The organism is Actinosynnema sp. NPDC004786 (genome assembly GCF_053601135.1).
This window is the reverse complement of record NZ_JBSGBG010000012.1, coordinates 57395-172737: the sequence shown is the minus strand read 5'-3', so window position 1 is coordinate 172737 and position 115343 is coordinate 57395. Positions and strand designations below refer to the sequence as shown.

105 protein-coding genes and 1 pseudogene (2 of these 106 running past the window's edge) are annotated in these 115343 nt (G+C 73.6%); 38 read left to right on the top strand and 68 right to left on the bottom strand.

Features of this window, described 5'->3' with window-relative positions; genetic code table 11:
• The 4 genes from ACWEFJ_RS13535 to ACWEFJ_RS13520 all read right to left on the bottom strand — a co-directional run.
• Window positions 1-291, bottom strand: the 5' portion of a protein-coding gene (locus ACWEFJ_RS13535) for a Nif3-like dinuclear metal center hexameric protein (protein ID WP_378084522.1). It extends 537 nt beyond the left edge of the window; 291 of the gene's 828 nt are visible here — the first part of the coding sequence; it begins with the start codon at window positions 289-291; its stop codon lies beyond the left edge, outside the window.
• Complete coding sequence (cobC, locus tag ACWEFJ_RS13530; RefSeq protein WP_449713909.1) at window positions 288-1331, bottom strand: Rv2231c family pyridoxal phosphate-dependent protein CobC; 1044 nt, start codon at window positions 1329-1331, stop codon at window positions 288-290. The genes ACWEFJ_RS13535 and cobC overlap by 4 nt, the downstream gene beginning before the upstream one ends.
• 40 nt (window positions 1332-1371) lie before the next feature.
• Window positions 1372-2370 (bottom strand): polyprenyl synthetase family protein, encoded by a 999-nt coding sequence (locus tag ACWEFJ_RS13525; RefSeq protein WP_449713908.1) that lies wholly within the window; start codon window positions 2368-2370, stop codon window positions 1372-1374.
• A 330-nt stretch (window positions 2371-2700) separates the two neighbouring features.
• Window positions 2701-3147 carry a hypothetical protein gene (locus ACWEFJ_RS13520; protein WP_449713907.1) on the bottom strand — a complete coding sequence of 149 codons (447 nt, stop codon included), beginning with the start codon at window positions 3145-3147 and terminating at the stop codon, window positions 2701-2703.
• Between the two features lie 105 nt (window positions 3148-3252).
• On the opposite strand from ACWEFJ_RS13520, the gene ACWEFJ_RS13515 reads away from it, so the two are divergent.
• From ACWEFJ_RS13515 to ACWEFJ_RS13505, 3 genes are all read left to right on the top strand, one after another.
• The gene (locus ACWEFJ_RS13515) at window positions 3253-3708 is read left to right on the top strand and encodes a low molecular weight protein-tyrosine-phosphatase (RefSeq protein WP_449713927.1); all 456 of its coding nucleotides are present in this window, start codon (window positions 3253-3255) and stop codon (window positions 3706-3708) included.
• A complete protein-coding gene (locus tag ACWEFJ_RS13510) occupies window positions 3705-4535 on the top strand; it encodes a fructosamine kinase family protein (protein ID WP_449713906.1) in 831 nt (276 codons plus the stop codon). Before ACWEFJ_RS13515 ends, ACWEFJ_RS13510 begins: the two co-directional genes overlap by 4 nt.
• An 81-nt stretch (window positions 4536-4616) precedes the next feature.
• On the top strand, window positions 4617-5441 hold the full coding sequence (locus ACWEFJ_RS13505; protein ID WP_378084512.1) for an SURF1 family cytochrome oxidase biogenesis protein: 825 nt from the start codon (window positions 4617-4619) through the stop codon (window positions 5439-5441).
• Here the strand turns inward: ACWEFJ_RS13505 and ACWEFJ_RS13500 are convergent.
• Window positions 5383-6351: a cobalamin biosynthesis protein gene (locus tag ACWEFJ_RS13500; RefSeq protein WP_378084510.1), complete on the bottom strand. Its 969-nt coding sequence runs from the start codon at window positions 6349-6351 to the stop codon at window positions 5383-5385. The genes ACWEFJ_RS13505 and ACWEFJ_RS13500 overlap by 59 nt on opposite strands.
• Window positions 6352-6402: 51 nt before the next feature.
• Between ACWEFJ_RS13500 and ACWEFJ_RS13495 the strand changes: the two genes are divergently transcribed.
• The 3 genes from ACWEFJ_RS13495 to ACWEFJ_RS13485 are packed head-to-tail and all read left to right on the top strand — an operon-like array spanning window position 6403 to window position 13324.
• Window positions 6403-7884 (top strand): DUF2397 domain-containing protein, encoded by a 1482-nt coding sequence (locus ACWEFJ_RS13495; protein WP_378084508.1) that lies wholly within the window; start codon window positions 6403-6405, stop codon window positions 7882-7884.
• On the top strand, window positions 7884-9050 hold the full coding sequence (locus tag ACWEFJ_RS13490; RefSeq protein WP_378084506.1) for a TIGR02678 family protein: 1167 nt from the start codon (window positions 7884-7886) through the stop codon (window positions 9048-9050). The genes ACWEFJ_RS13495 and ACWEFJ_RS13490 overlap by 1 nt, the downstream gene beginning before the upstream one ends.
• The gene (locus ACWEFJ_RS13485; protein WP_449713905.1) at window positions 9047-13324 is read left to right on the top strand and encodes an SbcC/MukB-like Walker B domain-containing protein; all 4278 of its coding nucleotides are present in this window, start codon (window positions 9047-9049) and stop codon (window positions 13322-13324) included. The genes ACWEFJ_RS13490 and ACWEFJ_RS13485 overlap by 4 nt, the downstream gene beginning before the upstream one ends.
• Window positions 13325-13454: 130 nt before the next feature.
• On the opposite strand, the gene ACWEFJ_RS13480 is transcribed toward ACWEFJ_RS13485, so the two are convergent.
• The 6 genes from ACWEFJ_RS13480 to ACWEFJ_RS13455 form a co-directional block, all read right to left on the bottom strand.
• A complete protein-coding gene (locus tag ACWEFJ_RS13480; RefSeq protein ID WP_449713904.1) occupies window positions 13455-14645 on the bottom strand; it encodes an ROK family protein in 1191 nt (396 codons plus the stop codon).
• 805 nt (window positions 14646-15450) lie between these two features.
• Window positions 15451-16401 carry an NAD(+) diphosphatase gene (nudC, locus tag ACWEFJ_RS13475; protein ID WP_449713903.1) on the bottom strand — a complete coding sequence of 317 codons (951 nt, stop codon included), beginning with the start codon at window positions 16399-16401 and terminating at the stop codon, window positions 15451-15453.
• Window positions 16398-17786: a M16 family metallopeptidase gene (locus tag ACWEFJ_RS13470; RefSeq protein WP_449713902.1), complete on the bottom strand. Its 1389-nt coding sequence runs from the start codon at window positions 17784-17786 to the stop codon at window positions 16398-16400. Before ACWEFJ_RS13470 ends, nudC begins: the two co-directional genes overlap by 4 nt.
• Entirely contained in the window at window positions 17783-19069 is a 1287-nt protein-coding gene (locus ACWEFJ_RS13465) for a M16 family metallopeptidase (RefSeq protein WP_378084496.1), read from the bottom strand. The genes ACWEFJ_RS13470 and ACWEFJ_RS13465 overlap by 4 nt, the downstream gene beginning before the upstream one ends.
• A gap of 336 nt (window positions 19070-19405) precedes the next feature.
• Window positions 19406-21046 (bottom strand): DUF2207 domain-containing protein, encoded by a 1641-nt coding sequence (locus ACWEFJ_RS13460; RefSeq protein ID WP_449713901.1) that lies wholly within the window; start codon window positions 21044-21046, stop codon window positions 19406-19408.
• 176 nt (window positions 21047-21222) lie between these two features.
• Window positions 21223-21429: a hypothetical protein gene (locus ACWEFJ_RS13455; RefSeq protein ID WP_449713900.1), complete on the bottom strand. Its 207-nt coding sequence runs from the start codon at window positions 21427-21429 to the stop codon at window positions 21223-21225.
• On the opposite strand from ACWEFJ_RS13455, the gene ACWEFJ_RS13450 reads away from it, so the two are divergent.
• Together ACWEFJ_RS13450 and ACWEFJ_RS13445 are read left to right on the top strand one after the other, a co-directional pair.
• Window positions 21410-22378 (top strand): neutral zinc metallopeptidase, encoded by a 969-nt coding sequence (locus ACWEFJ_RS13450; protein ID WP_449713899.1) that lies wholly within the window; start codon window positions 21410-21412, stop codon window positions 22376-22378. The two genes, ACWEFJ_RS13455 and ACWEFJ_RS13450, sit on opposite strands and share 20 nt — an antisense overlap.
• A gap of 15 nt (window positions 22379-22393) precedes the next feature.
• Window positions 22394-23293, top strand: a complete 900-nt coding sequence (locus tag ACWEFJ_RS13445) for a neutral zinc metallopeptidase (protein ID WP_378084492.1) — start codon at window positions 22394-22396, stop codon at window positions 23291-23293.
• Here the strand turns inward: ACWEFJ_RS13445 and ACWEFJ_RS13440 are convergent.
• Entirely contained in the window at window positions 23263-23700 is a 438-nt protein-coding gene (locus tag ACWEFJ_RS13440) for a hypothetical protein (protein ID WP_449713898.1), read from the bottom strand. The two genes, ACWEFJ_RS13445 and ACWEFJ_RS13440, sit on opposite strands and share 31 nt — an antisense overlap.
• A 128-nt stretch (window positions 23701-23828) precedes the next feature.
• On the bottom strand, window positions 23829-24467 hold the full coding sequence (locus ACWEFJ_RS13435; RefSeq protein WP_449713897.1) for a DUF5666 domain-containing protein: 639 nt from the start codon (window positions 24465-24467) through the stop codon (window positions 23829-23831).
• Between the two features lie 943 nt (window positions 24468-25410).
• Here ACWEFJ_RS13435 and ACWEFJ_RS13430 point away from each other — a divergent pair.
• Entirely contained in the window at window positions 25411-26088 is a 678-nt protein-coding gene (locus ACWEFJ_RS13430; protein WP_378084488.1) for a response regulator transcription factor, read from the top strand.
• Window positions 26085-28007 carry an ATP-binding protein gene (locus tag ACWEFJ_RS13425; RefSeq protein WP_449713896.1) on the top strand — a complete coding sequence of 641 codons (1923 nt, stop codon included), beginning with the start codon at window positions 26085-26087 and terminating at the stop codon, window positions 28005-28007. Before ACWEFJ_RS13430 ends, ACWEFJ_RS13425 begins: the two co-directional genes overlap by 4 nt.
• A gap of 42 nt (window positions 28008-28049) precedes the next feature.
• On the opposite strand, the gene ACWEFJ_RS13420 is transcribed toward ACWEFJ_RS13425, so the two are convergent.
• Entirely contained in the window at window positions 28050-29117 is a 1068-nt protein-coding gene (locus ACWEFJ_RS13420; RefSeq protein ID WP_378084486.1) for a potassium channel family protein, read from the bottom strand.
• Entirely contained in the window at window positions 29114-30526 is a 1413-nt protein-coding gene (locus ACWEFJ_RS13415; RefSeq protein WP_378084485.1) for a M20/M25/M40 family metallo-hydrolase, read from the bottom strand. The genes ACWEFJ_RS13420 and ACWEFJ_RS13415 overlap by 4 nt, the downstream gene beginning before the upstream one ends.
• A 58-nt stretch (window positions 30527-30584) precedes the next feature.
• Here ACWEFJ_RS13415 and ACWEFJ_RS13410 point away from each other — a divergent pair, with 58 nt between their 5' ends.
• Window positions 30585-30965: a hypothetical protein gene (locus tag ACWEFJ_RS13410; RefSeq protein ID WP_449713895.1), complete on the top strand. Its 381-nt coding sequence runs from the start codon at window positions 30585-30587 to the stop codon at window positions 30963-30965.
• Window positions 30966-31044: 79 nt separating this feature from the next.
• Window positions 31045-31581 (top strand): hypothetical protein, encoded by a 537-nt coding sequence (locus ACWEFJ_RS13405; RefSeq protein WP_378084483.1) that lies wholly within the window; start codon window positions 31045-31047, stop codon window positions 31579-31581.
• A gap of 47 nt (window positions 31582-31628) precedes the next feature.
• On the opposite strand, the gene ACWEFJ_RS13400 is transcribed toward ACWEFJ_RS13405, so the two are convergent.
• Together ACWEFJ_RS13400 and ACWEFJ_RS13395 are read right to left on the bottom strand one after the other, a co-directional pair.
• A complete protein-coding gene (locus ACWEFJ_RS13400) occupies window positions 31629-35189 on the bottom strand; it encodes a UvrD-helicase domain-containing protein (protein WP_449713894.1) in 3561 nt (1186 codons plus the stop codon).
• Window positions 35190-35259: 70 nt separating this feature from the next.
• Window positions 35260-38433: an ATP-dependent helicase gene (locus ACWEFJ_RS13395; RefSeq protein WP_449713893.1), complete on the bottom strand. Its 3174-nt coding sequence runs from the start codon at window positions 38431-38433 to the stop codon at window positions 35260-35262.
• A 62-nt stretch (window positions 38434-38495) separates the two neighbouring features.
• Here ACWEFJ_RS13395 and ACWEFJ_RS13390 point away from each other — a divergent pair, with 62 nt between their 5' ends.
• Window positions 38496-38822 (top strand): MGMT family protein, encoded by a 327-nt coding sequence (locus ACWEFJ_RS13390; protein ID WP_378084480.1) that lies wholly within the window; start codon window positions 38496-38498, stop codon window positions 38820-38822.
• Here ACWEFJ_RS13390 and ACWEFJ_RS13385 read toward each other — a convergent pair.
• The 13 genes from ACWEFJ_RS13385 to ACWEFJ_RS13325 form a co-directional block, all read right to left on the bottom strand.
• On the bottom strand, window positions 38785-39174 hold the full coding sequence (locus ACWEFJ_RS13385; RefSeq protein WP_449713892.1) for a tetratricopeptide repeat protein: 390 nt from the start codon (window positions 39172-39174) through the stop codon (window positions 38785-38787). The two genes, ACWEFJ_RS13390 and ACWEFJ_RS13385, sit on opposite strands and share 38 nt — an antisense overlap.
• The gene (locus tag ACWEFJ_RS13380; protein ID WP_378084478.1) at window positions 39171-40130 is read right to left on the bottom strand and encodes a pirin family protein; all 960 of its coding nucleotides are present in this window, start codon (window positions 40128-40130) and stop codon (window positions 39171-39173) included. The genes ACWEFJ_RS13385 and ACWEFJ_RS13380 overlap by 4 nt, the downstream gene beginning before the upstream one ends.
• Before the next feature lie 402 nt (window positions 40131-40532).
• Window positions 40533-41198 carry a sirohydrochlorin chelatase gene (locus tag ACWEFJ_RS13375; protein WP_378084477.1) on the bottom strand — a complete coding sequence of 222 codons (666 nt, stop codon included), beginning with the start codon at window positions 41196-41198 and terminating at the stop codon, window positions 40533-40535.
• Window positions 41195-42310 (bottom strand): uroporphyrinogen-III synthase, encoded by a 1116-nt coding sequence (locus ACWEFJ_RS13370; protein ID WP_378084476.1) that lies wholly within the window; start codon window positions 42308-42310, stop codon window positions 41195-41197. The genes ACWEFJ_RS13375 and ACWEFJ_RS13370 overlap by 4 nt, the downstream gene beginning before the upstream one ends.
• A complete protein-coding gene (gene nirD, locus ACWEFJ_RS13365; protein WP_378084475.1) occupies window positions 42307-42627 on the bottom strand; it encodes a nitrite reductase small subunit NirD in 321 nt (106 codons plus the stop codon). The genes ACWEFJ_RS13370 and nirD overlap by 4 nt, the downstream gene beginning before the upstream one ends.
• Window positions 42624-45125: a nitrite reductase large subunit NirB gene (gene nirB / locus ACWEFJ_RS13360; RefSeq protein ID WP_378084474.1), complete on the bottom strand. Its 2502-nt coding sequence runs from the start codon at window positions 45123-45125 to the stop codon at window positions 42624-42626. Before nirB ends, nirD begins: the two co-directional genes overlap by 4 nt.
• A 119-nt stretch (window positions 45126-45244) precedes the next feature.
• Entirely contained in the window at window positions 45245-46597 is a 1353-nt protein-coding gene (locus tag ACWEFJ_RS13355; protein WP_449713891.1) for an MFS transporter, read from the bottom strand.
• Window positions 46598-46697: 100 nt separating this feature from the next.
• Complete coding sequence (locus tag ACWEFJ_RS13350; protein ID WP_449713890.1) at window positions 46698-48140, bottom strand: FAD-dependent oxidoreductase; 1443 nt, start codon at window positions 48138-48140, stop codon at window positions 46698-46700.
• On the bottom strand, window positions 48137-50110 hold the full coding sequence (locus ACWEFJ_RS13345) for a molybdopterin oxidoreductase family protein (protein WP_449713926.1): 1974 nt from the start codon (window positions 50108-50110) through the stop codon (window positions 48137-48139). Before ACWEFJ_RS13345 ends, ACWEFJ_RS13350 begins: the two co-directional genes overlap by 4 nt.
• A 209-nt stretch (window positions 50111-50319) precedes the next feature.
• The gene (locus ACWEFJ_RS13340) at window positions 50320-51114 is read right to left on the bottom strand and encodes a TIGR02569 family protein (protein ID WP_378084470.1); all 795 of its coding nucleotides are present in this window, start codon (window positions 51112-51114) and stop codon (window positions 50320-50322) included.
• Window positions 51115-51626: 512 nt separating this feature from the next.
• Complete coding sequence (moeZ, locus tag ACWEFJ_RS13335) at window positions 51627-52799, bottom strand: adenylyltransferase/sulfurtransferase MoeZ (protein ID WP_378098173.1); 1173 nt, start codon at window positions 52797-52799, stop codon at window positions 51627-51629.
• Window positions 52800-52899: 100 nt separating this feature from the next.
• Window positions 52900-53940 carry a DUF3152 domain-containing protein gene (locus ACWEFJ_RS13330; RefSeq protein ID WP_378098176.1) on the bottom strand — a complete coding sequence of 347 codons (1041 nt, stop codon included), beginning with the start codon at window positions 53938-53940 and terminating at the stop codon, window positions 52900-52902.
• Window positions 53941-54031: 91 nt separating this feature from the next.
• Window positions 54032-55015 carry an alpha/beta fold hydrolase gene (locus ACWEFJ_RS13325; protein WP_378098179.1) on the bottom strand — a complete coding sequence of 328 codons (984 nt, stop codon included), beginning with the start codon at window positions 55013-55015 and terminating at the stop codon, window positions 54032-54034.
• A 139-nt stretch (window positions 55016-55154) separates the two neighbouring features.
• Between ACWEFJ_RS13325 and ACWEFJ_RS13320 the strand changes: the two genes are divergently transcribed.
• Window positions 55155-55802, top strand: a complete 648-nt coding sequence (locus ACWEFJ_RS13320) for a TetR/AcrR family transcriptional regulator (RefSeq protein ID WP_053716225.1) — start codon at window positions 55155-55157, stop codon at window positions 55800-55802.
• Window positions 55803-56132: 330 nt separating this feature from the next.
• Here the strand turns inward: ACWEFJ_RS13320 and ACWEFJ_RS13315 are convergent, their stop codons facing one another.
• Together ACWEFJ_RS13315 and ACWEFJ_RS13310 are read right to left on the bottom strand one after the other, a co-directional pair.
• Window positions 56133-57086 (bottom strand): alpha/beta fold hydrolase, encoded by a 954-nt coding sequence (locus ACWEFJ_RS13315; RefSeq protein WP_378098354.1) that lies wholly within the window; start codon window positions 57084-57086, stop codon window positions 56133-56135.
• Window positions 57083-57982: an AurF N-oxygenase family protein gene (locus tag ACWEFJ_RS13310; RefSeq protein WP_449713889.1), complete on the bottom strand. Its 900-nt coding sequence runs from the start codon at window positions 57980-57982 to the stop codon at window positions 57083-57085. The genes ACWEFJ_RS13315 and ACWEFJ_RS13310 overlap by 4 nt, the downstream gene beginning before the upstream one ends.
• A gap of 62 nt (window positions 57983-58044) precedes the next feature.
• On the opposite strand from ACWEFJ_RS13310, the gene ACWEFJ_RS13305 reads away from it, so the two are divergent.
• Together ACWEFJ_RS13305 and ACWEFJ_RS13300 are read left to right on the top strand one after the other, a co-directional pair.
• Entirely contained in the window at window positions 58045-58803 is a 759-nt protein-coding gene (locus ACWEFJ_RS13305; protein ID WP_378098348.1) for a TetR/AcrR family transcriptional regulator, read from the top strand.
• The gene (locus tag ACWEFJ_RS13300) at window positions 58803-59099 is read left to right on the top strand and encodes a DUF4873 domain-containing protein (protein WP_449713888.1); all 297 of its coding nucleotides are present in this window, start codon (window positions 58803-58805) and stop codon (window positions 59097-59099) included. The genes ACWEFJ_RS13305 and ACWEFJ_RS13300 overlap by 1 nt, the downstream gene beginning before the upstream one ends.
• Window positions 59100-59256: 157 nt before the next feature.
• Here ACWEFJ_RS13300 and ACWEFJ_RS13295 read toward each other — a convergent pair whose 3' ends face one another.
• A complete protein-coding gene (locus tag ACWEFJ_RS13295; protein WP_378098366.1) occupies window positions 59257-59487 on the bottom strand; it encodes a DUF3107 domain-containing protein in 231 nt (76 codons plus the stop codon).
• A 41-nt stretch (window positions 59488-59528) separates the two neighbouring features.
• Window positions 59529-60248, bottom strand: coding sequence for a ferritin-like fold-containing protein (locus ACWEFJ_RS13290; protein ID WP_378098363.1), 720 nt, complete (start codon window positions 60246-60248; stop codon window positions 59529-59531).
• 354 nt (window positions 60249-60602) lie between these two features.
• On the opposite strand from ACWEFJ_RS13290, the gene ACWEFJ_RS13285 reads away from it, so the two are divergent.
• The 3 genes from ACWEFJ_RS13285 (at window position 60603) to ACWEFJ_RS13275 (ending at window position 65378) form a co-directional block, all read left to right on the top strand.
• Entirely contained in the window at window positions 60603-62237 is a 1635-nt protein-coding gene (locus tag ACWEFJ_RS13285; RefSeq protein WP_449713887.1) for a DEAD/DEAH box helicase, read from the top strand.
• A gap of 564 nt (window positions 62238-62801) precedes the next feature.
• Window positions 62802-64130: an Rv3212 family protein gene (locus ACWEFJ_RS13280; RefSeq protein WP_449713886.1), complete on the top strand. Its 1329-nt coding sequence runs from the start codon at window positions 62802-62804 to the stop codon at window positions 64128-64130.
• A 375-nt stretch (window positions 64131-64505) separates the two neighbouring features.
• The gene (locus ACWEFJ_RS13275; protein WP_449713885.1) at window positions 64506-65378 is read left to right on the top strand and encodes an alpha/beta fold hydrolase; all 873 of its coding nucleotides are present in this window, start codon (window positions 64506-64508) and stop codon (window positions 65376-65378) included.
• Between the two features lie 12 nt (window positions 65379-65390).
• Here ACWEFJ_RS13275 and ACWEFJ_RS13270 read toward each other — a convergent pair whose 3' ends face one another.
• From ACWEFJ_RS13270 to ACWEFJ_RS13250, 5 genes are all read right to left on the bottom strand, one after another.
• Window positions 65391-65693, bottom strand: a complete 303-nt coding sequence (locus ACWEFJ_RS13270; RefSeq protein WP_378098167.1) for a hypothetical protein — start codon at window positions 65691-65693, stop codon at window positions 65391-65393.
• A gap of 10 nt (window positions 65694-65703) precedes the next feature.
• A complete protein-coding gene (locus ACWEFJ_RS13265) occupies window positions 65704-66510 on the bottom strand; it encodes a RecB family exonuclease (protein ID WP_378098170.1) in 807 nt (268 codons plus the stop codon).
• Between the two features lie 256 nt (window positions 66511-66766).
• Entirely contained in the window at window positions 66767-67624 is an 858-nt protein-coding gene (locus ACWEFJ_RS13260; RefSeq protein WP_449713884.1) for a PHP domain-containing protein, read from the bottom strand.
• Between the two features lie 14 nt (window positions 67625-67638).
• Window positions 67639-68199 (bottom strand): PH domain-containing protein, encoded by a 561-nt coding sequence (locus tag ACWEFJ_RS13255; protein ID WP_378093425.1) that lies wholly within the window; start codon window positions 68197-68199, stop codon window positions 67639-67641.
• Between the two features lie 37 nt (window positions 68200-68236).
• Window positions 68237-68395: a hypothetical protein gene (locus ACWEFJ_RS13250; protein ID WP_378093423.1), complete on the bottom strand. Its 159-nt coding sequence runs from the start codon at window positions 68393-68395 to the stop codon at window positions 68237-68239.
• Between the two features lie 137 nt (window positions 68396-68532).
• Here ACWEFJ_RS13250 and ACWEFJ_RS13245 point away from each other — a divergent pair, with 137 nt between their 5' ends.
• The gene (locus ACWEFJ_RS13245; RefSeq protein ID WP_378093421.1) at window positions 68533-68952 is read left to right on the top strand and encodes an NUDIX domain-containing protein; all 420 of its coding nucleotides are present in this window, start codon (window positions 68533-68535) and stop codon (window positions 68950-68952) included.
• A 34-nt stretch (window positions 68953-68986) separates the two neighbouring features.
• Here the strand turns inward: ACWEFJ_RS13245 and ACWEFJ_RS13240 are convergent, their stop codons facing one another.
• On the bottom strand, window positions 68987-70072 hold the full coding sequence (locus ACWEFJ_RS13240; RefSeq protein WP_449713883.1) for a DUF2332 domain-containing protein: 1086 nt from the start codon (window positions 70070-70072) through the stop codon (window positions 68987-68989).
• 1 nt (window position 70073) lies between these two features.
• The gene (locus ACWEFJ_RS13235) at window positions 70074-70796 is read right to left on the bottom strand and encodes a MaoC family dehydratase (protein WP_449713882.1); all 723 of its coding nucleotides are present in this window, start codon (window positions 70794-70796) and stop codon (window positions 70074-70076) included.
• 99 nt (window positions 70797-70895) lie between these two features.
• On the opposite strand from ACWEFJ_RS13235, the gene corA reads away from it, so the two are divergent.
• Window positions 70896-71972 (top strand): magnesium/cobalt transporter CorA, encoded by a 1077-nt coding sequence (gene corA / locus ACWEFJ_RS13230; protein WP_378093415.1) that lies wholly within the window; start codon window positions 70896-70898, stop codon window positions 71970-71972.
• 144 nt (window positions 71973-72116) lie between these two features.
• Here corA and ACWEFJ_RS13225 read toward each other — a convergent pair whose 3' ends face one another.
• Window positions 72117-73202 (bottom strand): DUF2332 domain-containing protein, encoded by a 1086-nt coding sequence (locus ACWEFJ_RS13225; protein ID WP_449713881.1) that lies wholly within the window; start codon window positions 73200-73202, stop codon window positions 72117-72119.
• 106 nt (window positions 73203-73308) lie between these two features.
• On the opposite strand from ACWEFJ_RS13225, the gene ACWEFJ_RS13220 reads away from it, so the two are divergent.
• The gene (locus tag ACWEFJ_RS13220; RefSeq protein WP_378093411.1) at window positions 73309-73998 is read left to right on the top strand and encodes a metallophosphoesterase family protein; all 690 of its coding nucleotides are present in this window, start codon (window positions 73309-73311) and stop codon (window positions 73996-73998) included.
• Window positions 73988-74827 carry a chromosome partitioning protein ParB gene (locus ACWEFJ_RS13215; RefSeq protein WP_449713880.1) on the top strand — a complete coding sequence of 280 codons (840 nt, stop codon included), beginning with the start codon at window positions 73988-73990 and terminating at the stop codon, window positions 74825-74827. The genes ACWEFJ_RS13220 and ACWEFJ_RS13215 overlap by 11 nt, the downstream gene beginning before the upstream one ends.
• 1 nt (window position 74828) lies before the next feature.
• On the opposite strand, the gene ACWEFJ_RS13210 is transcribed toward ACWEFJ_RS13215, so the two are convergent.
• The 8 genes from ACWEFJ_RS13210 to ACWEFJ_RS13175 form a co-directional block, all read right to left on the bottom strand.
• Window positions 74829-75800, bottom strand: a complete 972-nt coding sequence (locus tag ACWEFJ_RS13210) for a hypothetical protein (RefSeq protein WP_378093406.1) — start codon at window positions 75798-75800, stop codon at window positions 74829-74831.
• A gap of 115 nt (window positions 75801-75915) precedes the next feature.
• On the bottom strand, window positions 75916-76803 hold the full coding sequence (locus tag ACWEFJ_RS13205) for an SDR family NAD(P)-dependent oxidoreductase (protein ID WP_378093404.1): 888 nt from the start codon (window positions 76801-76803) through the stop codon (window positions 75916-75918).
• A gap of 292 nt (window positions 76804-77095) precedes the next feature.
• On the bottom strand, window positions 77096-78277 hold the full coding sequence (locus tag ACWEFJ_RS13200; RefSeq protein WP_378093402.1) for an ABC transporter ATP-binding protein: 1182 nt from the start codon (window positions 78275-78277) through the stop codon (window positions 77096-77098).
• 4 nt (window positions 78278-78281) lie between these two features.
• The gene (locus tag ACWEFJ_RS13195) at window positions 78282-79127 is read right to left on the bottom strand and encodes a carbohydrate ABC transporter permease (RefSeq protein WP_378093400.1); all 846 of its coding nucleotides are present in this window, start codon (window positions 79125-79127) and stop codon (window positions 78282-78284) included.
• Complete coding sequence (locus tag ACWEFJ_RS13190; protein ID WP_449713925.1) at window positions 79127-80035, bottom strand: carbohydrate ABC transporter permease; 909 nt, start codon at window positions 80033-80035, stop codon at window positions 79127-79129. The genes ACWEFJ_RS13195 and ACWEFJ_RS13190 overlap by 1 nt, the downstream gene beginning before the upstream one ends.
• A 53-nt stretch (window positions 80036-80088) precedes the next feature.
• The gene (locus ACWEFJ_RS13185) at window positions 80089-81345 is read right to left on the bottom strand and encodes an ABC transporter substrate-binding protein (RefSeq protein ID WP_449713879.1); all 1257 of its coding nucleotides are present in this window, start codon (window positions 81343-81345) and stop codon (window positions 80089-80091) included.
• A gap of 178 nt (window positions 81346-81523) precedes the next feature.
• Window positions 81524-82057: a general stress protein gene (locus ACWEFJ_RS13180; RefSeq protein WP_378093396.1), complete on the bottom strand. Its 534-nt coding sequence runs from the start codon at window positions 82055-82057 to the stop codon at window positions 81524-81526.
• Between the two features lie 600 nt (window positions 82058-82657).
• The gene (locus tag ACWEFJ_RS13175; RefSeq protein ID WP_449713878.1) at window positions 82658-83854 is read right to left on the bottom strand and encodes an acyl-CoA dehydrogenase family protein; all 1197 of its coding nucleotides are present in this window, start codon (window positions 83852-83854) and stop codon (window positions 82658-82660) included.
• Window positions 83855-83997: 143 nt separating this feature from the next.
• Here ACWEFJ_RS13175 and ACWEFJ_RS13170 point away from each other — a divergent pair, with 143 nt between their 5' ends.
• A complete protein-coding gene (locus tag ACWEFJ_RS13170) occupies window positions 83998-84288 on the top strand; it encodes a DUF4190 domain-containing protein (protein ID WP_378093392.1) in 291 nt (96 codons plus the stop codon).
• A gap of 9 nt (window positions 84289-84297) precedes the next feature.
• On the opposite strand, the gene ACWEFJ_RS13165 is transcribed toward ACWEFJ_RS13170, so the two are convergent.
• The 4 genes from ACWEFJ_RS13165 to ACWEFJ_RS13150 form a co-directional block, all read right to left on the bottom strand.
• Window positions 84298-84459 carry a hypothetical protein gene (locus ACWEFJ_RS13165; protein WP_378093390.1) on the bottom strand — a complete coding sequence of 54 codons (162 nt, stop codon included), beginning with the start codon at window positions 84457-84459 and terminating at the stop codon, window positions 84298-84300.
• A 98-nt stretch (window positions 84460-84557) separates the two neighbouring features.
• Window positions 84558-85220 (bottom strand): DUF4276 family protein, encoded by a 663-nt coding sequence (locus ACWEFJ_RS13160; protein ID WP_449713877.1) that lies wholly within the window; start codon window positions 85218-85220, stop codon window positions 84558-84560.
• Window positions 85217-86308 (bottom strand): AAA family ATPase, encoded by a 1092-nt coding sequence (locus ACWEFJ_RS13155; protein WP_449713876.1) that lies wholly within the window; start codon window positions 86306-86308, stop codon window positions 85217-85219. Before ACWEFJ_RS13155 ends, ACWEFJ_RS13160 begins: the two co-directional genes overlap by 4 nt.
• A gap of 44 nt (window positions 86309-86352) precedes the next feature.
• Entirely contained in the window at window positions 86353-87312 is a 960-nt protein-coding gene (locus tag ACWEFJ_RS13150; RefSeq protein WP_378093384.1) for an HpcH/HpaI aldolase/citrate lyase family protein, read from the bottom strand.
• 115 nt (window positions 87313-87427) lie between these two features.
• Between ACWEFJ_RS13150 and ACWEFJ_RS13145 the strand changes: the two genes are divergently transcribed.
• From ACWEFJ_RS13145 to ACWEFJ_RS13130, 4 genes are all read left to right on the top strand, one after another.
• Complete coding sequence (locus ACWEFJ_RS13145) at window positions 87428-87763, top strand: hypothetical protein (protein WP_378093382.1); 336 nt, start codon at window positions 87428-87430, stop codon at window positions 87761-87763.
• The gene (locus ACWEFJ_RS13140; protein ID WP_449713875.1) at window positions 87760-88617 is read left to right on the top strand and encodes an aminoglycoside phosphotransferase family protein; all 858 of its coding nucleotides are present in this window, start codon (window positions 87760-87762) and stop codon (window positions 88615-88617) included. The genes ACWEFJ_RS13145 and ACWEFJ_RS13140 overlap by 4 nt, the downstream gene beginning before the upstream one ends.
• Window positions 88618-88686: 69 nt before the next feature.
• Window positions 88687-89940, top strand: coding sequence for a magnesium transporter MgtE N-terminal domain-containing protein (locus ACWEFJ_RS13135; protein WP_378093378.1), 1254 nt, complete (start codon window positions 88687-88689; stop codon window positions 89938-89940).
• On the top strand, window positions 89933-90523 hold the full coding sequence (locus tag ACWEFJ_RS13130) for a DUF1003 domain-containing protein (protein ID WP_378093376.1): 591 nt from the start codon (window positions 89933-89935) through the stop codon (window positions 90521-90523). Before ACWEFJ_RS13135 ends, ACWEFJ_RS13130 begins: the two co-directional genes overlap by 8 nt.
• Window positions 90524-90532: 9 nt before the next feature.
• On the opposite strand, the gene ACWEFJ_RS13125 is transcribed toward ACWEFJ_RS13130, so the two are convergent.
• A complete protein-coding gene (locus ACWEFJ_RS13125) occupies window positions 90533-90994 on the bottom strand; it encodes a MarR family winged helix-turn-helix transcriptional regulator (RefSeq protein WP_378093374.1) in 462 nt (153 codons plus the stop codon).
• Between the two features lie 135 nt (window positions 90995-91129).
• Here ACWEFJ_RS13125 and ACWEFJ_RS13120 point away from each other — a divergent pair, with 135 nt between their 5' ends.
• Window positions 91130-92263, top strand: coding sequence for an Mrp/NBP35 family ATP-binding protein (locus ACWEFJ_RS13120; protein WP_378093372.1), 1134 nt, complete (start codon window positions 91130-91132; stop codon window positions 92261-92263).
• 234 nt (window positions 92264-92497) lie between these two features.
• Window positions 92498-96241, top strand: coding sequence for a CARDB domain-containing protein (locus tag ACWEFJ_RS13115; RefSeq protein ID WP_449713874.1), 3744 nt, complete (start codon window positions 92498-92500; stop codon window positions 96239-96241).
• Between the two features lie 379 nt (window positions 96242-96620).
• Here the strand turns inward: ACWEFJ_RS13115 and ACWEFJ_RS13110 are convergent, their stop codons facing one another.
• From ACWEFJ_RS13110 to sigE, 4 genes are all read right to left on the bottom strand, one after another.
• Window positions 96621-97001 (bottom strand): sec-independent translocase, encoded by a 381-nt coding sequence (locus ACWEFJ_RS13110; protein WP_378093129.1) that lies wholly within the window; start codon window positions 96999-97001, stop codon window positions 96621-96623.
• Window positions 97002-97050: 49 nt separating this feature from the next.
• On the bottom strand, window positions 97051-98580 hold the full coding sequence (locus ACWEFJ_RS13105; RefSeq protein ID WP_449713873.1) for a S1C family serine protease: 1530 nt from the start codon (window positions 98578-98580) through the stop codon (window positions 97051-97053).
• Between the two features lie 81 nt (window positions 98581-98661).
• Entirely contained in the window at window positions 98662-99282 is a 621-nt protein-coding gene (locus ACWEFJ_RS13100; protein WP_378093133.1) for an anti-sigma factor family protein, read from the bottom strand.
• Entirely contained in the window at window positions 99279-99854 is a 576-nt protein-coding gene (gene sigE / locus ACWEFJ_RS13095) for an RNA polymerase sigma factor SigE (RefSeq protein ID WP_378093136.1), read from the bottom strand. Before sigE ends, ACWEFJ_RS13100 begins: the two co-directional genes overlap by 4 nt.
• 218 nt (window positions 99855-100072) lie before the next feature.
• Here sigE and ACWEFJ_RS13090 point away from each other — a divergent pair, with 218 nt between their 5' ends.
• Window positions 100073-100699 (top strand): O-methyltransferase, encoded by a 627-nt coding sequence (locus ACWEFJ_RS13090; protein WP_449713872.1) that lies wholly within the window; start codon window positions 100073-100075, stop codon window positions 100697-100699.
• A gap of 113 nt (window positions 100700-100812) precedes the next feature.
• Here ACWEFJ_RS13090 and glgC read toward each other — a convergent pair whose 3' ends face one another.
• Window positions 100813-102027: a glucose-1-phosphate adenylyltransferase gene (glgC, locus tag ACWEFJ_RS13085; protein WP_378093141.1), complete on the bottom strand. Its 1215-nt coding sequence runs from the start codon at window positions 102025-102027 to the stop codon at window positions 100813-100815.
• A gap of 104 nt (window positions 102028-102131) precedes the next feature.
• Between glgC and glgA the strand changes: the two genes are divergently transcribed.
• Window positions 102132-103295, top strand: a complete 1164-nt coding sequence (gene glgA / locus ACWEFJ_RS13080; RefSeq protein ID WP_449713871.1) for a glycogen synthase — start codon at window positions 102132-102134, stop codon at window positions 103293-103295.
• Window positions 103296-103397: 102 nt separating this feature from the next.
• Window positions 103398-104750: a hypothetical protein gene (locus ACWEFJ_RS13075; RefSeq protein ID WP_449713870.1), complete on the top strand. Its 1353-nt coding sequence runs from the start codon at window positions 103398-103400 to the stop codon at window positions 104748-104750.
• Here the strand turns inward: ACWEFJ_RS13075 and ACWEFJ_RS13070 are convergent.
• Window positions 104690-105874: an MFS transporter gene (locus tag ACWEFJ_RS13070; protein WP_449713869.1), complete on the bottom strand. Its 1185-nt coding sequence runs from the start codon at window positions 105872-105874 to the stop codon at window positions 104690-104692. The genes ACWEFJ_RS13075 and ACWEFJ_RS13070 overlap by 61 nt on opposite strands.
• 56 nt (window positions 105875-105930) lie before the next feature.
• On the opposite strand from ACWEFJ_RS13070, the gene ACWEFJ_RS13065 reads away from it, so the two are divergent.
• Entirely contained in the window at window positions 105931-106797 is an 867-nt protein-coding gene (locus ACWEFJ_RS13065) for a LysR family transcriptional regulator (RefSeq protein ID WP_449713924.1), read from the top strand.
• A 594-nt stretch (window positions 106798-107391) separates the two neighbouring features.
• Here ACWEFJ_RS13065 and ACWEFJ_RS13060 read toward each other — a convergent pair.
• A complete protein-coding gene (locus tag ACWEFJ_RS13060) occupies window positions 107392-108846 on the bottom strand; it encodes a leucyl aminopeptidase family protein (RefSeq protein ID WP_449713868.1) in 1455 nt (484 codons plus the stop codon).
• A gap of 133 nt (window positions 108847-108979) precedes the next feature.
• Complete coding sequence (locus ACWEFJ_RS13055) at window positions 108980-109147, bottom strand: DUF3117 domain-containing protein (RefSeq protein ID WP_012783412.1); 168 nt, start codon at window positions 109145-109147, stop codon at window positions 108980-108982.
• Window positions 109148-109410: 263 nt separating this feature from the next.
• Here ACWEFJ_RS13055 and ACWEFJ_RS13050 point away from each other — a divergent pair, with 263 nt between their 5' ends.
• Both ACWEFJ_RS13050 and ACWEFJ_RS13045 read left to right on the top strand, forming a co-directional pair.
• A complete protein-coding gene (locus ACWEFJ_RS13050) occupies window positions 109411-110190 on the top strand; it encodes a PaaX family transcriptional regulator (RefSeq protein ID WP_378093153.1) in 780 nt (259 codons plus the stop codon).
• A 14-nt stretch (window positions 110191-110204) separates the two neighbouring features.
• Complete coding sequence (locus ACWEFJ_RS13045) at window positions 110205-110984, top strand: enoyl-CoA hydratase-related protein (protein WP_378093155.1); 780 nt, start codon at window positions 110205-110207, stop codon at window positions 110982-110984.
• On the opposite strand, the gene ACWEFJ_RS13040 is transcribed toward ACWEFJ_RS13045, so the two are convergent.
• The 5 genes and pseudogenes from ACWEFJ_RS13040 to ACWEFJ_RS13020 form a co-directional block, all read right to left on the bottom strand.
• Entirely contained in the window at window positions 110971-111534 is a 564-nt protein-coding gene (locus tag ACWEFJ_RS13040; RefSeq protein WP_449713867.1) for a DNA-3-methyladenine glycosylase I, read from the bottom strand. The two genes, ACWEFJ_RS13045 and ACWEFJ_RS13040, sit on opposite strands and share 14 nt — an antisense overlap.
• Entirely contained in the window at window positions 111531-111944 is a 414-nt protein-coding gene (locus ACWEFJ_RS13035) for an SRPBCC family protein (protein ID WP_378093159.1), read from the bottom strand. Before ACWEFJ_RS13035 ends, ACWEFJ_RS13040 begins: the two co-directional genes overlap by 4 nt.
• Before the next feature lie 235 nt (window positions 111945-112179).
• A pseudogene (locus ACWEFJ_RS13030) lies at window positions 112180-112464 on the bottom strand (DivIVA domain-containing protein); the annotation flags it as partial.
• Between the two features lie 28 nt (window positions 112465-112492).
• Window positions 112493-113170: a permease prefix domain 1-containing protein gene (locus tag ACWEFJ_RS13025; protein ID WP_378093161.1), complete on the bottom strand. Its 678-nt coding sequence runs from the start codon at window positions 113168-113170 to the stop codon at window positions 112493-112495.
• Entirely contained in the window at window positions 113152-113490 is a 339-nt protein-coding gene (locus tag ACWEFJ_RS13020) for a PadR family transcriptional regulator (RefSeq protein WP_201438570.1), read from the bottom strand. The genes ACWEFJ_RS13025 and ACWEFJ_RS13020 overlap by 19 nt, the downstream gene beginning before the upstream one ends.
• A gap of 89 nt (window positions 113491-113579) precedes the next feature.
• Here ACWEFJ_RS13020 and ACWEFJ_RS13015 point away from each other — a divergent pair, with 89 nt between their 5' ends.
• On the top strand, window positions 113580-114746 hold the full coding sequence (locus ACWEFJ_RS13015; RefSeq protein WP_449713866.1) for a cytochrome ubiquinol oxidase subunit I: 1167 nt from the start codon (window positions 113580-113582) through the stop codon (window positions 114744-114746).
• Between the two features lie 13 nt (window positions 114747-114759).
• Window positions 114760-115343 carry the 5' portion of a cytochrome d ubiquinol oxidase subunit II gene (locus ACWEFJ_RS13010; protein ID WP_449713865.1) on the top strand. The gene runs 262 nt beyond the window's last position, so 584 of the gene's 846 nt are visible here — the first part of the coding sequence; it begins with the start codon at window positions 114760-114762; the stop codon falls past the right edge of the window.

Genomic DNA, 115343 nt, shown 5'->3' with positions numbered 1-115343 from the left:
GTAGAGCGCGACGCCCGCGCGGATGAGCCGGTGGACCAGCCCGCCCTTGGGATCGTCCGCGGGCACGCCCGTGACGCCGCGCAGCATCAGCGGGTGGTGCGCCACGAGCAGCTGCGCGCCGACCTCCAACGCCTCGTCCACTGTGGACTCGACGGGGTCGACGCAGAACAGCGCCCTGGTCACCGGCTCGGCGCGGTCGCCGCAGACGAGGCCGACGGCGTCCCACGACTCGGCGGTCGCGGGCGGGTAGGCGGCCTCCAGCACGGCCAGCACGTCCCCGAGCGTGGTCACAGCTCCTCCAGCACGACTCGCAGCGCATCCGCCAGCAGGGCGAACTCCCCGGGATCGCGGACCGCGACCCGGAGGTGGTCGGGGGTCAGACCGGGGAACGTGTCGCCGCGCCGGACCGCGATCCCCTTGTCCCGCAACGCCTGCCGCACCCGCGCGCCCTGCGGCACGCGCAGCAGCACGAACGGCGCGGACGGCGGCACGACCACGAGGTCGCCCAGCAGCCCGACGGCGTGCGCCGTGTGCTCCCGCGCCTCCCGCGCCATCGCCTCCGCCTCGGCCACCGCGGCCGGCTCGCAGCACGCCGTGACCGCCTCCAGCACGAGGCTGCCCACCGGCCACCGGGGCCGGTGCAGGGCCAGCCGGGCCAGCAGGTCCGGCGCGCCGAGCAGGTAGCCCGCGCGCAGGCCCGCCAGGCCCCAGGTCTTGGTGAGGCTGCGCAGCACCAGCAGGCCGGGCAGGTCGGCGCGGCCCGCCAGCGACGCCGGTTCGCCGGGCACGGCGTCGGCGAACGCCTCGTCCACCACCAGCACCCGGCCGGGCCGGGCCAGCGACGCCACCACGTCGGCCGGGTGCAGCACGGACGTCGGGTTGGTCGGGTTGCCGAGCACCACCAGGTCGGCCTCGTCGGGCACCAGGTCGGGCCGCAGCGCGTAGCCGTCCCCGGGGCGCAGCGGGACCCGCCGCACGGGCACGCCGGCGTCCAGCAGCGCCACCTCGGGCTCGGTGAACGACGGGTGCACGACCGCGGCCAGGGTCGGGCGCAGGACCGGGAGCAGCGCGAACCCCTCCGCGGCGCCGTTGAGGACCAGCACCTCGTCGGGGGCGCGGCCGTGCCTCGCGGCGACGGCGGCGCGGGCGCGTTCGTCGGCGGCGGCGGCCGGGTAGGGGCCGAGGTCGTCCAGCGCGGCGACGAGCCGGTCGCGCAGCCACGCGGGCGGCGCGGGCAGCCGCACGTTCACCGCGAAGTCCGCGAGCCCGGTCGCGGCGTCGACGTCGCCGTGGTGGCGCAGCAGCGCCCGGCCGGGGTCCTGGCTGGTCATCGCCGCGAGTCTAGGCGATCGTGGTCGGCCGGCCCGCGCTCTACCCCGTCTGCGAGGCGGCCCAGTCGAGGTAGGCGTCCGGCAGGGCCCGCAGCGTGGCCAGCGCCTCGGAGTCGGGCAGGTCCGGCAGGGCGCGCACCGCCCGCGCGGCCAGCGCCGTGCAGTGCGCCAGCGTGTCGGCGACCAGGCCGGTCTGCCGCAGCTCGGCCAGCAGCCCGGCGACCTCCGCGTCGGTCAGCTCGCGGCCGCGCCGCGCGAGCAGGTCGCGCTGGTCGTCGGTCAGGGCGCGCAGCAGCGGGAACGTGTAGACGCCCTGGCGCAGGTCGTGGCCGACCGGCTTGCCCAGCCGCTGCGCGGTGGACACGAGGTCCAGCAGGTCGTCGAGGATCTGGAACATCAGCCCAAACAGCGCGCCGAACCGGGCCAGCCCGGCCGCGGTCGCCTCGTCGGCGTCGGCGCAGTGGGCGGCCAGCACGCCGCCCACCTCGAACAGCGCTCCGGTCTTCAGCCGGACGGACCGGAGCGCGGACTCCGGGCTGCGGTGCGGGTCGTAGAGGTCCATGACCTCCAGCACCTGACCCTCGACCAGGTCCGTCACCACCCGGGCGAGCCGCCCGGCGGCGAACGGCGAGATGCGCTCCAGCGCGGCCTGGCTCGCGCGGGCCAGCAGGAAGTCGCCGACCAGCACGGCCGGGCCGGGACCCCAGTCCGCGTTGACCGTGCGGACACCGCGCCGCTCCTCGGCGTCGTCCATCAGGTCGTCGTGCACGAGCGAGCCGGCGTGCAGCAGCTCGACGCACGCGGCGGCGGTGACGGCCCGGTCCGTGATCGTGCCCGACACGGCCAGCGACCCGGACAGGATCAGCACCGACCGCAGGCGCTTGCCGCCCGCCCCGGTGATCCGGCCGGAGGCGCTGTTCACGACCGGCAGGGACGACGACGTCGCCAGCGCCTTGATCTCGTCCTCGACCCTCGTCAGCGCGCGGGCCAGCGACGGCAGCGCGGACCCGGCCGGGTTCGACGACTTCACGGTGGACACGCGGTGATCTTCCCGCGCACGACCTGAGAGGCCGCTGAGATCACCGGCGCTCAGAGCATCGAGACGGCCACCGCGAAGAACAGCAGGGCCACGCTCAGCACCAGGTGCACCGGCGACGGCCCCTCGTACCGGGCCGCCCGGCACGGCGACGGCTCGGTCACCACCGGTCGCCGACCTTCCCCGGGAGCCGACCGCGGCGCCGGGATCGCCTCCACGAGTTCCGTTCCGAAATGGACGGCCGCGGCCGCCGCCCGACGCACGTGCGCGTCATTCTCATTCCTCCCCGACACATTCCCCACGCCAATGACGTCGGAATTGCGGGGCCCGCCGTTACCCGTTGTCACGCTTTCGCAATCCCTCTTCCGCAGCCGACAGCAGCCTGGCCCGCTCCTGGCGGGCCCGCCGCACCCGTTCCCGCTCGTCCACCCATGCTCGCACGTCGTCGGCCCGCAAGCCGGCGGCTTCCCGGTAGAACCCGTCCCCGAACCACCACCACACCCGAATGCCGTGCGCGGCAATGCGCACGGGCTGTTCCCGACGCAACACGTCGAGTGACGAAAAATCCGCGACCAGCACCGGGGGGCACCCCGTGCCGACGAAGAAATGCCTTTTCCGGAACAGCACGCCGCGATCGGTGAAGAATCCGGCGTTCGGGTCCGGCTCGGGTCCGCCGGGCGTCATCACGGGCCGTGGCCGGGCGAACGCGGGCGTGTCCGGCCACGACCGCCGCCGCACCACCACCGCGACGCCGACCGCCGCCCCGACGGCGAGCAGCACGACGACCCCGACCACGACCCCGGACATGCCCGAAACCCCCACCACGAGCCGGTCGATCCGATGGTCGCGCGTCACCCCGCCCTGGCAGACTCCCCTGCCGTGACGCTGACCGTCTCGTTCATCTGCACCGGCAACATCTGCCGTTCCCCCGTGGCCGCGATCATATTCCGGGAGCACCTGCGGCGTGCCGGGCTGGGTGATCTCGTGGAGGTGACCAGCGCGGGCACGGGCGGCTGGCACGTGGGCGACCCGGCCGACCCCCGGGCCGCGAAGTCGTTGGCGGACCGGGGCTACCCGACGGAGCACACCGCCGCCCAGGTCGACAAGGACCACCTGGACGCGGACCTGCTGGTGGCGTTGGACTCCGGGCACGCGCGGGCGCTGCGGCGGATGGCGCCCGACCCGGAGAGGGTGCGGCTGCTGCGCTCGTTCGACCCGGACGCGGACGGCGCGGACGTGCCCGACCCGTACTACGGGGACGAGCCCGGTTTCAGTCGCGTGGTGGAGATGGTGGAGGCGGCCGTCCCGGGCCTGCTGGCGTGGGTGCGCGAACGCCTGTGACGCCGGAGGACGCGGCACGGGAGCTGACCGGGACGCCGGCCGCGCGGGTGCGGCCGCTCGGCGGCGAGGTGTGGGCGGTCGACCTCGCCGACGGCTCCCCGGTCGTCGTCAAGCGGCACGACCGGCCGAACGCGGCGCTCGCCGAGGCGGCTTCGCTGGAGTGGCTGGCCGAACCCGACGGGCCGCCGGCGCCGCGGGTGCGCGGGCGGCACGAGCACTGGTTGGCGATGGACCGGGTGGAGCCCGGACGACCGTCGCCGTCCGCCGCCGAGGAGTTCGGCCGCCGCCTCGCCGCCCTGCACGCGACCGGCGCGCCCGCGTTCGGCGCGCCGCCCCCGGGCGGCCCGGTGGACGCGGCGATCGGCCTGGCGCCGATGCGCGACGTCGCCTCCGACCGCTGGCCCGAGTGGTTCGCCGAGCACCGCATCGCCTACTACGCCCGCCGCGCGGTGGACGCGGGCGCGCTGACGCCCGCCGAGGCCCGCGTCATCGAGGCCGTGCGGGTCGACGCGCCGGCCGAGCCGCCCGCCCGCCTGCACGGCGACCTGTGGAGCGGCAACGTGCACTGGGCCGCCGACGGCCGCGCGTGGCTGCTCGACCCGGCCGCGCACGGCGGCCACCGGGAGAGCGACCTGGCCATGCTCGCCCTCTTCGGCTGCCCCCACCTGGACCGCGTGCTCGCCGCCTACGACGAGGCCGCGCCGCTGGCCGACGGCTGGCGCGACCGGGTGCCGCTGCACCAGCTGTTCCCGCTGCTCGTCCACGCCGTGCTGTTCGGTCGCGGGTACGCGCGGCAGGCGTTGTCCGCCGCGCGTTCGGCGCCCTGACGACCCGTCCGCCCGGCGTGGCGCCGGCCGCCCGGTTCGACCGGGTGCAGGTCACACCGGCCCAGGGCTTACCGTGGTCACGTGCGGTTGAGGTTCCTGGTGCAGCCCGGCTGGCTGGCGTTGACGCTGGCGGTCTGGGTGTTCGCGGGCGCGTGCTTCACGCTGCTCGCCCCGTGGCAGTTCAACCGCGACGCGGACCGGGAGGCGCAGAACCACGCGGTCACGTCGTCGCTGCGCACCGACCCGGTGCCGGTCACGACGCTCCTCGACCGGTCCAACGCCGACATCGAGTGGCGGCGCGTCACGCTCACCGGCCGCTACCTGCCCGAGGGGCAGGCGGTGGCGCGGCTGCGGACCGTGCAGGGCGAGGCCGCGTTCGAGGTGCTGACGCCGTTCCGGCTGGTCGACGGCCCGGTGGTGCTGATCGACCGGGGGTACGTGCGGCCGGTCAACGGCATCAAGGTGCCCGACCTCGACCCCGTGCCGACCGGTGAGGTGACGGTGGTCGCGCTGGCCCGCCGCGACGAGTCGGACGACCGGGACGCGTTCCAGCAGGACGCGCACCGGCAGGTGTACGCGGTGAACTCGGCCGTGGTCGGCCGGGCCGCCGGGCTCGACATCCGGCCCGGCTACTTCCAGCTCACCGAAGGCCAGCCCGGCGTGGAGGAGTCGCTGCCGCTGCCGAAGCTCGACGCGGGGCCGTTCTTCTCCTACGCGTTGCAGTGGATCGCGTTCGGCGCGATGGCGCTGGGCGGCTGGCTGTACTTCACCGTCCGCGAGATCCGCCCCGGCGGGGCGCTGCGCGAGGGCGCCGACGGGGACGGGACGGCCGACAAGCCCGCGAAGGTCAGGCGGAAGTCCGTCGCCGAACAGCTCGCCGAAGACGAGGCCGCAGCAGCGCGATGACCGCGGTCACGGCCGTCGCCGACGCGCCGACCACCCGCGACAGCTCCACCGCGCGCGTGACGTGACCCGCGTCGGGGTTGCGGCCGTGGCCCAGCACGGGCCGGTCCTCCGCGCCGTGCGCGTACACCGTGCGGCCGCCCAGCCGGACCTCCAGCGCCCCCGCGAACGCCGCCTCGACCTGGCCCGCGTTCGGGCTCGGGTGCGCCGAGGCGTCCCGCCGCCACGTGCGCCACGCCTCGCTCGCGGACCCGCCGACGACCGGCGCGCCCGCCGCCGTGAGCAGCGCGGCCAGCCGCGAGGGCAGCAGGTTCGCCACGTCGTCCAGCCGGGCCGCGGCCCAGCCGAACCGGCGGTACCGCTCGTTGCGGTGGCCGACCATGGCGTCCAGGGTGTTCGCCGCCCGGTACCCGAGCAGCCCCGGCACGCCCGCGACCGCGCCCCAGAACAGCGGCGCGACCACGGCGTCGGACGTGTTCTCCGCCACGGACTCGACGGTCGCCTTCGCCAGGCCCATCGTGTCCAGCTTGCGGGGCTCGCGCCCGCACAGGTTGGGCAAACGATTGCGCGCCGCGTCGAGGTCGCCGCCGTCCAGCTCGCGGCCCATCGCGGTGCCCTCGTCGGCCAACGACGAGCCGCCGAGCACCACCCACGTCGCGGCGGCCGTGGTCAGGGCCTCCAGGACCGGGCCGCGCCGGCCGAGCCGCTCGGCCGCGACCCCGGCCAGCACCGTGCCGCCGACCAGCACGACCACGTGCGCCACGCCGCCCGCCCGGTGGTCGCGGTACAGCCTGCGCTCCAGCGCCGCCGCCGCCCGCCCGAATCCCGCCACCGGGTGATACCTCTTGGGGTCGCCGAAGACCGCGTCAGCGGCCACGCCCAGCACCAACCCCACCGCGCGCCCCAGACTCACACGGGCACGGTAGCCCGCACGTGTCGGACCGCCGCACTAGGGTGGCCCACCGTGGAACCCGCCGGCCGCCTCAAGCTCTACGCGTACCTGGACGCCCGCGATCACCAGCGCACGTACCTGGCGATCATGCGGTTGTTCACCTCCACGCTGCTGGCCGACCTGTCCGCGGGCGAGGTCGCGGGCGCGCTCGCGGGCGCCGAGCGGGAGGGCCGGGTCGAGCCCGGCGAGTCCCGCATCGAGAACGTGATCAACCGGCTCCGCCAGCTCGTCGAGTGGGGCAACCTGGTGCAGGGCCGGCGCGAGGTGGTGGCCACCAGCATCGCCGAGTTCCAGCACGGCAGCGTCCGCTACCAGGTCAGCAAGCTCGCCGTCCGGGTGCAGCGCGACGTGGACGAGCTGCTGCGCGTGCCGGAGGGCGCGCGGGAGGTGTCGCGGGAGCTGCTGCCCGCCGTGGAACGCGGCCTGGACCGGCTGGGCCGGTCCCTGGCGGAGGCGCTGGTCACCGGCGCCGGCCGGTCCCGGGAGGCGTTGGCCGAGCAGGTCACCACGCTGTTCCTCCAGCACGCCGAGCTGGCCGCGACCGTGCGCGACTTCTACGCCTACCTCGGGCAGGTCGTGACGCGGCACCACCTGGCGCCCGACGAGATCTCCGGGTTCCGCAACCTGCTGGTCGAGTACATCCAGATGGTCGTGGAGGACGTGCTGCGGCACACCCCCGCCATCGCCGACGCGCTGGCCCGCGTGAACGCCGCGCGCTCGGAGCTGCTGCGGCTGCTGGGCCGCGCCGACCTCGGCGAGCGCGTCGAACGGGCGCGCGGCCGGTCGGCGGAGGACTGGCAGGAGCTGACCGACTGGTTCGTGGACCGGCCCGGCCGGCCGAGCCAGGTGACGGCGCTGCGCGAGGCGACGGCGCGCGCGATCGGGTCGCTGCTGGCCAGCGTGAAGCGGGCCACCTCCGGCGGCGGGCTGCTGCCGAGCAGGCGGGCGGAGCTGCTGAAGCTCGCCGCGTGGTTCGACGCCGGCACCCGGTCGCAGGCCCACGAGCTGTACGCGGCGGCGTTCGGGCTGTACTCGGCGCGGCACGTGTCCCCCGCGCCCGAGCACGACCGCGACAACGAGCGCACGCCGTGGCGCGACGGCCCGGTGGTGGACGTGCAGGTCAGCGTGCGCAGCCGGGGCGACCGGGGCGCGCGCGGCCGGACGTCGCGGATCCTGGACGACCCGATGACCGAGCAGTCGCTGCTCGCCGAGGCGCGGGAGGCCGACGAGCGGCGGGCCGCGTCGGTGGCCGAGCTGGCCGCGGCGGCTCCCCGGCTGGCCGAGACCACGTTGTCCGGCGAGGCGCTCGGGGTGCTGTGCGAGCTGCTCACGTTGGCGATGGCGCAACGCGACAAGGCGACCGACGCCGGTTCCGCGACCGACCCGGTGCGCGGCCTGCGGGTCACGGTGGCGCACGAGGCGGGCCGGCACACGACGATCCGTTCGGCGGCGGGCACGTTGACCCTGCACGACTCCACGGTGGTGCTCGACTGATGTTCGAGGACCTCTCCGAGATCGACGCGGCGAACGTGGTGCGCTGCGCCCGCACCCTGCTGCGCCGGCCGCTGCTGCGCGCCGACGGGCCGGACGGCGAGCTGCTGGCGCTGGTCTACCGGCACCGGGCCGCGTTGCAGGACCTGTTCGCCCGGGTGCTCGGCTACCGGCTGGTGGTGGAGCGGCGGTTCGCGCGGCTCTACAAGTCCGGGCCCGGCCCGGACGACTCGCGGGGCGTGCTCGGCATGTCCCCGCGCGGGTACGCGTACCTGGCGCTGACGATGGCGGTGCTGACCGGCACCGGGCGGCAGGCGTTGCTGTCGCGGCTGGTGGCCGACGTCCGCGCGGCGGCGGTGGAGGCCGGGCTGACCGTCGTGGACGACGTGGCCGACCGGCGCGCGTTGACGGCGGCGCTGCGGCACCTGGTGTCGCTGGGCGTGCTGCACGAGACCGAGGGCACGGTGGACGCGCAGGCCGAGGCGTTGATCACCATCGACACCGACCTGCTCGGGCAGTTGCTGACCGGCCCGGTGGCCGAGGCGACGTCGCCCGAGCGGCTGGTGGAGCTGGCCGCCCGGCCCGGTCCGCGCGGCGTCGAGCACGCGGTGCGGCGCAAGCTCGTGGAGAACCCCGTGGTGCTGTACGCCGACCTGCCGCCCGAGCAGGCCGAGTGGCTGCGGCGCAACCAGCGCAAGGAGACCGCGCTGCTGGAGACGTGCTTCGGGCTGCACACCGAGTGCCGGGTCGAGGGCGTGCTCGCGGCCGACCCCGAGGACTACCTGACCGACCTGTACTTCCCCGGCACGTCCACGGTCGCGCGGATCGCGCTGCTGGCGCTGCCTGAGCTGCTGGACTCCGACCCGCGCCCCGACGGGCGGCACGAGGTGGCCGTGCCGGCGTTGAAGGCGGTGTGCGAGCGGTTGGTGGAGGACTACCCGACCGCGTGGTCCAAGCAGTTCACCGAGGACCCCGACCGGCTGGTGGACGAGGTGCTGGAGCTGCTGCGCCGCATGGGGTTGGCGGTGCCCGCGGCGGACGGGTGGCTGCTCAACGCGGCCGCGCACCGGTGGCTGCCGTCGCCGGACGGCGACCCGGAACGTGACGTGGAGCCGGTCGTCGTGCCGGACGTGCCCAGCTGGTCGTTGTTCGATGAGGAGACCGCGTGAACAGGTGGCGGCTGCACAGGGGCGGCATCGTCAACATCTGGCAGTACACCGAGCAGGCGTTCGACTTCTCCGGCGGGCGCGCGATCTTTCAGGGCACCAACGGGTCCGGCAAGTCGCGCACGCTGGAGCTGCTGCTGCCGCTGTGCCTGGACGGCGACCTGCGGCAGGTCGGGTCCAAGGGCTTCGACACGGTGTCGCTGCGGCGGCTCATGCTGGACGACTACGACGGCGGGCCCAACCGGATCGGCTACGCGTGGGTCGAGCTGACCCGCGGCGACGACGAGTACCTGACCTGCGGGTTGGGCGTGAAGGCGTCCAAGACGTCGCAGGCGATCACCGACTCGTGGCGGTTCATCACGCCGCTGCGGGTGGGCAGCTCGCTGGCCCTGGTGGGCCCGGACCGCACGCCGCTGGGGCCGACGCAGCTGCGTGACGTGGTCGGGGCGGACTGCGTGCTGGAGGAGGCGGCGTTCCGGGCGCGGGTGGCCGAGACCGTGTACGGGGTGCCCGCGCCCCGCTACGGCGACCTGCTGCACCTGCAGCGGACGCTGCGCAACCCCGACGTCGGCCTGAAGGTGCTGGAAGGGCAGTTGGAGCAGATCCTGTCCGACGCGCTGCCGCCGTTGGACCAGGCGATGCTCGAGCAGTTGGCGACCTCGTTCGACGACCTGGAGTCGATCCGGGAGAACATCACGCGGCTGTCGGCGGCGGACGCGGCGCTGGGGACGTTCCTGAAGACGTACTCGGACTACGCGTTCGGCGGGTTGCGGGCGGCGGCGGAGCGGTTGGGCGCGGCCGAGGACGGGGTGCGGAAGCTGGAGCGCGCCTCGGCGCGGTTGTCGGCGTCGCTGGAGGAGACGCTCGCGGCGCGGGCGGCGGCGGAGCACGCGCAGGCGTCGCTGGAGGCCGGGGAGCAGCAGGCCGAGGAGACCATCGGCGCGTTGAAGGAGCTGCCGGCGTTCCGCGACCTGCAGGACCTGCAGACGCGCGAGAAGCTGGTGGCGGAGAAGCGCTCGTCGGCGGTCGCCGCGTTGGACATGGCCAACAAGCAGCGGTTGCAGGAGGACGGCGCGGTCGACGGCGTGCTGCGGCTGCTGCGGCGGCTGGCGGACGACCTCGGCTCGGCGCACGAGCTGGTCGAACCGCTGCGGCACCACCTGCGCGTGGCCGGCCTGGACTCCGCCGTGGTCCCCGACCTCCCGCGCGTGTCCACTTCGGACGCCGTGGTGCGGACGGAGTCCGTGCGCGCCAAGCCCGACCCGGAAGCCGAACCACTGCCGATCGACCGCCGCGTGCCACCCGCCGTCGAGCTGGACGACGTCGCGCTGGAGACCGTGGCGGCGCGCCTGGCCGAGATCGCCTCGTCGGCGCGGCAACGCGGCGCGCTGGCCCTGGCCCTGGCCGCGCAGGCCGCCGAGCTGGACGCCGTCTGGCGTCAGGTGGAGAGCCTGCGCCACACCGCGCGCGACGCCCAGCACACGGCCACCGAGGCCGCCGCGCTGCGCAACCAGGAGGCCCAGGAACTGGCCGAGGTGGCGCAGGCGTGGCTGGCCGACGTCGAGTCGTGGCACACCTCCGGCCCGCTCGCGGAGCAGCAGCCGGACACCCCGCTGCCCCTGCCGACCTCGGTCGACCCGGCCACCGCCCGTTCCCTCACCGCCGCCGCGAGGGACTGGGTGAGCCCCCTCGTGACGGCCGCGCGGGACGGCGCGCACGCGGTCGTGCAGCGGCGGGCGGAACTGGTGACGTCGATCAACGCGCTGGACGCCGAACTGGCGGGACTGCGCTCGGGGTCGGCGCGGGTGCCGGAGCGGACCCGGTTCACCGCCGTCGACCGGGATCCCACGACCGGCGCGCCGTTCTACCGCCTGGTCGACTTCCGGCCGACGGTGGACGATGAGGCCAAGGCCGGCCTGGAAGCCGCCCTGGAGGCGTCCGGCCTGCTCGACGCGTGGGTCACCCCGACACGATCGGGTGAAGATGCCGCGAACATGTACGGAAACACTGTTACCGCACCTCGGTTGAAAACCAGCGGACCCGCCGAAACCACCCCCGACCGCCCAACCCCCACCCCCGACTTCCCGTCCACCGCACCCGCCACCCCCGACACGCCCCTCCACACGTCCGCCGCACCGGACATGCCCGCCCCACCCGGCCTGCCGACCGCACCCGGCGTGCCGACCGCACCCGGCGTGCCGACCGCACCCGGCGTGCCGACCGCACCGGGCGTGCTCGCCGCCCCCGGCACCCCGGTCGACGGCCCGTCCCTCGCCGACGTCCTGACCCCGGCCGTCGACCCGACCTCCCCGGTCCCCGCCGCCGTCGTCGCGGACCTGCTCGCATCGGTGTCCCTGCGCACCCTGGCCCCGGCCGGCGCGTTCGCGGTGTCCCCGGACGGCCGCTGGCAGGCAGGCGTGCTGACCGGCGCGTGGCACAAGGACGCGGCGGAGTTCATCGGCGCCGGAGCCCGCGAAGCCGCCCGCCGGCGTCGCATCGCGGAACTCGAGGACGAGCTGGCCACCCTGCGCGCCGACCTGGGCACCGCCGAAGCCGACCTCGCCGCCGCGCACGCCCTGGTCGGCCGGTGGGAGACCCACCTCGACCGCTTCCCCGCCGACCGCGAGCTGGTCGCCCGTCACGGCCGCCTCCAGGCCGCCCAGGAATCCGCCGACCGCGCCGCCCGCCGGGCGGAGGAGCTGCGCGACGAACTCGCCACCGCCCAGGCCCGCGGCGAGGCCGCCGCCGCCGAGGTCGTCCGCCAGGCCGGCGACGCGGGCCTGCCCGCCACCACCGACGGCCTCCAGCAGGCCCAGCGGGCGGCGGCCGAGGCGCAGCGGACGGCCGACCGGTTGGGTGACGTGCTGCGCCGCCAGTGCCGCGGCACCGTGGCCGACCTGACGGATGCGACGCACCGGTACCACGCGGCGGTGGCGGATCGGGTCGCGGCGGAGGCGGATGCGGAGGCGCGGTGCGTGGATTACGCGTCGCAGGCGGCGACGTTGGCAGAGTTGACCGACGCGATCGGTGGCGAGGCCAGGGAAATCGCCTCGCAACTGTCCACTTTGGAGCGTTCGCGGCGGGAGATGCGGGACGAGCTGAAGAGTGTGCGGGAACAGGTCGTCGAGGCGCGTGAGCAGGCCGCGAAGCTGACCGCCCAGCTGGAGACGTCCGCCGACCAACTCGCCGCCGCCCGCGACACCCTGACGCACGCGGCCGAGCACTTCAAGGCCACCGTGCAGGCGCCGGGGATCCTCGTGGCCGCGCTGCCGGACGTGCCGGAGGACGTCACGGCCGTCCGGGCCGCGCTGGCGGGTTCCGACCGGCGCGGCGCGGGCGAGGCGACCGTGATCACCAAGCTGCAGGCGCTCCAGACGTCGCTGGCGGGCAGCCACGACATCGCCGCCGAGCAGCACGTCGGCCTGCTCACGGTCACCGTCACCGGCGAGGAGGGCGCCCGACCGGTCGCCGTCGCCGCACGTCAGGTCACCGCGAAGCTCGCCGAGCAGCGCGGTTTCCTCGACGAGCAGTACCAGAACATCTTCGCCGACTACCTGATCCGCGACCTGGCCGAGTGGCTGCGCGGCCAGATCGCGGTCGCCGAGGACCTGTGCAAGCGCATGAACGAGGTCCTCGGCCGGGCGCGGTCGAGCCAGGGCGTGCACGTCAAGCTGGCGTGGAAGCCGTCGGCGGCGTTGGAGGAGGAGACACGCGACGCGTTGGCGCTGGTCCGCCTGCCTTACGCGGAACGCGACCCGGAGCAGGACGCGACGCTGCGGCGCGTGTTCACCGAACGCATCGAAGCCGAACGCGACGCGCACACCGGCAACTACGCCGAGATCCTGTCCCGCGCCCTGGACTACCGGACGTGGCACCAGTTCACCGTCACCGTCGCCGACACCGGCCCGGACGGCGGGCCGCGCGAGCGCAGGCTGCGGCAGCTCTCGTCCGGCGAGACGCGCCTGATCTCGTACGTGACGCTGTTCGCGGCGGCGGCGTCGTTCTACGACGCGGTGAGCGGCGAGTTCTCGCCGTTGCGCCTGGTGCTGCTGGACGAGGCGTTCGAGCGGCTGGACGACCCGACGATCGCGCGCATGCTCGGCCTGCTCGTGGACCTGGACATGGACTGGGTGATCACCTGGCCCAGCGGCTGGGGCGTGTCGGACAAGATCCCCCGCATGCACATCTACGACGTGCTGCGGCCCAAGAACGGGCGCGGCGTGGCGTGCACGCAGACGACCTGGGACGGCGCGGCCCTGGACCGGATCGACCCGTAGCACGAGGCCCGACGCGTCGGGCCTCGTGCTGTCGACGCACGGCCCCCGATCGGACGGTGCGGCCGGGCGGTGCTGAACCGGCCGAGGCCCAACCAGGCAGGATCCGCGGCCGGGGTTCAACCAGGCCGGGCTAGACCGCGCGGCTGGCGGTGCGGTCCGGCACGCCGCCCGCGGCCAGGAACCGGGCCACCGGCAGGGTCGCCGCGCCGAGCGCGACGGACTCGGGGCCCAGTTGGCACAGGGTGATCGTGGCCTGCTCGAACGGCCGGTGCAGGGCGTGGCGGGACGCCTGGGTACGCACGTCGTCCAGGATCCGCTCGCCGAGCAGCAGGCCGGCCCAGCCCCCGACGATCACCTGCGACGGGTTGAACAGGTTGATCAGGTTCGCGATGCCCAGCCCCGCGTACCGGGCGGTCTCGGCGAGGACGTCGCGGGCCGCCCGTGACCCGTCGGCGACCAGCGCCGCCAACGCCGCCTCCTGCTCGGCGGGCACGTCGGCCTTCACCGCGCGGTACCGGGCGACGATGGCCGACGCGCCGATGTACGCCTCCAGGCACCCGTGCGCGCCGCACCGGCACGGACGGCCGTCCAGGGCGACCGTCGTGTGCCCCCACTCCCCCGCGCCACCCGACGAACCCCGGTACAGCACCCCGTCCGCGATGACGCTCGCGCCGACACCCGACCCGATCAGCGCGACCACCGCGTCACCCGTACCGCGGCCGGCGCCGAACCACACCTCCGCCTGACCCAACGTGTTCGCCCCGTTGTCCAGGAACAACGGCAGGTCGGTGCCGGTCCGGAGCAGCCGTTCCAGAGCGACGCCGTGCCAACCGACGGTCTGCGCGTACACCAGTCCGTGCTCGACCTGGCCGGGCACGCCGATGCCGACGCCGAGCACGTCGCGCACCCCGCTGGCGGCGAGGCACCGGTCGAGTCCTTCGAGGACCCGCCGCGCCACGTCGTCGATCGACTGGGCCTCGGGCTCCATCGGAAACGTCGCCTCCGCCAGCCGCCGCAGCGTCAGGTCGAACACCTCGACCAGCACGTGCGTCTCGCCGACGTCGACCCCGACCACCGCCGCGTGCGACTGGTTGACCCGCAGCAGCACGCGCGGCCGGCCGCCGTCGGAGTCGACTTGGCCGGCCTCGACCACCACGCCGTCGGCGATCAGCTCGGCGACGACGTTGCTGACCGACGCCTGGCTCAGGCCGGTGATGCCCGCCAGCTCCTGCCGACTGCGCGGCTGGTCGAAGTACAGCGCGCGCAGCACCCGCGCACGGTTGCCTGCACGCAGGTCGCGCACGGTCAGTTTGCGGTGCACGGCGACCCCCATCGAGCGAGTAGGACCACGGCCGCCAGTCGGGCGCGTCGAAGTCCCGACGTTAGTCGGTGGCGAACCGCTTGGTGCCCCATTTCCCGGGCGCTTCCAGCAGTTTTCGCCCGATGCGCTTCAGATCGGCGACGTCGCGGTCACTCAGCGGAGCGGCGACCTCCTCGGCGACCGACTCCCGGTACGCGGGGTCGCTCGTGGTCGCCGGCAGACGCCGCCCGTCGCCTGACAACCTCCACGTGCACAACCCGGCGGTCGTCCGGTGGCCGCTCGTGCACCACCCGGCTGCGGCGCACCAACCAGTCGAGTGACGCCGCTTCGGCCGACCGCGAGCAGATCGGACAACTCGGACATTGGCAGACCGCCGTTCAGGTCGATCCGGAGCCGTGGTGGACATCGCGCCCCGGCGCAGGCGAGGTCCGTGCCGAGGGTCGGAGTTCTTGCGCCGCAACGCTGTCGGGCGTGCAGGTGAGGGCTCGCGCGCAGGCCAGGAGCGTGCGTGCCCATGCCATCCGTGGGCATTGCACCCGTGCCGGACATCGCGCCGAGCCGTTGACGGCCGCCCTCGGTCGCCCGGTTCGCCACCGCCGCCCATCGCTGGGGGCGGTGGCACGCCACCCCGCGGACCCGGCCGCCGATGTTCCGCTGCTTCACCGAGGTCGGCACCGGCATCGACCCGCCCCGGCCGCACGTCGAACTGCCGGAGATCACCTGGCACCGGTTAGGCGAACTTCGTCCACCGGCTGCCCTGGCCCGACCCTGCCCCGCCCGACCTGACCGGCCGTGCCGCGCCGGATCAGCCCGCCGCCGCCCACGACTGGATCATCCGGTAGGCGATCGACGCGCCGGGAGCGAGCAGCAGGTCCGGCACGCTGCCCGGTTCGGCGAGCGCCTGCCGCACCTCCGCCCGACCGACCCACTTGGCCTGCGCGATCTCACCGTCCGCGAGCCGCAGCGGCTCGGCCGGGTCGGCCACCGCCTCGAAGCCCACCATCAACGACCGCGGGAACGGCCACGGCTGGCTGCCGAGGTAGCGGATGGCGGCGACCTCGACACCGACCTCCTCGGCGATCTCCCGCGCCACGCACGCCTCCAGCGACTCGCCCGCCTCGACGAACCCGGCCAGCACCGAGTACCGCCCCTCCGGCCACCCGGCGCCGCGGGCGAGCAGCACCTGGTCCGCGCCGTCGTGCACCAGGCAGATCACCGCCGCGTCGGTGCGCGGGTACTCCTCGTGCCCGCACTGCTCGCACACCCGCGCCCACCCTGACTTGACGGACTCCGTCCGCCCGCCGCACACCGCGCAGAACTTCGCCGTCCGGTGCCAGTGGAACAACGCGACCGCCGACGTGAACAGGCCCGCGCCGGTGGCGTCCAGCAACGCGCCGCACGCCCGCAGGTCGAGCCACTGCGGCTCGTCGGTCAGCTCCGGCCGGGCCCACACCCGCCCGGCCGGAGCGCCGACGTCCGTCTCGTCCTCGGTCAGCGGCACCGCCCAGTACGCCACGCCGTCCTGCTCGCCGAGCAGCACCGCCGTGTCCGGCGGGCCGTCGCCGAAATCGGTGGCGGGACGGTCCACCAGGCGCGACCCCCGGTCGGCCACCAGCGTGCGGCCGCGCGCGTCCACGCTGATGACCCGCGCCTTCGGCCACAGGTGCCCGAGCCGGTCCGCGTCACCCCGCAACGGCTCCTGCCGGTTGACCGTGAACCGCGACAGGGCGGGCAGTTCCACCAACTCGAAGCTCACGGCAGGGTCACACCGCCCAACGCCCGCAGCTGCGGGGCCAGCAGCTCCGCGTCACCGACCAGCACACCGGTGAACGCGGTCGGCGCGAAGAACTCCAACGCCACCTCCGTGACCTGCTCGACCGTGACGCTCGCCAGCCGCGCCGGGTGCCCGGTGAACCACTCCACGTCCAGGCCCAGACCGGCGAGGTTCACCAGGAACGACGCCAACCCGCCCTGTGACGACGTCGAGGTCAGCAGCGACCCGACCGCGTAGCGGCGCGCGGTGTCCACCTCGGACTCGGTCGGCGGCACCAGGCCCAGGCGACCCAGCTCGTACCGGGTCTCCAACAGCGCCGCCGCCGTCACCTCGCTCGCGGTGTCGGCGTCCACCAGCAGCGTCGCGCCGCTCGGCGTGAACTCCGGGTGCGACCGCGCGCCGTAGGTGTAGCCCTTGTCCTCCCGGATGTTCTCCACCAGCCGCGACGAGAAGAACCCGCCGAACACCAGGTTCGCGAGCTGCAACGCCGGGTACCGCTCGTCGGTCCGCACCAGGCCGCGCCCGGCGAGGCGGATCTGGGACTGCACGGCTCCCGGGCGGTGCACCAGCAGCACGTCGCCACCCCGCACGGGCGGCAGCGGCGACAACGACACCGCCGTGCCCTCACCGGTCCAGCCGCCCAACGCCCCCTCGACCGCGCGCACCGCCGCGTCCGGCTCCACGTCGCCCACGACGACCAGCACCGACCCACGCGGCAGCACGGCCGCCGAGTGCAGCGCGAGCACGTCGTCCCGCGTGACCGCCGCGACCTCGTCCGCCTCGGGCATCTCCTTGGCGAACGGGTGGTCGCCGTACAGGTGGCGCTGCAACGCCTCCCGGGCGATCACGTTCGGCTGCGACCGCGCCAGCCGGATCCGCTCCACCAACCGGGCCCGTTCCCGCTCGACCTCGTCCGCCGGGTAGGTCGCGCCGGTGAGCACGTCCCGCAGCACGTCCAGCACGGTGCCGAAACCGGACACCAGCGCGTTGCCGGACAGCGCCAGCCGCTCCGGGTCGACCACCGCGTCCAGCTCGCCGCCGACCAGCGCCAGCTCCGTGTCCACGTCCACCCGGCTCCGGGTCGCGGTGCCGGTGAGGATCGTGTTCGCCAGCACCTCGGCGCGGGCCGCGTGCGTCGACCCGACGCTGCTCGCCGCCGGGTCCCCGAACGGGATCCGCAGCCGTACCTCCACCAGCGGCACCGACGACCGGCGCACCGCGAGCACCCGCAGGCCGTTGGCCAACGTGGTGTCGACGGTGTCCAGGTCCGCCGCCGCCCGCTGCTCGCCCAGCTCGGGGAACGGGCGAGGCCCTAGCTCCGTACGGCCGATCTCCTCGGCGCTGCGGTGCTTGGTCGGGGCGCTCACTCGTTACCTCCGGTGGCGGGCTTGAGGATCAGGACGGCGCGCGAGTCCGGCCGCAGCGCCTTGGCCGCCGCGGCGACCTCGTCGGTGGTGATGCCGGCCAGCTTGTCCGGCAGCTCGTACAGCAGCTCGGCCCGCCCGAACAGCAGCTCGGCCGACCCGAGGCCCAGCGTGCGGCTGGTGAGCCGGTCGTGCTCCCGGTGCATGGTCGACACCCAGCGGGCGGTGACCTTCGCCAGCTCCTGCTCGGTCGGCCCTTCCTCGGCCAACCGCAGCAGCTCCTCGTCCACCGCCGCGAGCACCTGCTCGGAGGTGACCTCCGGCGGGTGGATCGCGGTGATGCTGAACGTGTCGGGGTCGCGCGCCTCCAGCGGCCCGAACAGACCGCACCCGGCGCCGACGTCGACCACGATCGCGTCGCGGTGCACCAGCCGCTGCTGGAGCCGCGACCCGTCGCCGTCGGTCAGCACACCGGCCAGGACCAGGTACGTGAGGTAGCCCTCGACCTCGGCGACCGGGTCCGGGATGCGGTAGCCCACGGCGATGGCGGGCATCGGCGCGTGCTTGTCGGTGTGCTCGGCCCGCAGCTCGCCCTTCGGCGCGGCCTCGGCGAACGACGGCCGGGGCGCCACCGGTCGGGCGGGCACGTCACCGAAGTGCTTCTCGACGAGCGCCTTCGCCTCGTCGGGGTCGAAGTCGCCCGCCACCGTCAGCACGGCGTTGCCCGGCGCGTAGTAGGTGTCGAAGAACGCGGCGCAGTCGTCCACGGTGGCGTTCTCCAGGTCGGTGAAGTCGCCGTAGCCGTTGTGCGCGTTAGGGAAGGTCTGGAACAGGACCGGCGGCAGGAGGATCCAGGGGAACCCGCCGTACGGTCGGTTCAGCACGTTGAGTCGGATCTCCTCCTTCACGACGTCGATCTGGTTGCGCAGGTTCTCTTCGGTGATCTTCGGCGCCCGCATGCGGTCGGCCTCGAGGAACAGCGCCCGCTCGAGGGCCGCCGACGGCAGCACCTGGTAGTAGTCGGTGTAGTCGGGGTGGGTCGACCCGTTGAACGTGCCGCCCGAGGACTGCACGTGCCGGAAGTGGGCCAGCTTCTCCAGGCTCTCGCTGCCCTGGAACATGAGGTGCTCGAAGAGGTGAGCGAACCCCGTGCGGCCCTCGGGCTCCGAGCGGAAGCCCACGTCGTAGTGCACGCTCACCCCGACGACCGGGGCGCTGCGGTCGGGTGCGAGCACCACCCGCAGACCGTTGGGAAGCGTGAACCTGTGCAGTTCGGGTAGCGCCATGAACGCAGCCTACGGGTTCACACCACTGCCCGGCCCGATGGTCGCCCGCCCGCCGCGACGACCCGCTACGCCGTGCGCGAACCGACCGAACGGGGACCGGTCGACCAGCGACGGGGCGGCCGGCCCGGGACCGGGAGCACGCCGTGCCCGGACCGGACCAACGCCCGTCTCAGCAGGCCGCCCACCCGGTGGAGCCGGCGCACATGGACACCGGGGTGACTTCGGCCTGAGCACCCCCGACCCTTCGCCCGCCGCCCGCGGGTCTGGTTCGGGGATGCGGTTATTGTCGAACTGCTGTTCGACGGAACGCAAGATCACGTTCGAGTGAACCGCGGGTCAGCCGCGCAGCGACCGCAGGTGCCCCGCCTGCGCCAGCACGCCGTCCACCGCGCCGAGGAACGCCGGGAACCGCTGCGCGAACCGCCGCAGGTCACCGCCCTGCTCGGCCTCGCCGAACCAGTACAGCCCCGGCCGGGCGCCCGAGAACGCCGCCAGCCACCGCTCCGCCTCCCCCAGCACCACCGCGTAGGGCAGCGACCGCGAGAACACCATTTCCCGATCCGACTCCGGGATGTCCTGGGGCGTCGCCGTGTGCAAGTACCCGCGCAACCCGCGCACGTGCTCCAACAAGGCACTGCCGCGCCTGGTCCGCGCGGGCATGGTGCGCGCGCCGACCGCCAACGACACCCCGGCCACCACGACCACCAGCCCGAACAACGCCGCCCCGCCGACCAGCGCCAACACCACCGTCAACACGACACCCAGCACACCCAGCCCCGTGCCGACCCACCACCACAGGGTGCGCTCGGCGTCGGGACGGCGGGTGAACCAGTTCTTCGCGACCACGTCCGCGTACAGCTCGTCCCGCACGCGTGACAGGTCGATCCGCCTGCCGCGCAGCTCGGACAGCGTCAACGCGTCCACCCCGTCGGGCAACAACGCCTCGTACACCGCCCGCTCGTACCCGGACAGCGACGGGTCGGCGGGGTTGCGCCGCACGAACCGCCAGTCGTGCCCGTCGAGCTCCTCGATCCAGAGGTAGTTGCGCACGGCGAGGTCCACGATCGTCGCGGTCACGTCCACCACGTCCACGTGCTCGTCCACGACGGTCCCCACCTGACCCGGCAGCACGCCGTCCGGCGAAGCGAACGCCACGTGCCCGGAACCGTCCGTGACCAGCACGTTCACCGGCCCGACGTCACCGGCTAACGCGCGTGCGTCACGACCGCGCAGGTACCACAACAACAACCCGCCGCACAGCAGCAGGACGACGAGCACACCGAGCATCACACCGGTCAACGGCGTCAACGCGAACGCCGCCGCCAGCCCCGACGTCTCCTCGACCAGCGCGTTCGCGGGCGCCGCACCCTCCTGCAACCCGACCGCCACGTCGATCCGCTCACCGGCGGCCAGGCCGATCTCGGTCGCCCGCACGCCGCGCCCGTCGCCCAGGTCCGCGCTGGTGCACGGCGTGGCCGTGCCCGGCTCGCCGGCCAGGCAGTTCACCGACCGGGGCGCGTCCGGCGTGATCACCGAGACCTTCACCGAGTCCAGCGCGGTGTCCCAGCCGCTCGCGGGCTGCCAGCGCAGCTCCAGCGTGTCGCCGATCTTGGCGACGGCGCCCACCACGGAGTACTTGACGGTGGACGTGCCCGCCTGGAGTGCGATCGTCAGCTCGTCGTCCGATGCTGTAGCGGTGCCCTTGCCTTCGACGGCCACATCGCCGACCCGGAACACGCGGTCCCGGTCCGCGGCGACGGGGACGCGCAGCGGAACGACGCGCGTGGCCGCCTTCCCCTCGGGAACGGTCACCACCTCGGTCACGGTCAGCCTGCCGTCGCGCTCCAGCTTGAGCCGCACGTCGGCGCCGACCGTCCCGGGCAGCCCGGCCGTGCTGCCCGGCTGCGCCGACGCCGTGCCGATGCCCGCGCACAGCGCGACCGCGCAGAGGGCCGCCGCTCCCCAGTTTTTCAACACGGCCGCGGAGGATAGCGGAGTTCCCCTAAGCTCTTGTGCTGATTCGGGCATCCGCGATATGGGGGACGACCAGCGATGACGCAACCACCGCCGCCGGGTGGCTGGCCACCGCCGCGACCGGTCGGACCGCCGCCGATGCCGGCGCCGCTGGACCCCCGTCAGCCGCAGCAACCGCGTCAGCACCAGCCGTGGCCGGCCGCCCCGATGCCGCCGCCCGGCCCGCAGCAGCAGCCCCCGTCGTGGCCCGGTCCGCCGCCCGTGATGCCGCCGCCGACGGCCCCGCCGCAACCGCCGCCCGCGCACTGGGGTCCGCCGCCCGGCCCGCCGCCGGGTTGGGGCCCGGCGCCGATGCCGTACCCGCCGATGCCCCCCAGGAAGAGCAAGGGGCCCCTGGTGGCGGTGCTGGTCGTCGGCTTGCTCGTGCTCGGCGTCGCGACGATCGGCATCGTGGCCGCGACCAGCGGCTCCAAGGAGGCCGGCGACTCCGGCAACGCCGGCTACGCGAGCTACACGTACACGCCCGAGCCCACCACCACGACCACCGAGACGACGACCGCCACCACGGAGAGCAGCAGGCGGTCCGCGTCGACGAGCACGCCCAAGGCCGGCCCCAAGGCCGTCATCACGCTGGGCGACAACCCCATCCACGGCGCGGGGCTGGGCGCGTTCAACATCGACGGCTGCCCCCTGCCGTCGATGGACTACTCGCCCGCGGGGCAGGACCGGTTCCTCCGGGCCGCGCTGCCGTGCATCGAGGCGATGTGGAAGCCGTCGTTCGAACGCGCGAACCTGCCCTACCAGCCGGTCGAGCTGGTCATGGTGACCTCGCAGGTCACGACCACGTGCGGCAACATGGGCCCGGACCGCACGGCCATGTACTGCGACGGCACCATCTACTGGACGCCGAACCACTACGCCAACGAGCAGGGCTCGGCCAACCCCAACCACCCGGGCAAGTACCTGGGGCAGCTCGCCCACGAGTACGGCCACCACGTCCAGTGGCTGTCCGGCATCCTCCGCGCGGCCAGCCAGGCGCAGTACGAGAAGGGCGGCTGGGACACCCCCGAGGGCCTCGACCTGAACCGCCGCAAGGAACTGCAGGCCACGTGCTTCGGCGGCATGACGCTGGCGCCGCTGTCGCACGGCGCGGTGCCCGGCGACGTGATCTCCGTGGCGCTCACCGACGCGGGCAACCGCGGCGACTACCCGATCTACCCGAACCGGGACCACGGCGCGCCCGAGCGCAACGCGGCGTGGGTGAACCACGGGTTCAAGAACAACGAGACCAGCGCGTGCAACACTTGGGTGGCGAGCGCGGCGGACGTCAGCTGACCCGACTGGAGGACCGTGCACACGCCCGAGGAGCCCAGGAACAACCCGATCGTCCTCGTCGGCGTGTTCTCGTTGATCGTGTTGTGCGTGCTGGGGCTCGGCGGCATCACGCAGCTCGAGACGTCACGTCAGATCAACGGCCGCGCGGTGGCCGCGCCCGGCGTGCGGGTCCCGGAGACCACGGAGGCCGAGACGCCGCGGCCGCGTGCGGTGCACCGGCTGGCCGACCACCCGTTGCTGACCGCGCCCGTGCGGCTGCCCGTCGTGACCTGCGCTTTGCCGGCGTTCGGGGTGTCGGACGCGGAGCTGTCGGCGTACTACGAGGCCGGTGTGGTGTGCCTCGACGACGCGTGGCGGCCGGTGCTGGAGCAGGCGAACCTGCCGTTCGACCCGCCCGCGTTGGACACCTCGCCGGAGCTGGCCGAGGGGCCGTGCGGCTCGGCGCCCGCGGAGAGTGAGGCGGTCGCGTACTACTGCGGTCGCAACAGGACCATCTACATGCCCACGCGGCGGCTGCGCGACAACGGCGGCGGCGAGCGCGCCGGGTCGCACCTGGCGACGTTGGCGCACGAGTACGGGCACCACGTGCAGGCGTTGACGGGGATGCTCCGCGCGGCGGACTCCAAGATCTCCGACGCGGGCGAGGCGACGCCGGCGGGGCTGGAGATGTCGCGGCGCATCGAGCTGCAGGCCAACTGCTTCGCCGGGATGTTCCTGGTGGCGGCGTCCGGGTCGCTCGGCACCGGGTTGGCCCAGGAGGCGGCGGAGGACTTCCAGTACGCCGTGGAGGAGCCGGCCGAGAAGAACGCCCACGGCAACCCGGACAACCAGGCCGAGTGGGCGTCGCAGGGGTTCACGACGGGCGTGACGTCGTCGTGCAACACCTACGCGGCGCCGGCCGAGGCCGTGGGCTGAGAACGCCTGGTCATCAGGTAGGCGTAGAGGCCGCCGGCGAGACCGCTCAGGCACATCAGCAGCATCGTCAGCCTGGTCCCGAACGGCATGCCGGCGGGCGCGCTGGCGGCGGCTTGGACGGTGAACTCGCCGCTGGTGTCGGCCGGGAGGACGACCTCCACGACCTCGTTCGGCTGGTGGCCGCACCCGTCGAGCCTGGCGGTGTGCGTCCGGTCACCGATCGTCAGTTCGACCCGGTCGTACGCGTCCGCGTCGCCGCACGAGGCCGGGGTCACGACGGTGGCGGAGACCCGCTGGACCTCGGCGGACGTGCGCGGCCACCACAACGCGACCGCTGCCGCGACGGCTGCCAGCCCCACGACCAGCAGCACCAGCGCCCACCTGACCGGGCTTCGCGGAACCGCCACAGCGTGGATGGTCGCAGACGCGCCGGCGGGGTGTCGTGGGGGCCGACCCGTCGCCACCACCCACAAACATCACTCGATCGTGATCTTGCACACCCTCGAACGCCAGTTCGACACTAGACCCATGAACCTCACCGGGAAAGCCGCCGAAGCCGCTCGACCACCAGCACGTCGCCGGATGCCGTACCGCGCACCGCGACGAGATCACCGACCCTGGGCTTGTCCGCCACGCCGGAGAGCTCCAGAGTCCGGGTGGAGCCCGCGAACTCGATCAACGTGGCGCGATCGCCGTCCAGCGCGGTCACCGTGCCGCGGGCGCGCGCCCGCGGCACGCCCACCATGAGCGCCTTGCCGTCTTGTGCCCGAACGATGACGCGCTGACCGGGCCGGAGCCCGGCCAGGTCGACGCCCCGCGTCTTCGTGGAGGGACCGGTGGTGACGGTGACCTCGCCACCCGCGTCCTTGGCCACGTCCAACGCCCCGTCACGCACGGCCTTGACCGTGCCGACGACGACCGTGCCGCCCGCGCGGTCCTTCCGGCCCTTGCCGGGCCTGCCCTCGGCCCGCTCGAGCGCGCCGGTCCGTTCGTGACCCGCCACCGATCGGTCGGGAGCCGGTCGATCAGGAGAGGAGGCTGCCGCACCCTGCCAGAAGACGGCGACGAGTGCCACGACAAGACCCACCAGGACGGCCACCACCGGCTTGCGCATGAGGCCCAGGGTGCGCGCACCACCTGAGCGAAGCCTGAAGGCGCAGCCGACGCCCTCCACCCGCACAACCCAGCGCCGCACACGGTCGGCCGCCCGCACTCCGCGCGACCCGCCCTTCGGACTCGGCGAACAACGCGTCGAGCACGTCGGCGACGACGTCGGACCGGACCAGGGGCCGAGGTGGTCCGGGTCGGACCGCCGCCACCGATGTCACACCGGCCGATGTCACCGGATCCGCCCGCACTCGGACCGAGTGACCTCTCGGCAGTCCTCCCACGCCACCGCCCACCATTCCGGCAGAGCGCTCATGCCCCTTGGGCTACGAGGCGTGCCGGATCGCGGCCCGGCCGACTCGGCACTCGGCCTCACCGCAGCGCGCCGCCGCTCGCCCTCCGCCCGGTGGTCGAGCACCGCACCACCGACCACGTCCCGGCCAGGCGACCACCAGTGGTTGTCGGGGACCACTGGCGGCGATCCCGGCCGAGTCGGAACCGCCCGTCCCGCGGGCAACGCGGGCCGACCGGTGCGGACTCCGGAACCGACGGTCCGGTGTCCGCGCGAGCACTACAGGAGCGTGCGACCGCGCCCCACCTCGTCGGGAGACGACGACTATCCGGGCAGTGAGCGTGGAACGCGCTCGTCCCTTGTCCACAACGGATCGCATCACCCGCGCCACAGGATCGGCACCGTGGTCGTCGGCACTCTCGCCGACCTGTGGCGCACGCGGTCGCGGCGGCCGCTCGCGGTGGTCCACCGCGGCCGGCTGACCGTCACCACCGCGAAGGTCGTGCCACCTGGCACGGCCGGTGCGGCGATCCCCGAACGGCGGAGAGCGGTGGACGTCCACCGCTCTCCCCCTTGGACGGCCGGCCTCTCCCGTCCGCGCCCATGTCGGGAGAGACCGGCCCCACAACCTCCGGCACGCCTGGGTGCCGGTGACGAATGCCTGTCGGTTCGTCGTGGTCTCACGGCCGTGTCGGGGGGCGCGACGCAGAATGTGGAGGTGTCGACTGCTGCCAGAGTGCTGGTGATCGAGGACGCGGAGGCGATTGGCGCCGCGGTGAGTTCCGCCCTGCGGGATGCGGGTTACCAGGTTCAGGTCCGGCCGGACGGCCGGGATCTGGAAGGTGAGCTGGTCCGGTTCCGCCCGGACCTGGTGGTGCTCGACGTGATGCTGCCCGGCCGGGACGGCTTCATGCTGCTCGAGGTCATCCGGCGGACGTGCGGGGCCGGGGTGGTGATGCTGACCGCCCGGGACGGGGTGTCGGACCGCCTGCGCGGGCTCGACCGGGGCGCGGACGACTACGTGGTGAAGCCGTTCGTGCTGGCCGAGCTGGTCGCCCGGGTGAGCGCGGTGCTGCGGCGGCTGGGGCGGACGCCGTCGACGGTGCAGATCGGCGACCTCGTGGTGGACGCCGATTCGGCGGTGGTGCTGCGGGGTGACGTGCCGGTCGAGCTGACCGCCACCGAACTGCGCCTGCTGCGGTACCTGGCCGCGCAGCGCGGCCGGGTGGTGGGCAAGACGCAGATCCTCACGGCGGTGTGGGGCTACGAGGACTACGACCCGAACCTGGTGGAGGTGCACGTCAGCGCCCTGCGCCGGAAGTTGGAGGAGCACGGGCCGCGGTTGCTGCACACCGTGCGCGGGCTCGGGTACGTCCTCAGAGCGGACGAGACGTGAGCCTGCGGACCGTCTCGCTGCGGCGGCGGGTGACGCTGTCCGCGATCGGCGTGCTGGGCGTCGTGCTGATCGGGGTCGTGTTGTTGGTGGACGCGTTGTTCGCGGCGCAGTCCAGGCGGGACGTGGACACCGCGTTGTTGGAGAAGGCGCGGGTCGCGCAGCAGCTCGTCAAGCAGCGGGTGCGCGGTGCGGAACTGGTGGACCGGCTGGAAGGCCGGGGTGTGGAGGTCCGGCTCGTCATGCCGGACGGGACGGTGTACGGCAACGCACCGGACGAGGAGGTGGCGAACGAATTCAGTCGGCAGTTGGTCGACGGGTCGAAGATCACCGTGTACGCCGAGTCGTCGGTGATCACGGTCGCGCAGGCCAGGCTGCGGCGGTTGCTGGTGCTGGTCGGGATCGGCGCGTTGGCGGTGACGGCCGTGGCGATGGCGTTGGTGGTCCGACGGGCGTTGGCGCCGCTGGTCGCGATGACCACGCTGGCCAGGTCGATCGCAAGCGGTGACCGCGGGTATCGGCTCTACCCGTCGCAGGCGGACAACGAACTCGGTCGGATGGCGGCCGCGTTCGACGACATGCTGGACTCGTTGGAGGGATCGGAGGAGCGAACGAAACGGTTCGTGGCCGACGCGGCGCACGAACTGAGGACACCGATCGCGGGCGTGCAGGCGGTCGCGGAGGCGCTGATGCAGACCGGCAGCGCCGAGGAGCGGGAGCGGTTGAACCTGCTGCTGGTGCGCGAGTCGCGGCGGGCCGGGCGGCTGGTGGACGACCTGTTGGCGTTGGCGCGCATCGAGGCCGGTCTCGAACTGCACCGGGAACGGGTGGACCTGCTCGCGTTGGCGGAGGCCGAGGTGGGGCGGACGCGGTTGCTCGCGCCGGACTTCGACATCGCCGCCGAGGGCGAGTCGGCGTTCGTCTCGGGCGACCCGCAGCGGTTGGCGCAGGTGTTGGCGAACCTGGCCGACAACGCCCGGCAGGCCACCGGCCCGTCGGGGCGGGTGCGGCTGCGGGTGTCGAGGGCGGGCAGCTTCGCGCTGCTGGTCGTGTCCGACAACGGGCCGGGCGTGCCGCCGGAGGACCGGGAACGGATCTTCGACCGACTGGTGCGGTTGGACGAGGCGCGGGACCAGCGGTCGGGAGGTTCGGGCCTCGGGCTGCCGATCGCCCGTGGTGTGGTGCGGGCGCACGGAGGGGAGCTGACGTGCGTCGACCCCGACGAGTCGTCGCGCGACCGGACCGCCTGGCCGCGCGCGTCCGCGAACCGGGCCTCCGACCCCGCCTCGGACCGCACCCCGAGCGAGGTTGCGAGTGGGGCCTCGAACCGGGCCTCGGGCCCGGCCGCGGCGGCGGGTTCCGCGCCGACACCAGATCCGGCCCGAACGCCGGGGTCAACCCCAAGACCAGGGCCGGTCCCAACGCCGGGGTCGGTTCCAACGCCGGGGTCGTCGCGGACGTCAGGGGAGGTTCGGACGCCGGGTCCGGCCTCCACATCCGGTTCGGCGGCGGGTTCGGCGATGCCGGGACCGGCAGTGGAACCAGGGGCGGAATCGACTGCGGGTGCGGGGTCGGGATTCGGGGCGGCTGGTGGGGCGGGTGCGCCGACGGTGGCCGAGTCGGCCGGTGTGCACGCGGCAGCGGCTTCGGGGCTGGTCGGTGACGTCGGCGAGCCGGCCGATGCCGACCCATCGCCGAGCGGCGGGAACGCCGCCGAGCGTGGGTCGGTTGCCGACGCCTCGGGCGATCGCCGCGCTGCGGTGCGCCGCTCGGTTGAGGACGGAGGGGATGTCGGCGGCGGGGATGGCGGCGACAGCGATCGGGGTGGCGCGTTGGCCGGTGAGGCGTCGGGTGGTGGCGCGGCTGTCGGTGGGGCGTTCGGGGGTGCGGTGTTCGAGGTGCGGATCCCGTTGGCCGAGTGATGGCCGGGTGAAGGGAGGTGGGTTCCGGGTGGTGCCGCCGGGTCAGGATTCCTTGGGCGGGGTCACCTTCTTGACGTAGAGGAGGCGGTCGCCTGCTTCGACGGCGTCGGCTTCGGGGGCGTCGACCCGGTAGAGGGTGCCGTCGCGCACGACGCCCAGCACGATGTCCGGCAGGTGGCGGGGTGAGCCGCCGATCTCGGACGGTTCGACGTCGCGTTCGGCGATGGCCAGGCCGGCGTCCGGGGTCAGCAGGTCCTCGACCATGTCGACCACGGACGGGGTGGCGGTGGCCATGCCCAGCAGCCGGCCGGCGGTTTCGCTGGAGACGACGACCGAGTCGGCGCCGGACTGGCGCAGCAGGTGCTCGTTCTCGCGCTCCCGCACCGACGCCACGATCTGAGCCTTCGGCGCGAGTTCGCGGGCGGTGAGGGTGACCAGGACGGCGGTGTCGTCGCGGTTCGCGGCCACGACGACGGCCCTCGCGCGGGGGACGCCGGCCACGCGCAGCACGTCGTTGCTCGTGCCCGAACCGTGGACGGTGACCAGCCCGATGGCGGAGGCGGCGTCCAGGGCCTCCTGGGTGGTGTCGACCACGACGATCGAGCCCGGGTCGGCCCCGTCGCCCAACAGGGCGCTGACCGCGGATCGGCCCTTCGTGCCGTACCCGATGACGACCACGTGGTCCCGCACCTTCGTCCTCCACTTCTGGATGCGCAGCGCCTGGCGCGAGCGCTCGGTGAGCACTTCGAGGGTCGTACCGACCAGGACGATCAGGAACAGGACCCTCAAGGGGGTGATCACCAGGACGTTGACCAGCCGCGCCGACGAGCTGGCGGGGGTGATGTCACCGTATCCGGTGGTCGACAGCGACACCGTCGCGTAGTACACCGCGTCCAGGAAGGACAAGCCGTCTTCGTTGACGTCGCGGTAGCCGTCACGGTCGAGGTAGACGATCAGCACGGCCGCCATCAGGGCGCCCAGCGCGCCGATCACCCGTTTGAGGATCGCGCGGACGGGGCTTTGCACCGTGTCCGGCATCCTGATCACGCCGACGAGCGAGTGGCCGGGCCGGTCGGCCAGTGGTTCGCCCGGGCTGGTGCGGCGGATCATGACAGCCTTTCCGGGAGCAGTCGCCACAGCCGGGCGGCGGCCTCGGCGCCGCGCAGCAGCAGTGGCACGACGACCCGCTCGTCGGGCGCGTGGATGCGATCATCCGGCAACGTCGCGCCGAGGTACACGACCGGCACGCCGAGCCAGCCGTGCAGCAGGGCCGCGGGGCCGGAGCCACCCGTTCGACTGAACCGCACGGGTTGCTCGAACGCGGCCTGCACCGCGTCGCGCACGGCGCCCACGGCCGGGTGGGACACGTCCACCGCGTAGGGCGGCACGCCGTCGCCGTGCGCGATCACCTCGGCGTGCAGACCGGGCGGGGTGTGCTGGGCGACGAACTCGCGCAGCGCGTCGGCGACCCGCTCGGGCCGCTGGTCGGGCACGAGCCGGAACGACAGCTTCACCGAGGCCCGGGCGGGCACGATGGTCTTGAGCCCCGGACCGGTGTAGCCGCCGCTGATCCCGTTGACCTCGGCGGTGGGGCGCACCCAGACCCGTTCGAGGGTCGACCAGCCGGGTTCGCCGGCCACGCCCTGGGCGCCGCCGGCGTTCGCGAGCCACACCGCTTCGTCGAACGGCAGCGCGGCGTAGTCGGCGCGTTCGGCCTCCGTGGGCGGCACCACGTCGGTGTAGAAGTCGCGCAGCCGGACCCGGCCGTCGGCGTCGTGCAGGGCGGCGACGAGCCGGGCGAGAGCGGTCGCCGGGTTCGGCACGCTGCCACCCGACCGGCCGGAGTGCACGTCCGAGGAGCCGCCCGTGAACACCACCTCCGCGCCGTACACGCCGCGTTGGCCGGTGCAGACCGTCGGCGCGTCGCGCGAGTACAGCGGCGTGTCGGTGAACACCACCAGGTCGCAGGCGAGGTCGTCGCGGTGGTCGTCCAGCAGCCGCGTCAGGTGCGGCGAGCCGGACTCCTCCTCGCCCTCCACCAGCAGCTTGAGCGTCACCGCGGGGCGGTCCGCGCCGGTCGCCGCGAGGTGCGCCCGCACCCCGAGCAGGTGCATCGCGACCTGGCCCTTGTCGTCGCTGGCGCCCCGGCCGAACAGCTCGTCGCCGACCAGCGTCGCCTCGAACGGCGGCGTGTGCCACTGCTCGACCGGGTCGACCGGCTGCACGTCGTGGTGGCCGTAGACGAGCACGGTGGGCGCGTCGGGGTCGGCGGCGGGCCAGCAGGCGTACACGGCGGGCAGCGCCGGGCCCTCGTCCCAGACCCGCACGTCGGGCCAGCCGTCGCGGCGCAGCGCCCCGGCGAGCCAGTGCGCGGACGCGGCCACGTCGCCGTGGTGCGCCGGGTCGGCCCCGATCGACGGGATGGCCAGCCACTCGCGCAGTCCGGCGACGAAGTCGTCGGCGGACGCGGCCACGGCCGCCCGCTCGGGATGGTCGGGATTTTCGGGATCACCGCTCACGGTGCGGGAGGATAACCCTGGGAGAGCCGGACGGCGTCCCTCATGACAGGGTGATCCCATGCAACCGACTCCCGCCCGTTCGTGGTCGGCGCTCGCGCTGGCCGGGCTGCTCGGCGCCGCGGGCGTCACGCACTTCGCCAAGCCGAAGCCGTACGACGCGATCGTGCCGCGGGCGCTGCCGGGCCAGCCTCGGACCTGGACGTACCTGTCCGGCGCCGCCGAGGTCGCGTTGGCCGCGGCGGTCGCGACGCCGCGCACGCGGGGTCTGGGCGGGAAGCTGGCGGCCGCGTTCTTCGCGGCGGTGTTCCCGGCCAACGTCAAGATGGCCTACGACCTCCGGGGGAAGTCACCGAGGGTGAGGGCCGTCGCCTACGGTCGGTTGCCGTTGCAGGTGCCGCTCATCCTGTGGGCCTTGCGCGTGGGACGCTCAAGTCCCTGATCACTCTCCGCGCCGGGTCCACCACCCAGCGCGGCCGTGGGTCTGTCATTGAAACCGCAACCAGTTCTAGGATGCCCGAGTGCAACCGCTCCTCCACCATGCCGCGTCGGCGCTGGGCTGGCGTGGCGTCGTCGTGCCCGACGTCGCCGTGCTGGGCCACCAGGTGTCGGCCGTCGTGCGGGTCCGTGCCGACGTGCACGAGTGGCGCACGGCGAACGGCTGGCCGCCGCAGGCCGACCCGTCGTGGTTCCGGTCGTGGTTCGAGCCTGCCGCGCACGACCGGCTGCCCGTGCCCGCCGTGGAGTTGGTCGGGGTGCTGGTGGGTGAATCCACGGTCGACCGGGCGTTGCAGTCCTGCGGCACGCTCATGACGCTCGCGCCCTGCGCGGTCGTGCTGCCCGCGCAGCAGGGCGTGCGGTCGTGGCCGTTGATCGAGCTGGACTACTACGGCATCGGCGTGGTCGCGGTGGACGCGGCCGGCCCGGCCGAGCTGCTGGTGCCGCCGGAGGACCGGTCGACGGAGTTCGGGCCGTCCCTGTTCGGGCGCTGGCTGCTGGAGGTGCTCTACGACCGGGTGCTGAAGGAAGTGCCCGTGGACGCCCGGGTGACCGGCTGATTCGGGATCGCGCCGGCTCGGGATCGAGCGGCTAGTTCGGGATCGGGCTAGCTCGGGATCGAGCGGATCAGCTCGCGCAGGCCGTCGGCGTCGAGCAGGTCCGCGGGGCGCAGCGTGTGGTCCTGCCGCACGTAGTGGAACGCCGCCCGCACCTTCTCGACCGGGGTCCCGGTCAGCGACGCCCACGCCAGCCGGTAGGCGGCGAGCTGCACCGACAGCGCGGGGAGCCGGTCCTCGTCCGGCACGGCCCCGGTCTTCCAGTCGACCACGGTCCAGCCGCCGTCGTCGTCGGCGAACACGGCGTCCATCCGGCCGCGCACGGACAGGCCGTCGACCTCCGCCTCGAACGGCACCTCGACGTCGTGCGGCACGCGGTCGGCCCAGCGGCTCGCCAGGAACGCCTCCTGGAGGCGGGCGAGGTCGGCGTCGGGGGCCGCGCCCTCGTCGGCCGCGCCGGGCAGCTCGTCCAGGTCGAACAGGCGGCTCGCGCCGAACCGCTGCTCCAGCCAGGTGTGGAACGCCGTGCCGCGCCGGGCCAGCGGGTTCGGGGGGAACGGCAGCGGGCGGCGCAGCCGGCGGGCGAGGAGGTCCGGGTCGGCGGCCAGCTCGACCAGCTGGCTCACCGACAGGTGGTCGGGCAGCACGACGCGTTCCCGGCGGTCGGCCGCGGCGGCGCGTTCGGCGAGGAGCACGTCCACGTCGCGCGCCCAGCCCTCCGGGTCCGGGTCGTCGGTCTCGACCCAGCCGTCCGGGTCCGGGTCGTCGGTCTCCGGATCGGGGGGTGCGTCGAGGTCGCCGAACGCCGGCGGTTCGAGGTCGCCAACCCCGGGGTCCGCAGGGGGTTCGAGATCCTCGAACGCCGGGTCCGGGGGCGGTTCGAGGTCGTCGGAGGCGGGGTCCGGAGGCGGTTCCACATCCTCGAACGCCGGGTCCGGAGGCGGGTCGAGATCCTCCGGCGCGGGGTGCCCGACCGTGGAATTCGGGGGGCCTGGAGGTTCGACACCCGGGACCCGGGGGTTCGACTCGCGCGTGTCGGGGGTGCGGGCCAGCGCGGCCAGGACCAGCTCGGCGCCCTCGGCGACGGCGGCGCGCCGCTTGCCCAGCGGGTCGGTGGGCCACTGGGCCGTCTTCGTCTGCGACGCCAGGGGGTTCGGCTCGTCCTCGGCCGGTCGGGGTGCCCAGTGCGCGATGTCGGCGGGCGGGTGGTCGGCGGCCGCCACGGCCTCGCGGATCTCGGTCAGGAACGCGGACGGGCCCTTCGGCTTGTCGCCCGTCTCGCCCCACCAGTGCCCCGACACCAGCAGGCTGTGCTCGGACCTGGTCAGCGCCACGTACAGCAGCCGCCGCTCCTCCACCAGCCGGCGCTCGTCGAACTCCTCCTCGTGCCGGACCAGCGCCTCCTCCACCTCCTTGCGGTTGGCGTCGGGCGCGACGCGCAGCTTCGGCAGGTCCGCCGCGTCGCCGCGCAGCTCGGCGGGCAGCTCGGCGACCGAGCGCAGCCAGCTCGACGACTTCTTCCGCCCCGGGAACACGTCCTTGACCACGTGCGGCACGGCGACGATGTGCCACTCCAGGCCCTTCGCGGAGTGCATGGTCAGCACCTGGACCCGGTTCTCCGCCACCTCGACCTCGCCGGGTTCCAGCCCGTCCTCGGCCTGCTCGGCGGTGTGCAGGTAGTCGAGCAGCGCGGGCAGGGTGGCCGACGGGCTGGCCGCGGCGAAGTCGTTGACCACGTCGGCGAACGCGTCCAGGTGCGCCCGGCCCACGCCGCCCGGCCGGGCCATCGCCTCGATGTCCAGCAGCAGGGTGCGCTCGACGTCGGCGACCAGGTCGGGCAGCGGCTGGTCCAGTCGGCGGCGCAGCGCCGACAGCTCCGCACCCAGCCGCCGGATCCGCCGGTAGCCCTCCGCCGAGTACGCGGTCGGGTCGCCGGGGTCGTCCAGCGCGTCCGCGAGGCCGGCCTGTTCGGCGTGCTCGCCGGGCAGGGCGTCGGCGATCACGGCCAGCGGGTCGTCCGCCACGGCCTGCCGGCTCGGCGCGCCCGCCAGGTCGCGGGCCCGCGCCCACAGCGCGGCCAGGTCGTAGGCGGCGACGCGCCACCGCGAGCCGGTGAGCAGCCGGGCGGCGGCGGTGCCCGCCAGCGGGTCGACCAGCACCCGCAGGGCGCTGGTCAGGTCGCGGACCTCCGGCTCGTCCAGCAGCCCGCCCAGGCCGACGACCTCGACCGGCAGGCCGCGTTCCCGCAGCGCCGCCGCGATGTTGGCCATGTCCGCGCGCCGGCGCACCAGCACCGCGGCGGTCGGCGGCTCGTCGCTGGTGTCCAGGTGCTGCTCCCACTGCGCGGCGACGGTGTCGGCCACCCAGTCCAGCTCCTGCCGCACGTCGCCGAACAACGCCACGCGCACGTCGCCGGGACCGGCCCCGTCCCGGGCGCGCAGCTCGTCCACGTCCAGGCCCGTGGCGCGCAGCGGCGCCGACACGGCGTTGGCCAGCGCCAGCACCTCCGGCGGGTTGCGGAAGCTGGTGAGCAGGCCGTACTTCTTCGCGGGCGGGAAGTCCTGCACGAACCGGGGCAGGTTCGCCGCGGACGCGCCGCGCCAGCCGTAGATCGCCTGCGCCGGGTCGCCCACCGACGTGACCGCCATGGGCTCGCCCCGGCCGAACAACGACCGCAGCAGCACGCGCTGCGCGTGGCCGGTGTCCTGGTACTCGTCCAGCAGCACCGCCCCGTACCGCTCGCGCTCGCCGCGCACGACCTCCGGGTGCTCGGACGCGAGCCGGGCGGCCAGCGACATCTGGTCGGCGAAGTCCATCGCCGCCTCACGCCGCTTGCGCGCCTGGTACGCCTCCAGCAGCGGCAGCAGGTGGACGCGCAGCCGTTGGGCGTTCACCACGGCCTTCAGCGACTCCGGCAGGCCGTCGCGCTGGCGGGCCGTCCTGGGCGCGTTCTCGATCAGCGCGCACAGCCGCTCGGCGTGCTCCCGCAAGGCGTCCGGCTCGACCAGGTGCTCCCCCAGCTCCCCGGCCAGCGCGAGCAGGTAGCCGGTCACGGTGGCGGGCACCTTGTCGGTGTCGAGGTCCTGCGTCCAGGTGGACACCACGCGGTGCGCGAGCTGCCACGCGGCGGTCTCGGTGAGCAGCCGCACGCCCGGCTCCACGGGCAGCCGCAGGCCGTGCTCGCCGACCAGCCGGCCCGCGTAGGCGTGGTAGGTGAGGATCACCGGCTCGGTGGTCAGCACCGCGGCCCGCCGCTCGCCGCTCGGGTCCAGCCGGTCCAGCAGGGGCGACCCGGCGAGCCGGCGCAGCCGCAGCCGCACCCGGTCGGACAGCTGGCGGGCGGCCTTGCGGGTGAACGTCAGGCCGAGGACGCGGTCGGGCGTGACGAAGCCGTTGGCGACCAGGTACACGACGCGGGCGGCCATGGTCTCCGTCTTGCCCGCGCCCGCGCCCGCGACGACGAGGGCGGGCGCGGTGGGCGCGGCGACGACGGCGGCCTGCTCGGGGGTCGGCTTGGGCAGGCCGAGCGCCTCGGCGACCTCGAACGGGCCGGCGAGCGCGACCGGCTCGCCCGCACGTTCGACTCCGCTCGGCAGGACCACATCGGGCATTCTCCGTGGTCGGCCCCCGCCCGCTTCGGCGACCCGCAGGGCGGCGGCGAAGTGGCTGGTCAGACCGCCCCTATTGGCTGACCTGGCGGCCGGAGGAGTGCACCGGGCAGGTGGTGCGGGCCGGGCAGCGGTCGCAGTCGGCGTTCTCCGCGGCCCGGTACTGCGGCCCGACGCTGGACCCGGCGGCGAGCTGCACCGCCTCCAGCCACACCCGCACGCCCTGCTCGTCCAGCGGGGCCTGCTCGCGCTCCACCGCGCCGGTCTTCCTGTCCTCCTTGGCCACGTACAGCAGCCGCGCGCCGCCGGGGTCGGTGCCGAGGCCGAGGTGCGTGAACCCGCCGAGCGCCGAGGCGAGCTGGTAGACGGCGAGCTGGGGGTGCTCCTGCGCGTCGTTCCTGCTCACCGGGGTCTTGCCGGTCTTGACGTCCACCACGACGGGCCGGCCGTCGCGGTCGGTCTCCAGCCGGTCGACGCGGCCGCGGACCCGCAGCTTCGGCCCGCCGTCCGGGCGGGGGACCTCCACGGAGATCTCCTCTTCGACCGCGACCTGGGTGAGCTGGGAGCGGCTGGACGCGAGCCACGTGAGGAACGTGTCGAGCATGCGCTCGACCCGGATCCGCTCGCGCCGGGAGAACCAGGGCGCGCCCGCGTCCACCGCGGCCCACGCCTCGTCCAGCCTGGCCCGCAGCTCCTGCTCGTCCGCCCCGGTCGCGGCGGCCTGCGCCAGCGCGTGCACGAGCGTGCCGGTGATCGACGCCAGCTCCGCCGGGTCCTGCCCGCCGTGCCGCTCGACGACCCAGCGCAGCGGGCACTTGGCCAACGTCTCCACGGTGGACGGCGACACGCTGACCGTGTGCTCCTCCGTCCACAGCGGACTGTCCGTGGTGACGTCCGCCAGGCCGTACCAGGAGTCGGGGTGCGCCCCCGGCACGCCCGCCGCCGCGAGCCGGGCCAGCTGCCCGGCCGCGCGCTCGCGCCGTTCGGCGGGTTCGTCGTCCGAGCACACCACGCGCCGCAGCTCGCCGACCAGCTCCGCCAGCACGAGCCCGCGCTCGGGGGTGAACGTCGGCCGCTCCGGTTCGCCGGTGGACAGCTCCTCGATCTCGTCCAGGAACCGCGACGGCTGCTCGTCCTCCCCGCGCACCGCGCTGACCAGGAGCGTCCGCCGGGCGCGGCTGGCGGCGACCAGCAGCAGCCGCCGTTCCTCGGCGAGGATCGGGGCGACCGCGGACACCGTCTCCGCCGACAGGCCCGCCACCACGTCGACCATCCGCTCCACGCCCAGCAGCGACCCGCGCAGCCGCAGGTCGGGCCAGCTGCCCTCCTGCACGCCCGGCACGGCCACCACCGTCCACTCACGACCGGCGGCGGCGTGCGCGGTGAGCACGGACACCGCCTCGCCGGTGGGCGCGGCCGCGGCCAGCGTGTCGCCGACGATCTCCTGCGCGGCCAGGTAGTCGGCGAAGCCCTCGGCGCCCGAGCCGGGCAGCCGGTCCACGTACTTCGCCGCCGCCTCGAACAACGCCACGATCGCGTCGAGGTCGCGGTCGGCCCGCAGGCCGACGGTGCCGTGCCGGGCGGACTGCGCCACCCACCGCGACTCCAGGCCGGTGGCCTGCCACAGCTCCCACAGCACCTGCTCGACGCTCAGCCCGTCCGCGATCCCCTGCCGCGCCTTGCGCAGCAGGCCCGCGATCCGCCGCGCGGGCTGCGCCTCGGCGTCCTCCAGCGCGGCCAGCCGGTCGTCGGACTCGATCACCTCGACCAGCAGCTCGCCGCTCGACCGGTCCCGGCCCGCGGCCAGCTCCAGCCGGCGCAGGCCGCGCCGCAACCGCCGCAGCGCCAACGGGTCCGCGCCGCCGAGCGGGGACGCCAGAAGCATCGCCGCGGTGTCCTCGTCCAGGCTGCCGGGCACGGCCGCGCACCGCAGCAGCGCCAGGAACGGCATCACCGCCGGTTGCCGGGCCAGCGGCAGCTCGTCGCGCGGCACGGCCACCGGGACGCCCGCGGCGAGCAGCGCCCGGTGCAGCACGGGCAGCGCCCGCGTCGCCGACCGGGCCACGACGGCCATCTCCGACCACGGCACGCCGTCGATCAGGTGCGCGCGGCGCAGCTGGTCGGCGACCCAGCTCGCCTCCTGCGCGGCGGACGCGAACAGCCGGACCTGGACCGCGCCCGCGCCGTCGACCGGGGAGACCTCGCGGGTGGGCGACGCGCCCGGCAGCCGGGCGGCGAGCCGGCCGACCGCGGCCCGGACCTCGGGGGCCATCCGGTGGCCGGTGGTGAGCACCACGGCCGGGGCGTCGGCCTCGGCGAGCAGCGCCGGGTCCGCGCCCCGGAACGAGAACACGGCCTGGTCGGGGTCGCCCGCCAGGACGAACTCGTGCGCGGCCCGGCCCAGCACGCGGATGAACTCGTGCTGCAGCGGGTCGAGGTGCTGGGCGTCGTCCACGAGCAGGTGCCGCACCCGGCGCCGCTCGGCCGCGAGCAGGTCCGGATCGGTCTGGAACGCGAGCAGCGCGCTGCCGACCAGCTCCGCCGCGTCGAACGACGGCGCGTGCCCCTGGCCGCTGCTGGCGAGCAGGTTGACCTGCTCGTACTGGGTGGCGAACAGGCCGGCCGCGACCCACTCCTCGCGGGCGTGCTTGCGGCCCAGCTCGGTCAGGTCCTCCGGGGCGAGGCCGCGTTCGGTGGCGCGGAGCATCAGGTCGCGCAGCTCGTGGGCGAACCCCGGCAGGGTGAGGGCGGGGCGCAGGCGTTCCGGCCACTTCGGCGCGCCCATGCTCACGTCGCCGGCGAGCAGCTCGCGCACGACCGCGTCCTGCTCGGGGCCGGACAGCAGGCGCGGTGCGGGTTCCCCGGCCCGCACGGCCTGGGCGCGCAGCACCGCGAAGGCGTACGAGTGGACGGTCCGGACCAGCGGCTCCTGCGTGGTCGGCAGCACGCCGTCGGCGCGGGCCCCGGTCAGCAGGCGGGTGATGTGGGCGCGCATCGCCTCGGCCGCGCGCCGGTTGGGGGTGAGGACCAGGACGTTCTCCGGGTCCGCGCCACCGTGCAGCACGCGGTGCGCGACCACTTCGGCCAGCAGCGTCGTCTTGCCCGTGCCGGGTCCGCCGAGCACCCGCAGCGGCCCGCCGGGGTGGTCGAACACGGCGCGGGCGGGTGCGTCCCACTCGCGCCGGGGCTCCTCCTGCCGCACCCGGCGCACCAGCAACGGCGCGCTGCTCCCTGCCACGGCGAGCATGCAACCACACCCCACCGACGGCGTGCGCGCGGCGCGTCGCCCGCGCATGGAAAGCTGTCGCCGTGGACGAACAGTTGCACGAGATGGTCCGCGAGGTCGTGCGCCGGATCCCGCGCGGCCGGGTCGCGACCTACGGTGACGTCGCCGACATCGCCCGCGCGCCGTCGCCCCGCCTGGTCGGGCAGGTGCTCAACCAGGACGGGCACGACCTGCCGTGGCACCGGGTGCTGCGCGCCAACGGCACGTGCGCGCCCCACATCGCCGACGAGCAGTTGCAGCTCCTGCGGGAGGAGGGCGTGCTCGCCGACGACGGCAGGGTGGACCTGCGCACGTACCGCTGGGAGGACGCGGTCAAGGAGAAGGCGGAGGAGCCTCCCGGGTTGTGGTGACCCGCGCCTCGACGCGGGCCACCTCGGACTCGACCTCCGGGTCGCGGGTGATGGCGGCGGCGAGGCGCAGCTGGGGCAGCGCCTCGGCGTGCCGGCTCTGCCGGGCCAGCGTGCGGCCGAGCAGCAGGCGCGTGTAGCCGTCCGACGGGTCCAGCTCGACCAGGGACCTGAGCACGCCCTCGGCCTTGCCCAGCGCGGCGGACTGGAAGTGCGCGAGCGCCAGCTCGGTCAGCACGGTCCGGTCGTGCGGCGCGTGCTCGGCGGCCTCGGCCAGGTACCGCGCCGCGCCGCTCGGGTCGCCGGACGCGCGGAACATGCGCCCCTTGCGCAGCAGTTCGCGGATGTCGGTCATGACAGCTCCTCGTCCGCCGAGGTGACGTGGGGGACGTGCGTCACGCCCAGTCGCCCGGCTTGGAAGTCCTCGATGGCTTGCAGGATCTCGGCGCGGGTGTTCATCACGAACGGCCCGTAGCGCGCGACGGGCTCGCGCAGCGGCAGGCCGCCCAGGACGAGGACGTCCCACGTCGTGTCGGCCTCCATGGTGAGCGCGGCGCCGCGGTCGAGGACGGCGAGGTGGCCTTCCTCGAGCGGGCGGCCCTCCGCGCCGACCGTGCCGCGACCGGACAGCACGTACACCATCGCGGTGAAGTCCTCCGGCCACGGCAGGGTCAGGTGGGCGTGCGGGCTGATCGTGGCGTGCAGGTAGGTGATCGGCGTGCGGGTCATGCCCGGGCCGCGGTGGCCCGCCACGTCGCCCGCGATCACGCGGACCAGCGCGCCGCCGTCGTCACTGGACAGCAGCACCGTGTCGGCGGGGTTGATGTCCTGGTAGCGCGGCGGGGTCCACTTGGCGGCCTTCGGCAGGTTGACCCACAGCTGCACGCCGTGGAACAGGCCGCCCTTGGCCACCAGCTCCTGCGACGGCAGCTCGGAGTGGAGCACCCCGGAGCCCGCGGTCATCCACTGCGTGCCGCCGTTGGTGATCACGCCGCCGCCACCGGTGGAGTCCCGGTGCTCGAACACGCCGTCGATCATGTAGGTGACGGTCTCGAAGCCGCGGTGCGGGTGCCAGGGCGCGCCCTTGGCCTCGCCGGGGCCGTACTCGACCGCGCCCATGTGGTCCAGGAGCAGGAACGGGTCCGCGTCGGCCAGTTCGACGCCCGGGAACGGGCGGCGCACCTGGAAGCCCTCGCCTTCGAGGAACCGCTGCGCCCGCACCACGCGCCGGACCGCGCGCCAGGCGGTCGTGGCCTCGGGCAGTCGGGGCAGGCGCGGGAGGGTGAGGGTGTCGGCGGTGACGGCGGGCATGGCTGCCTCCTCGGACGGTGACCGCCCGGGTTCGGCGGTCTCACCCGCGACAACCTGGTTGAAGCCTCAACTATTCCGCCGGGGTCGCCGCCCTGCCCGGCAGCGTTCTCCTCCCGGACAGCAGGCCGGGACGGCGTTCTCCTCCCGGACGGCAGGCCGGGACCACGGCACGGCCGGCCTCGGCCGGTGGACAGGGGCGGGTGGGGCGACCGGGCCGTCCGCCGGGGCGAGGCTTCCCCGCTCGCCGGCCGCGACGGATCGCGGAGCGGGTCCGCCACGGGTCGGGCGGCACGGGTCGGGCGGCACGGGCAACGCTGCGCAGGACCAACACCACGCAGAGGTCCCCGCCCGGGGGGACCCCTGCTTTCGATCTTACCGGCGAGGACCGACAATTCCGGCCCGTTAGGCCACGTCCTGGAAGCAACGGGCCTCGTAGTAGCGCAGCAGGACGGCTTCCACGACGCGCAGGTGCGCGCCGATCGGGGCCGCCACCACGGCCGCCCCCGACTCCGCCACGACCCGGTGGAACAGGCCCGGCGCGAGCAGCCACGAGGCGACGGCGACGCGGCCCGACGCGGCGGCCACCACGTCGGCGACGCGGGGTTCCGCGGTGGCGGCGTAGCCGATCGTCACCGGGCCGACCCGGCGGGACAGGGCGGTGGCCGCGGCGCGCACGTCGGCCAGCGCCCGGACGTCCGACGAGCCCGCCGCCGCGAGCACCACCGAGTCGCCCGGCGTCCACCCCGCCTCGGTCAGGCGGGCCAGCACGGCGGGCAGCAGGGCCGGGCCGATCGGGTCCGTGATCACCGCGTCGGGGTGCCCGGACGCCTCGACCTGCGCCGGGATGTCCACCCGCACGTGGTACCCGGCGGCCAGGAAGGCGGGCACGACCACGGCCGGGCCGGCGACCGACGACAGGACCGCCGTGACGTCCGGCTGCCGCACGTCCGCGTAGGCGACCCGCACCGGCACACCGCCGAGCCTCGCCCGGACCAGGGACGCGATCTCTTCCACGACGACGGCGCCGGCGGGGTCGCGGGTGCCGTGCGCCACGAGGACCAGGGTCATACGGCCACCCCGGCGGGGTCCATGGCCAGCCGGTAGCCGCGCTTGACGACCGTGGCGACCACGCGCGAGTCGCCCAGCGCGGACCGCAGCCGGCCGATCGCGGTCTCCACGGCGTGCTCCTCGCCGCCGCTGGGCAACGCCGCCAGCAGATCGCGGCGGGACACCACCCGGCCGCGCGCGGCGGCCAGCACGCGCAGCACGGCCATCGGCGCGGGCGGCACGGGCCGCAGCTCGCCGTCCACCACGACGGCCTGGCCGCGCAGCTCGATGTCGCGGCCCCCGATGCGCAGCCGGGTCGCCCGCGCGGGCAGCTGCAGGGTCAGCTCGCGCGCCAGCGCGCCGATCCGGGCGCGGGCGGGCTGCACCACGGGGATCCCGGCGGCGACGAGCGGCCCGGCGGTGATCGCGCCGACGCCCACCACCAGCACGTCCCGGCGCAGCGCGGCGGTCAGCTCGGGCAGCCGGCCCATCGCCTCCGCGACCCGCAGCACGGACGCCGCCGCGGGGGCACTGGTGAACGTCAACGCGTCCACCTGGCGCGCCAGCACGGCCTCCAGCAGCCGTTCCAGCGGCGCGGGGTCGGACGGGCCGGTCCAGCGGTAGACGGGGACCTCCACGACCACCGCGCCGGCCGCGCGCAGCGCCGACGTGAACTCCGGCAGCACGTCGCCGTGCAGCTGCACCGCGATCCGCTGCCCGGCCACCCCGGCCCGCAGCAGGTGGTCCAGCAGCTCGGCGTTGCTCTCCCCCTCCGGCGACCACTCCTCCACCAGCCCCGCGGCCCGCACCGCGCCCCGCGCCTTCGGCCCCCTGGCCAGCACCTTCGCCCCGGACAGCCGCGACAGCAGCCGCGCGGCCAGCCCCCAGCCCTCGGCCGCCTCGACCCAGCCGCGGAACCCGATGCCGGTGGTCGCCACGGCGACGTCCACCGGTCCCTCCACCACGGCCCGGGTCGCGGCCAGCAGCTCCGCGTCGTCGGGCAGCGGCACGATCCGCAGCGCGGGGCCGTGCAGCACGGTCGCGCCCTTGCGCTCCAACAACGCGGAGAGCTCGTCGGCCCGCCGGGCGGCGGTCACCCCGACCGTGTACCCGGCCAGCGGGGCGGCGGTCACGGCGACCCGACCTGGACGACGCCGTCGGTCACGACCACCGGGTGCACCGGCACCCCGGTCGAGGGGTCGTCGAGGCACTTGCCGGTCGACAGCTCGAACGCCTGCTTGTAGACCGGCGACACGACCACCGGCACGCCGCCGCGGTCGCCGACGATGCCGCGCGACAGCACCGCCGCGCCGCTGAACGGGTCGATGTTGCCCAACGCGTGCACCGTCCCGGCCGACGTGAGGAACACGGCCACCTGGGAACCGTCGGGCAGCAGCGCCGCGACGCCCTGGTCGGGCCGCAGGGCGCTCAACTCGCACACCGGGGTCATCGGGACACCTCCGCCTGGCCGACACTCGGAACACCCAACAGGACCGGCACCTTCTGGCCGCGCTCCTCCCGGAACGAGATCGTCGGGTCGGGCGTGCCGGGCGCGTTGACGAACGAGGTGAAGCGGGACAGCTTCTCCGGGTCCTCCAGCACGCCGCGCCACTCGTCGGCGTAGTTGTCCACGTGCTTGGCCATCGCGGCCTCCAGGTCGGCGCAGATGCCGAGGCTGTCGTTCACGACGACGTCGCGCAGGTGGTCCAGCCCGCCCTCCAGCGACTCGATCCAGGTCGAGGTGCGCTGCAACCGGTCCGCGGTGCGGATGTAGAACATCAGGAACCGGTCGATCAGCTTGATCAACGTCTCGGTGTCCACATCGGACGCGAGGAGGTCGGCGTGGCGGGGCGTGAAGCCGCCGTTGCCGCCGACGTAGAGGTTCCAGCCCTTCTCGGTCGCGATGACACCGAAGTCCTTGCCGCGCGCCTCGGCGCACTCGCGGGCGCAGCCGGACACGGCGGACTTGAGCTTGTGCGGCGACCGCAGGCCCCGGTAGCGCAGCTCCAGCTCGATGGCCAGCGACACCGAGTCCTGCACGCCGTAGCGGCACCAGGTGGTGCCCACGCACGACTTCACCGTGCGCAGCGCCTTGCCGTAGGCGTGGCCGGACTCGAACCCGGCGTCGACCAGGCGCTTCCAGATCAGCGGCAGCTGGTCCACGGTCGCGCCGAACAGGTCGATCCGCTGGCCGCCGGTGATCTTGGTGTAGAGGCCGAAGTCGCGGGCGACCTCGCCGATGACGATGAGCTTCTCCGGCGTGATCTCGCCGCCGGGGATGCGCGGCACGACCGAGTAGGTGCCGTTGCGCTGCATGTTCGCCAGGAAGCGGTCGTTGGTGTCCTGGAGGGTGGCCTGCTCGCCCTCCAGCACGTGCCCGTTGTCCAGCGACGCGAGGATCGAGGCGACGGCGGGCTTGCACAGGTCGCAGCCCGCGCCGCGGCCGTGCCGGGAGATCAGCTCGCTGAACGTGGTGATGCCGGTGGAGCGGACGATCTCGAACAGGTCGGCGCGGGAGTGGTCGAAGTGCTCGCACAGCGCGCGGGACTGCTCCACGCCGCACTCGGCCAGCAGCTTCTTCAGCATCGGCACGCACGAGCCGCAGCCGGTGCCCGCCTTGGTGCACGCCTTGATGCCCGGCACGTCGACGGCCTCGCCGGAGTTCACCACGTCCACGATCCGCTGCTTGGTGACCGCGTGGCAGGAGCACACCTGCGCGTCGTGCGGCATGGACAGCTCGACGCCGCCCTCGGGCCCGATCAGCCCCACCGGGTCGCCCGGCACGGGCCGGCCGACCAGCGACCGCAGCACGGTGTACTTCGACGCGTCGCCGACCAGGATGCCGCCGAGCAGGGTCTTCGCGTCGTCGGACACCACGACCTTGGCGTAGGTGCCCGCCACGGCGTCGTTGACGACGACCTCCAGCGCGCCCTCCTGCCGGGCGTGCGCGTCGCCGAACGAGGCGACGTCCACGCCGAGGAGCTTGAGCTTGGTGGACAGGTCCGCGCCGGGGAACTCGGCCGCCCCGCCGAGCAGGCGGTCGGCGACCACCTCGGCCATGGAGTAGCCGGGGGCGACCAGCCCGTACACCGTGCCGTCGAGGTTCGCGCACTCGCCGATGGCGTAGACGTGCTCGTCGGAGGTGCGGCACGCCTTGTCGACCACGATGCCGCCGCGCTCGCCGACGGCGAGGCCGGCCGCGCGGGCCAGCTCGTCGCGCGGCCGGATGCCCGCGGAGAACACCACGACGTCCAGGTCCAGCTCGACGCCGTTGGACAGCTTGGCGATGAGCCGCTCGCCGTCCTGCTCGATGGACGACGCGGACGTGCCGGTGTGCACGGTGAGGTCCAGCTTCTCCACCAGGCGCTTGAGCAGGCCGCCGCCGCCCTCGTCCACCTGGAGCGGCATCAGCCGCGGGCCCAGCTCCACCACGTGCGGGGAGATGCCCATGCCGCGCAGCGCGTTGGCCGCCTCCAGGCCGAGCAGGCCGCCGCCGAGGACCATGCCCGCGTGCCGCCCGGCGGCGTGCGCGGACTCGACCGTGGCGCGGATGCCGTCCAGGTCGTCGATGGTGCGGTAGACGTGGCAGCCGGGCAGGTCGCGGCCGGGCACCGGCGGCACGAACGGCACCGAGCCGGTGGCCAGGACCAGCGCGTCGTAGCGCTGCTCCCGGCCGCTCGCGGTGCGCACCACCCTGGCGTGCCGGTCGAGGTGCACCACCTTGTCGTCCAGGTGCAGCTCGACGGCGTCGTCGTGGGGCGCGAGGGCGAGCGCCCCGGCGTCCCAACCGTCCACGTAGGACGAGAGGGCGACCCGGTCGTAGGCCGGGCGGGTCTCCTCGGCGAACACGACGATCCGCCACCGACCGGTCACGTCCTGCTCGCGGAGGGCCTCCACGAGCCGGTGACCGACCATGCCGTGACCGACCACCACCAGCGTTCGCGTCATGGGACCAATCCCTTCTTCCGCCCGGTTCCATGCTCACCGGGCGCCGTGTCGTGCCAAGGTCGCGAATGTTGCGCAGGCGTTAAAGCAGCCTCACACCGCACGTCAGGGCGTTGTGTGGGTCACACGCCGGCGTAGGCGAGGCTGGGCACCCGGGCGAAGACCCGACGCCGCAGGTAGAACCACCACGTGGTGGCGACGCACAGGCCGTAGAACACCAGGAACGCGGTGAGCGCCGGCGCCAGCGTCTTGCTCCCTTCGAGGGAGAACTTGAACACGAGGTTGACGAGCACCCCGCCGAACGCCCCGACCGCGCCCGCGATGCCGACCACCGCGGCGGCCTGCCGCTTGGCCGCCCGGACGTCGTCGGCCTGCGTGGCGAAGATGGCCGGGATCATCCGGTAGGTCGAGCCGTTGCCCACGCCGGCCAGCACGAACAGCGCGATGAACGAGCCGAAGAACAGCGCGAAGCTGCGGACCTCGATGCTGAGCAGCAGGCCGACCGTGCCGGCCGCCAGGCCGAAGAACGTCACGGTGGTGATCCGCGCGCCGCCGAACCGGTCCGAGAGCCACCCGCCGAACGGCCTGCTCACCGAGCCGATGAGCGCGCCGATGAACGCCAGGCCGACGAAGCTCTTGTACTCCACGAAGCTGAGCTTGATCAGCGACGGGAACGCGAACGAGAACCCGATGAACGAGCCGAACGTGCCGATGTACAGGAACGACATCACCCACGTGTGCTTGTTCGACATCGCCTTGCGGTAGGACGTGCCGTCGGGCTTGGCCTGGGCGAGGCTGTCCATCAGGAACCAGGCGCAGGCCGCGGCGACCACGATGAACGGCATCCAGAACAGCGCCGCGTAGGCCAGGTTGATCCCCGTGCCGAGGGAGATGATGATCGGCACGACGAGCTGCACCATGGCCACGCCGAGGTTGCCGCCCGCCGCGTTCAGGCCGAGCGCCAGGCCCTTCTTGCCCTCCGGGTAGAAGAACGAGATGTTGGCCATGGAGGACGAGAAGTTGCCGCCGCCGAAGCCCATCGCGGCCGACGTGAGGAGGAAGAACCAGTACGGCGTGCCGGGGTTGGTGACGGCGACGACCAGCATCGTGCACGGGATCAGCAGCAGGGCCGCGCTGATCGTGGTCCACGCCCGGCCGCCGAACCGCGGCACCGCGAACGTGTAGGGGATGCGCAGCACCGAGCCGACCAGGTTCGGCACGATCAGCAGCCAGAACGTCTGGCCGACGCTGAAGCTGAAGCCCACCTGGCCGAGGCTGACGACCACGATGCTCATCAGGCTCCACACCGTGAAGCCGAGGTTCTCCGCGAGGATCGAGAAGATCAGGTTCTTGCGGGCGACCCGCCGGCCGGTCGTCTCCCAGAACGACGGGTCCTCGGGCTCCCAGTGCTCGATCCACCGACCTCCGCGCTTCGCCTGCGGCGCAACGCCCTGGGTCTCCACCACCGTGCTCATCGGACCCTCCCGGTCACCGTTTTCCCGTTGCGCGAACCGTAGGAACGGCCCGTTACCCCGACGTTCGGACAGGTGTCGTCGGCGGCAACTCCCGCGCACATCAAGCGGACTGGGGCTGTGAGGCGGCGAGCCAGTCGACGATGCCGCACACGGCGTCCTTGCAGCCGCCGCAGCCCGTGCTCGCACGCGTGACCTCCGCGATCGCGGAGACGGTGGTCGCGCCCGCGCGCCAGGCGCTGACCAGCTGGCCCTTGCTGACCGTGTTGCACCGGCACACCACCGCGGACGCGGGCAGGTCGGCCGGGCTCGCCTCGTTCTCGGCGGGCAGCGCGCGGCCGAGCAGCAGCGCGAGCCGGTCGGTCGGCGCGGGCAGGCCGCGGTCGAACAGCTGGGTGATGGCGGCGGCCGCGTCGGGCGCGCCGAGCACGATCGCGCCGGTCACCCGGTCGTCGCGCAGCACGAGCTTCGCGTACCGGCCGCGGGCCGGGTCCTGGAAGCACAGCACCTCGTCGTCGGGCGAGTCGACGTCGACGTGCACGTCGCCCAGCGCGGCCAGGTCGACGTCCCGGGCCTTGAGCCGGGTCACGACCGTGGTGCCGGTGTACCGCGCGGCCGGGGCGACGCCGGTGAGCCGGTCGGCGAGCACCGCGGCCTGCTCCCACGCGGGCTGCACCAGGCCGGACACCGTGCCGACGTGCTGGGCGCAGTCGCCGATGGCGTGCACCCTCGGGTCGCTGGTGCGCAGCGCGTCGTCCACCAGGATGCCGCGGTCGACCTCGATGCCCGCCTGCTCGGCCAGCCCGATCTCCGGGCGCACGCCCGCCGAGACGACGACCAGGTCCGCGGGCACGTGCGTGCCGTCGTCCAGCTCCAGCCCCTCGCCGGGCACGTACCGCGTGGCGAGCACGCCGAGCCGGAACTCGATGCCCAGGCCCCGCAGCGTGGTGGCCAGCACGCGGCCCGCGCCGGGGTCGAGCTGGCGCTCCATCAGGTGCCCGACCGGGTGCACCACGGTGACCAGGCAGCCCCGGCCGGCCAGGCCCCGGGCGGCCTCCAGGCCGAGCAGTCCCCCGCCGAGCACGGCGACCGGCGTGCCGGGGGTGGCCCGCGCCACGATCCGGGCGCAGTCGTCCAGCGAGCGGAACGCCACCGCGCCGGGCGCGAGCGCGCCGTTGCCGTCCACCAGGCCCGGTGTCGGCGGCACCCACGACCGCGCGCCCGTGGCCAGCACGAGCGCGTCGTAGGGCACCTCGGTGTCGTCCACGTGCACGACCCGGCGGGTCCGGTCGACCTTGGTGACGGCGCCGCCGAGCCGCAGGTCCACGTGGTGCTCGGCGGCCCAGTCGGGGTCGTGCAGCCGCACGGCCTCGGGCGTGAGCGACCCCGCCACCACGCTGGACAGCAGCACCCGGTTGTACGCCGGGTGCGCCTCGTCGCCCAGCACCGTCACCGAGACGCGTTCCGCCTTCGGGTCGCGGCGGCGCAGCTCGTCGGCCAGTCGGGCGCCGGCCATGCCGTAGCCCACGACGACAACGTTCCTCATACCGACTCCAATCGGACCGCGCACACCTTGAACTCGGGCATCCGGCTGGTCGGGTCGAGCGCCGGGTTGGTCAGCAGGTTCGCCCGGCCCTCCCCCGCGTAGTGGAAGGGCAGGAACACCACGTCGATCCGCAGGGACGGCACGCAGCGCACCCGCGCCACGGTCCGGCCGCGCCGCGAGACCACGGCCGCCAGGTCGCCGTGGCGCAGGCCGGCGCGCGTCGCGGTGTCCGGGTGGACCTCCACGTACGCCTCCGGCTCGGCCCGGTTCAGCTCGCCCACCAACCGGGTCTGCGCCCCGGACTGGTAGTGCTGGAGCACCCGGCCGGTGGTGGCCTGGAGCGGGTAGTCGGCGTCCGGCCGCTCGACGGGCCCGCGGTGCTCGACCGGCACGAACCTGGCCCGGCCGTCGGGGTGGGCGAAGCGGTCGAGGAACGGGCGCGGGGTGCTCTCCCGGACGACCGGCCAGTGCAGCGCCTCGCCGGCGCGCAGCCGCTCGTAGGTCACGCCCGAGTAGTCGGCCGTGCCGCCCGCGGAGGCCCGCCGCAGTTCCTCGAACACCGTTTCCGGGTCGGTCGGGAACCGCTCGGCCGGCTGGCCGAGGCGGGTCGCCAGGCCGCGCAGCACGTCCAGGTCGCTGCGCACCCCCTCGGGCGGGGCGACGGCCACCTGCCGCAGCAGGACCCGGCCCTCCAGGTTGGTCATCGTGCCGCTCTCCTCGGCCCACTGGGTGATCGGCAGCACGACGTCCGCGACGGCGGCGGTCTCGGACAGCACCAGGTCCGCCACGACCAGCAGGTCCAGGGCGGCGAGCCGGTCGGCGACGTGCTGCGAGCGCGGCGCGGAGACGATCACGTTGCTGCCGAACACCAGCAGCGCCTTCGGGCCGCCCGGTTGGCCGAGGGCGTCGAGGAGTTCGTAGGCGGACCGGCCGGGACCGGGCAGGTCGTCCACGCCCCAGACGTCCATCACGTGCGCGCGGGCCGCCGGGTCGTCGATCTTGCGGTAGCCGGGGAGCTGGTCGGCCTTCTGGCCGTGCTCCCGGCCGCCCTGGCCGTTGCCCTGGCCGGTGAGGCAGCCGTAGCCGGAGCCGCGCCGGCCGGGCAGGCCGAGGGCCAGGGCCAGGTTGATCCACGCCGACACCGTGTCCGCGCCGCTGGCGTGCTGCTCGGTGCCGCGGCCGGTGAGGACGTAGGCGTTGGCGGCCTCGGCGAGGATCCGCACCGCGGCGCGCTGGTCGGCGACGGGCACGCCGGTGACGCGCTCCACCCGTTCCGGCCACCACGTCGCGGCGATGCGCCACGCGTCGGCGAAGCCGGTGGTGCGGTCGTCCAGGTACGCCTGGTCGAGGTGGCCGTCGGCGACGGCGGTGTGCAGCAGGCCCAGCGCCAGCGCGAGGTCCGTGCCGGGGGCCGGGCGCAGGTGCAGCGTGGCCAGCTCGGCGGTGGGCGTGCGGCGGGGGTCCACGACGATCAGCTCGGCGTCGCGCAGGTGCTGCAGGAACGGCGGCATGGTCTCCGCCGGGTTGCCGCCGACGAGCAGGATCGCGTCCGCGTGGTCGAGGTCGGTGACCGGGAACGGCAGGCCGCGGTCCAGGCCGAACGCCTTCGTGCCGGCCGCGGCGGCGCTCGACATGCAGAACCGGCCGTTGTAGTCGATCTGCGACGTGCCCAGCGCGACGCGGGCGAACTTGCCCAGCAGGTACGACTTCTCGTTGGTCAGCCCGCCGCCGCCGAACACGGCGACCGAGTCGGGGCCGTGGGCCTCGCGCAGTGCGCGCAGCCTGGCGGCGACCAGGTCGAGCGCCTCGTCCCAGGTGGCTTCGACGAGTTCGCCGTCGCGGCGGACCAGCGGGGTGGTCAGGCGGGCGGGCGAGGTCAGCAGCTCGGCGGAGGTCCAGCCCTTCTGGCACAGGCCGCCCCGGTTGGTCGGGAACTCCCGCGGCGACACCCTGCCGTCGGTGATCGACATCGCGCACTGCAGGGCGCAGTAGGGGCAGTGCGTGTCGACGGCGCCGGTCTTGCCGGTTGCGGTCGAGTTCGCGCGGGAGGTGCTGGAGGTGTCGAGGCTGCCGGAGGCGGTCACCTGGCCGACGGTAGGAAGCGGCTGTTAACGGCAGATCGTGGATTGTTTCATCCGCGCGAACTTGCCTGCTCAGCCACGGCGCGTGACGGGTGAGGTCACAGCAGTTCGAGGACCAGCTCGGCCGTTCGCTCCAGGCCCGCCAGAGATCGTGCGCTCGAACGCGGGTGCAGCGCGTGGACGGCGAGCCGGAACAGGGTCGCGCGCAGGAGGATTTGCGGCCACTCGTCCAGGTGAGCCCACCGCCGCGCCAGGCCGTGATCCGCGCCACCCCACGACAGCGCGTCCACCACGACGATCGCCGCGCCGTAGGGCGCGGGCCGCCAGTAGGCGACGAAGTCGATGACCGCCGGGGCGGCGTCGCCGGCGAACAGGACGGTGCCGAACAGGTCGCCGTGCACGACCTGGGGCTTGAGCGCGACCGGCTTGCGGTAGGCCGCGCACCGGTCGAACAGCCGGCCGCCCAGGTCCGGGTCCAGGTCGGCCTCCTCCTCGTCCCAGGCGCAGCGGTCGGCGGTGGCGAACAGGTCCGCGCGGGAGTCCAGGAAGCGGGGCTTGGGCAGGTCGGCGGTCGCGCGGTGCAGCTTGACGGCCACGTCGACCACCTCGTCGTGACGCGGCTCGGCCCGGCCGGACAGGTACTTGGTCGCCGCCCAGCCGCCGACGACGTACCGGCCGTCGGTGGAGCGCAGGGGGCGGGCGACGCGCAGGTTGTCGACGTCCAGGGCGTCCAGGGTCTTGGCCACCCAGGTGGCTTCGGCCGGGTTGCCGGCCGGTCGGATGGCGACGTCGCCGCACCGCCACACCGGGCCGCCGTCGATCAGCTCCGGCTCGGCGTCGCGCGCGCCGAAGGCGGCACGCACGTGCGACGGTGGCGGCTCCGGAGTGGTCACGGCCGGCACGCTACCCGCAGGGAGGGCTCTGTTGGTGGACGTGAAGGGCCGAACGCGTGGTGTCCACGCATTCGGCGTAACCGCAATAGTGCGGTCTGGGGGTGGGGCGGGGTGGAGGGTCGGTTCGAGTGGGGTTGGGGTGGGGGGTCGCGGCGGGGGTGGGGGTCGGGGTGGGGAAAAGATTAAAAGCGTCCTCGCCGGACGGGCAGATCAGCAGGATGACGGGGTTTGGTGGTCAAGCCCCTGTACCAGCGTGGGTCGGGTTTCGTGTCATCCCGCCGACCTCCACGAGGGCTACCGCACGTGTCAAGGGGGCGGTTCCAGCGCAAGGTGCGGTAGGGCCGGAGGTGCCCCCTTGACACGCGCGGTAGGGCTGCGCCAGGTCGGCGGGATGACACGAAGCCCTCGTTGTGGGAAGCGTGAGCAGGTGGTGTGTGGTGTGCGTGAACGAGCGACGCCGGGCCGCTCTGGGCGGCCCGGCGTCGTTGGGTCCGGTTGTCGCTGTTGTCCGGTCAGTAGGTGGGGAGGCTCGGGTCGACTTCGCGGGCCCAGGCGAGGACGCCGCCGCCCACGTGCACGGCGTCCTTGAAGCCGGCCTGGTGGAGGACGGCCAGGGCCTCGGCCGAGCGGGCGCCCGACTTGCAGTGCAGGACGACCTGCTTGTCCTGGGGAAGTTCGGCGAACGCCTCGCCGGAGAGGATGCGGTCCTTCGGGATCAGGACCGAGCCCGGGATCCGGACGATCTCGTACTCGTGCGGCTCGCGGACGTCCACCAGCAGGAAGTCCTCGCCGCTGTCCTGCTTCTGCTTCAGCTCCAGCGGGGTGATGGTGTTGCCGGCGGCGGCCTGCTGGGCGTCGTCGGAGACCACGCCGCAGAACGCCTCGTAGTCGATCAGCTCGGTGATCTTCGGGCTGTCCGGGTCCTTGCGGATCTTGATGGTGCGGTACGACATCTCCAGGGCGTCGTACACCATCAGCCGGCCCAGCAGCGGGTCGCCGATGCCGGTCAGCAGCTTGATCGCCTCGGTCACCATGATCGAGCCGATCGACGCGCACAGCACGCCCAGCACGCCACCCTCCGCGCACGACGGCACCATGCCGGGCGGCGGCGGCTCGGGGTAGAGGTCGCGGTAGTTCAGGCCCTGGCCGTTCGGCGCGTCCTCCCAGAAGACGCTGACCTGACCCTCGAACCGGAAGATCGAGCCCCACACGTAGGGCTTGCCCAGCAGCACGGCCGCGTCGTTGACCAGGTACCGGGTGGCGAAGTTGTCCGTGCCGTCCAGGATCAGGTCGTAGTCGCGGAAGATGTCGAGCGCGTTCTCCGAGTTGAGGTGGGTCTGGTGGAGCACCACCTTGACGAACGGGTTGATCTCGGCCACCGAGTCGCGCGCCGACTCGGCCTTCGGCCGGCCGATGTCGGACTGGCCGTGGATGACCTGGCGCTGGAGGTTCGACTCGTCGACGACGTCGAAGTCGATCACGCCGAGCGTGCCGACCCCCGCCGCCGCCAGGTAGAGCAGGGCCGGGCTGCCCAGGCCGCCCGCGCCGACGACCAGGACCTTCGCGTTCTTCAGCCGCTTCTGCCCGTCGACCCCGACGTCCGGGATGATCAGGTGGCGGCTGTAGCGCGCTACTTCTTCCTTGGTCAGCTCCGCTGCGGGCTCCACGAGCGGCGGAAGCGCCATCTGAGTCCTCCTCGACGAAACATGTCCTCTACCGACGGACAACACCAGCCTGCCCCCACGTCTTCCCCGATGGGAAGTCGTCCCAAGGCGCGGGACGCCCCTACTGGGGCGCGACCGGGAACGGGTTGGGCGTGCACACCAGGCCGTTGGCCTCCACCGCGTAGCGGTTGCTGGAGTCGACCGCGTTGAGCTGCGCGACGTAGTCGTTGGCCACGCCGAACGACTGCTGCATCATCACCGGCGCGGCCTTGCCGTTCTCCTTGCAGCCCTCGTGCGGGTTCTTCAGCACGTGGCCGACCTCGTGGTTGATCGCGTAGGTGCGGTACGCGCTCAGGTCGCTGCCGTAGACCTTGCCGCCGCGCACCCACCGCGCGGTGTTGATGACGACCCGCTTCGAGGCGCTGTGCCAGCACGACGACTCGAACTGGATCTGGAACCCGCACATGGCGTGCGTGGTGCTGGTGGTGGTCAAGCTCACCGTGAAGTCGACCGGTTCGCCCTCGACCCGCTGCATGGAGACCTGGCCGGTGCCGATCCAGCTGCGCGGGTCGGCCAGGATCCCGTCGACCGTCCGGGCGAACGCCTCGCGGTCGCCGTTGTAGTCGCCCGGCTCGACGCCGTCCTCGATGGCGATCGCGTACTTGTAGAGCTTCCCGCCGGTGCCGGCCGGCTGGGTGGAGCCCGGCACCACGGCCCACGTGCCCGCGCCCTGCTCGGAGAACTTCGGCCCGTCCGGCAACTGGGCGGTGGGGAAGTTCTTGAGGTCGATGTCGACCGGCGGCTTCTCGGTCGCCTCGGGCGGCCCGGAGGAGGTCTCGGTGGTCGCCGACGAGCCCGCGCCCGTGTCCGCCGACGCGTTCGTCGCACCGCCGCCGCTCGGGGGCGCGGCGGTGTCCAGCACCACCAGGGCGGTGAGCACGAGCAGCACGGGCACGGCGTAGATGCGCCACCCGTAGTTCGCGATCAGCCCCTTCACGCCCGTGCGGCGCTTGCGGCGCCTCCGGCCGCCCGGTTCCCAGGACGCGGCCAGCGGCTCGGCGCCGGTGCGGCGCGTGCCGCGGCGGTAGCGGTCTTCGGACAGCGACGGCCGGTCATCAGCGGGCGACGCCGGTTCACGCTCGCCCTGCGACGTCCGGTTCACGGCAACCAGGGTGCCACAACCGCACCCCGGGAGCGGATTCCAGGTGACCTGTGCACCACCGACCGGCTGAACCGGTCACCACGGACGGGTGTCACCACAGGTCACGTTCGACCGCCTCCCACATGCCCACCACGGCGCGCGCCACCGACACCGGCCGTTCCATCTGCGCCACGTGCCCGGTGCGCGGCAGCACCAGCAGCCGGCCGCGCGGGATGAGCCGCGCCACCCGCGGCGCCTTCCGCACGCTGACCAGCTTGTCCTCCGTGCCCCACACGACCAGCGTCGGCGCGGTGATCCTCGGCGGCAGCAGCCACATCGACCTCGACCGGGGCACCAGCCACGTGCGGATCAGCTCGATCGTGCTGCGGCTGAGCGCGTTGCCCGCCCACGCCTGCGCGGACCGCTCGGTGTACTCGGACTCGCTCTCCTCGATCCGGTTCGGCGGCACCGAGTCGGGGTCGGCGAAGCAGAGCCGCAGCATCTGGTCGGTCCGCTCGCGCGGCGTGACCGCCGCCAACCGCTCCCGCACCCGCGCGCCCACGACCGGCAGGAACGCGAGCGGCAGCCGCCGGTCCGACACCCGGCGCAGGCTGAGCCGGAGGTCCGGCACCGCCGGCGACACCAGGGTCAGGGTGCGCACCAGGTCGGGCCGCAGGGAGGCGGCCATCAGCGTGATCGCGCCGCCCATCGAGTTGCCGAACAGGTGCACCGGGTCGCCCCCGAGCGACTCGACGTACTCGATGACCACCCGGGCGTGGGTGGCCATCCGGAAGTCGTAGCCGTCGATCGGCTCGGACCGGCCGAACCCCGGCAGGTCGAGCGCGTGCCCCTCGACGTGCTCGCGCAACTGGGCGGCCAGGTCGGTCCAGTTCGTCGACGAACCGCCCAGGCCGTGCACGTAGACCGCCTTGGACCCGGCCGGTCCCGGGGTGCGGCGGACGTGCACCCGGTGCCCCCCGACCTCGACGTAGTCACCAGGCCACGGCTGGATCGTTGTGTCCAGCGGAGGTAGTGGCGTGGTGGACAGGGGCACGTGCGTGATGGTGGTCTTGCGGGCCTCCAGCGTCTCGGTCACCACCCCAGGATGCCTCCCGGGAGTCCTACGAAACGAGAAGCTTTCCCGGAACGCTGCTACCAGCGAGTAAGGTTGCCGACGAGCCGGAGGGGCAACCCCTTCTCCGGTTCCGCTATGTGATTGGTTGGCTGGAGGCACCATGACGGAGACGGCCCAGACTGCGGTCGGGCACCACGGCGGCGCGGCGGGGCGGGGTGTACGGCTCCCGCGGACCGCTCGACGTGCCCAGTTGCTGGCCGCGGCGCAGGACGTGTTCGTGACCAACGGCTACCACGCCGCCGCGATGGACGAGATCGCCGAGCGGGCGGGGGTCAGCAAGCCGGTCCTCTACCAGCACTTCCCCGGCAAGCTCGAGCTGTACATGGCGCTGCTGGAGTCCCACGTGGACGAGCTGGTGAACCGCGTGCGCGGCGCGCTGGCGTCCACGACCGACAACAAGCAGCGCGTGAAGGCCGCCGTCGCCGCGTTCTACGACTTCGTGGACGGCGAGGGCCAGGCGTTCCGGATGGTCTTCGAGTCGGACCTGCGCGGCGAGCCCGCCGTGGCCCGCGCCGTGGAGCGCGCCACGACGGACAGCGTGGAAGCCATCACCGACACGATCACCGCCGACGCCGGCCTGGACGAGCACCGGGCCCGCCTGCTGGCCGTCGGCCTGGTGGGCCTGTCCCAGGTCACCGCCCGCGCCTGGCTGGCCGACGACCGCAAGCTCGCCAAGGAGGACGCGGTCGCCCTGATCTCCAACCTCGCCTGGCGCGGAATCGGCGGCGGCTTCCCCCTCCAGCACTGACCCCGCACCACCCTCAGGCATCCACCCGCGCTGGTGAGGGCCGCCCCCGACAACGGCCCTCACCAGCCACTACGCGCCCGGCCACACGACCGCGCGCCGCCTTCCCCCGCCCCACCACGCCACGCCAACGACGCCTTTCCCAACGAAGGGCTTCGTGTCATCCCGCCGACCTGGCGCAGCCCTACCGCGCGTGTCAAGGGGGCACCTCCCGCCCAACCGCACCTGGCGCTGGAACCGCCCCCTTGACGCGTGCGGTAGCCCTCGTGGAGGTCGGCGGGATGACACGAAACCCGACCCCGCTGGTACAGGGGGCTTAACCACCAAACCCCGTCATCCTGCTGATCTGCCCGTCCGGCGAGGACGCTTTTGCTCTTCCCCCTCGCTCACCCGTGCCACCGCCACCACGTGCCCGGCCACCTCCCGCCCCCGCTCCAACGGCAGCATGTGCCCGGCCCCCGGGTAGATCACCAACTCCGCGTGCGGCACCTCGTCCGCCAGCACCCGCGCGTGCCGCAACGGCGTCAACCGGTCCTCCGCCCCGGCCAGCACCACCACCGGCACCCCGGCCAACCCGACCAGCGCCTTCCGCCGGTCGTGCTCGTCCAGCGACCCCCGGAACCCGACCATGCTCACCGGGTGGCACCGCCCGACCATCGCCGCGGTCGCCGCGACGTGCCGCCACGACGGCCGCCTGCCGAACAGCAACCACCGCAGCCCCGGCCGGGCGACCTCCGTCCGCCGCAGCAGCTCCGCCCGCCGCGAGCGCGCGATCCGCCGGTTGAGCGCCTTCTCCCCCGCCAGGAACGCCCGCCCGACCACACCGGGCAGCCCCAGCGTGGACCCGGCCAGCTCACCCGCCGAGGTCGCGACCAGCACCACCCCGGCGACCCGCTCGAACAGCGAGGGGTGCTGCTCGGCCAACGCCATGATCGTCATGCCGCCCATGGAGTGCCCGACCAGCACGATCCGCCCCACCGGCACCCGGTCCGCGATCACCTCGGCCAGGTCGTCCGCGCACCGGGCGATGGTCGCCGTGCCGACCGGCGCGGGCGCGGAGCCGCCGTGCCCCCGGTGGTCGTACCGCAGCACCCGGCCCGGCACCTCCGCCGCCACCACGTCCCACGACGTGTGGTCCAACGTCCAGCCGTGCAGCAGCACGGTCGTCAGCTCCGCGTCCCGCGGCCCGGTGTCGACCACGTGCAGCGCCGTCCCGTCGGACGTCACGAACCGACGCCCGGCCTCCCACGGCGCGGAAGTCCGCTCGCCCACCCCGGCCCCGCTCACCCGAGCAGGAACGACCGGCGCCACGCCCGCGTCCCGGGCGCGCCGACCAGCCCCACCTCGTCCAGGAACTTCATGATCCGCTCGCCCGACCAGCGGATCGTCTCCCGCCAGTGCGGGTTGGTCAGCGCCGCCTTGTGCGCCTCGTCCCGGTTCAGCCCGACCGCCGCGTACACCTCGGGGTTGATCAGCGACCGCGTGATGAACATGGACGTGGTCGCGATCAGCCACCGCTGGTACGGCAGCTCCTTGCGGGTCAGCTCCTCCATGCCGCGCACGACCTCCTCGCGCGCGAACCGCACGTGCCGGGCCTCTTCGAGCACGTGGATCCGGTTGACCATGCGCACCAGCGGCTGCACCGTCTCGTCGGCCATGGTCTCGCGCTGCAACCGGTCCAGGATCTCCTCCGCGACCAGGATCGACCCGTACAGCGCGGGCCCGTAGCCGATCACCGGCAGCAGCTTGCCGAGCTGGTAGGTGTACCGGCGCGGCCCGTAGGGCGGGCAGCCGATCCGCTCCACCATGCGGGCGAACATGGTCGAGTGCCGGCACTCGTCGGCGACCTCGGTCAGCGCGTACTGCGCGTGCTTCGTCGTCGGGTCGGAGCGGTAGACCTCCTTGAGCAGCATCTGCATCAGCAGGATCTCGAACCACAGGCCGACGCTGGCCACGCTGGCCACCTCGTGCCGGGACAGGTCGATGCGCTGCTCCGGGGTCATCCGCTCCCACAGCGCGGTGCCGTACAGCGAGCACCGGTGCTCCGGGGTGTACCGCAGGCCGTCGACCAGGGGCGCCGACCAGTCGATGTCGACTTCCGGGTCGTAGAACTTGTCGGCCGAGGAGTTGAGCAGGCGCTCGGCCGTCTTCTCGCGATCCGCGACCTTCAAGGTCCTCGACATCGGTCCCTCCCGGGATTTACGTGTTACTTGAGGTAACGGTTACTTCTGGTAGCGTGCGTCACATGGCTCGAACTGTCAAGGGCGGCACGGACGCGCGCCGCGAGCGGTGGAAGGGTCACCGCGAGGCGCGGCGCGCCGAGTTCGTGGAGGCCACGATCCGCGCCGTCGCCCAGCACGGACCCGACGTCGGCATGGACGAGATCGCCGCCGAGGCGGGCGTCAGCAAGCCGGTGCTCTACCGGCACTTCGCCGACAAGTCGGACCTGTACCTGGCCGTCGGCCGGCGCGGCACCGAGATGCTGATGGACCGCATGGGGCCCGCGATCGAGCACGACGGCCCGATCCGGGCGCGGATCAAGCGCATCGTGGACGCGTACCTGTCGGTGATCGAGGAGCACCCCAACCTGTACCGGTTCGTGGTGCGCAAGTCGTTCACCGACCGCCCGGTCGAGCAGGACGTGGTGACCGAGGACAAGCAGCTCATCGCGGCGGCCCTGGCCCGGCTGCTGGGCGACTACCTGCGCGCGTTCGGCATGGACTCCGGCGGGGCCGAGCCGTGGGCGCACGCGCTGGTCGGCATGGTGCAGAACGCGGGCGACTGGTGGCTCGACCGGCAGTCCATGACGCGGGCGAGCCTGAGCGACTACCTCACCACGATCATCTGGCACGCCATCGACGGCCTGCTCCGCTCGGCGGGCGTGGTGCTCGACCCGGACGCCCCGCTGACCGCCGCGGCGCCGCCCGCGACACCCGCCGCCGGCTCACCCGAAGACCTGCACGAAGGCCCCCACCTGCGGGTCGTCGACGTCGAGGAGGCGTGATGTCCGAAGAGCACGACGAGGACGGCTACACCGGCGAGGCCACGCTGGTGTTCGACGGGCGGGAGGTGCCGGTGAGCGTCGAGCTGCGCGGCTACTTCCAGCCCATCGACGGCCGCTACCACTGGTACGGCCGGGTCGGCGCGAACGACCGGGTCACCGAGCTGGTGGAGGGCGGTGCGCGGACCGCGCTGCTGCGCACCCCCGGCGGGTCGGCGACCGGGTCGCTCACCGACCCGGACCCGTGGCGGCGGTACCGCGTCGCGGGGATCTCCACCCCGCCGTTCGCGGTCGGCTGAGCCGGGCCGGGAACGCGGAAGGGGCACCCGATCGGGTGCCCCTTCCGCGTGTCCGTCACCCGGACCCGAAGTCTCACGACGGCGACCCGGGACGTCCGACGGCCGGACGTCCGGTCACGGGACGCCCGGCCGCCGGGTCGCTCAATCGCCCAGTCGCTCAGTCGCCGGAGATGAAACCGACCCGGCGGGCGTCGCTCGGACCGATCTCCACGTACGCGATGCGCGCCGCGGGCACCACGTAGCGGGCGCCCTTCTGGTCGACCAGCACGAGCTGCCCGGTGCCGGCCTTCAGCGCGTCCGCGACCTGCGCCTCGACCTCTTCGGGGGTGAGCCCGCTGGACACCACGAGCTCTCGCGGGCTGTCCGCGATCCCGACCCTGACCTCCACGCTGACCTCCGTGCGGCGTTGATGGCGTTCGACCACCAACCCTAGCCGAGCCCGAGCGCCGTCATGCGGCGCGTGTGGCTCTGCTGGAGCCGCCGGAACAGCGCCGCGATGCCCGCGAGGTCGCCCGAGCCGCGCACGATCAGCTCCGCGAGCCCGTCCCGCTCGGCCACCACGTACTGGGCCTGCGTCAACGCCTCGCCGAGCAGCCGGCGGCCCCACAGCGTGAGCCGGTCGCGCAGCTTCGGGTCCTGGTCGCAGGCGGCCCGAACTTCGCGCTCGGCGAACGCCGAGTGGCCCGTGTCGGCCAGCACCGCGAGCACCAGCTCCCTGGTCGGCTCGTCCAGCCACTCCGCGACCTCGCGGTAGAAGTCGGCCGCCAGCGCGTCCCCGACGTACGCCTTCACCAGCGACTCGAGCCACGAGCGCGGCGCGGTGGAGGCGTGGAAGGCGTCGAAGCCCGCGGCGAAGGGCCGCATGGCCTCCTCCAGCGAGTGGCCGCGCTCGGCCAGGTACCGGTCCAGCAGCGCGTAGTGCCCGATCTCGGCCGCCGCCATCTGCGACAACGCGGCCCGCCCGGCCAGCGTGGGCGCGGTCCGGGCGTCCTCGGCCAGCCGGTCGAACGCCGACAGCTCGCCGTACGCGAGCGCGCCGAGCAGGTCCACGACACCCTCGGCCACCTGCTCCTGCCCGCCCACCGCGACGGCCTCCCCGTCCACCGCGGTGGCCTGGCCCGCCGCCGCATCCACTCCCGCGTCGCTCATACCGACGGAGCCTAGTCGGGTGTCGTTCGCTACACCCCAGGCACGGCGAACCGCACCGGACCTCGCGATCCAGCCCGATCGGCCTAGTCGCCGGGTAGACTCGGCAGACGACGCCCGGCGCGGCGCGGCCCAGTGGGGGCTCGCAGCGGTGCCGAAGGCTGAACTGCGGCGGCACCGTGCCGTCAGGAGAGGGTGCGCGCACACACCTCGCTGGCCCTCCCGCGACCCGCCCGGCCCCCTGCGGTGGCCCCCTCGGCGGTGACGCGGTCGAGCGGCCCGTACAGGCCGTGGCGCGCTGGTACGAGAGAGGCGATCACCCTGACCGCGACGAACGAAGAGACCCATATCGACCCGGTGGTGTTGGAGCACAGCGAGGCGGGCGTGCCCGACGTGGACACCTCGCACCCCCTCGTGGCCGACGCGCCGGTCAGGTCCGATTCGCCCACGTTCGGCGAGCTGGGCGTGCGCGAGGAGATCGTGCGGGCGCTGGCCGAGGCGGGCATCCACCGGACCTTCGCCATCCAGGAGCTGACCCTGCCGCTGGCGCTGGCCGGCGACGACGTCATCGGGCAGGCCCGCACCGGCACCGGCAAGACGCTGGGCTTCGGCATCCCGCTGCTGCAGCGGATCACCGTGCCGGGTGACGGCACGCCGCAGGCGCTGGTGGTCGTGCCGACGCGCGAGCTGTGCCTCCAGGTCACCCACGACCTGACCGACGCGTCCAAGCACCTGGGCGTGCGCGTGCTGGCGATCTACGGCGGCCGGCCCTACGAGCCGCAGATCGCGGCGCTGCGCAAGGGCGTGGACGTCGTCGTCGGCACGCCCGGCCGGCTGCTGGACCTCGCCGAGCAGCGCCACCTCGTGCTCGGCAAGGTGCGCGGGCTGGTGCTGGACGAGGCCGACGAGATGCTCGACCTGGGCTTCCTGCCCGACATCGAGCGGATCCTGCGGATGGTGCCCGACGAGCGGCAGACCATGCTGTTCTCGGCGACCATGCCGGGGCCGATCATCACGCTGGCGCGCACGTTCCTCAACCAGCCGACGCACGTGCGGGCCGAGGAGAACGACGCGGGCGCGATCCACGAGCGCACCGAGCAGTTCGTCTACCGGGCGCACGCGCTGGACAAGTCCGAGCTGCTGGCCCGCGCGCTCCAGGCCCGCGACCGCGGCCTGTCGATGGTGTTCACGCGGACCAAGCGCACCGCCCAGAAGGTGGCCGACGAGCTGGTCGAGCGCGGCTTCGCCGCCGCGGCCGTGCACGGCGACCTCGGGCAGGGCGCGCGCGAGCAGGCGCTGCGGGCGTTCCGGTCGGGCAAGATCGACGTGCTGGTGGCGACCGACGTGGCCGCGCGCGGCATCGACGTCGAGGGCGTCACGCACGTGATCAACTACCAGTGCCCCGAGGACGAGAAGACCTACGTGCACCGGATCGGCCGCACGGGTCGGGCCGGGCGGACCGGCGTCGCGATCACGCTCGTGGACTGGGACGAGACGCCCCGGTGGAAGATGATCAGCGACACGCTGGACCTGGGCAAACCGGAGCCGGTGGAGACCTACTCGACGTCCGACCACCTGTTCACGGACCTCGACATCCCGGCGGGTTCGACGGGCCGGCTGCCGCTGGGGCTGCGCACGCGCGCCGGGCTGGACGCGGAGCCCGAGGAGAACCTGAAGGGCGAGAAGAAGACCCGCAAGCGCCGCCGGGGCGGCCGGGGCGGTGACGCGGCCCAGCCCGCCACCGCCGAGCCGACCGCCGGCGGTGCCGGAGCGGCGACCGAGGAAGGCGGCACGCGGCCGCGCCGGCGTCGCCGGAGCCGGGCCGGCGTGGCGACGGGCGACACCCCCGTCACCGAGGCCGCGCCGGAGGCGTCGGCCGAGGCCCCGGAGCAGCCCGCGGCCGCCGAGGGCGATCGACCGAGGCGTCGTCGGCGTCGTCGCACGGGCGGTGGCGGCGAGGCGTCCGACAACGCGCCGGCGACCGCCGAGTAGGGCATGATCGTGGCGGGCAGCGCGGGTCCGAGCGCTGCCCGACCCGAGTTCGGTAACACAATCGGGTGATCATGGCCCGAAAATGTACGGAAACACTGTTACCGCACCTCGGTTGAAAGCGAGGAGCCCCCCGAACCACCCCGGACCCCTGACCAGCCACCCACCCGACCCCGCCGGCACCACCGGCCCCACCACCAGCCGCCGGCACCACCACCCCCGGACGCCCGCACCACCGCGACCCACCCGGCCAGCCCACCGACCCGCCGGCCACAACCCCGGCACCACCGCGGCCCATGCGGCCGACCCACACCGCCGGCCCACCGACCCTCAGGCCACCGGGCCACCGGGCCACCGGGCCACCGACCGCCAGGTCACCGGGCCGGCCGAACCGCCACTCCGCACGGCCGGCCCGCCCGTCGCCCTGGCGCGCCACCCGGCTCGTGGCACGCCAATCGGGACGCTTGGAGCGGGTTGTGGTGCCGCCTCACACCGACCTCTTCCCGGTGGTGGCAGCATGTCCGCCAGACCGAACGCGACAGATCACCGACCATCGGGAGCCGGGCAGTGGGCCAGCCGGAGCAGGCGGAGTCGAACGGGCAGGTCGTGCTGGACGAGGAAGACGTCCTGGCCGAGCCCGACGAGCCGCGGGTCGAGCCGCAGGAAGACGACTTCGAGCCGCTGCCGCCGAGGTCGTGGCGGACGAAGGCGGACTTCGTCGGCGTGACGTTGGTGGTGGCGGCGGTGCTCGTGGCGAGCCTCGTCCTGTGGCTCACCAGCGACGCGCGCAACACCGTCAGCCAGACCGGCCCGTCCGGGATCACCCCCCTCCAGCCCGCCACGGAGCTGCCGCCGACGCTGTCGGAGATCTGGCGCGCGCCCAGCGGCGCGACGCCGGTGCCGGTGAACCTCGACTCGGTCGTCGTCACGGGCGACGGGGGCGAGGTCGTCGGCCGGGACGCGCTCACCGGCGACGTCCGCTGGCGCTACGCCCGCGACCTGCCGCTGTGCACGGTCTCCACGGCCTGGGGCCGGGTCTTCGCGGTGCACCGCAAGGACACCAACTGCTCCGAGGTCACGACCCTCGAAACCGGTTCCGGCAAGCGGGGGCCGCAGCGCAACGGTGACGCGGAGTTCGGCACCCGCCTGCTGAACGAGGGCTCGCACGTGCTCACCACCGGCGGGTCGTACGTCGAGGTCTACCGGCGCGACGACCTGGTCCGCTCGCTCGAGTACGGCACCCTGCGCGCCATCGTGAACCCGAACAAGCAGCCCCGCACCGGCTGCACGTACGGCTCGTTCGCGGTCACCGGCGGCAAGATCGCGTTGATCGAGCGCTGCCCCTCCCTGGACCCCTCCGACCGGCTCACGGTCCTCAAGCCCAACCCGGAGAAGTCCGACGAACCGCAGGTCATCACCACCGCGGTGACCGGCGAGCACGGCGCGCGGGTGATCGCGGTGACCGCGAACCGGGTGGCGCTCGCCGTGCCCGGCCGGCTCGTGGTGTTCGACTCCGAGACCGGCGGCTCGGTCGCGAGCTACCCCGTCGACGTCACCGCCGAGGAACTCGCCGGCGACCCGCCCGGCCGTGTGGCGTCCACCTTCACCAGCACCGCGAACATCTACTGGTTCACCGGCTCGAAGACGGTGGCGCTGTCGCTCAACGACCTCAACCCGCTGTGGACCGTGAACGGCACCCTCGGCGCGGGCACCACGCTCGCCGGGCGGCTGCTGCTGCCGGTCGAGGGCGGGCTGAAGGTGGTCGACCAGGTCACCGGCCAGGAGGTGGCCGAGGTCCCGGTCGACCGGGGCGACCACACCGGCCCGGTCGAGATGGCCACCGAGGGGCCGGTCGTGCTGGAGCAGCGCGGCGGCACGCTCGTCGCCCTCCGGTAGCCGCCGCGACAACGCCTCGGGCGACCGCCGGCATCGCACTGCGGGAACCCGACGCGTCAACCCCGGGCGACCGGCGACGCGGACGTGGCACCCCCTACAGCAGGCCGGGGCGACCGGTGACGGCAGGTGTGGCACGGCGGCACCCCGTGTGCGGCGGACCTCGAGGCGGCAGGCGACGGCAAGCGGCACACGGCGGTGACCCGGCGGTGCAGGCGGCGGGTGGGCGACTCCGGCGACGGCAGGCGGCACACGGCGCGGTGATCCCGGCGGCGCAGGCGGCACACGGCGGTGATCCCGGCGTCGGGAGGCGGCGCGGGCGTGGCACTGCGGCAACGCGTCACGCGCCCGCGCGGCCGGTGCGGCAGACTGCCAGACGTGCACTCGCAGTTCAGCCCGCACCGGGCGCGACGCGTGGACCTGCCCGGGCGGCACGGCCCGGTCGCGGCCCTGCGCGAACCCGCCACCGGCCGCGACCTCGGCGCCACCGCGCTGCTCCTGCCCGGCTACACGGGGTCCAAAGAGGACTTCGCGCCCCTGTTCGACCCGATCGCCGACGCCGGCGTCGAGGCCGTCGCGATCGACCTGCCCGGCCAGTACGAGTCGGCCGGCCCGACGTCGGAGGCGGAGTACCGCACCGAGGCGCTCGGCGCGGCGGTCGCCGAGCTGGTCGCGAAGCTCGCCGCCGACGGCCGGCGCGTGCTGCTGCTGGGCCACTCGTTCGGCGGCCTGGTCGCGCGCGGCGCGGTGTTGGCCGGTGCGCCGGTGTCCGGGTTGACGCTGATGTCGTCCGGCCCGTCGGAGCTGCCGCCGGGCGAGCGCCGCACCGCCCTGGACTACGGCGAGGTGGTGCTCCGCGAGCAGGGCATCGAGGCGTCGCACGAGGTCAACGAGACGCGGCAGGCGCTCAACCCGCGGTGGCGGGCGGTCCCGCAGGAGCTGAAGGACTTCTACCGGGAACGCTTCGTCCGCTCGTCACCGGCCGGGCTGCTCGGCATGGGCCAGGCGCTGCGCCACGAGCCGGACCTGGTCGCGAAGCTGGCCCGCGTCACCCGGTCGGCCGGCGTCCCGTGCCTGGTGGTGTGCGGGGAGTTCGACGACGCCTGGTCGGCGGCGAGCCAGCGGGACATGGCCGAGCGCCTCGACGCCGACTTCGCGGTGCTGCCCGGCGTCATGCACAACCCGAACACCGAGGCGCCGGACGCCCTGCTGGCCACGCTCCTGCCGACCTGGCGCGCCTGGCTCTCCTGACGGCGGGCGGCCTCACGCCCACCAGTAGAACCACATCGTCGCCGCCGCCAGCAGCACGACCAGCAGGCCGCACAGCGCCACGGGCCAGCCGCGGCGGCGGTCGGCGACGACCTGGGCCACCACCGCGGCCGCGGCCGCCGCGGTGTGGCCGATCACGACACCCAGGCCGGGGCCGGGCAGGTCACGGGTCCCCGCGTAGACCTGCACGCCGATCATGGCCAACGCCAGCAGCACCAGGCCGACCGCGAGGACGCCGCTGACGCCGCGCCACAGCCTGGCCAGGCGTGGTTCGGGTCTGCTGTCCACCATCGTCACGCGGCCAACTCTACGGCGCGAGCAAGGCCCACGGGTCGAGCGTCGGCGCGGCCTGCTGCCCCTCGGGGCACGAGCGGCGGAAGTCGCACCACGTGCACCGGTTCCCGGTGCGCGGCGGGAACAGCACCTCGGGGTCGCCGCCCGCCTCCAGCGTGTCGGTGGCCAGCCGCAGCTCGTCGGCCGCCTCCTCGGCCCGCGTCACGTGCCGCGCCAGGCTCTCCTCGGTGTGCTCCCACACCGACACCGTGCCGGTGGGCAGGTGGTGCAGCTCCACCCGGCGGCACGGCTTGCGCAACGTGCGCCGCGCGGCCAGCGCGTACAGCGCCAACGCCTGCGAGCCCCGCGCGTCGTCCACGGTCAGCGCGTGCCGGCCGGTCTTGTAGTCGACGATCACCAGCTCGCCGTCGCGCAGGTCGATCCGGTCGACCCGGCCCTCGGCGACGATCTTCGACGTGGGCGTGGACACCCAGCGCTCGATGCCGACCGGCTCGATCGACGTGTCCAGCTCGCCGACGTAGTCGCGCACCCACCCGACCGCCCGGTCGCGGTACTCGGCGGCCTGCTCGGCGTCCCGGAAGCCGTCGTTCTTCCACTGCCGGTGCAGCAGCGCCACCGCCTGCTCCGGGCTGCGGCGCGGCGCGGGCAGGTCGAACAACGCCTTCAGCGCGTTGTGCACCACCGCGCCGAGCGTGTTGTGCGCCCACGCCCCGCCGCGCGGCGGCGTCGGCCGGTCCAGGTAGGCCATGCGGAACCGGCGCGGGCAGTCGGCCCACGTCGCGAGCTTGGCGGGCGTGACCCGCACCAGCTTCTTCGGCATCGCCCCGAAGTCGAACCCCAGCTGCTCCTGCACGGAACCAAGTTACCGAGGGGGTCCGACAGTGTTGGATTGCGCCGCCTCCGGCGTCGCGGGCGAGGTCGCCCGGAAGTCGGCCGTTCGCGCCCTGATCCCCGACGATCGAAAAGCGTGATCGCCGGGGATGAGGACGCGAACGGCCGACGCGACCTCGCGGGAGGGGTCGGGTGAGGTGACTCCCAGGGTGAGGGCCGCGGCGGTGGTGAGGACTGCGGTGGGGTCAGCCGACGAGGACCTTGCAGCCCGTGGCGCGGTCGGCGAGGGCGTCCAGGACGTCCGGCGAGGTGGTCTCCGCGCCCAGCCGCACGGTCTTGTTGGTGCCGTGGTAGTCGCTCGACCCCGTGGTCAGCAGGCCCAGTTCGCGCGCCAGGCCGCGCAGCCGCTCCCGCGTCGGCGCGTCGTGGTCGGGGTGGTCGACCTCGACCCCGCCCAGCCCGAGCGCCGCGAGGTCGGCGACCACCTGGTCGGTCACGATCGGGCCGCGGGACGAGGCGAACGGGTGCGCGAGCACGGTGACGCCGCCCGCCTCGGCGATCATCTCGATCGCCCGCGCCACTGGCGTGTCGGTGCGCGGCACGTAGTAGCGGCCACCCGTGAGGTACTTGGCGAACGCCTCGTCGACGGTCTCGACCACCCCGGCCCGGATCAACGCCATGGCCAGGTGGGGTCGACCGGCGGGCGCGTCGGCCGGCATGGCGGCCATCAGCTCGTCCGGGTCGATCGGGAACCCGTCCGCCACCATCCGCTCGGCCATGCGGCGCAGCCGCCGGCGTCGTTCGAGGCGCAGCCGCAGCTGCTCCTCGACCAGCGCGGGCGAGGTGTGGTCGTACAGGTAGGCGAGGAGGTGGACGGTGATGACCCGGCCCCGGCCGTCGTCGGAGGCACAGGACAGCTCCGCGCCGCGCACCAGCTTCAGGCCGGCGGGCAGCGCGTTGGCCGCTTCCGCCCAGCCGGCGGCGGTGTCGTGGTCGGTGAGCGCCACGGCGCTCAGACCGGTGGCGGCCGCGGCCGCCACCAGCTCCGCGGGCGTGTCCGTGCCGTCGGACTCGGTCGAGTGGGTGTGCAGGTCGATGCGCACCCGACCAGTCTGAACTACGGCACCATCTTCTTGCCGCGCGCCGCCCGCTGCGCCTTGATCATCGAGAAGCGCTCGGCCTGTGCCTTCTTGTCGCCGAAGGTCAACTCGGAGATCGCGTCGTAGACCTCCTCGGGGTTGGGCAGGTACTCGATCCGGTTGAGGGCCTGGATCTGACCCGCCGACTCCACGACCAGGGTCCCGAAGCCGAACATGCGCCCGAGCACCGAGCGCTCGTAGGTGAGGTCGGTCACCTTGCTGATCGGCATCATCGCGACCTTGGTCTCGAAGACCCCCGAGGAGATCATGAACCTCTTGTCGGTGACGACGATCCGCTCCACCCACCACTCCATGACGAAGTAGGCGAGCCTGAGCACCACGAACAACGAGGCGTACCAGAGGATGTTCTGGAAGATGCCCGCGTTGTCGGGCAGCAGGTAGGAGATCATCATCGCGCCGGCGAGCAGCGCCGCCGCCTCGAGGAGATCCCAGAGCAGACTGCTCCAGTGCCTGCGGACCCGGATGACCCGACGCTCCGTGGGGAGCAGGTACTCGTCGGGGTCCCGTGGTGCGAACATGCCTTCGACCTCTCGCCGTGGGGGAGGACCGGGCGACTCAGAACAATTGTTGCACGAAGGTGATGAGCGCCTCAGCGGCGTCCCGGAGCGTGCCCAGGATGTTCTGCACCAGCTGAGCCGCGTTCTGCGGCTCGGCGATGAGGAAGAACAGGACCAAGGCGACCCCTGCGAAAGTGAGGATCTTCTTCAGGTTCACGGTGATCAACCCCGTTCGCTACCCGCACCCGTTTGGCGCCAGTGAAAACCGTTGTACCGCACTCCGCGACACGTCGGGAGATTTGTACCGCACTTGGGTCAGCGTGCTGCACCGCCAACCCGGTGTGACTACGGTTCGTGATCGTGACGGCCGAACGAGAACCTCTCATCCACTGTGTCGGCGGCATCGTGCACGACTCGAACGGGCGACTGTTACTCGTGCGGAGGGCCAATCCCCCAGGTGAGGGACTGTGGTCGTTACCGGGTGGCCGAGTGGAGCCCGGCGAGTCGGACGAGACCGCAATCGTGCGGGAACTGCGGGAGGAAACGGGACTCTCCGTGACCGTCGGCGAGTTGGTCGGAACCGTGACGAGACCTGCGCCGAACGGCCTCTACGTGATCCGCGACTACGCCTGCCAGGTGCGATCGGGCGTGCTCCGACCGGGGGACGACGCCTCCGCGGCGTGTTGGGCCGACGCTGCGATCTTGGACACACTCCCACTCACCGGGATGCTCCGCGAGACCTTGGCGGAGTGGGGTCGGCTCCCCCGTTCGTGACGGACATCCCCCGTACGAGATCGACTTCGCCCGATCAGGGTAGCCAGACGAGGCGTTGGCCGTGCGGCGCGGTCTTGGCCAACGCCTGGACCGACCGCGCCTCGCCGTCCTCGAACCGGACCAGGCCGACCACGCCGAACGCGGGGTCGCCCGGTCCGGGGCGCAGGTCGTCGCGCCCCGGCAGCACGTGGGCGAGGCCCGCGGCGTAGCCCTCGTGGCTGAGCCACCACACCGGGCGGCCGAGGTCGCGCAGCGCGGCGACGAACTCCTCCCCCGGCACGTACGCCAGGACGCTGCTGGTCAGGACCACCAGCGGCAGGTCCTCGGGCACGCGGGCGGCGGCCTTGGCCAGGTCCGCCACCGCGTCGCCCGCCACCAGCTCCGGCGGGGACTTGCGCTGCACGGTCGCGGCCACGCCGAACAGCCTGAGCCGCTCCGGCTGGTCGGCCCACACGCACGCCTCCAGCCAGGCGTAGGTGTCCTCGTCGGCGAGGTCGGCGGGCGCGCGGTCGAGCCCGACCCTGGCCGCGATCTTCACCGTTTTGGGGATCTTCGGCAGCTCCGCGCCGGGGGCCAGCTCCAGCGCGCAGTGCAGCCCGAGGGCCGCCTTGGCGGGTCCGGCGGCGAGCTGGCCGGCCTGCTGGGTCTGGTAGCGGTAGCCGTAGCGGTCCAGGTTGAGCAGCAGCCCGGCCGAGCAGCCGACCTCCAGCAGCCCGACCGGTCCCTTCACCTTCGCCAGCGCCGGGTAGACCAGGGTCGCGCGGCGCACCTCGTTGGTCTGCACGGTCCGGGAGCCGATCAGCCCGCGCATCCGGTCGGCGCGCTCCAGCACGAAGTCCCGGAACAGCGGCCAGGTGTGCTCGTCCGCGCCGTACGTGCCGCCGAGCGACGGGTAGTAGTCCGACAGCCGGTGGAACGGCTCGGCCTGCACGAGCCGGTGCGCCGCCGCCAGGAGCAGGGTCGCGTGCGCGAACCGCTCCGGGGCGGCGGTCAGCAGGCCGGCGACGTCCGGATCGTCGGCGGCGCGCGCGGCCAGGTGCTCGTAGAGCGGCGAGACGCCGTGCGCCTCCTGCTCGGCGAACCGGGCCAGTCGTTCCCGCACCAGATCCAGCGAGGTCACGTCACTCCTTGGGTTCGGGCCTGCCGGGCTGCTCGCCGCCGCGCGCTCCACCGGTCGAGTTCCCGGGCACGTAGGAGCGCTTGGGCACCATGACCTTCCGGCGGAACACGCAGACGACCGTTCCATCCTGTTTGTACCCGCGCGTCTCGACGTGCACCACGCCCCGGTCGTCCTTCGACTTGGACGGCGTCTTGGCCAGCACCTCGGTCTCACCGTAGATGGTGTCGCCGTGGAACGTGGGCTTGACGTGCCGCAGCGACTCCACCTCCAGGTTGGCGATGGCCTTGCCCGACACGTCGGGCACCGACATGCCCAGCAGCAGCGAGTAGACGTAGTTGCCGACGACGACGTTCCGGCCGAACTCGGTGGCCTCCGCGGCGTAGTGCGCGTCCATGTGCAGCGGGTGGTGGTTCATGGTGAGCAGGCAGAACAGGTGGTCGTCGTACTCGGTGACCGTCTTCCCGGGCCAGTGCTTGTAGACCGCGCCGACCTCGAACTCCTCGTAGTAACGCCCGAACTGCACCGCATGCCTCCGTTGGCCGGCTGTCTGGGGGTCGGGTGTGATCGAGGACCACACCGACCGGGACGACAGTGTGAGCACCGGGGGAGTACCCTCGGCAACTGGTCTGTGAGCGACTACACCGCCACGGACGACCGACCCGAGGAGGTGAGGACTACCGATGAGTAACGACCCCCATCCTGCGAGTACCTCGCGCGTCCTCATCGGGGGGCCGGCTCCTCGGGGCTAGGCCCGGCGTTACCCGGTCGGGGACGTGCCGTCGTCGTTCCGTCGAGTCGACGCTTCCCGACCCGGAGGTCACCCGTGCCCAGCTTGCCCTCGCTCGGCGGCCTGAGAGGCCGCGCCCAGGACCGTCCCGCCACGCCGATCCCCGTGCCGCTGTCGGCCTACGTGGTGGACTGCGGCGTGTACGTGGACGGCGCGCGGCTGCCCGGCCGCTGGTCGCACACCGACGCGGTGGACGAGGTGCGCCGGCGCGGCGAGGGTTTCGTCTGGATCGGGCTGCACGAGCCGGACGAGGAGCAGATCCAGGGCGTCGCGGAGACGTTCGGCCTGCACGAGCTGGCGGTCGAGGACGCGGTGCACGCGCACCAGCGGCCCAAGCTCGAACGCTACGACAACATGCTGTTCATGGTGCTCAAGACGGTCCGGTACATCCAGAACTCGTCGCCGGACACCGCCAACGAGATCGTCGAGAGCGGCGAGATCATGGTGTTCCTGGGGCGCGAGTTCGTGGTGACGGTCCGGCACGGCAACCACTCGGGGCTCGCCGCGGTGCGGCGGGAGCTGGAGGAGGAGCCGGAGCGGCTGCGGCACGGCCCGGCGGCGGTGCTGTACTCGATCGCCGACCACGTGGTCGACACCTACCTCGACGTGACCGACCACATCGAGGACGACATCGACCAGATGGAGGCGCTGGTCTTCCAGCCGCGCAGCCGGGTCAGCGCGGACCAGATCTACCTGATGAAGCGCGAGGTGCTGGAGCTGCGCCGGGCGGTGATGCCGCTGGCGGTGCCGCTGCGGCGGCTGGCGGAGGGCTACACGCCGCTGGTGCCCGAGCAGGTGCGCTCGTACTTCCGCGACGTCGACGACCACCTCACCGAGGTGTCGGAGCGGGTGATGAACTTCGACGAGCTGCTGACCACGCTGGTCAACGCGGTGCTGGCGAAGATCACGCTCCAGCAGAACTCGGACATGCGCAAGCTCGCCGCCTGGGTGGCGATCATCTCCGTGCCGACCATGGTGGTCGGCGTGTACGGCATGAACTTCGACTTCATGCCGGAGCTGCACTGGCGCTACGGCTACCCCATGGTGATCGCGGTGATCCTCGTGGTCTGCCTGACGCTGTACCGAATATTCCGTCGCAACCAGTGGCTGTAGCGGCCCCTTCCCCCTGCCCCTTCCTGCGACGGGATGGTCCCCCCATGTCCAGAATGCTCACCAACCTGCGGTTCTGGGTGCTCACGTTCCTGCTCGGCTGGCTCGCCACGGTGACCCTGCTGATCGCGAACGGGCACTGACCGGTCAGGTCCACGGCGCGGTGTCCCAGGTGAACGGGACGCCGTGCCCCACGCCCGTGCCCAGGCGCAGCGAGATGCCCGCCGGCCACAGCTTGAGCAGCAGCCGGAACTCGTACGCGCCCGCGGTGTGGGTCCGCCGCGGCTCGTAGACCAGCAGCGCCAGCGGCGCCATCGGGGTGGCGCGGGAGGCGGCGTCGGCCAGGATCGCGCGGCCCATGGCGCGGTCGGCGGGCGAGGCGTACTGCCAGACCACCGAGTGCCAGACGACGGTCAGCACGTCGCGCTCGGGCCGGGCGAGCTGCTCGGCCAGCCACTCCGGGCCGGTCGCGCGCCGCACCGGCACCGGGTCGAGCCTGGCCAGCCCGATCGCCGCCTGGAGCCGGTCGAAGCGGTGCACCTGGTCGGCCCACACGAACGACGACAGGTGCAGCCGCCCGTCCTCTGCGGACACGTCGACCGGGTTGAGGTCGCACGCCGCCCGGCGGACCAGGCGCAGGTTGTGGCGCAGGTCGACGGGGGGCCTGCCGGTCCACCGCGGGTCGAGGCGGAACGGGCTGCCCGGGTCGCCGAACGTCTCCCCGTCGACGCGGTAGGCGATGCGGTGCGGGCGCAGGTTCAGCCCGCCGGACGCCCCCACCTCCAGCAGCCGGACGGGGAACGAGGCGCGCCGGTCGGCCTCGGCGGCGGCCAGGTGGGTGGCGGTCTGGAGGCCGCCGAACAGCGGCGCGCTGCGGCCCGGCTCGTTGGTCTGCACGACCGTGGAGGCGACCAGGGCGCGCAGCCGGTCGGTGTGCTCGTGCAGCACGGGCAGCGCGTCGTCCCACACCGAGCCCAGGTCGGGTTCGCCGCCGACGGTCGGGTAGTGCTTCGCCAGGGTCGGCGCGCGGCCCTCCAGCACGAGCCGGTGCAGGGCCCCGGCGAACCGCAGGCCGGGCACGGTGCCGTGGCGGTCGCACTCCGCGCCCGCCATCACCCGCGCGGTGACGCCGCCCCGGGCCAGGTCGTCCGCCGCCGACACCAGCAGCCGGTGGGTGAGCGGGCTGTGGACCCGGCAGGCGCGGGACGCGTCGAGGAACAGCTCGGCGAGCACACCGTGACGCTAACCCGGTTTCCCTTGTGCGGCAGGGGGACGAGGCCGGATTTCACCCTTTTCCCGACGAGGTGTCGCCGGCGGCGCGAACGCCTAGGCTCGGTGGATGCCGAAGGTGCTCGCGGTGGCCGACGAGGTCGTGGAACGGCTGTGGACGGACCGGGTGCGCGGGTTCGACGACGTGGACCTGATCGTCGCGGCGGGCGACCTGCCGTTCGACTACCTGGAGTTCCTGGCGACCGCGCTGGACCGGCCGTGCGTGTTCGTGCCCGGCAACCACGACGTGGACCTGACCGGGTACGCGAACGTGCGGGGCCTGTGGACCAGGGCGGGCCTGCCGGCGCGCTGGCCGGGTCCGGCGGGCGGGGTGAACGCCGACGAGCGGGTGGTGGACGTCGCCGGGCTGCGGATCGCCGGGCTGGGCGGCTCGATCCGGTACCGGGAGGGGCCGAACCAGTGGACCGAGCGGCAGCAGGCGCGGCGGCTGCGGCGGGTGCTGCGGACCGCCCGGTGGCGGCGGCTGCGGGACGGCCGCGGGGTGGACGTGCTGCTCACCCACTCGCCGCCGCTGGGCTGCGGCGACGAGCCGGACCCGCCGCACCGGGGGTTCGCCTGCCTGCACGACGCGGTGCGGCGGCTGCGGCCCGCGCTGCTGCTGCACGGGCACATCCACCCGCACGGCGAGCCGAGACCGGACCGCACGCTCGGCGCGACGCGGGTGGTGAACGTGGTGGGTCACAAGGTGTTGGACATCCCGTCCGGAGGGCGTCGAGAGGAGGAGGGCCGTGCCCCGTGACACCGGGTTCCCGCGGGCCGACGCGGAGAACGACTTCCAGCGGGCGCGCCGGCGGCAGGTGATGTCGCGGCTGGCCGCGTGGCTGCGCCGGGAGCCGGACGACGTGAACATCATGCTGCCGTTCCACGAGGTGGTGGAGTCGCTCGGGCTGGTCACCGAGCGGCGGCTGGGGCTGCGGACGATCCGGCTGGACTCGATCGTGGGCAGCGTGGACCGGACCCGGGACTTCGACCGCCGGTTCCGGCCCACGTCGGCGCGGGTGCGGGAGCGGTGGCAGCGGTTGGCGCTGGCGCAGCGGCGCGGCGAGGCGGTGCCGCCGATCGAGGTGTACCGGGTCGGTGACCTGCACTTCGTGCAGGACGGGCACCACCGGGTGTCGGTCGCGCACGCGCTGGGGCTGGAGGTGATCGACGCGTACGTGACGGAGGTCGTGACGCGGGTCGCGGCGCACGGGATCCGCCACCGGGGCGACCTGATCGTGAAGGACTACCGGCGGCTGTTCCTGGAACGGGTGCCGCTGGGCGGGCAGGAGGGGGCCTCGGTGCTGCTGTCGGACCCGCGGGACTACGCCGCGCTGGGCGAGCACGTGGAGGCGTGGGGCTTCCGGCTGATGCAGGACGAGGGCGTGTTCCTGGACCGGCCGACGGTCGCCCGGCGCTGGTACGCCGAGGAGTACCGGCCGGTGGTGGACATGCTGCGGCAGGCGGACCTGGTCGGCGACCGCACGGAGACCGAGGCGTACCTGTGGGTCGCGGGCGAGCGGTACCGGCTGATCCGCACCCACCGGTGGGACGCCGACGTCATCTCGACGCTGCGGTCGCGCCGGTGAGCTACCGCTGGTCCTCCAGCCGGGGCAGCGGGCGGGCCCGGTCCATGACCCGGTCGGTGTAGCTGTCCAGCAGCCGGGTCGCGACCTGCTGGCCGTAGCCGAGGATGACCGCCCACAGCAGCAGGGCCGCCTGCGACGCCACGCCGATGAGACCGGTGGTCACGCCCGCGCCGAGGCCCAGGATGCCGACCACGGCCAGCGCCGCGCCCAGCAGCACCTTGATCATGGCCTGGTAGCCGACCATCACGTACGGCGAGAGGCTGGGGCGTCGCCGCAGCAGCAGCACGACGGCCGACAGCACCGCGCCGAACGCGCCGAACACCTGCGTCAGCCACACGTCCGCGCCCGAGGCGGTCTGGCCCGCCGGGCACACCGTGGGCAGCTTCTCCGCGCTCACGCACATCGGGATCAGGCCCGGCCGCAGCAGGCCGACCACGCCCAGCAGGGTGTTGACCACGAACAGCACCACGGACGTGGCGATCAGCTTGTTGCGCAGCGCCCGCGACCCGGCGTGGGCGAAGTCGGAGGCGTCGAACGCGGCCCGCAGCGCGTCGACCACGATCTCCCGTTCGACGGCGAGCGGGAACTCGCCGGGGCGCAGCTCCTCCAGGGCGACCCGGCGCGGGTCGGCCTCGTCCAGGTTCTCGGCGACGCGGGCCTTGAGGCCGGGCAGCCGGCCGAGGAACCCGCTGCCCGCGGCGACGACCGCGATCTCGGCCTCGTGCAGGGACCGCCAGGCGCGTTCGATGTGCCACCCGGACCACCACGACGCGACCGTGCGCCGGCGCGACTCGGTGCGCGTGATCATGTCCTCGACCACGGCGGCCTCCTGCTCGGCCACCGCCCGCCACTGCCGGCTCTCCGGGTCGAGCGGGTCGGGCGGGCCGAGCGCGGCGAGGTCGGACCGCACCCGGTCCAGGCGGGACTGCACCACCAGCCGCCAGTCCGTGACCCGGGGTGTGCGCGTGCCCATGACCAGCATCGTCGCAGCAAGGACCACCGGTCAGGCGATCACCCGAAGGGGTGGTGAGCGTCGGTGTGTCACGGTGGGTGGGGAAGCGCCGGCGGGCGGCACTCCCCCGCCCGGCTCAGGCCGTCCGGCCCGGCTCCACGAGCTGCCGCAGCCGCGGCGGCATGCGCTTCTCCAGCCCGAACGGTTCCAGGTGGGCCTGCAGGACGCCGTCGAACGCCCGCTTCACCGACGTGGTGTCCCAGGTGTCGCTCTCCAGGATCGGCTGCTTGAAGTACGGGTGGCCGACCAGGTGCAGCTGCCGCCCGTTGCACCGGACGACCTGGCCGGTGATGCCGTCGGCCGCGTCGCTGAGCAGGAACAGCACGAGCGGCGCGACCTTGCCGGGGGTGCGGTCGGCGGGGATGGCCCGCAGCGAGCGCTCCGACTTCCACACCATCCGGGTGTGGGCGACCGGGCACACGGCGTTGACCCGGATGTTCTCCCCTTCCAGGTCGAGCGCCCAGGACGAGCTGAGCGACGCGACCGCGCCTTTGGTGGCCGAGTAGGCGCCCAGTTTCCGCTGGCCCAGAAACGCGCCGGACGAAATGTTCACGATCGAGCCGGAACCCTGCTCGCGCATCGCGCGCATCGCCGCCATTCCGGTGTATATGACTCCCAGGACGTTCACGTCGACGATCCGCCGGATGGATTCCGGCTCGTCCTCCCAGGGCAGCGCCTCGTAGTTCAGCCCGGCGTTGTTGACCAGGCCGTCGAGCCGGCCGAACTCGGCCAGGCACATTCCCACGATCTTCTCGGCCTCGCCGGCGTCGGCCACCGTGTGCCCGCTGGCCACCGCGCGCCCGCCGTACGTCCGGATGCGCTCGGCGACCTGTTCCGCCTGGTCGGAGTCGATGTCGTTGACCACCACCGCGGCGCCGGCCTGCGCCGCGTGCATCGCGTACGCCTCGCCGAGCCCCCGTCCCGCCCCGGTGACCACGACCGCCTTGCCGTCAAGAATCCCCATCTCGCGCTCTTCTCTGTGCTCGGCGGTCTCCCCTGCCCCGGCGCTTCGCGGTCGGGGTCGTTCCCGCCTTTCGACCAGGGTGGGGACCGGTCGCGGCGGCGTGCGCGGCGAATGCGACGAGATGCGTGTTTGCTGCGCTGAATGGACTACGGAGTTCGTCCCTGCCGATGCCCCCGACTGGTCGGTCCCTTCCCGTGACCTCCGGAAAACCCCCGTTTGGCCGTCGTCGGGACCACCGGGAAAACGTGAAAGGCCGCCCCCGGCGACCGGGGGGCGGCCTTCCGGCGGCCGGTCAGCCGCGGTAGGTCAGGTTGCGCCCGCTGCCCGGGTCGAACAGCTGCACCTGGTCGGCGTCGAACCAGATCTCGGCCGGCTCGCCCGCGACCGCGGTGGACGTCGCGGCGATCCGGGCGACCAGCGACACGCCGCCCCCCGGCACGTCGGCCGAGCCAGCGTCGGCCGCCAGCTCGGCCAGCTCCGCCGACGTCGCCTGCTCACCGTGGAGGCTGAAGTAGGCGAACTTGTCCGATCCCATCGACTCCAGCACGTCCACGTCGCTGGTGAACGTGACGCCCTTCGCCCGCACGGCCTCGTCCACCAGCCGGGCGTCCTCGAAGTGCTCGGGCCGCAACCCCATGATCACCTCGCGGGGCGCGTCCGCGCCTTCGAGCAGCGTGCGCACCCGGTCGGTGAGCGGCACGTCGCCCAGGCCCGAGCGCAGCACGCCGTTCTCCAGCGCGGCCGGCACGAAGTTCATCGCGGGCGAGCCGATGAACCCGGCGACGAACAGGTTGGCCGGGTTGTCATAGAGGAACTGCGGCGCGCCGACCTGCTGCACCGCGCCGCCGCGCATCACCACCACCCGGTCGCCGAGGGTCATCGCCTCGGTCTGGTCGTGCGTCACGTACACGGTGGTGGTGCCGAGCCGCTTCTGCAGCCGCGACACCGAGGTGCGCATCTGCACGCGCAGCTTGGCGTCCAGGTTGGACAGCGGCTCGTCCATCAGGAACGCCTTGGGGCTGCGCACGATCGCGCGCCCCATCGCGACCCGCTGCCGCTGCCCGCCGGACAGGTTCGACGGCTTGCGGTCCAGGTGCTGGGTCAGGTCGAGGATCTCGGCGGCGTCGCGGACCTTCTTCTCCACGGTCGCGTCGTCCACTTTGGCCAGTCGCAGCGGGAAGGCCATGTTCTCCTTCACCGTCATGTGCGGGTACAGCGCGTAGGACTGGAACACCATGGCGATGTCGCGGTCCTTGGGCGCGCGCTCGTTGACCCGCTCGCCGCCGATGCGCAGCTCGCCGGACGTGATGTCCTCCAGGCCCGCGATCATGTTGAGGGTCGTGGACTTCCCGCAGCCGGACGGGCCGACGAGGATGACGAACTCGCCGTCGGCGATCTCGAGGTCCACGTCCCGCACGGCCACCGCGCCGTCGGGGTACTGCTTGGTCACGCGGTCCAGAACGATCTCGGCCATTGCTTCACCCCTTGACGGCGCCGGAGGTCAACCCGGCGACGATCCGACGCTGGAAGAACAACACGAACAGGATGATCGGGATCGTGATGACCACCGCCGCGGCGGCGATCGACCCGGTCGGGTCCTCGAACTGCGAGCTGCCGGTGAAGAACGACAGCGCCACCGGCACCGTGCGCGAGCTCTCGGTCGAGGTCAGCGAGATCGCGAACAGGAAGTCGTTCCAGCAGAAGATGAACACCAGGATGGCGGTGGTGAACACGCCGGGCGCGGCCAGCGGCGCGATGACCCGGCGGAACGCCTGGCCGGGCGTCGCGCCGTCCATCTTCGCCGCCTTCTCCAGCTCCCACGGGATCTCCCGGAAGAACGCCGACAGCGTGTAGATCGCGAGCGGCAGCGCGAACGTGATGTAGGGCAGGATCAGGCCGGGCCAGGTGTCGAACAGGCCCAGCGACCGCTCGATCTCGAACAGCGGCGAGACCAGCGAGATCTGCGGGAACATCGCGATCAGCAGCGACACGCCGACGAGCAGCCGCTTGCCGGGGAAGTCGAGGCGGGCGATCGCGTAGGCGGCCATCGTGCCGAACACGACCGCGACGGCGGTGGCGATCAGCGCGATGCCGATCGAGTTCACCAGCGCCCGCACGAACTCCGTGGTGGAGAAGATCGCCTTGTAGTTCTCGAACGTCCACTGGCGCGGGATGAAGTTGCCGTCGCCCAGGGTCTCCTTGGTCTTGAACGACAGCGACACGATCCACAGCACCGGGATCAGCGCGTACGCCACCACGAGGATGTTGAGGACGGTCCAGCGCGCCTTGCGGGCCCCCGTCACGGCCCCGCCGATGCCGGCCATCAGCGCCTCCCCCCGCCGTCGCCGCCGGGCGCGGCGGCGCCGAACAGCTTCACGAACACGAACGCGATGATCGCCACCGCGATGAAGATCAGCACCGACATGGTGGAGCCGATGCCGAGGTTCAGGCCCTTGATGAGGTTGTTGTAGGTCAGCATGGACACCGACGAGGTGCCCTGCGAGCCGGCCGTGAGCACGAACAGGTTGTCGAAGATGCGGAACGCGTCGAGGGTGCGGAACAGCAGGGCCACCAGGATCGCGGGCTTCATCACCGGCACCATCACCCGGGTGAACCGCTGCCACGCGGTCGCGCCGTCCATCGCGGCGGCCTTGAGCAGGTCGTCCGGCACCAGCGCGAGGCCCGCCATGAGCAGCAGCGCCATGAACGGCGTGGTCTTCCAGATCTCGGCCAGCGTCACGACCATGAGCGCCGGGACCTTCTCGGTGAGCACCGGGTCGCCGCCCGCCAGGGTCTCGGCCAGGTAGCCGGTGCCGGGCGTCCACGCGTACCGCCAGGAGAACGCGGCGACGACCGTGACGATGCCGTACGGGATGAGCGTGGCGGTGCGCACGATGCCCCGGCCGACGAGGGTGCGGTGCATGATCAGCGCGAGCGCCATGCCGAGCACCAGCTCGACCGCCACGGACACCACCGTGATCACGACGGTGACCCACATGGCGTTCCACCAGTAGGGGTTGGACAGCACGGTCACGTAGTTGTCGAGGCCGACGAACTCGGTGCGGTCCGGGAACTTCAGGTCGTAGCGCTGCAACGACAGCCAGAACGAGTACAGGATCGGCCAGCCCGCGACGGCGGCCATGATGAGGATGGCGGGCGCGCACAGCAGCAGGCCGAGCCGGCGTTCGGCCTTCTTGCCCTCGCTGAGCGCGGCCTTGGCCTTCGGGGACAGCTCCGCCGGGGCGGCGGCGTCGGTCGGGTCGGTGGTGGTGGTCGCCGGGTGGCTCACGGCAGCACCCCCTTCGAGTCGAGCGCGTCCTGGAGCTCGCCGCGCAGCCGCTCCGCGGTCTGCCGGGGGTCGATGCCCGCCGGGGGCGAGAGGATGCTGGAGATCACGGTCGAGACGTTCTGGTAGGCGGGGGTCACCGGGCGGGCGCTCGCGTTCTTCAGCGTCTCCAGGATCGCTTCCTTCATCGGGTACGGCTCGGCCATCTCCGGGTCGTCGTAGACGGACTCGATGGTCGGCGGCACGCCGTCGTGGATGGCGGCGAACTTCTGGTTCTCCGCGCTGCGCAGGCACTGCACGGCGTCGAACGACTGGTCCGCGTGCCGGGTGAAGGCGCTCACGGCGTAGTTGATGCCGCCGACGGTGACCTTGGCCGGTCCGCCGTCGATGGACGGGTAGGGGGCCCACTTCAGGTTCTTCGCCAGGTCGGGCACGGCCTGGGCGGCGGCGTAGACGTAGGGCCAGTTCAGCTGGAACGCGGCCTTGCCGCTCTCCATGAGCAGGCGGGCCTGGTCCTCGGCGGCGTTGGAGAACGACGGGTCGACCACCTTGGACGTGGCGAACTGCTTGAGCACGTCCAGCGCCTTGACCGCGCCGTCGTCCACGACGGCCTTCGTGCCGCCGTCGTCCAGGATCTTCCCGCCCGCGGTGTTGACGAGCGTGTTGTAGAGGACGACGAGCCCTTCGTACTGCTTGCCCTGCGCGGCGACCAGGCCGGGGGTCCGGTCGTCGCCGTCGGCTTCGAGGCGGGTGCCCGCCTCGATCATCTCGGACCACGTCTTCGGCGGCGTGGGCACCAGGTCGCCGCGGTACCAGAGGAGCTGGACGTTGGTGTTGTCCGGAGCGCCGTACAGCCTGCCCTCGTAGCGGGCGGTCTCCAGCGGGGTCTCCAACGTGCCCTGCTCGACCCGCGCCCGGTCCTCGCCGGTGAACTCCTTGATCCAGCCCGCCTCGGCCAGCTCGGCGGTCCACGTCACGTCGAGCGCCAGCACGTCCATGTCGGGGTCGCCCGCGGCGAGCCGGCGGACCATCTGCTCGCGCTGGCCGTCCGCCTCGCGCGGCAGCTTGTGGTAGACGATCTCGTAGCCGTCGGCCCGCTCGTTGCAGTTGTCGACGATCTTCTGGAAGTTCTCCTGCGGGTACTTGTAGACGTTGATGGTGATCCCGCCGTCACCCGAACCACAGCCCGCCAGCACGGTCGTCGCGATCAACGCGGCGCCCCCTGCGGCGGCCAACCGATGACCCTTGCCCCTCATCGGTCCTGCCTCCTTCCCGACAACGGAGGGGCCGAACCGCGACGCCCGGCACCTCGTCGTGCCCGCCGGTCGACTGGGTCGACCGGTGGATCGAACGTAGGCCCGGTGATCAGGTGCCGCAACCACCGGAGCCGCGGAACGGCGTTACCCGATCCGGTGGCGGGATAAACCTCCGACCTCAGTCCTTGCCGAGGTCCGAAGGGCGCATCGCGAGCTTGGCGAGCAGGTCGCGGCCGCGTTCCGCGGACCGGGGCTGGCACAGCACGTCGTAGCGGCCGGCGACGAGCTGGCTCGCGCTCTGGAAGTCCCGCTTGCCGCGCGCCGACCCGTACCCGACGGCGGCGAAGATGAGGCCGAACGCGATGCCGACCACCAGGCCCGCGACGATGGGCCCGAGGCTCGCGCCGGGGCTGGTGTTGAACAGGCTGAGCAGCACGCCCACGAACAGGCCGAACCACGCGCCCGACGCCGCGCCGGTGCCCAGCACGCGCCCCCAGGTGAGGCGGCCGGTGACCCGTTCGACAAGCATCAGGTCGACGCCGACGATCGTCACCTCCTGGACGGGGAAGTCGCCGTCGGCCAGGAAGTCGACCGCGCGCTGCGCCTCCTCGTAGGTGCTGTACGAGCCGATGGGCCAGCCGGTGGGCGGGGTGGGCAGGCGGGGAGGCACCCCGGGTCGGTTCTGGCCGGAGCCGGAGAAGGAACTCGTCACGGTGACCACCTCTTCGCGGTGCTGATCACCCCATCCTGCCAATACCGGGCGAGCGGCGCGAAACGGGTTGACGGGAAACACACGCGAACGTGACCTGTCGGGACGGGCCGGGAGCGGGCGGCCGGCACCCGACAGGGACCGTTCCGGCCGTGGTGGCGGCGGGCTCCGGGCGGGCACGGGCGTGGCGCGGCGGGTGAGGCGTGGCGGACGGGCGGCCTGCGGGTGAGGCGTGGCGGACTGACCGGGCGCGGCAGGTTGAGGCGTGGCGGACCGGGTCGGGCGGCGTCGCGTGGCCGGCGGCGGGCGCGGTCGGTCGGGTGTGAACGGGGGCAGCTGTGGACAAACGGACGCGGCCGGGCAGCCGGGTCCGGCCCGGCGGGTCACGCATCCGGGGTCGTTCACACCGCCCGCCGGCTGATCGGGGACTCCCGGCGCGTCCCGAACCCCCGTCCCGGCCTGCTCGGACGTCGGCGAACCCGGCGCTGCGCGCCGCCGGCGTGTGCTCCGCAGGGGTCCCCGCCCAGGGGACCCCTGCTTTGATCTTGCCGGCGTCCGCCGACGTCGGGAAGCGGTCGGGCGCGGCCTGTGGACAACCGGCGGTCAGCCGCGGGACTGGTAGTCGCGCAGCAGGCCGCGGCTGATGATGGTCTTCTGGATCTCGCTCGTGCCCTCGCCGATGAGCAGGAACGGGGCCTCGCGCATCAGGCGCTCGATCTCGTACTCCTTGGAGTAGCCGTAGCCGCCGTGGATGCGGAACGCCTCCTGCGTCACCTCGGCGCAGTACTCGGAGGCGATGAGCTTGGCCATGCCGGCCTCGACGTCGTTGCGCGCGCCGGAGTCCTTCAGCCGCGCCGCGTTGACCATCATCAGGTGGGCGGCCTCGACCTTGGTCGCCATCTCGGCGAGCTTGAACGCGATGGCCTGGTGCTCGGCGATCGGCTTGCCGAACGTCCGGCGCTGCTGCGCGTACTCGATGGCCAGCTCGAACGACCGCAGCGCGATGCCGCACGCCCGCGCCGCCACGTTCACCCGGCCGACCTCGACGCCGTCCATCATGTGCCGGAACCCGTGCCCGGTCTCGCCGCCCAGGACCTGCCGGGCCGGGACGCGGAAGCCGTCGAACACCATCTCGGTGGTGTCCACGCCCTTGTAGCCCATCTTGTCGATCTTGCCGGGGATGGTGAGGCCGGGCGCGACCTCGCCGTAGCCCTCGGGCTTCTCGACCAGGAACGTGGTCAGGTTGCGGTGCGGCTTGTCCGCGCCCTCGTCGGTCCGCACCAGCACGGCGGTGAGGTTGGACGTGCCGCCGTTGGTCAGCCACATCTTCTGGCCGTTGACCACGAAGTCGTCGCCGTCGCGCACGGCGCGGGTGCGGATCGCGGCCACGTCGGAGCCCAGCTCCGGCTCGGACATCGAGAACGAGCCGCGCACCTCGCCGGTGGCCATCCGCGGCAGGTACTCGCGCTGCTGCTCGGGCGTGCCGTGCTGCTTGAGCATGTGCGCCACGATGAAGTGCGTGTTGATCACGCCGGAGACCGACATCCAGCCGCGGGCGATCTGCTCGACCACCAGGGCGTAGGTCAGCAGGGACTCGCCGAGCCCGCCGAACTCCTCGGGGATGGTGAGCCCGAACAGGCCCATCTCCTTCATGCCCTCGACGATGTCGGCCGGGTAGGTGTCGCCGTGCTCCAGCGCCTGGGCGTGCGGGATGATCTCCTTGTCCACGAAGGTGCGGACCGTCGACAGGATCTCCTCCTGGACGTCGGTCAGTCCAGCGGTCCGGGCCAGGCGCGCCATCGCGTTTCCCTTCGTAGCTCTCGGGTTACCGGCGAGTATGGACCGGTTAACGCGCGTTCGCGCCACGGGAGTGCTCATCGCCACGCGCTGAACCGAAACAGCGGGTTAGCCTGTGCCCCCGCACGGACCACAGGGGGAACCGCATGTCTCAGCCGTACCAGCAGCCCGCCTACTACCCGCCGCCGAGGCAGACCAACGGGATGGCGATCGCGGCGCTGATCACCGCGTTCCTGTTCTCGCCCGCCGGCATCGTGCTCGGGATCGTGGCCCGCAAGCAGATCCGGCGGACCGGCGAGGAGGGCTGGGGCATGGCGACCGCCGGGTTGATCATCGGCGTCGTGCTCACCGTGCTGTGGCTGCTGGCCCTCGTGCTGTGGGTCGTCCTGGTGGTGTGGCTGTACCGGGAGGCCGCGAACCTGCCCGTGCCGCGCTAGGCCGCGCGGTCAGGAGGCGCGCAGCTCCACCTCTCCGCCGCAGTGGCGGCAGACGTCGGCGAACACGTGGACGTCCTCGGCGCACGTGGGGCAGGGGCGGAAGCTGCGCTCGAGCAGGTCGTCGCGGCGGCGGCGGAACAGCGGCCGGCGCGGGGTTCGGTGTCGGGGCACGGCGACCACCATGCCCGCGCACCACCCCGTGATCGCCACTCCACGCCGCCGTTTGTGGGGATGCTCACCACTCCGACCGGCACCGGGTAAGTGTTTCGTCACTGTTCGAACAGGTGAAGCCACGCATCGAGGTGCGGGCATTCGGCGCGCAGGCGCGCCAGTCCGAGGTCCTGGATCGCCAGGGGACCGTCGATCGTCTTGACGTAGCCCGGGCAGTAGTCGAGGAGCCGTTTCGAGGGCGCGGTCGCCGGTCCGTCGTTGATCAGCTCGGGGCCGCCGGCGGCGCGGACGTCGCCGCGGAGCCGGTCGGCGAGGTCCTCGCCGAGGACCTGCCCCAGCGCGTCGGCGGCCGCGAACACCCACGCCTCCAGCTCGTGCACCACCAGGTGCGGCCGGAACCGCCGGTCGCCCACCGCGTCGGCCAGGCAGCGCTCGACGTGCCCGACCCGCTCGTAGACGTCGCCGGACGGCCGGTCCGCCATGCCGGGGCAGTCGGCCGGGAACGCGTAGTAGTCGAACAACGTGGTGAGCACGTCGATGCTGGTGTCGTTCAGCAGGAGTCCGCTGTCCCGGCGGATCTGCCCCCAGCCGGTGACGCCGCCCTTGTGCGACGGACCGGCGGCCGGCCGTTTGGTCTTCACCAGGGACAGGCTGGTGATCCACCCGAGCCCTTCGAGGTGGGGTCGGATGACGGAATCGGCCACGACCTCCTCCGTCTGCCCCTCGACCAGCAGGTGGACCCGCCGGGCGGCACGGCTCACGTGCGCCCGCCCGGCCTGCCCCCGATGAGGTTCTTCTCCCACAGCTCACCCAGCGAGTACTCCTCGAGCCACCGGCCGAGCCGTTCGCGGTCCGGCCGGACGAAGGTCGAGGCCCCGTCGACCCGCTCGACGACGATCAGGTCGTCGAGGTCGAACTGGTTCATCAGGGTGACCGACTGGGTGGCGAGGAGCACCTGGGCGCGCACGGACGCCTGCCGGAGCAGCCCGGCCAACTGGACGACGGCGTAGGGGTGCAGCCCGAGTTCCGGCTCGTCCAGGACGACCAGCGACGGCAGGCGCGGGTGCAGCAGCAGCGTCGCGAGGCACACGAACCGCAACGTGCCGTCCGACATCTGGTCGGCCGAGAACACCGCGTCCGAGCCGTTCTGCCGCCACCGCAGCCGCAGCCGGTCGCTCCTCTCGGGGCGCAGCACGAAGTCCCGGAAGAACGGCGCGACCTGGCGGACGACCCCGACGATCCGCCGGTAGGCCGCCCGGTCGGCCTGCTCGTCGCTGTCCGCGAGGGCCAGCAGGACGGCCGCGAGGTTGCCCGCGTCGTCGCGCAACGACAGGTTGTCGGCCGTCGGCACCAACTGCTTGACCGGCGCGTTCCGGCTGGTGTCGTGGAAGTGGTAGACGCGGCAGTCCCGCAGCAACCCAACGATGTCGGTCACGACAACGCGCTCGACCAGCTCGGAGAGCTCATGCAGACGCGTCTCCCTGCCGCCGCGGCTGGGCACCACCTCGTACGGCCGGGCCTCGCGCATGACCACTTCACCCGCGAAGATCAACTCGTCGTTGCTCGCAGGGACGAGCACCGCTTCATAGCCGTGGCGGATCGTGCCGAGCGCGATCCGGAGCCGGTCCGCGCCGGACGTGAGCAGCGCCGACGCGCCGCCGTTCAGGCCGACGAAGTAGCCCAGGTCGGACTCGACCAGCCGGCCCAACAGCTCGAACACGCGCACGAAGTTGCTCTTGCCCGCACCGTTCGCGCCGATCAGCACGTTGAGCCGGCCGAGGTCCACCCGTGCCGACCGGATCGAGGCGTACCCCTCGATCTCGATCGACGCCAGCTCGCGGTCGGCCACGCGATCACTCTACGGCCACCCGCCGACCGGGAGGCCCGGACGGGTCAGTCCTCCGGCGGCGACCACACGTTCGTGCGGGACATGCCGGCGGCACGGCCCTTGGACGAGATGACCAGGGCCATCTTGCGCGACGCCTCGTCGATCATCTCGTCGCCGAGCATCGCCGCGCCGCGCTTGCCGCCCTTCTCGGACGTGAAGTAGTCGTACGCGTCGAGGATGTTCTCCGCGTGGTCGTAGTCGTCCTGCTTGGGGCTGAACACCTCGTTCGCCGCGTCGATCTGGCCGGGGTGCAGGACCCACTTGCCGTCGAAGCCCAGCGCGGCCGAGCGGCCGGCCACGCGCTTGAAGCCCTCGACGTCGCGGATCTGCAGGTACGGGCCGTCGATGGCCTGCTTGTCGTGGGCGCGGGCGGCCATGAGGATCTGCATCAGGATGTAGTGGTAGGCGTCGCCGACGTCGTAGCCGGGCGGCTGCTCGCCGACGACCAGGGACTTCATGTTGATCGACGCCATGAAGTCGGCGGGGCCGAAGATGATCGTCTCCACCCGCGGGGAGGCGGTGGCGATGGCGTTGACGTTGGTCAGGCCGAGGGCGTTCTCGATCTGCGCCTCGATGCCGATGCGCCCGACCTCGTAGCCCATGGTCTTCTCGATCTGGGTGAGCAGCAGGTCCAGCGCGTGCACCTGCTCCGGGGTCTGCACCTTGGGCAGCATGACGCAGTCCAGGTTCGCGCCCGCGCCCTCGACGACCTCGGTGACGTCGCGGTAGGTCCACTCGGTGGTCCAGTCGTTCACCCGGACCACGCGCGCCTTGGAGCCCCAGCCGCCCTCGTTCAGCGAGGCGACGATGGTCTTGCGGGCGTCCGGCTTGGCCAGCGGCGCGCACGCGTCCTCCAGGTCGAGGAACACCTGGTCCGCGGGCAGCGTGCGGGCCTTGTCGATCATCTTCTGGCTCGAGCCGGGCACGGCCAGGCAGGAACGACGGGGACGCTGCTGGTCGACCACTGGGGGTACCTCCTCGTACCGGCCGGTAACTGACGCTGGGGCGAAGCGTGGCACGCGGCCGGGGCACCCGCCATCGCGTGAGTCCCGATTCACAGGCCCGTGGCAGGCTGAACCGGTGGAGATCGAGCAGGTGCTGGACAACGCGTTGCGCAAGGCCGCCGCGGTGTGGGTCCGACCGGAGGGCCACGGGTCGCGGCTGGTGTGGGCGCTGTGGCGCGACGGCGCGGTGCTGGTGGCGGTCGGCGGCACGGAGCAGGACGTGCCGGGCCTGGCCGACGGGGTCGCGTGCACGGTGACCGTCCGCTCCCCCACCACCCGCTCCCACCTGGTCGACGCGCGGGTCACCGCCCGCCGGGCGCGCCCGGACGCGGAGACCGACGCGGCGCTGCGGGCCGCCCGGCTGAACGGCAGGCCGGCGTGGGCCGAGGTCTACCGGCTGGAGTTGGCGTGATCACCGTCCCGGACGGCTTCGGCGCGATCCTCGGCGAGGAGGCGCGCGGGTGGCTGGCCGCGCTGCCCGCCCTGGCCACCCGGTTCTGCGCCCGCTGGCGGCTCGCCCCGGACGGCCCGCTGCTCCACGGCCACGTCGCCGTGGTGCTGCCGGTGCGCCGGGCCGACGGTCACCCGGCCGTGCTCAAGCTGACCTGGCTGGACGAGGAGACCCGGCAGGAGCCGCTGGCGCTGCGGGCGTGGCGCGGCCGGGGCGTGGTGGACCTGCTCGACCACGACGACGACCACGGCGCGTTGCTGCTGGAACGCCTCGACCACACCCGTTCGCTGGACGACGCGCCGATCGAGGAGGCGCTGGCCGTCACCGGCGGGCTGCTGCGCCGGCTGCGCGTCCCGGCCGGTCCCGGGTTCCGCCGCCCCGCGTTCCCCGACCTGGTCGCGGAGAACGCCGGGCTGGGCGGCCCGCTGCCGGACGCGCTCGTCGCCCACGCCAGCGAACTGGGCCGCGACCTCGCCGCACGCGCCGCGCACACCCTGGTCAACGAGGACCTGCACTACGAGAACGTGCTGCGCGGCGACCGCGAGCCGTGGGTGATGATCGACCCGAAACCGCTGTCCGGCGACCCCGAGTTCGGCGTGATCCCGTTGCTGTGGAACAGGTTCGGCGAGCTGGACGGCGAACGCGGGCTGCGCGACCGGTTCGCCGCGCTGTGCGACATCGGCGAGCTGGACCCCGACCTGGCCCGCGCGTGGACGTTCTGCCGGGCGGTCGACACCTGGCTGTGGTGCCTGGCCGAGGGGCTGCCCGGGATGGCCGACGCGGTCGGGGCGATCGCCCGCGCGTTCCGGCCCTGACCGGGCGCGGCCCGCCGTCGTCCACAGTGGAACGCAGCGGCGCGGCACGCGGCGGACTAACCTGATCACGTGGTCGCCGTGAACCGCGTCTTCGCCGCACAGCTCGCCGGGCTGCCCGTGTTCGGGCCGGACGGCGAGTCGATCGGCAAGGTCCGCGACCTGGTCATCGGCCTGCGGGTGGACCGGCAGCCGCCGCGCGTGCTGGGCCTGGTGCTGGAGCTCGCGACCCGTCGGCGCATCTTCGTGCCGATGCTGCGGGTGACCTCGATCGAGCCGAACGCCGTGACGCTCGCCACGGGCACGGTGAACCTGCGCCAGTTCCACCAGCGCACCAACGAGGTGCTGGTGGTCGGCGAGCTGCTCGACGCGCGGGTGCGGCTCGGCTCGGGCGCGGTGGCGGTGCTGGTGGACGCGGCGATGGAGCCCACCCGCACCCGGGACTGGCGGATGACGCGGGTCGCGGTGCGGGAGCGCACCGGCCGGCTGGCCCGCCGCGGCCCCGTGCAGGTGCTGCGCTGGGAGGAGCTGTCCGGGTTGTCGGTGACGGAGCTGGCGGGCCAGCCGCAGGGCGCGCAGCACCTGGTGGCGGTGTTCGAGACGATGCGCGCGGCGGACGTGGCGCTGGCCCTGCACAGCCTGCCGCTGAAGCGCCGCTACGAGGTGGCCGAGGCGCTGGACGACGAACGGCTCGCCGACGTCATCGAGGAGATGGGCGAGGAGGACCAGAAGGACCTGCTCGCCCACCTGGACGACGAGCGCGCCGCGGACATCCTGGAGGCGATGAACCCCGACGACGCGGCGGACCTGCTGGCCGAGCTGCCCGAGGGGGAGAAGGACCGGCTGCTGGAGCTGATGGAGCCGGAGGAGTCCGCGCCGGTGAGGCGGCTGCTGGAGTACAGCTTCGACACCGCGGGCGGGTTGATGACGCCGGAGCCGGTGGTGCTCGCGCCGGACGCGACCGTGGCCGAGGCGCTCGCGCACGTGCGCAACCCGGACCTGACGCCCGCGCTGGCCAGCATGGTGTTCGTGTGCCGGCCGCCGACGGCCACGCCCACCGGCCGCTACCTGGGCTGCGTGCACATCCAGCGGCTGCTGCGGGAACCGCCGTCGGACCTGGTGGCGGGCGTGCTGGACACCGACCTGGCGACGCTGTCGCCGTCCGCGTCGCTCGGCGACGTGACCCGCTACTTCGCCGCCTACAACCTGGTGTGCGGGCCGGTGGTGGACGAGAGCGACCACCTGCTCGGCGCGGTCGCCGTGGACGACGTGCTGGACCACCTGCTGCCGGTCAACTGGCGGGAAACGGGGCTGTCCCATGCCTGAGCCGCAGCCGCGCCGGCGGCTCGACCAGCCGCGCACGGAGGGCAGGCTCCGGCTGTCGGTGGACCCGGAGGCGTTCGGCCGGTTCTCCGAGCGGCTGGCCCGGTTCCTCGGCACCGGCAAGTTCCTGTTCTGGCAGACGCTGATCGTGATCGTGTGGATCACGCTGAACCTGGCCGCGGTGTCGCTGCGCTGGGACCCGTACCCGTTCATCCTGCTCAACCTGGCGTTCTCCACGCAGGCCGCGTACGCCGCGCCGCTGATCCTGCTGGCCCAGAACCGGCAGGACGACCGGGACCGGGTGTCGCTGGAGGAGGACCGGGCGCGGGCCGCGCAGACCAAGGCCGACACCGAGTACCTGGCGCGTGAGCTGGCCGCGCTGCGGCTGGCCGTGGGCGAGGTGGTGACCCGCGACTACCTGCGCAGCGAGCTGGAACGCGTGTTCCGCGAGCGCAAGCGCCCCGGCAAGGACAAGGACGCCAAGGATCTGCGGGACAAGGACGCCCGGGACAAGGACGGCAAGGACCGGGACGGCCGGGAGCGCGACGCCAGGGACGCGGTCCGGGACGACGTGCCCTCGACGTGAGCCCCCGGGTCAGGGTTCGTCCGCGCCGAGCCGGTCGCAGGTGCGGCCGAACGCCTCCAGCTCCGCGTGGGTGAACGTCTCGGCGAAGTGCCGCGCCACGCCCGTCAGGTGGGTGCCGGACGCGACGCGGAGCCGGTCCAGGCCCTGCGCGGTCAGCACCGCCACCACGCCGCGACCGTCGCCGTCGGCGCGCTCCCGCAGCACCAGGCCGGCGCGTTCGAGCCGGTCGACGAGCCTGGTGACGCCGGAGCGGGACAGCAGGACGGCGTCGGCCAGCTCGGTCATCCGCAGCCGGTGCTGCGGCGACTCGGCGAGCTGGACCAGGACGTCGTAGGCCGCGAGCGACAGGCGTTGCTCGGCGATGAGTTCGGCTTCCAGGATCCGAGTGAGCCTCGCGTGCGCCCGGAGGAAGGATCGCCACACCGCCAGCTCGGTACGGGTGGGCAACCGGGCAGGTCCGGTGTCCGGCACGGATACCGATGTTACGGAAAGCACGCAACCGGCTGCGCGCTGGCCCCGGTTCCGCGGGTGACCAACCGGTAGCTTGGAGGTGCACGGCCCGCCGTAGCATGGCGGTCCCACCACCTCTTTCCGAAGGCGCTTCCCGTGACTCTTCCCACCGTTGACGACGTGCAGAAGGCGTTGGCCGGCGTGCAGGACCCCGAGATCCGGCGTCCGATCACCGACCTGGGCATGGTCAAGGGCGTCGTGGTCGGCGACGACGGGGTCGTGGACGTGGCCGTCTACCTCACCGTGGCCGGCTGCCCGCTGCGCGACAAGATCACCGCCGACGTGACGACCGCGGTGTCCGCGCTCGACGGCGTGTCCGGCGTGCGCGTGGAGCTGGACGTGATGAGCGACGCCCAGCGCACCGAGCTGCGCAAGTCGCTGCGCGGCGGCGTCGAGGAGCCGGTCATCCCGTTCGCCCAGCCGGGCTCGCTGACCCGCGTGTACTGCGTGGCGTCGGGCAAGGGCGGCGTCGGCAAGTCGTCGGTGACGGTGAACCTGGCCGTCGCGATGGCCGCGCGCGGCCTGTCGGTGGGCGTGGTGGACGCCGACATCTACGGCCACTCGATCCCGCGCATGCTGGGCACCGACGCCCGGCCGACCCAGGTCGAGAAGATGATCATGCCGCCGCAGTCGCACGGCGTGAAGTTGATCTCCATCGGCATGTTCACGCCGGGCAACACCCCGGTCGTGTGGCGCGGCCCGATGCTGCACCGCGCGTTGCAGCAGTTCCTGGCCGACGTGTTCTGGGGCGACCTGGACGTGCTGCTGCTGGACCTGCCGCCGGGCACCGGCGACATCGCGATCTCGGTGGCGCAGCTCGTGCCGAACGCCGAGATCCTGGTCGTGACCACGCCGCAGCAGGCGGCGGCGGAGGTGGCCGAGCGGGCCGGCTCGATCGCGTTGCAGACCCGGCAGCGGATCGCGGGCGTGATCGAGAACATGTCGTGGCTGGAGCTGCCGGACGGCACCCGGATGGACGTGTTCGGCGAGGGCGGCGGGCAGACCGTGGCCGACTCGCTGACCCAGGCCGTGGGCGCGGACGTGCCGCTGCTCGGCCAGGTGCCGCTCGACCCGCGGCTGCGGGAGCAGGGCGACGCGGGCACGCCGATCGTGCTGGCGCACCCCGAGTCGACCGCGGGCCGGGTGCTCACGACCGTGGCGGGCAAGCTGTCGACGCGGTCGCGCGGCCTGGCGGGCCGCCTGCTGAACGTCTCACCGGCGGGTCGCTGACCGCTCGCCGTATTTCCACGCCACAGGGGCTCCCGTGCACCGGGGGCCCCTGTTTCGTCGTGCGCGCCGCACGACGGGCGTTGACGAACAGCCGCCCGTCTGCAACCTTTGTACGCAACCTCGCAAAAATCTGACAGATCAACTCAAGAAATTAATACTACGTCGCAACTTGTCGGCAGGCGTCCGCCGCGGTCTGTCGTGAGCGCACCGTCGTCCCCAACGAAGAGGACACCGATGAAACGGAAGCAGCGCAGCCGGCGACTGGTCGGCGGCATCCTCGCGATCGGCCTGACCGTGTTCGGCCTCTCCCCCGCCTCCGGCGCGCCCGCCGGCGCGCGACCCGACCCCGCCGCCGACTCCGGGATCGGCGCGTCGGCGGTCAACCTCGCCGCGGGCAAGCCCACGTCGGCGAGCAGCTCGCAGCCCGGCTACCCGCCCGCCAACGCCACCGACGGCAACCGCGAGACCTACTGGGAGAGCGGCAACAACGCGTTCCCGCAGTGGCTCCAGGTGGACCTCGGCGCGGCGGTCGCCGTCAACCGGGTGGTGCTCCGGCTGCCGGGCGGCTGGGGCGCGCGCACCCAGGCGGTGGCCGTGCAGGGCAGCACGAACGGCACCGCGTTCACGGACCTCTCGCCGTCCGCGGCGCGCGTGTTCGACCCGGCGGCCGGCAACACCGCGACCATCGACTTCACCGCCCGGGACACCCGGTACGTGCGGCTGCACGTCACCGCCAACACGGGCTGGCCCGCGGGCCAGGTCGCGGAGCTGGAGGTGCACGGCCCGGAGACCGGCGACGTGCGGCCCCCGTCCCCGCCCGGCGACCTCACCCTCACCGAGCCCGCCGCCGGGCAGATCCGGCTGGCCTGGTCCGCGTCGTCCGACGACACCGGCGTCACCGGGTACACCGTGTACGCCAACGGCGCGGAACGCGCCTCGGTGCCCGGCGCCACGCTCACCTACACCGACAGCCGGCCGGCCACCGACACCGTCACCTACACGGTGCGGGCGCGGGACGCGGCGGGCAACGTGTCCGGCGACAGCAACCCCGTGACGCGGGTCGGCCGGGGCGGCGGCGGCACGGACCTCGCCCGCGGCAAGCCGATCGAGGCGTCGTCGTCGGTGTTCTCGTTCGTGGCCGCCAACGCCAACGACGGTGACGTCGCCACCTACTGGGAGGCGGGCGGGCAGTCGTCCACGCTGACCGTGAAGCTGGGCGCGAACGCCGACGTGGACCGCGTGGTGGTCCGGCTCAACCCCGACCCGGTGTGGGGTCCGCGCACGCAGAGCTTCCAGGTGCTGGGCCGGGAGCAGTCGGCGACGGGCTTCACGTCGCTGGTCGCCCGAGCCGACCACGCGTTCAGCCCGGCCGGCAACCAGAACACGGTGACCGTCCCGGTCGGCGCGCGGGTGGCGGACGTGCGGCTGCAGTTCTTCGGCAACACCGGCGCGCCCGGCGGGCAGGTGGCCGAGCTGCAGGTCGTCGGCGTCGCCGCGCCCAACCCGGACCTCACCGTCACGTCGCTGACCTGGTCGCCCGCCGCGCCGACGGAGGTCGACGCGGTCACCCTGACCGCCGCGGTGCGCAACGCGGGCTCGGCCGCCGCGCCCGCGACGACGGTCGACTTCAGCGTCGGCGGCGCGGTCGTCGGCAGCGCGTCGGTCGCCGCGCTGGCGGCGGGGGCGTCGGCCGCGGTGTCGTTCCCGGCGGGCCGGCGGCCGATGGGCAGCCACCAGGTGAAGGCGGTGGTCGACCCGACCAACGCCGTGGTCGAGCGGGACGACGCGAACAACACCCACACCGCGCCGTCGCCGCTGGTCGTGACGCAGGCCCCCGGCCCGGACCTCCTGGTCGCCGACGTGGTGTCGAACCCGCCGAACCCGGCGGTGGGCGCGACCGTGTCGTTCACCGCGTCGGTGCGCAACCGCGGCACGTCGGGCGTGGGCGCGGGCTCCGTGACCCGGCTCGTGGTCGGCGGCGCCACGCTGGACACCACCACCCCGGCCGTCGCGGCGGGCGCGACGGTGACCGTGCCCGTCACCGGCACGTGGCGGGCCACCGCGGGCGGCGCGACGATCACCGCCACGGCCGACGCGACCGGCGCCGTCGCCGAGACCGACGAGGCGAACAACACGTGGTCGCGGTCGATCGTCGTCGGCCGGGGCGCGGCCGTCCCGTACGTCGAGCACGAGGCGGAAGCGGCCCGCTACCAGGGCACCCTGCTGGAGGCGGACCCGCTGCGCCGGTTCGGGCACACGAACTTCGCCACCGAGTCGTCGGGGCGCAAGTCGGTGCGGCTCGACCGCACGGGCCAGTTCGTGGAGTTCACGTCCACCGCGCCGGCGAACTCGATCGTGGTGCGCAACTCGATCCCCGACGCCCCCGGCGGCGGTGGCATCGAGGCCACCATCAGCCTGTACGTGGACGACGTGTTCACGCAGAAGCTGACGCTGTCGTCGCGGCACAGCTGGCTGTACGGCAACACCGACGACCCGGAAGGGCTGACGAACACGCCGCAGGCCGACGCGCGCCGGCTGTTCGACGAGGCGAACGCCCTGCTGGCGCGGTCCTACCCGGCCGGCACCCGGTTCCGGCTCCAGCGGGACGCGGACGACACGGCCGCGTTCCACATCATCGACCTGATCGACCTGGAGCAGGTCGCGCCGCCGTCGTCCCAGCCCGCCGGCTGCACGTCGATCACGGCCTACGGCGCGGTGCCGAACGACGACGGCGACGACACCGACGCCATCCAGCGGGCCGTGACCGACGACCAGAACGGCGTCATCGGCTGCGTGTGGATCCCGGCCGGGCAGTGGCGGCAGGAGAAGAAGATCCTCACCGACGACCCGCTCGACCGCGGCCAGTACAACCAGGTGGGGATCAGGGACGTCACCATCCGCGGCGCGGGCATGTGGCACTCGCGGCTGGTCACGCTCACCGAGCCGCACCTGGCGCGGGGCGGCATCAACCACCCGCACGAGGGCAACTTCGGGTTCGACATCGACGCGAACACGCAGATCTCGGACCTGGCGATCTTCGGTTCCGGCCGGATCCGCGGCGGGCCCGGCGGCGCCGAGGGCGGGGTGGGCCTGAACGGCCGGTTCGGCCAGGGCACGCGCATCACGAACGTGTGGATCGAGCACGCGAACGTGGGCGTGTGGGTCGGGCGCGACTACGACAACATCCCGGCGCTGTGGGGTCCCGCGGACGGGGTGGAGTTCAGCGGCATGCGGATCCGCAACACCTACGCCGACGGGATCAACTTCACCAACGGCACGCGCAACTCGCGGGTGTTCAACTCGTCGTTCCGGACCACGGGCGACGACTCGCTGGCGGTGTGGGCGAACCGGTACGTCAAGGACCAGGCCGTCGACGTCGCGCACGACAACGCGTTCCTGAACAACACCATCCAGTTGCCGTGGCGGGCCAACGGCATCGCCATCTACGGCGGCCACGGCAACCGGGCCGAGCACAACCTGGTGTACGACACCATGAACTACCCGGGGATCATGCTGGCGACCGACCACGACCCGTTGCCGTTCTCCGGGCAGACGCTGCTCGCGGACAACGCCCTGTTCCGGACGGGTGGCGCGTTCTGGGGCGAGGCGCAGGAGTTCGGCGCGATCACCCTGTTCGCGCAGGGCCGCGACATCCCGGGGGTGACGATCCGGGACACCGAGATCCACGACTCGACCTACGACGGCATCCAGTTCAAGTCGGGTGGCGGGGCCGTGCCGGGGGTGGTGATCAGCGACGTCCGGATCGACCGCTCGAACAACGGGGCGGGGATCCTGGCGATGAACGGCGCGCGCGGGAGCGCGACGCTGACCAACGTGACGATCACCAACTCGGCGTCCGGGCACGTCGTGGTGGAGCCGGGCGCGCAGTTCACCATCACCGGCGCGCCGACCTCGGCGTCCGCCGCCGACGCTCCGCCGTCGCCCGCCGCGGCCCGGCGGGGGCGCGGCGTCTCCTGACCGGCCACGGCCGGAACGCCGCCGCGGGGGTTCCCCGCTCTCCCGGGAACCCCCGCGGCGGCGGGACCAGGTCGAACGGGAGGCTTCGCGCGGATCGCTTCGCAGGGGTACCCGCCAGGGGACCCCTGCTTTGATCTTACCGACAGGCACCGACAATTCCGGGGCCTCGCGCCCGGCCACCCCGCCCGGCCGTCGTCGTCACGCCCCGCCGCAGCGCCCGGCGGTCACGCTCAACCCTTGCCGACCGTCGTGCCGGCGGTCCCGCCCGATCCCTGCTCCCGGCCGTCGTGCCCGGCTGTCGCGCTCGGTCGTCGTGTCCGGTCGTCGTGCTCAGACCTCGAGCCTCGACCGGTCGATTAACAGCGGGCCGGCCGAGGGGTCAGGTGGCATCCGGGTCGTAGGGGGGCCGCTCCCCGCGCTCCAGCGGCCGGTCCCGGCTCGTCGTGTCGCGCGCCGGCGGCACGGCCGGGTGGCCGTTCGACTTCTCGCTCGGCTCGTCGTCCCACAGGTGCTTGGTGATCGCGCGCTTGGGGTCGAAGTTCCGCAGCTCCCGCAGGTCCTCCAGGGGCTTGCGGAGCTGCTCGAACTCCGGCCCCATCTCCTGCTTCAGCTGCTCCCGCGCCCCGGTCGCGTACTCGCGGACCCGGCGGAGCGACTTGCCGACCCAGGCCGCGGCGTCCGGCAGCCGCTCCGGCCCCAGGATGAACAGCCCCGCCACGATGATGACGAGGATCTCAAGCCACCCGATGCTGTCGAACACCCGCGTGCCCCACCTTCCGCGCCACCCTGCCTGACCGCCAGCGTAGCCGTCAGTCGGACCTCAAAGTCACCTGCACGGTCAGCTCACGGCCCTGCCTGGCCAGCACGACCGGCACCGTCTCGCCGATTTCATGTTCCCTTACCGCGACCGTCAGCTCGGCGGCGTTGCGCACCATCCGGTCGCCGACCCGGGTGATGACGTCGCCCTCCTCGATGCCGGCCGCGTCGGCCGCGCCGCCCTCCAGCACGTTCTGCACCTGCGCGCCCTCGGCGGTCTCCGCCGACGCCGACCGCACGTTCACGTTCATGTCGGCGTGCTTGACCGACCCGTCGCGGATCAGCGCCTGGGACACCTTGCGCGCGTAGTTGCCGGAGATCGCGAACCCGAGGCCGACCGACCCGCCGGTCTCGGTGCGGATCGAGGAGTTGATCCCCACCAGCGCGCCGGACGAGTCGACCAGCGCGCCGCCGGAGTTGCCGGGGTTGATGGCCGCGTCGGTCTGGATCGCGTCGTAGGTGACCTGCGGCCCGCCGTTCTCGCCCGCGGCGGTCACGGGCCGGTGCAGGGCGCTGACGATGCCCTCGGTCACGGTGTTCGACAGCGACAGCGGCGAGCCGATGGCCAGCACGGTGTCGCCGACGGCCAGGTCGTCGGAGTCGCCGAACTGCAGCACGGTCGGGTTGTCCACCTCGACCTTGATCACCGCGAGGTCGGTCTTGGAGTCGCGGCCGACGACCTGCGCGACGGCGCGCTTGCCGTCGATGAACACCACGGTCAGCTTCGCCGACGTGTCCTGCACCGCCGGGGCGACCACGTGGTCGTTGGTGAGCACGTACCCGGCGCCGTCGATGACCACGCCGGAGCCGACGCCGGCCACGTTCGCGCCCTTGAACTCGATCGACACGACGCTGGGCGTGACGCGCTTGGCGATGTCGGCGACCGAGCCGACGGGCCGCTCCTTGCCGGGCTTGACCTCGGCGAGCGTGACGCCGCCGTCGGTGAGCGGGTTGCCGACCCGGCCCAGCAGCCAGCCGACCACGCCGCCCGCCGCGCCGACCAGCAGCGCGGCCACCAGGAGCACGGCCAGGGCGGTCGGCTTGACGCGTCGCCCGAACAGCAGTTCGGGCACGCTGAGCCGCGGTCCGGGCCCGGGTTCGGCCTCGGTGTCGGCGGCGGGCTGCTCGGTGACGGCGGGCGGGCCGATGACGGCCGACGCGCCGGGGTCGCGCCACGCGTCGCCCGCGGGTTTGCCCTCCCAGAAGACGGGTTCGACCTCGGGTTCGCCGCCGAGGTCCACCGGCGGGCGTTGCAGGCGGGTGCCCGGGTCGCCCGGCGGCCGGCCGAACGCCGTGGCCAGCGCCTCCGGTGGCGGCGGCGCGAGCCGGACGGAGCCGTTGCCGCCGTCGAGGACGGGCCGGTCGCCGGCGAACGCGCCCGCCACGCCCCTCGGCCGGCCGAACACGGCCTGCTGGCCGGGGTCCACGGGCGGGCGGTTCAGCGGGCGCGGTGCGAGCCTGCGGTGCGCCCCGTCGTCGACGCCCGACCTGGGGGTCCCGTTGCCCTGCTCTGGCTCCCTCATCGCTCCCCGCACGTCGTCACACCATGGTCGTCGCGGGGCAATCGTGCCCGGCGACCGGTGAAGTTGCCGTCAGCGGGCTGGTCAGCGGCCCATCAGGCCGGTGTCGGCCACGGGTCGCAGCGCGGCGCCGGGCTCGCGGTCGGCGGCCGCGGACGACGGCGCGACCACGGGCGAGGGCTGCGGGGTGTTGCCCTGGGCGGGCACGGGCGCGGGGTCGTCGCCGCCCGGCGCGACGAGCGCGAGCGCGCCCAGCATGAGCCCGGAGACGACGACGCCGGCGCCCTGCCGTGCGCGTCTACCCCCGAAGACTCCGAAGCGGCTTCCGCCGCCGGTTCCGAAAGGGCGGCCGGCCCCCAGCACGGGACCGCTGCCGAACGCGACCCGGTCGGGCCGCTGCACGGTGACGAGCTGGCCGTCCTCGGTGACCGCGAGGCCGTCCGGCGCGCTGGGCAGCTCCACCTCCTGCGGGATCGCGCCCAGCCTGGCCAGCAGGCCGGCGGGCGCGCAGGGCGCGTCGGCGGCGCGGACCGCGGACCGCGCCTGCTGCTGCGAGTACGCCTCGGCGGCGCAGAACGGGCAGCGGGCCAGGTGGGCCGCCGCCCGGTTGTGCGCCGAGGCGGACAGCTCGCCGTCGACGAAGGCGACGACCGCGTCGGGCAGCAGGTGCTGCTCGGGCAGTTGCCAACCTCGCAGATCGGTCATGCAGAGTCCTCCTGAACGAGACCCCGACGGCGTTCCAGTGCGACCCTCAGGGCCTGGCGGCCCCGGTGGATCCTGCTCCTCACGGTACCCAGTTTCACGCCGAGGGTGGCGCCGATCTCCTCGTAGGAGAGTCCTTCCACGTCGCACAGCACCACGGCGGCCCGGAACTCCGGCGGCAGCTCGTCCAGCGCGGCCTGCAGCTCCGGGTCGAGGTGCGTGTCGTCGTAGACCTCCTCCGGCGTCGGGTCGTCGCCGGGGATGCGGTCGCTCTCCTCGGGCAGGGCCTCCATGCGCACGCGGGAGCGGCGGCGGGCCATGTCGAGGAACAGGTTCGTGGTGATGCGGTGCAGCCAGCCCTCGAAGGTGCCGGGTTTGTAGGACGCCAGCGACCGGAAGACCCGGATGAACGTCTCCTGGGTGAGGTCCTCGGCGTCGTGCTGGTTGCCGGTGAGGCGGTAGGCCAGCCGGTACACCCGGTCGGCGTGTTCGCGCACGACTTCGTCCCACGTGGGCGGGATCCACTCCACGTCGTCGATGGGGGCCGTCGGTGCGGCGGTCGGCTGCTCAGGCATCGGGCGGGTAAGCACCTCCAGTGGGCTGGCTGCCCTGCTGCACGGGTCAACGCTCGTGTCCCCTGACGTGTTCCCGTGGGTCCTGCTCGTCATGCGTTGGGACCAGCGTGACGTCCTCCCTTATAACCATCGTGAGAGGCGGCTGAGAGCACGCTGAGAATCCGGCGTCGTCCGCCGGAACCACCCGAACCGCCGCCGGCGGCGTTAGCCTTCGTGCTGTGGATGCGCCGACGCGCGAGTACGTGGAGCGCTACCTGCCCGAGGACGCCGTGATCGCGGCGGCGCGGGCTCGTGGCGCCGAGTTGGGCTGCGTGCCGATCGGGTCCGGCGGCGGGGCGGCGTTGCGGTTCCTCGCCGCGGCGCTGCGGGCCAGGGCCGTGGTGGAGGTCGGCACGGGCGCCGGGGTCGGCGCGTTGTACCTGCTCGGCGGCATGCCCGAGGCCGGCGTGCTGACCTCGATCGACGTGGCGCCGGAGCACCAGCGGGCGGCGCGGGCGGCGTTCGCGGAGGCCGGGATCGCGGTGTCCCGCACCCGGTTGATCACGGGGCGGGCGCTGGAGGTGCTGCCGCGGCTCACCGACGGCGCGTACGACCTGGTGTTCGTGGACGCGGCGAAGTCGGAGTACCCGGCGTACCTGGCCGAGGGCGTGCGGCTGCTGCGGCCGGGCGGGGTGATCGCGTTCGACAACGTGCTGTGGCACGGGCGCGTGGTCGACCCGGCCCACCGCGACCCGGACACGACGGCGATGCGCGAGGTGGCGCGGGCGGTGCGCGAGGACGACCGGCTGGTGCCGGTGATCCTGCCGCTGGGCGACGGGCTGCTGGTGGCCGCGAAGGCGGGCTGACCGGCGGGCCGCCCCGACCCGGTGGCACCGGTCCGGGCGGTGTGCCCAGCCGGGTGGGGTTCGGGGCGGACGCCGGTCGGGGACCCCCGGGAGGAGGTCCCCGACCTCGCGGCTCAGTACGCCGTGACGCCCTTCCCGAGCACCGTGACCCCGCCGGTGGACACGGTGTAGCGCTGCCGGTCCGTCGCCGGGTCCACGCCGATCAGCGCGCCGTCGGGCACCACGACGTTCTTGTCCAGGATCGCCCGCCGCACCACCGCCCCGCGCCCGATCCGCACGCCCGGCAGCAGCACGCTGCCCTGCACCACCGACCCGGACTCCACCACCACGTCCGAGCTGATCACCGACCCGTGGACGGTGCCGGAGATGATCGACCCCGGCCCCACCATCGAGTCCTCGGCGCTGCCCCCGGCGATGAACTTCGCCGGCGGCAGCGGCGGCGTCGCCGTCCGGATCGGCCACGCCTGGTTGTAGAGGTTGAACACCGGCCGCACCGACACGAGGTCCATGTGGGCCTCGTAGTAGGCGTCGATGGTGCCCACGTCGCGCCAGTAGCCCCGGTCCCGGTCGGTCTCGCCCGGCACCTTGTTGTCCGCGAAGTCGTAGACGTGCGCCTGCCCCTGGTCGACGAGCATCGGGATGATGTCGCCGCCCATGTCGTGGTCGGAGTCGGGGTTGGCGGCGTCCGCGCGCAACGCCTCGATGAGCGCCTCCGTGGTGAACACGTAGTTGCCCATCGACGCGAACGTGACCTCGGGGTCGTCCGGCACGTGCGGCGGCTCCGACGGCTTCTCCAGGAAGCGGGTGATGAGCCCGGTCTCGTCGGAGTCGATGCAGCCGAACGCCTTGGCCTCGGCGCGCGGCACCCGGATGCCCGCGACGGTCACGCCCGCCCCGGTCTCCACGTGCTGCTCCACCATCTGGCCGGGGTCCATCCGGTAGACGTGGTCCGCGCCGAAGATGATCACGTGCTCCGGCTTCTCGTCGTTGACGAGGTTCAACGACTGGAAGATGGCGTCGGCGCTGCCGGTGTACCAGCGAGGGCCCAGCCGCTGCTGGGCCGGCACCGGTGTGACGTACTGGCCGAGCACATTGGACAGCCTCCAGGTGGTGGAGATGTGCCGGTCCAGGGAATGGGATTTGTACTGGGTGAGCACGCAGAGCTTGACGAAACCCGCGTTCACCAGGTTGGACAGGACGAAGTCCACCAGCCGGTAGTTACCGCCGAAGGGCACCGCCGGCTTTGCCCGGTCGGCGGTCAACGGCCACAACCGTTTCCCCTCGCCACCGGCGAGGACAATTCCCAGAACGTGCGGTTGCCCTTTCACGACAACGACCCTAACGGGGTGGGCACCGGCCCACCAACGGCGAAGTAACGCAAACTCCTCACGTTCACCCGGCCGTCCCCGGCAAGGGGGTTACGGTGGCCCCCGTGCGAATTGGACTGCTCACACGGGAGTACCCGCCGGAGGTCTACGGCGGCGCTGGGGTGCACGTCGGTTTCCTGGTGCCGAGGTTGCGCGAACTGGTCGACGTGGACGTGCACGCCTTCGGCGGGCCGCGCGCGGACGCCAGGGCGCACAACCCGGCGCACGGGCTGGAGCAGGCGAACGCCGCGCTGGCCACGCTGTCGGTGGACCTCGAGATGGCCGCCGCGCTGGGTGACGCGCAGCTCGCGCACTCCCACACCTGGTACGCCAACATGGCCGGTCACCTGGCCAAACTGCTGCACGGCATCCCGCACGTGGTGACCGCGCACTCGCTGGAGCCGCGCCGGCCGTGGAAGGCCGAGCAGCTCGGCGGCGGCTACCGCGTCTCGTCCTGGGTGGAGCGCACCGCGTACGAGGCGGCGGACGCGGTGATCGCGGTCAGCGAGGGCATGCGGGCCGACGTGCTGGACTGCTACCCCGCGCTGGACCCCGCCCGGGTGCACGTGGTGCGCAACGGCATCGACACGGCGGCCTACCACCCGGTGACCGAGACCGACGCGCTGGTCCGCCACGGGATCGACCCGACGCGGCCGATCGTGACGTTCGTGGGCCGGATCACGCGGCAGAAGGGCGTCGGGCACCTCGTCGCCGCCGCGCACCGGATCTCGCCGGACGCCCAGGTCGTGCTGTGCGCGGGCGCGCCGGACACGCCGGAGATCGCCGAGGAGACGCGCCTGGCGGTGGCCGAGCTGGCCGCCGCCCGGCCCGGGGTGTTCTGGATCCGACAGATGCTCCAGCCCGCCGAGGTGCGGCAGATCCTCAGCCGCTCGACCGTGTTCGTGTGCCCGTCGGTGTACGAGCCGCTGGGCATCGTGAACCTGGAGGCGATGGCGTGCGGCACCGCCGTGGTGGCCTCCGACGTGGGCGGCATCCCCGAGGTCGTGGACCACGGGCGCACCGGGCTGCTCGTGCACTACGACGAGAAGGACGTCGAGGCGTACCGGGTGGCGCTGGCCGACGCGGTCAACGAGGTGCTGGGCGACCCGGCGCGGGCGGCGGCGTTCGGCGAGGCCGGGCGGCAGCGGGCCGTGGAGGAGTTCTCCTGGGCGACGGTCGCCGAGCAGACCGTGGCCGTGTACGAAGCGGCGCTGGCCGGCGTCCGGTGACCGACTGACACCGCGGTGTGACGGTCGCCACTCCGACGGGGTGCAACTCCCCGGGGTGGCGACCGCCTTTTAACCAGTAGGGGCGACTACTGGGGGCGGACCATGCGGTGGCTGGTGCTCCTGCTCGCGCTGGTGGCCGGCGGCTGCGCCCCGTCGGCGTTCAGCGCGGAGCAGGTCAGGTTGACCATGAAGGGGCAGCCGGTGCTCGACGCGCCGGGCCTGCAGGCGCGGGCCGAGGCGGAGCTGAGCTACACGCTGTCGTTCGGGTACGTGGCGCGGACCGGGAAGTCGGAGGTGAGCTGCTGGTTCGCCCGCACCGGGGAGGCGTTCGAGGTCGACACGCGGCTGTGGTGCGGCCCCGTGCAGGTGCCCGGCACGGCGGCGGCCACGGACTGGGTGCCGGTGCCGATGAAGGAGGTCGAGCGCGACTCGTCCGGGATCCGGCTGGAGGTGCAGCCGCCGCAGGTGCCCGCGCAGGGCTCCCGCAGCACGCCGGTGGGGAAGCTGGTGCGCACCGACGGGCGGGAGACCGAGGCCGACCAGGGCGTCGGCGAGGCCGGGCCGGACTTCCTGGCCGTGCTGCCCGACGACGGGCAGGCGCTCGACCCGGCGTCCGCGATGGTGCGCGACGACCAGTTGGAGGTGCGCGTCACGGGCTACGCGTCGCCGTCGGTGTGGCCGACGGCGGAGGGCGACCTGCGCGCCGAGCACGGGGTGGCGTTACGGGTGCTGCGGGTGCGGGTGACGCGGCACGGCGAGGTGGACTCGGCGTTCGGGCAGACGCCGTGGCGGGGGTGGGTGCCGCAGGCGCCGGAGCTGTCGTTGGACGTGCCGGGGCGGCGGCACCGGCTGCCCGCCGACCGGTTGCCGGACGACGGGTCGGCGTTGATCGTCTACACCGTGCCGGCCGGCGGCGGGCCGGAGGCGCTGGTGCTCGACACGGTCGGGGCGAAGTCGCTCCAGCAGCGGGTCCACGTGCCGTCCGGGCAGGTCGTCGGCGAGGCGCCGGCGGTGCTGCGGCGGGCGCCGGGGCCGGAGGCGATCTCGGTGTCGACGCCGGTGTCGGTGGGCGCGGCGGCCGGGTCGCTGGAGGTGGTGCGGGCGCGGCTGGGCCGGCAGCGGCCGGTGTCCGACGGCGGGCAGTACGAGCTGGCCACGGCCGGCCCGGGGCTGGCGCTGGTGGAGCTGCGGCTGGTCGGGCACGGGCTGCCGGCGGCGCTGGGCGCGGGGCGGACGGCGGGGCTGGTGACGCTGACGGTGCCGGGCGGGCAGCCGGCGCGGCAGGTCGGCGCGCGGTACGGCGGGGAGGTGTTCCCGACGGCGGTCGTGTTCGAGGTGCCCGAGGACGTGCGGTCGGTGGCGCTGTCGGTTGCGGCCGGGCGGGTCACCGTGCCTCAGCTGGGCGAGGTCGCGGTGACCGGCGGCGCGGCGGCGGAGGTGCCGTTGGACTTCTGAACCCGGTGCGCCGCGACGGCGGCGCAGGCCGCCAACCCCAGCCACGCGGTGACCAGCGCGGTCAGGCCCGGCCAGCCGCCGGCCTGGTAGGCGGCGCTGCCCGCCGTGCCGCCCGTGCTGCTGCCGACGTAGAAGGCGAACAGGTAGACGCCCGACGCCTGGCCGCGCACGTGCTCGGGGGCGCGAGCGCCGACCCACCCGCTCGCCACCGCGTGCGCGGCGAAGAAGCCGCCGGTGAAGAGGGTGAGGCCGACGGCGATCGCGGCGACGTGGTCGGGCAGCGTGAGCGCGGCGCCCGCGGCGGCCACCGCCAGGCCGGCGAGGGTGGCGCGGGCCCGGCCGTGGCGGTCGGCGAACCGGCCCGCCGCGGCGGACGCGCCACCGCCCGCCGCGTAGGCCAGGTAGACGAGGGTGGCGACGCCCGTGGCCAGGCCGAGGTCGGCGGTGAGGCGGAAGCCGATGACGTTGAAGACGGAGATGAACGCCGCCACCGCCAGGACCGCGATCGCGTACTGGCAGAGCAGGACGCGGTCGGTGAGGGCGTCCTTGAGCGCGCTCGGGCGGCGTGCGGCCGGGTGGCCCTTCGGGAGCAGGAGGGCGGCGGTGACGGCGCAGACCGCGCCGAACGCGCCGGCGAGGGCGAGGGCGGTGCGCCACGACGTGCCGTCGGTGGTGAGGCCGGTGATGAGGCGGCCCAGCATGCCGCCCGCGCTGTTGCCCGCGACCAGCGCGCCGATGGCCGCGCCGACGTGGCGCCGGCCGGCTTCCGCGGCGAGGAACGCCATGGCGGTGGCCGGGACGCCCGCGGTGGCGACGCCCTGGAGCGCGCGGGCGGCGAGGAGCGCCTCGTAGGTCGGGGCGAGCGGGAGGAGCAGGCCGAGGGCGGCGGCGGTGAGGACGGACCAGGCGATGACCCGGCGTCGGCCGACGCGGTCGGCGAGGGCGGCCATCGGGATGACCGCGAGGGCGAGCGCGCCGGTGGCGGCGCTCACGGTGAGTGACGCCTGGGCCGGGGTGAGGTGGAACCGGGCGGCGATGTCGGGCAGGACCGACTGCGGTGCGTAGAGCAGGGCGAACGTGGCCACACCCGTCGCGGCGACGGACGTGGTGAGGCGACTGGGCACGTCTTCGACGCTAATCCATGCGTCCAATACGCCGGTTTGCGAGAATCGATACCGTGATGGATGAATTGGTGCCGCGGTTGGCCGTCCTGCGCGCCCTGGCCGCCGACGAGCACGTCACCCACGCCGCCGAAGCCGCCGGCGTCCCGCAACCGACCGTGAGCCGCTGGCTGACCGCGCTGGGCACGTCACTCGGCGCGCCGGTCGTCATACGATCGGGGAGACGGGTGCGCCTGACCAGGGCAGGCCGCCTGCTGTGCGAAGCCGCCGACCGCGCCCTGACCGCGCTGGAAGCGGGCCACCGCGCCGCCACCGAAGAGGTGTCACCCGAACGGGGCGTCGTCGCCCTGGGCTTCCTCCACCTGCTGGGCCGCTCGGTCGTCCCGACCCTGGTCAGCGCCTTCCGCGACGCCCACCCGTCCGTGCGCTTCCGGCTGGTGCAGAGTTCGCGGCAGGACATCCTCACCCACCTGGCGGACGGCGTTGTCGACCTGGCCCTCGTCTCCCCGCCGCCGACCGACCCGGCGTTCGCCCACGCCGTCGTGCGCGAGGAGGAGCTGGTCCTCGTCGTGCCGCCCGGCCACCGCCTGGCGGCCCGCGCGGCGGTCGCGGTCGCGGAGCTGGCGGCCGAGGAGTTCGTGGGGCTCGAACCGGGCTACGGCCTGCGGCAGATCACCGACGACCTGTGCCGGGCGGCCGGCTTCACCCCCACCCTGGCCTTCGAGGGCCAGGAAACCGAGACCGTCCGCGGTCTCGTGGCGGCCGGCCTGGGCGTCGCCCTGCTGCCGCACGCCGACTCCCCCTCCGGCCTCCCGGAAATCCCCCTGACCCCGCGCGCGTCGCGCGAGATCGCCCTCGCCTGGCCCGCCGACGTCCCCCTCCCACCCGCCGTCCGAGCCTTCCGCGACCACGCCCTCACCGCCTGACCCCCGGCCACGCCCGCCTCGCGCCTCGCCGGCCGCGCGCCCGCGGCGACGTCCGGGCCGATCAGGCACCCGGCCCGGGCCGGGTCCGATCCCGCCGGTCCGGCCCGCCGCGCTCGGCCTGGCCGATCCGGGGCCGGCACGTCCGGCTGCGCTCGGCCTGGCCGGCGGTGCGCCATCGGCGGGCGGCCACCGGTTCGTGCCACGGCCCAGCCGGCGGCGGTGGGCGGTTCGGCCGGGTCGCGGTCCGGGCCCGGCGGTCCAGGCCGGCTGATCCGGGCCATCCGGTCCGGGCCGGCCCGTCTCCGCTCGCCGGTCCGGGCTGGCTGGTCCGGGCTCGCCGGTCTCCGCTCGCTGCTCCGGGCCGGCTGCTCCGGGCTCGCAGGTCCCGGCTGGCAGGTCCGGGCTCGCCGTGATCCGGGTGGCTGGTCCGGGATCGCCGATCCGGGTGGCCGGCGGCCGGCGTTGGACGGGGCGGGGTCGGGGTGGTCAGGGGGTGGGTGGGGCACTGGTCGGGAGGGGTGGTCGGGGGCGGTTGCGGTTCCTCGATTCAACCGAGGTACGGTAACGGTGTTTCCGTACATTTTCGGGACATGATCACCCGATCGTGTTGGTCGGGGTGGTGGCGTAGGTCTCCGCCAGTTCGATCAGGGTCCGCGCGGCGAAGCCGGTGGCGCCCGCGACGACCTCGTCGTACACCTTGTCCGCGCGCGCCGGGCCCGCGATGTCCAGGTGCGCCCAGGGCACGTCGCCCACGAACTCGCGCAGGAACAGCGCCGCCGTGATGCCGCCCGGCCCCGGCGGGCACTGGCGGACGTCCGCGATGTCGCTCCGCACGTCCTCGACCAGGTCCGCCAACAGCGGCATCCGCCACCACGACTCGCCGACCCGCGCCCCCGCCTCCGCCACCCGCGCGGCGAGGTCGTCGTCGGTCGCGAACAGGCCCCCGGTGCGCAGGCCGAGCGTGACCTTCATCGCCCCGGTCAGCGTGGCCACGTCCACCAGCACGTCCGGCCGGAGGTTGCGGACCGCGTAGGCCAGGGCGTCGGCCAGCACCAGGCGGCCCTCGGCGTCGGTGTTCGTCACCTCGGTCGTCGTCCCCCCGTAGTGGGTGATGACGTCACCCGGTCGGTACGCCGACCCGGACACGTGGTTCTCCGCGGCCGGCACCAGGCCGGTCACCCGGACGGGCAGGCTCTGCCGGGCCACGCCGATCAGGGCGGCGATCACCGCCGCGCCGCCGGACATGTCCGTGCGCATCAGGTGCATGCCGTCCGCCGGCTTGACGGAGATGCCGCCGGTGTCGAACGTGATGCCCTTGCCGACCAGCACGAGGTGCGGGCCGCCGTCCCCGGTCCCGGGCCAGGTCAGCTCGATGAACCGCGGCGGCCGGGCCGAGCCGCCGCCCACGGCGAGCACGCCGCCGAACCGCTGCTCGGCGAGCCACTTCTCGTCCCGCACCTCGACCCGCAGGCCGGGCACGGCCTTGGCGGCCTTCACGGCGGCGGCGGCCAGCCAGGCCGGGTCCTTGACGTTCGACGGGGTGTTGGCCAGGTCCCGGCTCAGCGAGGTGGCCGCCGCCAGCGTGGTCGCCTTGCGCACGACGTCCGCCACCCCCGGGGCGGCGGTCACCAGGCGCAGGGACTTCACCCGCTTGGGCGGTTCCTCCCCGGTGACCTTGAACCGGTACCCGCCCAGGGCGACACCGAGCGTGAACGCCGCCACGGCCTCGCCCGCCACGTCGTCGGGCAGCAGCACGTCGTAGGTGGTCGCGCCCTTCGCGGCGTCCGCGTCCAGCGCCCGCACCAGGGCCGCGCCGGCCTTGCGCCAGTCGCCGGGGGCGCCGTCGCCGACCCCGACGACCCGGTCCCGCCCCTGCCGGGACGTCGCGCCGGCCCGGCCGCTCACGTCGTCGGCGTCCACGACCCGCTCCGCGCCCGGCCCGAGCCGCGCCTCGTCCCCGCCGGACGCGACGAGCACCGCGGGCACACCCCGGCGGAGGGTGTCGGCCACCTCGACGGTGACCAGCGGGGTGGGCAGGGGTGCTCGCACGGGGACCTCCGGGGGACGGGCGTGGTCGATCACGCCGGGTGGACAAGCCGCAGGTGGGGGCCGCGGCGCGACGTAGCGATGCCCCGGTTCCACAGTGGAAACCGGGGCTTCGACGCTTTCTCTCTCCGGCCGGTCAGCCGGCGGCTGCCTTGAGGGCGTCGCCCAGGGCGTTGGCCTCATCCGCCGACATCTCGACGACGAGGCGCCCACCACCCTCGAGCGGAACGCGCATCACGATGCCGCGCCCCTCCTTGGTCACCTCGAGGGGACCGTCGCCGGTCCGGGGCTTCATGGCCGCCATCGCGTGCTCCCTCCGTCAACATCTTCCCCGTCCGACCAGGGCCGGATACTCCGCCCATTCTCCCCTATGCGGACTCGGCAGCGAAACCGAACCGATCTTTCCGGCCGGCCGGCGACCTGCCGGCGATCATCACCGAGCCGCAGATCAGGGCCAGGATCGCCGCCTCCCAACGACTTCCGCGGCACGCCGCCGACCGTCACCTGGTCGTGACCCGTCACCGCTCTGTGGCGTGTCGCGGGGTGGCCCTGACACACTCGGACCTCGTGCGAGCCCGTTCCGCGCTCTTCGACGTCTACGGCGGCCACCTCCGCGAGCGGGGTGGCGCGGCGACCATCGCCGCGCTCGTCCGGTTGCTGGAGCCGCTGGACTTCGCCGCGCCCGCGGTGCGCACGGCGGTGTCGCGCACGGTGCGGCAGGGCTGGTTGGAGCCGGTGCGCCTGCCGGGCGGCCCGGGGTACGCGATGACACCCCGCGCGGAACGCCGGCTGGACGAGGCGGCGGCCCGCATCTACCGCACCCGGCCGTCCACGTGGGACGGTCGGTGGCACGTGGTGGTGCTGGAGGAGCTGCCCGCGCGGGAGGCGCGGGAGCGGGTGGCGTCGTCGCTGCAACTGCTCGGTTACGGCGCGTTGGGGCCGGTGACGTGGGTCGCGCCGCGCCCGTCGCCGGAGCTGGCGGACGTGCTGGCGGCCGAGGGTGTGGCGGGCAGCACGTTCCTCGGCGGCCACGAGGGCGACCCGGCGGAGCTGGCGGGCCGGGCGTGGGACCTGGCGACGCTGGGCCGCGACTACGCGCGGTTCGTGGCGGAGTGGGAGCCGGTGATGTCCGGTGTGGACGGTACGTCCCCGGCGGCGGCGTTCGCGGCGTCGCAGCGGTTCCTGCACGCCTGGCGCAAGTTCCTGTTCCGCGACCCGGGCCTGCCGCGGGAGCTGCTGCCGGCCGACTGGCCGGGCGCGGACGCGGCCGCGTTCTTCGACCGGCACACCAACCGCCTCGCGCCCGCGGCGGCCAAGTTCGTCGACGATTGCCTCGCCCACCACTGACCGGAGGTCCACCCGTGTCCGAACTCCTCATCGACGACGCCGACGGCGTCCGCACGTTCACGCTGAACCGGCCCGAGTCGTTCAACTCGTTCACGGTGGCGTTGAAGGAGCGGTTCCTGGAGGCGGTGGTGGAGGCGGCCGGCGACGACGCCGTGCGGGCGGTGGTGGTGACCGGCGCGGGGAAGGCGTTCTGCGCCGGTCAGGACCTCAAGGAGCACGTGGCGTTGTTGGAGGCGGGCGACCCGGCGCCGCTGGAGACGGTGGAGAAGCACTACAACCCGCTGGTCAAGGCGATCGTGGGGATGCCGAAGCCGGTGATCGCGGCGGTGAACGGCATGGCGGCGGGCGCGGGGGCGTCGTTGGCGTTCGCGAGCGACCTGCGGGTGGCCGGGGAGGGCGCGAAGTTCCTGATGGCGTTCGCGAACGTGGGGTTGACCGCGGACTCGGGCGCGTCGTGGACGCTGCCGAGGCTGATCGGGCACGGGCGGGCGATGGAGATGATGCTGCTGGCGCAGCCGGTGGACGCGCGGGAGGCGTTGCGGATCGGCCTGGTGGGTCAGGTGGTGCCGGACGGCGAGGTGCTGTCGACGGCGCAGGCGCTGGCCCGGAAGCTGGCCGCCGGGCCGACCACCGCCTACGCGAAGATCAAGGAGGCGATGGCGTTCTCCGGCGCGCTGGCGGCGGCGTTGGAGGTGGAGGCGCGCACGCAGGCGGAGGCGGGGGCGACGGCCGACCACCGGGAGGCGGTGGCCGCGTTCGTGGCGAAGCGGAAGCCGACGTTCACCGGCCGGTGACGGCCCCGGCGGCGCGGAAGCAGGCCGCGATGTGGTCGTCGACCATGCCGGTGGCCTGCATCAGCGCGTAGCAGGTGGTGGGGCCGAGGAAGGCGAAGCCGCGGCGCTTGAGCTCCTTGGCCATGGCCTTGGACTCGGGGGTGACGGCGGGCACGTCGGCGATCGTGGCGGGCCGTTCGTGGTGCTCGGGCGCGAACGACCAGAGCAGGTCGTCCAGCGGCACGTCGAGTTCGGCGACGGCGCGGGCGTTGTTGATCGTGGCGTCGATCTTGGCGCGGTTGCGGACGATGCCCGCGTCGGCGAGGAGCCGGTCGACGTCGTCGGGTCCGAAGGCGGCGACGCGCTCGGGCACGAACCCGGCGAACGCGGCCCGGAAGTTCTCGCGCTTGCGCAGGATGGTGATCCAGGACAGGCCGGACTGGAACGACTCCAGCGCCATGCGTTCGAACAGGGCCGACTCGCCGTGCAGCTCGACGCCCCACTCGGTGTCGTGGTACTCGACGTAGTCGGGGGTGCTGTCGCCCCACGGGCAGCGGACGACGTCGGTCACGGGGTGTACCTCCGGGCGAATGCGGCGAAGCGGTGCAGCGAGAGTCTCACACCCGGCGCGAAGGCCAGGTTGAGCGGCAGGGCGATGTCCTCGGACCAGACCAGCTCGCTGCGGTCCGGGCCGCGCGGGACGACGCGGAACTCGCCGGCGCCGCGGACGAGGCGGCCGGTGTGCTCGACGGCGCACCGCGCGGGTGGTTCCCACGCGGTGATGCGCATGGTGTCGGTGAAGCCGAGCCGGCCGACGCCGGTGAACGCGGTCAGCCCGCTGCCGACGCTCGCGCCGTCGCCGCCGGTCACGCGGACGGTGGTGGCGAGCATCCACTCGCCCTGCCTGGCCCAGTCGGTGAGCGCCGCCCAGGTGGTCCGGGCGGGCGCTTCGACCTGGACGCGCAGGTCAAGCCGGGTCACGCTCGGGTTCCCGGTCCGGTTCGCGGTCCGTGCCCGGGTGCGCCGCGGCGGGCCGCCCGGCTTCGGTTTCCCGCTCGGCCGCGGTGTCGCGGTCGGCCCCGGTCCCCCGGTCCGCCGCGCTCGCGCGGGCGGCTTCGCCCTCCGGGTCGGTCCCGGCCCCGTTCCGCGCCGCGGTCGCGGCGTCGCGGTCGGCCGGGGTGGTCGCCGACGTCCCGGTGGCGGGTTCGACGCCCGGTTCGGCCTCCAGCTCGGCGACCCGGTCGCGCAGCCGTTCGACCTCGCCGGCCAGGCGGTCCAGCGCCCAGTCCACCTCGGTCATCTTGTAACCGCGCATGACCTGCTGGAACTTCAGGTCACGCACGTCCTGCGGGGTCACGTCGTCGGCCGGCAGGCGGGTCGGCGACGCGCCGGGCGGCAGCGGCGCCAGCTCCTCGCCGCGCCCGAACACCAGCGCGGCCAGCAGGAACACCACCGCCGCCACGAGCGCCATGATGACGATGTAGAAGAGCGCTGAGGTCACGTGACGATCGTGACACATGCCCCGCGGGTCAGACCGACGAGAACACCACACAGCGCCGGGCGAGGACGGCGAGCCGCAGCGCGATGGCGAACGAGAACGCGGTCGCGGCGGCCACCGGCGGCGACAGGAGCAGCCGCTGGGGGTCCAGGTAGGCGGTGGCGGCGAGGATGGCCACGTTGCCGAGCAGGGACAGGCCGACCGACCCGACCGCGACGACCCCGGCGAGGCGGGCCAGCGTGGCGGTGCCGACGGTGGTGCGGGCGAGCCGGCGTCCGACGAGCAGCGCGAGCACCGCCACGCCCGCCACGACCCACGCCGAGGCGTCGTTGAAGCGGGCGACGGCGAGGTACCAGTCGGGCGGCGGGGCGGCGAAGTCGGTCCACGCGCCGATCCAGAACATGCGGTTCAGCTCCCACATCACGTAGGCGAGGGGGAGGACGAGCGTCACCGACCGCAGCGTGCGCGTGCCGTGGGCCAGGGCGAGCAGGCCCTGGTACTCGCGGGCGATGGTGGCGACGGGGCCGAACTCGGCGACGGCGCGGCGTTGGGCGGCCTCCTCGCCGAGCCCGCCGTCGCGGTGCGCGGCGGCGGCGTCGTGGAGGCTGTCGCGGGCCTCGGCGAGCAGGTCGCCCTTGACCGGGTCGGGGCCGCGCAGGCGTTGGTCGAGGGCGGTCACGTAGTCGTCGATCACGCCTGCGCCGGCCACGGCCCACCTCCCAGCACGCCCTCGATGGCGGTGGTGAACTCGCGCCACGCGGTGCGTTCGGCGGCGAGCGCGCGCTGGCCCGCCTTCGTGAGCCGGTAGGTGCGGCGCTGCCGGCCGCCGACGGTGCTCCACTCGCTGGCGACCAGGCCCGCGGTCTCCAGCCGGCGCAGGGCCGGGTAGACGGTGCCGGTGGGCAGGTCGAGCGCGCCGCCGCTGCGCCGTTGCAGCGCCTCGATGATGGCGTAGCCGTGCAGCTGGCCGCCGTCGAGCGTGGCCAGCAGGAGCGCGTCGAGGTGCCCGCGCAACGCGTCGGACTTCATGGGTAGCCACTCTACGGATCAGGGCCGGTCGGCGGAATCGGGGACATCCCCGATGTTGAGTTGTCTGCCTACATATAACGTACCTACTCATGGATGCTCTCGGACTGGCCCGGCTCCAGTTCGCCACCACCACGTCGTTCCACTTCCTGTTCGTGCTGCTGACGCTCGGACTGGTGACGTCGGTGGCGGTGATGCAGACCCGGGCCACGCTGTCCGCCGACCCCGTGCACGCCCGGATGACGCGCTTCTGGGGTCGGCTCTACGTGGTGAACTACGCGCTCGGCATCGCGACCGGCATCGTCATGGAGTTCCAGTTCGGGTTGAACTGGTCGGGGCTGTCGACGTTCGCGGGCGACGTGTTCGGCGCGCCGCTGGCGCTGGAGACGCTGGTGGCGTTCTTCCTGGAGTCCACGTTCCTCGGCCTGTGGATCTTCGGCTGGGACCGGGTGAACAAGTGGGTGCACCTGGCGCTGATCTGGCTGGTCGCGCTGACCGCGTTCGCCTCCGCGTTCTGGATCATGATGGCGAACGCGTTCCTCCAGCACCCGGCCGGGCACGAGCTGCGCGACGGCGTGCTGCGGCTGGTGGACTTCTCCGCGCTGGTGGCCAACCCGACGTTCGGGACGGCGTTCCTGCACGTGTGCTTCGCGTCGTTGACCGTCGGCGGCGTGTTCCTGACCGGGGTCAGCGCCTACCACTTCCTCCGGCGCACCCCGGAGGTGGACTTCTTCCGCCGGTCGCTGCGGCTGGGCGTGGTGCTCACGGCGGTGGCGACGCCGCTGCTGGTCGGGTTCGGGTTCGGGCAGTTCCCGATCGTCCGGGAGTACCAGCCGGACAAGTTCGACACGGTCGGCGCGGTCGACGGCGCGGGCCTCGGCTTCATGATCCAGATCGGGTTCGCGCTGCTGCTGGCGAGCTGGGCGACGGTGCCGCTGCTGTTCCGCGACTGGGTGGTGCGGCTGCGGTTCCCGCTGTACCTGATGGTGCTCGGCATCCCGCTGCCGTTCGTGGCGGCGATCGGCGGGTGGCTGTTCCGCGAGGTCGGGCGGCAGCCGTGGCTGGTGCAGGGGCTGCTGACCACGCAGGACGCGATGTCGCACGTCGACCGTGACCGGTTGCTCGTGTCGTTCGTCGCGTTCACCGGCGTGTTCGTCGCGCTGGCGGTCGCCGACTGGGTGCTGATCGCCCGGTTGGCGCGGCGCGGACCGGTGTCCTCCGACGAGGCGCCGGTGTCGCCTCTCGTCCCGGCGCTGTAGAGGGGTGTGTGGCGTGGAAGGTGTGTGGGTTGGCCTGCTGACGTTCCTGACCTGCGGTTACTTCGCGTTGGCCGGGTTCGACTACGGGGTCGGCGCGGTGCTGCGGCTGGTCGGGCGCGACGAGCCGGAGCGGCGGGCGGTGCTGCGGGCGGTGACGCCGTTCTTCCTGGGCAACGAGGTGTGGCTGGTCGCGGCAGTGGGCGTGCTGTTCGGCGCGTTCCCGAGGCTGGAGGGCGAGCTGCTGTCGTCGCAGCACACCGTGTTCGCGGTGCTGCTGGCCGGCTTGGTGTGCTTCACGGTCGCGGTGCAGCTGCGGTCGCCCGGCTGGGACTTCGCGCTCGTCGGCGGCGCGCTGGTCGTGGCGGTGGCGTGGGGCGTGCTGCTGGGGCGGGTGCTGGGCGGTCCGGTCGTGGTGTGGGGCGCGGGGACGGCGGTGCTGTTCTCGGCGCACGGCGCGGTGTTCCTGGCGTGGCGGCTGTCGGGCGGGCTGCGGGAGCGGGCGGTGCGGATCGCCCGGTTCCTCCTGCCGGCGGTCGCGGTGTTCGTGGTCGCGGCGGTGGTGACGGCCGGGCCGGTCGCGGCGCCCGCGTTCGGGGT

Coding starts and splice junctions, on each gene's coding strand:
- cobC (WP_449713909.1), bottom strand. CDS start 1,331: ATGACCAGCCAGGACCCCGGCCGGGCGCTGCTGCGCCACCACGGCGAC.
- ACWEFJ_RS13490 (WP_378084506.1), top strand. CDS start 7,884: ATGTTCGAGGACCTCTCCGAGATCGACGCGGCGAACGTGGTGCGCTGC.
- ACWEFJ_RS13465 (WP_378084496.1), bottom strand. CDS start 19,069: ATGGCGCTACCCGAACTGCACAGGTTCACGCTTCCCAACGGTCTGCGG.
- ACWEFJ_RS13450 (WP_449713899.1), top strand. CDS start 21,410: ATGCCCCCCAGGAAGAGCAAGGGGCCCCTGGTGGCGGTGCTGGTCGTC.
- ACWEFJ_RS13420 (WP_378084486.1), bottom strand. CDS start 29,117: ATGATCCGCCGCACCAGCCCGGGCGAACCACTGGCCGACCGGCCCGGC.
- ACWEFJ_RS13410 (WP_449713895.1), top strand. CDS start 30,585: ATGCAACCGACTCCCGCCCGTTCGTGGTCGGCGCTCGCGCTGGCCGGG.
- ACWEFJ_RS13400 (WP_449713894.1), bottom strand. CDS start 35,189: ATGCCCGATGTGGTCCTGCCGAGCGGAGTCGAACGTGCGGGCGAGCCG.
- ACWEFJ_RS13395 (WP_449713893.1), bottom strand. CDS start 38,433: ATGCTCGCCGTGGCAGGGAGCAGCGCGCCGTTGCTGGTGCGCCGGGTG.
- ACWEFJ_RS13385 (WP_449713892.1), bottom strand. CDS start 39,174: ATGACCGACATCCGCGAACTGCTGCGCAAGGGGCGCATGTTCCGCGCG.
- ACWEFJ_RS13380 (WP_378084478.1), bottom strand. CDS start 40,130: ATGCCCGCCGTCACCGCCGACACCCTCACCCTCCCGCGCCTGCCCCGA.
- ACWEFJ_RS13375 (WP_378084477.1), bottom strand. CDS start 41,198: ATGACCCTGGTCCTCGTGGCGCACGGCACCCGCGACCCCGCCGGCGCC.
- nirD (WP_378084475.1), bottom strand. CDS start 42,627: ATGACCCCGGTGTGCGAGTTGAGCGCCCTGCGGCCCGACCAGGGCGTC.
- nirB (WP_378084474.1), bottom strand. CDS start 45,125: ATGACGCGAACGCTGGTGGTGGTCGGTCACGGCATGGTCGGTCACCGG.
- ACWEFJ_RS13355 (WP_449713891.1), bottom strand. CDS start 46,597: ATGAGCACGGTGGTGGAGACCCAGGGCGTTGCGCCGCAGGCGAAGCGC.
- ACWEFJ_RS13350 (WP_449713890.1), bottom strand. CDS start 48,140: ATGAGGAACGTTGTCGTCGTGGGCTACGGCATGGCCGGCGCCCGACTG.
- ACWEFJ_RS13345 (WP_449713926.1), bottom strand. CDS start 50,110: ATGTCGATCACCGACGGCAGGGTGTCGCCGCGGGAGTTCCCGACCAAC.
- moeZ (WP_378098173.1), bottom strand. CDS start 52,799: ATGGCGCTTCCGCCGCTCGTGGAGCCCGCAGCGGAGCTGACCAAGGAA.
- ACWEFJ_RS13320 (WP_053716225.1), top strand. CDS start 55,155: ATGACGGAGACGGCCCAGACTGCGGTCGGGCACCACGGCGGCGCGGCG.
- ACWEFJ_RS13310 (WP_449713889.1), bottom strand. CDS start 57,982: ATGTCGAGGACCTTGAAGGTCGCGGATCGCGAGAAGACGGCCGAGCGC.
- ACWEFJ_RS13305 (WP_378098348.1), top strand. CDS start 58,045: ATGGCTCGAACTGTCAAGGGCGGCACGGACGCGCGCCGCGAGCGGTGG.
- ACWEFJ_RS13300 (WP_449713888.1), top strand. CDS start 58,803: ATGTCCGAAGAGCACGACGAGGACGGCTACACCGGCGAGGCCACGCTG.
- ACWEFJ_RS13290 (WP_378098363.1), bottom strand. CDS start 60,248: ATGAGCGACGCGGGAGTGGATGCGGCGGCGGGCCAGGCCACCGCGGTG.
- ACWEFJ_RS13265 (WP_378098170.1), bottom strand. CDS start 66,510: ATGCCGAAGAAGCTGGTGCGGGTCACGCCCGCCAAGCTCGCGACGTGG.
- ACWEFJ_RS13255 (WP_378093425.1), bottom strand. CDS start 68,199: ATGTTCGCACCACGGGACCCCGACGAGTACCTGCTCCCCACGGAGCGT.
- ACWEFJ_RS13235 (WP_449713882.1), bottom strand. CDS start 70,796: ATGAGGACGCGCGAGGTACTCGCAGGATGGGGGTCGTTACTCATCGGT.
- ACWEFJ_RS13220 (WP_378093411.1), top strand. CDS start 73,309: ATGCCGAAGGTGCTCGCGGTGGCCGACGAGGTCGTGGAACGGCTGTGG.
- ACWEFJ_RS13210 (WP_378093406.1), bottom strand. CDS start 75,800: ATGGGCACGCGCACACCCCGGGTCACGGACTGGCGGCTGGTGGTGCAG.
- ACWEFJ_RS13205 (WP_378093404.1), bottom strand. CDS start 76,803: ATGGGGATTCTTGACGGCAAGGCGGTCGTGGTCACCGGGGCGGGACGG.
- ACWEFJ_RS13200 (WP_378093402.1), bottom strand. CDS start 78,277: ATGGCCGAGATCGTTCTGGACCGCGTGACCAAGCAGTACCCCGACGGC.
- ACWEFJ_RS13195 (WP_378093400.1), bottom strand. CDS start 79,127: ATGGCCGGCATCGGCGGGGCCGTGACGGGGGCCCGCAAGGCGCGCTGG.
- ACWEFJ_RS13185 (WP_449713879.1), bottom strand. CDS start 81,345: ATGAGGGGCAAGGGTCATCGGTTGGCCGCCGCAGGGGGCGCCGCGTTG.
- ACWEFJ_RS13175 (WP_449713878.1), bottom strand. CDS start 83,854: ATGGCGCGCCTGGCCCGGACCGCTGGACTGACCGACGTCCAGGAGGAG.
- ACWEFJ_RS13170 (WP_378093392.1), top strand. CDS start 83,998: ATGTCTCAGCCGTACCAGCAGCCCGCCTACTACCCGCCGCCGAGGCAG.
- ACWEFJ_RS13130 (WP_378093376.1), top strand. CDS start 89,933: ATGCCTGAGCCGCAGCCGCGCCGGCGGCTCGACCAGCCGCGCACGGAG.
- ACWEFJ_RS13115 (WP_449713874.1), top strand. CDS start 92,498: ATGAAACGGAAGCAGCGCAGCCGGCGACTGGTCGGCGGCATCCTCGCG.
- ACWEFJ_RS13105 (WP_449713873.1), bottom strand. CDS start 98,580: ATGAGGGAGCCAGAGCAGGGCAACGGGACCCCCAGGTCGGGCGTCGAC.
- ACWEFJ_RS13100 (WP_378093133.1), bottom strand. CDS start 99,282: ATGACCGATCTGCGAGGTTGGCAACTGCCCGAGCAGCACCTGCTGCCC.
- sigE (WP_378093136.1), bottom strand. CDS start 99,854: ATGCCTGAGCAGCCGACCGCCGCACCGACGGCCCCCATCGACGACGTG.
- ACWEFJ_RS13075 (WP_449713870.1), top strand. CDS start 103,398: ATGCGGTGGCTGGTGCTCCTGCTCGCGCTGGTGGCCGGCGGCTGCGCC.
- ACWEFJ_RS13065 (WP_449713924.1), top strand. CDS start 105,931: ATGGATGAATTGGTGCCGCGGTTGGCCGTCCTGCGCGCCCTGGCCGCC.
- ACWEFJ_RS13055 (WP_012783412.1), bottom strand. CDS start 109,147: ATGGCGGCCATGAAGCCCCGGACCGGCGACGGTCCCCTCGAGGTGACC.
- ACWEFJ_RS13020 (WP_201438570.1), bottom strand. CDS start 113,490: ATGAAGTCCGACGCGTTGCGCGGGCACCTCGACGCGCTCCTGCTGGCC.
- ACWEFJ_RS13015 (WP_449713866.1), top strand. CDS start 113,580: ATGGATGCTCTCGGACTGGCCCGGCTCCAGTTCGCCACCACCACGTCG.